We start from the raw sequence: 107,763 nt of genomic DNA on the forward strand, positions 1-107,763 counted from the left end.
GGCGAACGTGCCCTGTGCCCAGCCCAAGAGCGCCGACAGCATCTGGCCGGTCTGGTTACTGTCGTCATCGATCGCCTGCTTGCCGACGATGATCAGCCCGGGCTGCTCGGCGTCCGCAACGCCCTTGATGATCTTCGCCACAGCCAAGGGCTCGACCGCATCCTCGGTTTCCACCAGGATCGCCCGGTCCGCTCCCATGGCGAGCGCCGTCCGCAGCGTCTCTTCCGCCTTGGCCGGGCCGACCGAAACCACCACGACTTCCTCGGCCTTGCCGGCCTCCTTCAGCCGCAAGGCCTCTTCCACCGAAATCTCGTCGAACGGGTTCATCGACATCTTCACATTGGCAAGCTCGACACCAGACCCATCCGCCTTCACGCGGATCTTCACGTTGTAGTCGACGACACGCTTGACGGTGACCAGGATTTTCATGATGTCCTTCCTTACGAAACGTTTGCGAGAAAATGCGCTTTAACGCAGCGGCCTGATTGTCGGTTGGCGACATCGATACGCGTTTTTTCTCCAATTACAATCTCCGCCAATCGGCTCCCCAAAAGATTGCCACCGGAAAAATACTGACGTTTACGTGCGCGTCAACGAAATTTTGGTGCGGTTGTTATTTCGACAATTCGAGATCGAGCATCCATCCCCGGCCCATCCACTCAATGCCCTGTTTCGCCGATGAATTCCCTGATTGCTACGATTTCCACGGAGCGGCTCTACGACGGCCTGCCCCAGAGCGTCGGTTTGACCGGTGTTTCCGAGGCGGGATCGGCTGATGTCGCGACGGTCGCTTCGACATGGCGGACGGCCCGCGGCGTCACGATTGTCCGGTCGAATAGCGGAACGTCCCGGCGTCGCAAAATGACCACCAGGATCAACCCGGCGATGATGCCGCCGACATGAGCGCCCCAGGAAACATCGCCATCGGGATCGACGACCAGCATGAGGAATTGCTGGCCGAGCCACAGCGCCAGCGGAATGAAGGCTGGAAGCGGCAGCGGGATACGGAACATCACCAGCACCCAGACGCGAACCTTCGGATGCAGCAGGAAATAGGCGGCGACGACGCCGGAAATGGCACCGGACGCACCGATCAGCGGCGATTCCGAAGCGGTGTCGACCAGGCCGTGCGCAAAGGCGCCGGCGGCCGCGCACAGCAGGTAGAAGGCCAGGAAGCGAAAATGTCCCAGCGCGTCCTCGACATTGTCGCCGAACACCCAGAGAAAGATCATGTTGCCGAACAGGTGCCAGAAGTCGCCATGCAGGAAGGAATAGGTGATGTAGGTGGCTTCGTCGGGAACCAGCACGAGGTTCTGCGCCAGATGCGCATAGTCGAAGGCGATCGCCGGGATATAGCCCAGTCCCATCGTCGTCGCATTCGAAAACTCTTCCGGAACGAGCAGCGGCCCGGTCACCAGCCAGATCAGCGTGTTGAGGACGATCAGGCTGATCGTGACATATTGGACCTTGATATGCTTCAGGGAATTGGCGTCGTGCAGCGGTATGAACATGGGGTCCCCTGAAGGCTTGGCCGGCTGGAACCTTACCTGTTTTTTCCCGGAACCCAAAGCACATCCGACTTGCCCTTGTCGTTGGTCCAGCGGGCCGCGACGAACAGGAAATCGGAGAGCCGGTTGACATATTCGAGCGCCGGCTCGCTGATCGTTTCGCCTTCGGTGCGGGCAAGCTCCACCATGTGACGCTCGGCGCGCCGGACGATCGTGCGGGCGATGTGAAGGGCTGCCGCAGCACCACTGCCACCCGGCAGCACGAAGGAACGCAGGGGATCGAGGTCGGCATTCAGAAGGTCGATCTCCGCTTCCAGCCGCGCCACCTGCGCGGCGATGATCCGCAGCGGCTCATAGGGCAGAGTCTCGCCGGTATCGGGCGTGGAGAGATCGGCGCCAAGGTCGAACAGGTCGTTCTGGATCCGCATCAGCATGGCGTCGAGGGCGGGTATATCAGCCGTATGCTGGCGTGCCAGGCCGATAAAGGAATTGGCCTCGTCGATCGTGCCATAGGCCTCGACCCGCAGATCACTCTTCAGCCGTCGTGGGCCGCTCGCAAGGCCGGTCGTGCCGTCATCGCCGGTTCGCGTATAGATCTTGTTGAGCTTGACCATGGTCTTTAGCGCCCGCCGCCGGTGATCCACAGCGTCAGCATGATCAGCAGGACCGCGACCGCCTGCAGGAAGACGCGGGCCTGCATCAGCTTGTTCGAGGTGTTGCCATTGCCGCCCTTGGCCATGGTGATCAGACCGCGAATGAGGACGATGACGACGAGGCCCATGACGAGCAGGGTCAGGCCGGTGAGAAAACTTTGCATGCGAATATCCTTGCCTTCAGCTCAGCCGAGACGGCCGATGAAACGATAGAACAATGCGGCCGGGAGCAGCTTCTTCAAAAGCGCGCCCTGTTTGGCCGGTTGCGTCACGATGTAATGCGGCTTCGGCTTCTTCGCCGTCAAGGCGCGTTTCAGCACATGATAGACGGCGTCGGGCCCAAGCTTGCCGGCGGAGGGGCCGCTTTCCCCCCTCAGCCGCCGCATCTGCCGCTCATATTCGACCGCGTGAACCGAACCCTTGAGATCGATGAAACGTTCGATATTGACGATCGCATTGGCCATGAAACGTGATTGGATCGGCCCCGGTTCGATCAGGCTCACCTCGATGCCGCTGCCGGCCAGTTCCATCCGCATCGTCAGCGTCAAACCCTCCAGCGCGAATTTCGAGGCATTGTAGGCGCCCCGCCATCTGTACGGCACGATGCCGAGAATGGATGAACACTGGACGATCCGTCCGTACCCCTGCGCCCGCATCGCCGGAATGACCCGTCGCGTCAGGTCATGCCAGCCGATGACATTGGTTTCCAGTTGCAGCCGCAGCGCTTCCGTCGGTAGGTCCTCCACCGCGCCCGCCTGGCCATAGGCGCCGTTGTTGAACAGCGCATCCAGCCGGCCGCCGGTGCGGGCAAAAACCTGGTCGACCAAGGCTGAGATGGTCTCCGGCTTCGTATAGTCCATGATGAACGCCTCGATGCCGTCTTTTTCAAGGCTTTCGAGGTCCTGCGGCCGGCGCACGGTGGAAAACACCCGCCAGCCGTCCCTTTGCAGGGCGCGCGCGCACCAGGCGCCGATGCCCGACGAGCAGCCGGTGACGATTATCGATGGACGGTCGGTCATGATGGCTTTTCCTGTAGAAATCGCTGCCCGGTTTCCCATATTGATGAACGGGTTACAATCCGACTGACGTGAGCACTGCTTGGGAGAGAGAATGCCGGCCTTCATACGCATCGCCTGGAAGGTCGTCTTCGATGCCGTCTGGCATTTCAGTGAGGACGACGGCTGGGCGATGGCAAGCCATGTGGCGCTGTCCACGCTTCTGGCGATCTTTCCCTTCCTGATCTTCGGCACTGCGCTCGGCAGCTTTCTGGGTGCCGACCAGTTCGCGACCACGGCGGTGCATTTCATCTTCGACACCTGGCCGGAATCGATCGCCAAGCCGATTTCCGATGAGGTCGTCCAGGTTCTGACCATCCCGCGCGGAGGGCTGCTGACCATATCGGTGCTGGCGGCGGCGTATTTTGCCTCGAACGGGGTGGAGGCCCTGCGCATCTCGCTCAACCGCGCCTACCGGGTCGCCGAAAGCCGGCCCTGGTACAAGACGCGTGTCGCCAGCCTCGCCTTCGTGCTTGCCGGCGTGTTGGTGCTTGCCATCGTCAGCATCCTGCTCGTCGCGGTGCCGCTCGCCATTCGTTATGCCGGCACCTATCTGCCCTGGTTCAACAATCTCCTGACCGTGATCGACAGTTGGAGCCTTGCCGGGGTCTTCGTCATGTTGACCACCGGCCTGATCGTCAGTCATCTCTGGCTGCCGGATGGTCGTCGCAAGATTCTCGACGTGCTGCCCGGCATCATCCTGACGCTGATCGCCTGGTCGGTCGGCGCCTATGTCTTTGCCTCCTACCTTTCCACCTTCGCCAACTATGTCTCCACCTATGCCGGTCTCGCCTCGATCATGATCGCACTGGTCTTTCTCTATATCGTCGGAGTCATCTTCATCCTCGGTGCCGAGATCAATGCGGCAATCATGAAATACAAGGTCAAGCGCATGGTGATCCGCCATATCAGGGGGGTGAAGGAGGGGGAGGCAAAGCCTGCGGAGACGGCAGACGTACCACAAGTTCCGGAAGCGCCGGGCAAGAACGCCCTATAGGCCGATCATCGCGCGGATATCCGCGGGCGTCTTCCCCGCCTCGCGAAACGCGGCGATCCCGGTATCACGATTGCTTTTCGACAGCTTGCGCCCATCCTCACCGGGGATCAGGCGATGATGATGATAGAGCGGTTCCGGCAGGCCTAGCAGATGTTGCAGCAGCCGGTGAACCGATGTGGCGTGAAACAGGTCCTGCCCGCGCACGATATGGGTCACGGCTTGTTCCGCATCGTCCAGCGTCACCGCCAGATGATAGCTCGACGGCGCATCCGAGCGGGACAGGATGATGTCGCCCCAGCGGGCCGGGTCGGCGGTGATCATGCCTGTCTCCCCCTGCGGTCCTCCACCCATTTCCCGCCACGTCAGCGGCTCCATCACTTGCACAACGGCCTTGGCCATGTCGAGCCGCCAGGCATGCGGCTTGCCGCTGGCGAGCATCTGCTGCCGGCCCATCGGCAACAGGCTCCGCTCCTCGCCCGGATAGATCGGCGCGCCATCGGGATCGCGCGGCCAGGCCGCGCCCTCGGCTTCGAAAGCGGTGACGCGGGCTTTGATCTCTCCTCGCGTCAGGAACGAGGGATAGACGAGACCACGGTCGATCAGCGCGCCAAGCGCCTCACGATAGAGGTTAAAATGCTCCGATTGCCGCCGGACCGGACTTTCCCAGGTAAGCCCCAGCCAGCCCAGATCCTCGACAATGCCCGCCTCGTATTCCGGCGTGCAGCGGGTGATGTCGATATCCTCGATCCGCAGCAGGAAGCGCCCGTTTTCCTGCCGCGCCATATCGAAATTGAGGATAGCTGACAGCGCGTGACCGAGGTGTAACTGGCCGTTCGGGCTCGGTGCGAAACGGAAAACGGGTTGTTTTGGCAAGGCTTCATCCATACCTTGTTCTTGCCACGGAAACGCCTATCCGGCCATAGGTTTGCCGGACCATCCGCAGGCCAAAAGACAAGAGGCGCTGGAGGACAGGGACATGCGGATCATCCGCACCCATGAGGATATCACCGCCGGCCTGAGCGGGTTGGTGATGCTCGATGCGCGGCTGGAGCACGTCGTGTCGAAGGCAGGGCCGGTGCCGCTGCGCCGCACCGATCCCGGCTATCGCGGCATAGCCAATATCATCGTCTCGCAGATGGTGTCCAAGGCGAGTGCGGCCGCCATCTGGGCGCGCATGGAAGCATCTCTCGGCGATATCAACGCCGAGACCGTCCATGCCATGTCGGATGACGATTGCCGCCAGTTCGGCCTGTCGCGGGCCAAGGCCGATGCCTTGCGACGGGTGGCCGCCGCCGTCCTGTCGAGAGAGCTGGATCTGGAAGCGATCTGTTCCATCGAGGGTTCAGCCGCCATCCGCGAAATGACCGCGATCAAGGGTGTCGGCCGCTGGACGGCGGAGGTTTATCTGCTGTTCTGCGCCGGCCATCCGGATGTCTTCCCGGTCGGCGACGTGGCGCTGCAGAACGCCGTTGGCCATGCGCTGATGCTGGAGATGCGGCCGTCCGCCCGCGAACTCGATTCGCTGACGGAAATCTGGGCGCCCTGGCGCAGCGTCGCGGCCCGGCTCTTCTGGGCCTATTACGCCACCGAAATGCGCCGGGACGGCCTGCCGGTGACGCCTTAAGGTAAAAACCGAATCTTTTGTTTCCTTTTTCCTTTTGGCTTCACAATCCTGACGCAACGCGCCTAATATAGAAGGTGCAGGTGCCGAATCGAGCAGGAGTTTACTGGCTTGACGATTGCAGTCTCACCACATGGCCTTCCGGCGCTCGTGTTGAACGCCGATTACAGGCCGCTGAGTTATTATCCCTTGTCGCTCTGGTCTTGGCAGGACGCGATCAAGGCTGTTTTCCTCGACCGCGTGCATATCCTGGCCGAATACGATCACCAGGTTTCGTCCCCCAGCTTTTCCATGCGCCTGCCGAGTGTCGTCTGCCTGAAAAGCTACGTCCAGCCCTCGCGCCATCCGGCCTTCACCCGGTTCAACGTCTTCCTGCGTGACCGGTTCGAATGCCAGTATTGCGGCTCACCCGACGACCTGACCTTCGATCATGTGATCCCGCGCTGCTGCGGCGGCCAGACCACCTGGGAAAACGTCGTTGCCGCCTGCTCGCCCTGCAATCTGCGCAAGGGCGGCAAGCTGCCGCGCCAGGCCGGCATGTTCCCGCACCAGAAACCCTTCCACCCGACGGTGCAGGACCTCCACAACAACGGCCGCCTCTTCCCGCCCAACCATCTGCATGAAAGCTGGATGGACTATCTGTATTGGGATGTGGAACTGCAGCCTTAAGGGCGCGCGCTGTCTTGATGCGGTGTCATTGAGATACCGCATCTATGCGCGGGTCACGATTGGCCTGGCATTGTTGCGGGATCGCGGGCGCATGCCTTATGGCATGAACGATGATGCTGTCGTCGGTTGCTTCATAGAAGATCAGATACGGGTACGGCGCTGTCGTCAGCAGACGAATGGTCGAGTCTTCCGTGCGTTTCCCGACATAGGGCTGCTCCGGAAGCCGTTCGATCAACGTCTTGATACGCAATCGAACGCTGCGCGCTCCTTGCGGCGAGCGCGGATCAAGATAACCGGCAAGGTCCTTGAGGTCGGCGAGGGCTGGTTTCGTATAGCGAAGTTTCACAGGCCGTAGCTGGCCCAGACAGCACGAACTTCATCGTCTGTGGCAAAGTCGCCCCGTGCCGCCGCTGCCTTGGATTCCGCAATGGCGGCCCGCTCCTCGGCCGATAGGGACACCGGTTCCTCCTGCGCGTCAGCGAGGCGCAGAAGCATGCGCGCCAGTTCGTCCTGTTGATCGGACGGGAGGGTGCGAACACGTTCGACGGCTTGTTCCAGTAACTTGGTCATGCCGCCATCATGCACGGCATTTTCAAACAAAAAAAGGCGAAAACCGATCAACTGGTCGAGTTTTGTGCGGGAACCTTGTCCGGCAGGCAATGCCAATGGTCGACGCTGGGAATTGTCTTACCTCTTGCCCGCACCCCGCACGGCAATTCCCGCCAAAATCACGCTCGCAATCACATTCCACCCTGCGAAAGACAACCCGAGTACGCGTAGCGCCGCGTCCGTGCAGGAGGGGCCGTGCTTGCTGTCGAGATCGCCGAGCAGGTCGCCGACATTGGAGGACACGCCCTGCGCGGTGGTGGCGCACGTCGCCGGGCCTTCCCAGAAATGCCATTCGACGCCGGCATGATAGATGCCGATGCCGGCACCGACCAGCATCAGGATGGCGATGACGGCAAGCAGGAAGCGGGTGAGCCGCACCGGCAGTTTCACGACGGAACTGACGACGGCGAGGATGCCGATTGGGATGCCCCAGTAATAGGGCGTGCGCTGCATCAGGCAGAGCGCGCAGGGAATGTAGCCGCCGATATGTTCGAAGGCGAGCGCGCCGCCGACGGTTGCCGCCATGCCGATGGTCACCAGGATAGAGGGCAAGCGGCGGCGGTCGGAAATGGTCATGCTGTCGCTCAAAGCGGACTCCACAAGATGATCAGGCAAGGAAACGGTACGCTGCGAACATGGCGATCAGCAGGCCGGCGGCCGCGGCGGCCAGCAGGCCCAGCCGTTTCTCGATGAAATGACGGATTTCTTCGCCGTAGCGGCGCAGCAGCCAGGCGAGAAGGTAAAAGCGCGCGCCGCGCGCCAGGATCGCCGAGATGATGAACAGGCCGAGATTGATATTGGCGGCACCCGACAGGATGGTCACGACCTTGATCGGCGGCAGATGCGCCAGGCCCGATGTCACGAGCAGCAGCACCAATGTCTCATAACCCACCGAAGCCTTCATCGTCTCGAAGGCTTCGAGCTTGCCGTAGAAATGCAGGATCGGCTTGGCCAGTGCCTCGAAGGCATAATGGCCGATATACCAGCCGGCAATGCCGCCGAGCACGGAAGCGACTGTCGCCACGAAGGCATAGCGATAGGCCTTCTCCGGCCTTGCCAGCGCCATCGGCAGGTAGAGAACGTCGGCGGGAACCAGGAAGACGGAGCTTTCGACGAAGGCGATGATGGCCAGCCAGGCCTCGGCGGATTTCCGGGCGGCGAGCGACATTGTCCAGTCGTAAAGGCGTCGGAGCATGCGGTTGTTCCTGTTGAGGTCAATGCCTTTTAGCAGGAACGGCCAAGCTGTAAATGACCTGCTGCGGGCGCGAACCGCACAGTTTTGTGATTCTCCGCCGGTGATATTCAAAATCCCGGTTGACCGCCCCAAAACGCATCGTGTACACGCATTTCACTACCGCAAAGGTATCCGTGCCCCGTTGGCGGAATTGGTAGACGCGCCTGACTCAAAATCAGGTTCCGAGAGGAGTGCTGGTTCGATTCCGGCACGGGGCACCAACACCTAAAAATCCCGTTGTTTTTACTGTGTTTTTCTACTCGAAACGTCCAGACACCCGATATCGGGTCTACAAGCTGGACACATATGTTCACGTTTCCTCCTCTTCTTCTGGCTTCGTCATAAGGTTCATCGCGCTCTTTGCGAGGCGCCGTTGGCTTGCCGCCTTGGTATAGCGGGCAACTTCCTTCGACGTGGTATGCCCGGTCACAGACATAATCTGATGCTCGGATGCGCCGTGGTTGGCGAGCCGTGTTGCGGCCACTTTACGCAGGCCGTGGGCGCTGCAATGCGGTAGCCCGGCCTCGTTGCAGCGCCGGCGGAAATACGTGCCAAATCCGTTCGCCGTGAAGGGTTTGTTAAACTCGGTGATTAAGAAAGTCAGGTTTCCGCCCGGCGTCGCGTCAATGATCTTCTGCAGATCCGGATGGATCGGCAGCTCCAGCGTGATCGGCTTGCGCTTGCGGTTCTTCTGCTGGGTGAACTTGATCTGTCCGTTGCTGACATGCTGGCGGCCGAACAGAATGATGTCACTCCGCCGCTGACCAGTGTAAAGCATCAGCGCCATCGCCAACCGCGCCTTGGAGCCGATCGGGTGCCTTGCCTCGAACATCTCCAGCTCGGCCTCGGTCCAGGTGTGAAAACCGTCCGTCTTGCTGCGAAAATATCCGACATCACGCGCGGGATTCGTCAGCGCTAGTTCAACATCCTTTGCGGTCGCCCAGTTGAATACTGCGCGCATGGCCTTCACCCGGCCGTTACCGGCTTCGGGTAACCCGGCCTTCCGATCACGGAGAACTCTGACTGCCTTCGCGGTGAATGCCGAGATCGGCACGTCCTCGAAACGCTTGGGTGAGCCCGTCTTGATCGGCTCGGCCCAGATGTGTTCGATGATCTGTTTGCGCACCAGGCGCGTGCGCTGATCAAGCCCGATGTAGTCTGCCGACTGGAAATACTTCTCGCATAACCAGCGAAGGGTTCCTGTCGTCGAAAGCTTCGGGCCGATCCGGTCGGCGGTCAGCGTTCCGTCAAGGGCTGCATAATAGGCCTTGTTGAATTCATCGGTACCCGGAATGCCCGGCAGGCGGATCTTCTTCTGCCCGCGACGGCGGAAGTAGAAGCGCAGGACGCCGTCGGTCGTGTCCTCGACAATATATTTTTTGCTGAATTTTTTCGGCATCAGACTTCAAAATCCCATCCGTCTTCCTCCTCGCCGTCGCCACCTGGCAGACGGTCGAAGGCTCTGTCGAGCGCCCTGCGATCCCAGATCGTGCGGGCGTTTGCCTTTTTTGGCTGGGGCATTCTGCCATCGCGGATCATTTCGTCAAACAAGCTTGTCGAAACGCCGATGTAGGCCGCCGCTTGGACGCGATTAAGTCCACGGGCGGTCGGCATAGGGCACGCGGGGACTGCGCGATCTTGAGGTGTCATGGTCATGCATCGACCCCTTCACACCTCAACGCTGTCCGCTTGGCCTCCTCGCGCCGAAGCGCATTGCGCTTGCGCGTGACCATTTGCACATGCCGGTCATTATCGGGACGGACGCAACGGCGGTTGCGGCAGACATGATCAAGCTCTTTTTTTCCCGGGATGAAACCGTGCTCGTTCGTCCACATAGCCTTGTGGACGGCGACAGTCTGGCCATCCAGTGACATGCGCGGATAGTCTGCGCCTCGACCGTCGCTTCCAGAGGTCGGGCCGGTCCATAGCCAGCAGCCCGTGTCCGAATCGATTTCGACGCGGGCCATGATCTTAGCGCGGATACGATCGCGACGGCTGCTCATGGGGCTACACCGCCCTCGTTACAGGGGCTGGGTTTTCATGGTTGGTCATGCTGCCATCCTCGCGTGTTCGCGGATGGCAGCGGCCACCAGCTGGTTCATGTCAGGTTCAAGGGCGAAGAACGAAAGCGCGCCTCGGCAAGGGATCAGCGGAAGCGGGAAGGCATCGCGCAAAACGAAGCCGAATTTCCCGTAGAACCACTCGCTTTCCATCTCGCGAACGCAATCAACAATGCGGGCCATCCCGACGACGCCACCACGCGGCATCGCCATCTGCGCTTCATCGTCTTTTTCGATCTCGGATTTAGAGACACCGGCATGAACGATGAACCAGCCTCGACCCTTCGTCGGCCAGTCGCGGTTCTCGACATCTTTACCGTCATAGAAGATGTGGTGGGGATACGGCTGCTTGATGCTGAGGCACTTGATATCACCGGCCGCAACGCGATCAGCTAGGGCGAGAAGATCACTCATCGGTAGAGCCCTCAGACTTGAGGGCGCGCGTGATCCGGTTCCAGGCCATGGCCTCGAAGTCGATCTCGCTGTCGCTCGGTGTCTTCCCCGCTGCGATCGTCATCTCGTTGAGGTGATGCCAGCGGGCGAATTCCTTGATCGTCGCCAAGAGTTCGCCGCCCCGCACATGGTCCTGGGGTGGAGAACTTTTATCGTTCGGTATATCGGGATTGAACGTCGGCCCGCTGGCGAGAAAGATGCGGCGGTGGGCATCGACCAATGCCATCTCCTGCTCGGAAAACATCGGCTGGGAAACGTCGGCGCCAATCAGCGAATTGAGGCTGCACTGCAGTCCGTCGCAGAGCGACAGGATCAGCCAGAGGGTGGGGTTCTTCGACTGCCGCCTTTCCAGCGCCCACACGTGCGACTTCGACGAGCCGCAGCGTTCGGCCAACTGGTCGAGCGATAAACCGAGTTCGTGACGGCGCACCCGAATGTATGTCGCCATGTGTGCCGTAACAAATGGCAGACGGTCTTCACGCGAAACAATGCTCATGCCCTGCGCTCCTTAATTTCGTGAACCGCTGGGCCGATGATCTCGAATGTCGAGGTTGGACCGCCGGGGATATCGTCATCAAAGACGCCCACGACAAGGCGACCAGTGTACCAGGCGAACGTGTCGAAGTCGGATCGGCCTGGGTGCAGTACCGGGCCGTCATCGTATTGCTCGTGGCCGTGGACGACGTGCATCCCTCGGTACCCATGGGGATAAGACCGATCGTATCTGTGCCACTGAAGGATTTTCGCGGGGTGGTCTTCGAGGTCTAGAGTTTCGTCGACGCCCGCATGGACAAACACACGATGCTTGTCGTGGTGGTATAGAGGGAGGCTTTCCAGCCACTGAAGATGCGTCTTAGGAATGAGGCCGACAGCCTCACGAGCATTGCCTCCTGGCTGGCCGCCGTAGGAGATCAGTGTCTGGCCGCCGCCATTCGGAAGCCACCATTGCAACTCTCCACCACAGCCGGCGAGCATGATTTCTTCATGGTTTCCCTGAAGGCAAACCCATCTCCAGCCAGACAACTGTGGCCCCGCCATTAGGGTCTCAATTATTTGTCGTGACTCTGGACCGCGATCTACATAGTCTCCGGTAAACACGATAGTTCCGCCGCTGTGGCTGGACATTTCGATACGCTCGACGGCGGAAACCAGTAGATCATGCCTTCCGTGCAGATCTGCGATTGCATAGGTTTTTGCCATAGCTACACCTCCCTCGACGCGGGCGCGGGGGTAAGGTTTTTAGACATGCTGCACCTCATAGCGTCGCCGGCTGGCGTTGTAGATCGCGCCGGTAGGGTTGGTATCGAGCCACTTTCGAATGTCGAGACTGGCCTGCGGAACGGAAACCGAGAAGGCATCGCAGATGTCTGCCCGGTTGAAATAGCCGGTGGTGTCAAGGCAGTAGCGAATGAACCATTGCCGGCGCTCGGCATCCGGCATCTTCATCGCGGCCTTGAACTGGCCGATCTGTTCTTCGAGCTTCTCGATAACCTGACCGCGACGGTCCATCTCGGCGGCGACTTCATCATAAGAGGCGCGGCGGTTGACTGAGAGTACCGTCATGCTGCTTCTCCGACCTGCCGGACGGGCCGCGTGATAATCCCAAGGCCAGCGACAGAAGCTTGATCAAGAGACAGGACGCCGGCGGCACCAAGAGCCATCAGCACCGTGCCGGAACCAGGCTGTTCGCCAAGCGATCCGTCCGGCCGCTCGAACTTGATCTTGGGAGAGACAAAAAGCAGGGACGCCATCTGCGGCGCGGCCCACTGCCACCACGGCGCGCTGGTGCGATCGGGCAGGAGAGCGATGCCGTTGCCGTGCTCGATGAACTTGGTGAGCCAGGACTGCTTTGTGCTCTGGTGGCCGAATGGCGGGTTCATCCAGACGAAGCCGTACCAGTCTTGCTCAAGGCCGCGTTCCCAGAACCAGTGAGCGGCCGGCACGTAGCGCGGTCCCTCGATCGGCGCCGAAACATCGAGATCGAAGCTGCAGCCGAGTGCGTCGAACACGTAGCGCGGCGTATACCAGTCATCGCTTTTGTCGGTGATGTTGCCGTGCTCACCCATGGTCGGACTCCACCCTCGATTGGGGCGATGGGTTTTGCTTTTCGAGGTTCGAAATCACCGTTGCCGCCATTTCAGCCGTGTCCACGGACATGATGGAGTGATGCCAAAGGAGCATGTTTTCCCTACGTCCGACGACGATCACTGGGATCCCGCGCCCCATGGCGATACCGGCTTCCACAAATTTTCCGCCTGAGTATTTCTCAGCGCCAGCGACCAAAACGAGTACATCGCTGCGGCAAACGTCCTCAACGTCTTCGAAGGCGATCGACAGACGCTCTTCAACGGTGTGTGTGTCGGTCGGCAAGAACTCGTTTTTGATCCAGGTGCTCGTGCAATCATGGCCGGCCCGAGTAATGGCCCCGGCCACCAGTGAGGCGAGAAGCCTGTCATGTGCTGCGACATAGAACTTCATGCGGCGCACTCCTCGTTGTCGGCCGCACCGCAAGGGCTGCGTCGGCGGCGTGGTGTTTCGAACATGTCGGTTTGGCTGAAAGCGAATTCGCGGATTTCCGACCAGGGATGCTTCAGGAAAGTTCCAAAGCCGAGCGCTTCGATACGTTCGGGGAAATCATCTTCGGGGTCTTCCCGCATCTGGCGAGCGAGCTGGGCGAGGCCGAACTGAAAGCAGAGGAGGCAGTTGCTATCGACGCCTTCCGGCAAATCGAATGGCTGTGCCTTCCAGAAATCCAGAACCATAGGCCTTGTCACCCCGGCGGCAACAAGCGGCATCCAGATCTTTTCGCGGGGCTGGTCGGCCTGCTCGTGGCGGTGCGGCTCATCGGCGCGAATTCCGAGCGTCTTGGTCCACTGCGTCCAGCCGCAAGCCACCAGCATCCGCCGGGCGGCGCGGACTTTCAGTTGCTCAGTGCAGATGCGCTTTCCGCCGTTGGGCGTGAAACGCTTATGCTTGACCATGGCTTCGAACGGCTCGCCGTTGCGGGCCGCGCTGTTGTGGCTGACGATTTCGAACCATGGCGCGTCGGGCAGGTACTGCACCCATGTTATAGGCATGGACCATCGCTGAGCGATCTGCTGCACGAAATCGAGCGTCCGCGGATCTTCTCGGCCGGTGTTGGCGAACACGACCTTTACCCGTTCCGGCAGATCTCCATTCGCCTCAAGCAGCTCATGCAGAAGATATGCGGATGTGCGGCCGCCACTTAGAGTGACATGAATATTGCCTTCCGGTAGCGTGAAACGGGACGCCATCATTCGACAGAACCCTCCGAAAAGGTGTACTCGTCTGCAGTCTGTGCGATGTCGTGAGAAGCTCTATGCGAATATTCCTGATCCACGATATGCAGCGCGCGATCAGCGAGGACCTGTACAGCATGGTCACAGAGAGAGGCGCCGAAAATGGGGTCGCCATTGAGTGGCTGGGAGGCGGGAAACGGTTCCTCACGCTCAGCAGTGAAGACGGCCAAGCCATTTCTCGCGTCCAAGAGATCATCAAATTCTTGGCGTATCTCAGCTGCGAATCTCCCGGTGACGCCTAGGCGTTTACTCATCACATCTACTTCGGGCGGTGATTTCTGGTTGTCGGTCATCACCAAGTACCTCCCAACGGCTTTAAAAGGTCTTTTTCGAGCCATTCCAATAGCTCTTCATCGCTTGCATCGGCTGGTGGGCCATCGTGCAAGGTTGCGTCGACTGGCAAAAAAATCTCGTGACCATCGATCGCAACACGCTTCATCAGCGGGCCAGCTCTTTCTCTTAAATCAAGCATCGGTCGAGCCCTCCGACGCTGCGAGGACGGCTCGGCATGCGCGGATATCATCCGGCGTGATGCGGTAACGGCCGTCTGAAGCATCCGGGCCGTCTGGATAGGTGTCCTGCCAGATTGGCGTTGCTGCTATCTTCTCGATGAGGCCCCGCACAAGGTGTACAGGCGGGGGGGTAGCCTCAAAATTTTTTATGGCCGAATATATGTCCTCGATCACCGAGGCATCTTCGATCGCGCCGCCGAAGACGTCGTCGATAATCTTACCGAGCAACTCGCGGCTGATCGGATATGTCCTGGTCATGGCGACCGTGCCCTGGTGCTTGATCTCATCCATCACTGAAACCTCACGCCCGTCACCGGGAACGCGCGGCGCTGGCCGGCGGTGGCGATGACGAAGAATTCGGCGTCGTCGATGCGGTCGGCATGTTCGGGGCGCAGCCAGAACTGCGAGATGACGGCGCCGCCGGCCGCGTCTATGATTTCCTTGATGTCGTCGGCGAACTGCGGGGCGATGTCGCCGAAGGCCTTGACGATATAATCCTCAGCGTCGCCAGCCAGCGAGCACGGATTGAAGTGGCCGCGCACGAAGGCGGCGAACGGTTCGCCGTCCTCGGTGACCAGGGCCTGCCAGGTGAGCGATGGGGCTGGGTATTCGAGCACATTAGCGAGCATCGGACTTAACCTCCTTGAGGCGCTTGATCTTCTTGACAAAGCCGCCGGGTTTTTTTGCGCGGGCGTTCTTCTCTGCGACCAGCGAGTTGACGGTGAAATGGTCCTGCGTCGTCTCGTCATGGAAGTGGACGCGGAACCAGTGTTTCTCGGGCTCTGGCGCTGTCTCGGTCACGCGCGTTCCTCCAGGGCCGCGACATGCATCGAGATGCGCGGGAGCGAACATGGCACGAGCCGGTATGTGCCGAATTCTAGAAAGGTGCGCGGAATGACGATCTTGCGTTCGTCTGGCTTGATGCGGGCGAAGCGTTCCTCTTCGCGCCACTCTCGACCGAATGACCAGATCAGGTTGCGCACGGCATTGTAGGGAAGCTTGCGGCGGTCGGTGATGTCGCGGATGCTCAGGCCATGCAGAAAGTCGGCCTTGATCAGGTCTTCCTTCTCCGGTGGAACTGTAACGACTTTCGTAACGACGTGTTTCATCATGCCGCTCGGGCGGCGTACATAGTGCGGATTCATGATCACCTCGGATGTAACTGTTTTGGTGCGGGCGGCGGCTTCAAGGGAGCGGGCCGCCCGCGTTCATTTCAGCCGTCGCTTACAGCGACGCGCCGCCGGGCATTTCCGGGCTGCCTTCAAACTTCGGCAGGTCAGTCTTTTCCGCCGCCTCGTCCAGATCGGCGCGAACCTGTTCGGTGATGTAACGATCGGGACGGTACAGCTGGAAGGTCCATTTCAGGGCGCCATTAGCGAGGCGATAGCGCAGGCGCACCGGAATGCGCGTTGCCTCGCCCATGAAGAACGGCGCGATCTGCAGGATGAAAACGCCGGGAATCACCAGCGGCTCGCCGCCGGCGGTCTTGTGATCTTCCTCCAGCATGATCTGGGCTTCGCCGGTCTGCAGCTTGATTACCTGCTTGACGCGGGTTTCGGCGGTAATCTGCAGGCCGCGCGACAACATGACGATATCGTTGGGGAAGGCGACCGGTGCGCCGAACATGGACTCGAAATCCTTCGATTCGATAGCGCTCGGAGACGAGAGGTCGGCGATGTGGTCTTCGATGAATTCGGCAAACGCCACCTGTTCCATCTGCTTGCTGTCAACCGCCAGCCAGGCCTTCCATTCTTCCGACAGCGGGAACTGATAGTGAATGCGATGCGATCCGTTGTCAGGCTCGGTGGCCGAATGATAGTCGATGACAGCCGTCAGCGAGGGCTTGCGCCAGTCGGTCGTTGCGAAAATGACGCTGTTTTCCTGCTTGTGCCGGTCGACCAGCTCGATGAAGGACTCGAGCGTATCGACGCGTGCCGTGCCGACCTTGCGTTCCGGCTTGGTGCGCCATGGGGCCAGCTTGTCATGCAGGCTGGTGACGCCGCCAGTCTGCGGATTAAAGAGGACCGGGATGGACGACGGCAGACCGTTGATCTTCTCCGGCATCGTGACTGACAGAATTTGCGATCCGGCTTTCCGGGCGAGATCGGCGACGGCTTCGACGGCGCCTTTATCGAGAGTTTCCACGGGTTTTCCTTTCGTGGGTTAGCGTGCGCTTCTGCGCGGGTTCAGGATGCGGAAGCGGTCGGGCGGTCGCCCTCGGTCGACGAGACCGGGCGCGGGCCGAACATGTCGTGCTGGCGTGGATGTTCGGTCGACAGGGCACCGTCCTCGACGACCCAGAAGACGGAGTTCTTGCGCGGGCGCTTCGGCGTTTTTGATTCAAAGGCGGTGGCGATCGTCACCATGCCGTCCTTGACGGCGAAATCGAGCGTGAGCGTCGTCTTGCCCTTGTGGGTGGCTGCCGGGTTCTGGTCGGACAGGGCAGTAAGCTTTTCCAGCGTGTCGGCGACCTCGGCCGACAGGGCCGGATTGAGCTGTCCGTTTTCGAGCATGCCGATGATCTGGCTGAAATCGCGGATCTTCTTCATGGGGGTTCCTTTCAGGCGAGCCAGCGCACGACGAGTGTGGCGGTGGCAACGAGGGCAATGGCTGACACTGCGCCGCAGACATAGCCGCGCAGATAATCGGTAAGGCGTTCCGCCTTCGCCAGCTCGTGCAGGCGCAAGGCGTCGTGGCTGGCGGGGAGGATGAAATAGGGGCCGGATAGGACGGGCTTAGTCATCAAATAAGCCTCTCGATGACGCCGGCTAAAAGGCCAGCGGCGCAGACGAAGGCGATGGCAAGCAAGACCAGCAGGCCGTTTTCAACACGGCGGGTCAGCTGCTCATCCTCGGCGTCGATATCGGCCTGAACATCGGCCATGAACGGCGAGCGCTGCGCCCGTTCGTGGCGGGTGTTGGCAATGGTGTGAACGGGCGCGCGATTGGTCATGGCGATCAAGCCGCCATGCCGGCGGGGACGCTGACGCGCGGCTTGCCGTTTTGACGAGTAAAGGCCAAGGCGCGGGCGTCATCGGCGACGTTGTCGAGATCGGTCTGCTTGATGCCGGTGAGCGTCTTGATGTTTTCGGCGGTGGCATTGCCGCTGGCTTCCAGGCGGATCATCGCCTCGGCGACGGCTTCGACCTTCTGCTGGCGCGTGGCGTTGTCGAGATTGTTTTTGAGCATGTCCGTTTCTCCGTTGTTGGCGAATACGGGCATATATTGCCAAATAGGCAAATATCGTCAAGCGGAAATTTGCCTATTTGGCAAATATTGACAATTTCGGTGCGGCAATTTTTGCCAAAAGCTGGCGCTTGCCAACGGTTTCCGGCTCAGCAACTCTGAATTATCCAAGGGTTAAGGGAGGTGGTGATGCTAACAATTGTATTCGCAACGCTGCTTGCGTCGGCAGAGCCGTCAGCGACCTGCGTGGCGGCGGCGCATCGGATGACAGCGTTCCTGATCGAGGAGGCGAAGGGAACCCGACACGAGGCACAAATAAAGGCGGCTATAAAGAAGGCTGGCGGCCATGCACGGCGGGTTCGCGAGATTGCCGCCACAATGCCGGAAGATCGCTGTGCGATCTTGCTCGCTATGCCGGATAGTTCAGTCCGCGCACTGGCTATCGCGACATTGCCCGAGCAAAACGGAAAATAGGCAATCTATCACCGGTTCGCGGTCATTTTCTGCACCAGGCGCTGGCGAGCGGACGGGGCGAGCTTGCGCCATTGGCCGCTTCGGATCACTGACTGAACCGCTGCGATCCATACCAGTTTCACGCCACGAATGGGCGGGGCATTGTGGCTTTCGAGATCGTAGGTGCCTTTTACAGACCCTCGCAGTAGCCGCTTCAGGTAGCGGCGCCCTTCCGCTGTCTTAACGGCAGCTTCCCATCCGAGCATCTCTTCCGGATCGTTTCCCTGTTTCCAGCAAATGATGATGTCGCCGTCATCGTAGCGGGGCCACATCGATTCGCCTTTTACTTCGTAGGCCTCGGCGTCTTCCGGAAGGGGGAAAGGCGTTTCGATTTCATAGAGACCTTCCGGAGGGACCTGTTCGTCTTCTGGCAAGATTTCAGCTCCTGCTCCGATGCGACCCATGACGGCGACGACGTTGGATTTCCTTGCTGTTGTTTCGGCGAGGAGTTCCTGCGGTTCGGCTTGGAACGCATGCGCGAATAAATTGATGTTCTTGACAGAAAGATTCCGCTCGCCGCTCTCCAGGCGAGAGACATACGACGTCGACAGGCCGGTCTTTTCTGCCAGTTGCTCGATGGTCAGCTCGCGCTCTTCGCGCAATTCGCGAATTCTATTGGGGTAAACTTTGTCCATATGGCAAAAAACCTCGGATTGAGCTGCGGCGCCATGGCCAGATAGGCAAAAATTGCCTTGACTAAAGTTTGCCTATTTGGCAACTTTGCGCGCATGGACGCTTTAACAGACTACCTGAACGAAACTGGTGAACGCCTTTCAGTCTTTGCGGTACGCATTGGCCGGTCACCCAGCACGCTGTCTCGGGCCCTCACGGGCCAGCGCGATCCGAGTATTGATCTCGCGCGTGACGTAGAGCGTGGCAGTGCCGGCCGGGTGACGGCGATCCAATTTCTGGCAATTTGCCTGACGGCGCAGGCCACACCAGTTTCCGAGGCAGCCGAATGACGCGCCTCTTTTCCAATCCCTCCGCCTCCTCCTCCCAGCGGCGGGCCAGCCATGCCGGGGGTCTCCTCCTGCACGCCCCCGGCATGGCGTCTTTTCTTGTTCCCTGTGCATGCGGTCCCCCGTGATCTAACGGGCTGATCTTTCGCAACTTTCATTCATTCCCGCCACGGGAAAACCCGACCGGAATTCCCGGCGCGGGAATGTCTTTTTTTGTCCGGAGATTTTCGATGTCGGATGCATTCCTTTTTCGCGTCAAAGCGGCGCAACGCGACCTGATCGACCGTTGCGGCGGCATCGAGCGCGCCGTGCAGATCACCGGGTTTTCCAAGAGCCAGGTGGGGCGTTGGAACAATCCGAACGACCCCGACCTGATGCCTGTCGGCGCGATCCGCACGCTGGAGGGCGATTGCGGCAATGCGCTGGTGACCGCCGTGATGGCCGAGGCCAATGGCCGGCGGCTGACCGACCCGGAGGCCGAGCGCAAGGCGGATGTTTCGATCATGCTGGCCCATGCCGAGCTGATGCGGCAATCGGCGGAGCTTTCGCATTCGATGGCGCAGGCGATTGCCGATGGCCATGTCACGCCATCCGAGGCCGGGCAGGTCGATCGCGTCGCCTCGTTGATGGAAAAGGCGGCATCCGATCTGCGGGCGTCGCTTGCGGTGATCCGGGCGCGCGGCGGCGAACGGGCCGAACTGCGCATCGTCGGGGATGCGTGATGCGCCACGCGACCGAAATCATCCCCCTCAAGCCGAAGGAACGGCAGTTTCTCCGTCAGCTCAACGAGCGGGACGGCGAATACCTGATGGCGCGCGGGCTGGCTGAAAAGCTGGCCGGGGCGGCGCTGGTGCAGGCCGGCTACGCGAAGCGCCATCCGGTCCATTCCCACCATTTTTCGATCAATCCGGCCGGCGAATATTACCTCGGCCGCCTCACGAGGGCGCACTGATGGATATTACCAAGCTTTCCCCGGAACAGACGGCCATCGTCATGGCGACGATTACCGAGGGCGAATTTCGCGCCTCTTCCGTCAACGAGCGCAGCAAGATTTCCAAGCTGCACGGCTACGGGCTTGTTCGGCGCCACGAGACGGATCCGACGCTGTGTTTCGCGACCGATGCGGGGCGCCAAGCGGCGGCGGCGTTGGGGCTCTTCATCGATTCAGATTCGGTGATCAGCCCGACGGCTACGGCTATTCTGGAGCACGATGGCGCGCGCCCCGCTGATGCGCCGCGCGGCGGGGTGCCTGAGATCGTCACGATGATGCTGACGGCGCTCGCTCTTTTCGGCGAGGGCGATATTGCCCGCGCGCGGGTGATCGCTGATGGCGCTTATGATCTGAGCCAGGCCGAAGCGCGCTTTGCGGCGAAATATGCGGCGACCCGCGAGCTGGTCCCGAAGTTTCGGCAGCTGCAGGGCGATGCGCTGATGCTGGAAACCAAGTGCAAGATCATGCTGGCAAAGGCTTATGACGCGGCGCAAGCGGCAGGCGAGGCGGCGAAGAAAGGCCGCCCGAAAAATGTCGCGGCTGACGACATTTTCAAGCAAGCGGAGGCGGGCCTCACCCGACAGGAAATCCACGACGCCCGCAAGCTGGCGGCGGCGGAGGAAAAGACGCCGGGCATTGCCGAGCGCGCAATTGCAGCGCGCATCGCGCAGGGTCTTGCACCCACGCGTGCAAGCCTGAAACATGCGATCGGCACCAAGACCGCGACCAAGGAAGAGCGTGGCAACAATCTGTATGAAACTCCGCCCGAGGGAACATGGACGATCCTGTCGCTGGAGCAATTTGCCGACGTTGTCGAGGAGCCTTTTTGCGGGCGCGGCGCGATCGTGCGGGTTCTGGAGGCGGTCGGTTACGACGTGGTGATATCCGACCTCGTCGATTACGGGACCGTGACGAAGGACGGCGAGTGCCAGGGCGTGGCCGACTACATGACCACCGAGGGCCCATCGCACGACATCGTTTCCAATCCGCCCTATGGCGACGAGATGAACGCGGTGATCGCGCATGCGCTGCGCGTGCGCCGGCCGCGCAAGATGGCGCTGCTGCTGAACCTCAATGTGCTTTCCGGGTACGAGGATGCCGACCGCACCTTCTACATGGAAACCTGCCCGCCGGCGCGGATCTACGTCAACAAGCACCGGCTGCCGATGATGCACCGCGACGGCTGGGACGGCAACAAGGCGTCTTCCCAGATGAACACGATGTGGTGCGTCTGGGAAATGGACGAAGACGGCACCTATGGCAGCCAGACTGTGCTTTACCGCGTCGACTATGAGGCGGATGAGGTCGCCCGTTTCCGCGCCGCACATGAGGCGGAAAGCGAGGCGGCGTGACCGAGGCTTACGATCCGCAGAAAGACAGTTTCGAAAGCTACAATGCTGCAATCGCGGCCTTGCGCGCAAAACTCTTGCGTGAGCGCTGCCCGGCGGCAAAGCGCGTCGAGGTGATCGGAGGGTGTGAGCTTTACCTCGGCGACTGCATGGAGGTGATGCCTGCGTTGGGGAAGGTGGCAGCGGTTGTTACCGATCCGCCTTACGGCCTCGGAAAGCGTATGCAAGGCGGCACGTGGGGCGCCAAGGATGAAATGTCTGGGTTCCTTGAATGGGATTTAGAGGCAAATCAGGAGTGGATAGACGCGATTCTGCAACTGAACGTGCCCTCGATCATCTGGGGCGCAAATTACTTCAATGTACCTGCATCGCGGTGCTGGCTGCTCTGGAATAAGATCAATTCGGTCCCCACAATGGCTGATGCCGAATTGGCGTGGACGAACCTTGATCGACCGGCGAAGCGCTTCAACGCCCCAGTCGGGCGAGTCGAATTTGGTCATCCCACCACAAAACCACTCCCTTTGATTCAGTGGTGCATTTCGTTTTTGTCGTTAGCGGGGGGCGTCGTGCTCGACCCGTTTCTCGGAAGTGGAACGACGGCGGTTGCATGTGCAAAAGCCGGCCACCGTTGCGTCGGTATCGAGAAGAACGCCGAGTATTTCGAAATCGCCTGCGAACGCATTCGCAAGGCCTACGCCCAGCCCGACATGTTCGTTTCCGCGCCGCCGGCTCCCAAGGCCGAGCAGGCTGGTTTCGTGTTTGGGGAGGATAGCCCATGACGGCGATGCCTTCCGAACGCGAGCGCGAAAAGGCGCGGCTGGCGCGATTCCGCGATCTGTCCGCGCGGCTGACGGGCGATGCCTGGGGGCTGGAGGTGGATGGCGGCGTGACGCGCGTCATCTCGAAGCGATCGACCGGCGAGGCTGTGTGTCTTTGCACCATCCATGCCGATGCGCTGGCGCACGAATATGAACTGATCTGCTCGGCTGCCGATGCGGTGGCTTTCTTCCTCATCCTACAGGAAAGGGCGGCGGATGCCGTGCGGGCGCTGCGGGCGGACCTGCAGCGGCATGAAAAGAAAAATACGCCGGTTTCATCCCTTGCGGCGATGCACTGCCAGGATCGGCCTTTCCAGCGCTTTCTGGAGGAGAAGGGCGCGGGCGGGCCGGTGCGCGACAAACAGGCCGCCGACACGCGGCTGAAAAGCCTTTTGGCGATCTCGTCGAAAACCGAACTGAACGACAAAGGGCCGGCGCAGGAACGCTATTTCCGGCTGATGGCCGACTTTCGGGCATGGAAGGGCGAGAGATGAACCTCGGCCGGCTCTTCGACGAAGTTACCATTCCCTATGGCGACGGCAACCAGACGCAGGCGATGCAGATCGTGTGCGGCTGTGGCTGCGGCGTCAAGGCCTATTTCCCGCACATGACGGGCACGAACCGCAAGCCGCCGTCGATGGCGGCAAAGCATTTCCAGAACAAGGGCTGGCTCGTTGGCAGTGTCCCCAAAAAGGACTTGAGCCCGCAATGCAAGCGCAAACCCAAACGGAAGGATACGGCCATGGCAACGACGCAGCCTGCGGCGGAGGCTCCGCGCGAGATGTCGCGCGAGGACCGGCGCATCATCAACGACAAGCTCGACACGGTCTATTCGAAGGATTGCTACAAGGCGCCATGGACCGACGTGGCGGTCGCCAAGGATCTCGGCGTGCCGCGCGACTGGGTAGCGCAGGTGCGCGACCAGTTTTTCGGCCCGGCCGGCTCCAATCCGCTGTTCGACGATTACCTGACGCAGCGCGATCTGCTGAAACAGGAATTCGTTTCGATCAGCACCGAACAAAAGATGCTGGCCGACCGCTATGTCGCTTTCTGCAACAAGGTCGACGAACTTGACCGGATTGGCAAGCGGATCGAGCGGGAGATCACCCGATGAACGAACTGCGACCGGAAATTGCCCGCATCGCTTCGGCGGCGGATGACGCGGAACGGGCGCATGCGCTGCTGGAGTGTTCTCCGTCGATGCTGATGACCTGCGAGGGGACGATTCGCAACCGACTGATGCATGCCGGCTTCCGCGATGGGCTTATCTATCTCGACGTGGAACTGGCGTTCCTGCGCAGCGCCCGCCATGCGGATGAGCCGGGCCTGCAGAGCGTCGCTGTGGAGGCGGCGCGAGGGAGGATGCGGCGGATCATGCTGGGCTTGCCGGCGGACGGGCAGGTGGACGGATGAGCGCGGAACCGACCATTCGTCGCGGGGAGCGCAACGCGCGGTACGCGGCCATACCAAACCATGTCTTTGAGGACGTGCGCCTTTCAATGGAGGCGCGCTGGTTGCTGAGCTATCTGCTTTCCAAGCCGGACAATTGGACGGTCGTCGTCGGCGATATCGTCAAAAAGGGAAATTGCGGGCGCGACAAGGCCCGCAAAATGATCGCGGAACTGGTCGATCTCGGCTATGCAGAGCGTGAGCAGAGCCGGGCCGATGGCAAGTTCGGTGTATCAATTCTGGTGATCTATGATGAGCCGCGCGGCCTAACCGTAGAAAATAATTCCGGAATTTCGGGCGGTTCGGAGAGTGTTGCATTTCTACCGCAGACTGATTTGCCGTCGCCGGTAAAACCGTCGCCGGTTTCGCCGTCGCCGGTAAAATCGGCACATAGTAATAACTCAGATCTAGCAAATACTGATGATAGCAATTTGAGAGAGGGCGCGAGCGAGGGCGAGGAAGATCCGAAAAAGGTTGAGGCGGCATTCTGGCGGCTGGTGAAGGATTGGCCCGGTTTCGACGGCATGCCGAAAAAGCCTGCGATGGCGGCTTGGCTCAAGCTGACCGCTGAGGAGCGGACAGAGGCTTCTGACCGGTTCACGGGCTGGCTTGCGTTGCTCAAGGGTCAGAAAAAGGATCATGTGCCGGCGCCATCGACCTATTTTGGCGAGCGGCTGTGGCGGGACGTGCCAGCCATGCAGGAGGCAGCCAAGCCGAAGAACGCAATGGTGCCCGCTTTCGGCAAGCTGTGGGGTGCCTATCGCCTCGCTGAATTGTTGGCAGGCGTGACGGGCGCGATCAGCGGGCTGACGGCGACGGAAAAGACGATGGTCGATGCCGGCAAGTGGACGCTCGACCGTGTGCGTGCCGACAAGCGCCGCAATCACGGATATCCCAACGTCAACACGATGCATGAGCGTGCGCGCAACCGGCAGGGCTGGATTTGCCCCTTGGCGCTCGAAGGCGCGGCGCAAGGCTTTGCACAGGTGCGCCGCGACAGCGACCTTATGGTGGCCTGGATGCGGGAGCACGAGCGGCGCAATTGGCCATTCCTGGACGCGCGCAGCCTGCCGGAATGGGTCTATCTGCCCGCGATCGCCAGCGATGCCGATGGTCTCGATATTGCCGTGCGTGATGCGGTCGATGCGTTTGCAGAACAGATTTCGGATTATCTCAAGGAACGGAGCAAGGGCGATGACGATGCAGCGTAAGATCGAGGGTGTGAAGATCCCGTACCGTCCGATGACCGAGGCTGAACTGTCGCATGATGAGCGGCTTCGCGCCTATGGCGGCTCCCAGCGGCAATTCGAAAAGGGACGAATCACAACGCGGTTTCTGGGTGAGGCTTCGCGCGACAAGGTTGATTCCGCGCCGCTGAAGGCGAAATGGTTCTGCCTGCAGCTCGATCAGCGTCGGGAATTCACTGTGGAAAAGGCCTTGGCTGAAAAAAATATCGAGGCTTTCATGCCGCGTGAAACATGGGTTTCGGTGCGTCTGGGGCGCAAGATCGAGACGGTTATGCCGTATTTTCCCGGATACATGCTGGTTCGCATCGTGCCCAAACATGAGGCTTTTGCAGGGCTTCTGCGGGTGAAACATGTGCGCGACATTGTCGGCGGCGATACTGGATATCACGTCGTTCATGAAGGCGATGTGGAAATGTTTAAAAGGATTTGCGCAAAGATCGATGCGCCGCGTATCGCTACCGACAAGACGATCTGCGAGGGCAGCAAGGCCGATATCACGGATGGGCCGTTTGCAGGGTTCGGGTGCCTTGTGCTCTCGGTGACCTGGAGCCGGGAGGCGCGGGCAAGGGTGGCAATCGACGTGGCCGGCAAGGTCTTCGAGATCGGCAGCATGCCTGTTGCGTTTCTCAAGAAGCTGTGACACCAATTCGCCAACGGACAATCCGGATTTCGTAACCCTCCGATCGCCTGACATCTTGGTCAGGCCAGAGCAGGCGCCAGCCTCAGGGAACAACGCCCCGGACCCAGCCTTGAGAGCCTCGGATGAGAGGCATCGATTCAAGGCCACTGCGAAAGCTATGTTTTCATCAGAGTTCTTAAGCGGCTTTCGGGTCGCTTTTTGTTGTGATCGCACTGGAGCATGATCAGATGACACAGGTCATTTTCGACGCCTCGGAATTTGTCGATCTCAGCCGGGCAATCAAAAACTTGCCAGGCGCGATCAAGGCGAAGGCGATGGGCCGAGCGATGCGGCGCATGCGGGACATGGCGCGGACACGGGTCGTCAAGCGCAGTGCTGAGCGAACAGACCTGACACAGACGATGGTCAGGAAGCTCACCACGGCGCATTTCAACGCTGGCGGAAACACCGTCGACATCATCGAAAAGTCGGGTTGGATATCGCTCTACAAGCTTGGCGCTACCCAGACCAAGACTGGCGTGAGCGTAAGGGCAAGAGGTTCCTACCGTAGTGCTTTCATCGCTGGGATGGACAGCGGACATCGCGGGGTGATGAAGCGGGTGGGGAAAGAGCGTTTGCCGGTGCGCGAACTGTTCGGCCCGAACCCGGCGCACGACGTGACCAACAATCCGGATGTGTTCGTCAAGGTGTTGGCTGAGATCATCGAGGATCATCTCGCACCGCGCGTCCTTCACGAGATCGAGCGCCTTCTCCCCCGGTGATCGGGGGCAGGTGTACCCCCCCCTGGCTCTAGGGACCGTACAGGCCAAAACCCCGTCCACGGGCCGGGGCGACCCCGAAATCCTGTCAGTCTCAGGGGTCAAAATATTGGGTTGACGGGGTTGACGACGTTGACAACCGGGGTTGACGCCGGGTGACAAGTTGACGGAAAGGCGCTGGTGAACTGTGACAGACGAAAATCTGATCATGTGGTCCGTGGCGCAGATTGCCGAGCGCGACGGCGTCTCCAAGCAGGCGATCTCGAAGGCAGTTCAGAAGCTTTTGGCCGACAAGCCCGACACGCCAGTCGATCGCGACGGGCAGGGCCGGGTGGCAGCGATCTCGGTCGCTCATTACGACCATCATCGCCAGCGCCATGTGAACCCGGCCAAGGCGAAGGCCGAGATCCGGCAACCAGGTGCGCCGGCGGGCTTTGCGCCGGCACTTGATCCGAGCGACAGCTTCGACGAGGCGCGCCGCCAGTCGGAGTGGTTGAAGGTCGGGCGCGAGCGGATCCGGCATCAAGAAGCATGCGGCGAGCTGGTGCGACGTGACGGCATCGATAACGCTGTCCGCACCATCGGTTTCGAAATTCAGGCCGTCGTTAAGCGGCTGCAGAACCGGGCCGATGATGTTGCGCTGGCCGTTTCAAAGGAAGGCGTCCACGGCGTCCGGGTTCTTCTGCGCCAGATCGCCTTTGAACTCGGCAACGAAATCGCCGACAAGCTGGCCGCACTGGCTGAGACTGCGCCCGCAACCGATCAGCTGATCGAGGATGATATCTCGTGAACGCCCATCCCGGTGCGCTTCGTGTCGTGGCGCGAGGCTTGGAACTGGCAGTGCGGCCACAGCCGCCAGTTTCATTCGGTACGTGGCTGACCCAGAACATCATTCTGGTCGACGGCCCGAAAAAAGGGGAATTCTGGTCGCCGGCAGATGCGCCGTACCTGGTCGAGATTGCGGAGTGCCTTAGCCAGGAGCATTCCTGCAATCTGGTCACGGTCCGCAAGGCGCAGCAGACGGGTGTTTCGATCCTTGCCCTGGCATGGATGATCTACATCGCGGAGAACACACCGGATAACGCCCTCTACGGCGTCCCTGGTATCGACGCGCTGCAGGACATGAACAGCGGCAAGATGCAGCCGCTGATCGATGAGTGGCAGAAGCGTACCGACAAGCAGGTGATATACCCGACGACTAGCCGGTCTGGCGTGGGCTCGACGACGTACGAGAAGAAGTTTGCCGGCGGCGCGATCTATCTGGCCAATGCCAACACGGTCATGGACCTATCGGCAAAAACCTGCCGCTACGGTGTGAAGGACGAAGTGTCGAAGTGGCAGGAGTTGCCGAACGGCGCGGATCCGGAAACTCTGTTCTTCGGTCGCTTCACCGCATTCCGCCGGCAGAAAAGCTACAAGATCCTTGAGCTTTCAACGCCGGAGCTGGACAGCGGGGACGCGCTCGGCGAGGGGCCGGGTCATTGCCGCATCGATCGGTCGTTTCGGAAATCGGATCAGCGCTTCTGGCACGTGAACTGCCCGGAGTGCGGGTTCGAACAGGTTCAGCAGCAGGGCAATCTGATTATCGATCGTGGCCAGCCGCACAAGACAGTGATGCGGTGCATCGGTTGCCAGCATCATATTTCGGAGATGGAGCGGGTGCATGCGGTTCGCGCCGGTCGCTACATCCCCAGCTTCACAGGACCTGATCGTCATCCCGGCTTCCATGTCGACGCATTCATGTCGCTGATGATGTCTTACGAGGCGATCGCCGAAGACTTCATTGCCGACGAAGGCAAGGGTGAGGCGGGCGCGAAGGACTATCACAATCTGGTTCTGGCCCTGCCTTATGCAATGAAGGGCAATGCACCGGATCACCAGCGGCTGATGGAGCGTCGCGAAGTCTATCCGTCCCATTCGATCCCGGCTGGCGGTTTGCTGTTCGTCGCAGGGGCTGACGTCCAGAGTTACGGCATTTACTGCGAGGGTGTTGCCTTTGGAGAGGATCGGCAAAGCTGGAACGTCTTTGCCGAATTCTTCGAAGGTGCCACCGACAATCCTCAGCAGGGCGCCTGGCAATTGTTCGCCGAGTTTATCGGGCAGGAGTTCGCTGACAGCCACGGTGTTCTCCATCGCCTCGACGCGGTCGCGGTGGATTCCGGTTACCGGACCAACCAAGTGCTGGAATGGTGCCGGCGGCATCCAAACGCCTATGCCGTCAAGGGCCAGCCTGGTCGCGGCGTTCCGGCGATCAGCCTGCCGAACCGCAAGTCCGTGAGCAAGAAGGGCAAGCGCAAGAAATACGGCTCGGCGATGTCCTGGCCGGTCGGCACGTGGTCACTGAAAGCCGAGTTCTACGGCAATCTGCACAAGATCGGCTTGGCGGCCGGCGAGGCCACGGATCCTGCAGGGTACTGCCATTTCCATAAGGAACTGGGCGAGGAGTATTTCCAGCAGATCACCGGCGAGTATTTCGACCGCAAGCTGATCAAGGGAAAGCTTCATGAGGAATGGAAAAAGCGTCGAGAGCATAACCACTTTCTCGACTGCCGGATCTACGCCATGGCGATCGCCGAGCACCTCGGTCTTTCCCGCATGTCACCGGCCGAGTGGGCGGCGCTGCGGGCAACACGTGAGCCTGAGGCGTCAGCTGATCTCCTGTCACCGTCTTCTGTGCAGGTCATGGCGGTTAGCCCGCCGCCGAAACCCGCAGCGCCGCCGCCTAACCCGGCGCCGGCGGCAACCCCGAACAGGTGGATGAAACGGACATGATGAAGCCGAAAGTCAGAGTGCCAGCGGGTCGGGAGCTTACGGCTACCGCACCGCGCCTGGGTGCGGCAGACGCGCCTCGGCCGCACGCTGGCTATCTGCGCGACACGCGCTCGGGTGCGATCGCATCACGCCCGGCCGTGCTGCGCGAGCATCGTGACGACATCCGTCGTGCATGGGATCGCACGTCAGCGCTGGCGATGGATATGATCCAGAACAGCGGCCGGCTGAAGGGTGCCTGCGACCAGATCATCGCCGATACAGTCGGGTCTGAACTGGCGCTCAACCCACAGCCCGACTTGACCGGTCTTGGATATAGCGACACCGAGCGCGCTGAGCTGATCGCGTTGATCAAGCGCCGTTGGAAGTTTTACGCGTGGAACCCGGCCGAGTGCGATTTTCGTGGCAAACTGACGATCCCGCAGATGGCGGACATTGGGATCCGGTATTTCATCGCGTTCGGCGAAAGCACGGGCGTGCTGTCCTACATGAGCAGCGCGCAGCGCAGTCACTACGGTATCCAGTCCGGAACCAAGATGTTGATGGTACCGCCGCCGCGGCTGTCTCGCGAGACCCGCGAGTTTGAACGCCTATACCAGGGCGTTTTCCATGACGAGAACGGCCGGGCAACCCGCTACCGGTTCAAGAGCCGCGAAAGCGGGATCGAGACGACGACGGACTATGCCGCGCGCGACGCCGCTGGTCGCCAGACTGTCCTGCATGCATTCGACCCGATGGACGCCAGTGACGTGCGCGGTATTTCGCTTCTCGCGCCGACGTTCCGGAAGCATATCCAGCACGAGATGCTGGACGATGCGACGTTGCAGACCGCGATCCTGCAGACGATTTTCGCCATTACCCTGACAAGCGCTGCGCCGAGTTCGGATGCTTTCGAGGCGATGGAGGCATTGAAGGAAAGCGGCGCTGACAATGCGTCGGCGATTGCATCGGACTTCGCCAATTACTTCAAGGCGCAGCTCGACCTTGCTGCAGGTTCGAAGATCAGCGTCAGCGGCGATCCGACAGTCTCGCATCTGGCGCCGGGTGAGCAGCTTGGGTTTCAGACGGCGAAAATGCCGGGCGGCCAGTACCTGCCGTTTTCTGACAGCCTGTCGCGCGACATGGCCCGCGCCATGGGCATCACGTTCGGTGGCCTTACCATGAACTATTCGGATGCGACCTATTCGTCGGTGCGGATGGAAACGTCGTCGCTCTGGCCTGTCGTGTTGCGTCGGCGCGAGCGGATCGCTGCGCCGCACTACCAGATGCCATACGAAAGCTGGCTCGACGAAGAGATTGGCGAGGGGCGTATCCCGTTCAAGGGCGGATACGCGGCTTTCCTCGCCAACCGTGAGCGGGTGTCCTGGGCACTATGGCAAGGACCTGCAAAGCCGACTGCCGATGATGGCAAGGCGGCGAAAGCGTCATCTGAGCGGATTGCCAATGGGACAGCAACGCTGGCGCGGGAATGCGCTGATCTCGGCGAGGATCCGGACGAAGTTTTCCAGCAGCGCTTGCTGGAACACAACAGGTACATCGCTGCCGGCATGCCGTCGCCCTTCATGCGCAACATGCCGAGCGATCCTGCAGGGTCGGATGACGATGCATCCAAGAAGAAGGCTGCTGCCTGATGCCCCTGCTCGTGACACTCAATGGCGCCGTCGTCGACGCAGATGATCCCTGTGCGCTGTGGCAGGCGCTTTACGCGGTCAAGCTGAAGCGACTGGCTGGCGAAGCAATCGAGGAAACCGAAATCCGCTCGCCGGTGACGCAACGCCGGATCAAGGTCGCCTCGACCAACATGAAGGACCTCGATGCCGAACTTGAGCGCCTGGCGGTCGCATGCTCGGCCAAGGCCGGCGGCCGGCGCACTCGGTTCGCCAAGCAGTTCCGCTTTACCCCGTAAGGAAAAGTCATGTCGTTTGCCTATGGAAATGTCGCGCAGCGCCTGTTCGACACGCCGCTGATGTATGACGAACGCAAGGCTGAAACCTTTGTGCGCGCTCTCGGCTCGCGCATTACCGGATCGACGATCCTCGTTGCCAACGGTTCCGGCGGGATCGACCATACCGCGTTCGAGAATGGCCGGCCGTCCGCAGGCAAACTCGGTGACCGCCTCAACCGTGCCTATCAGCGTTCGGATCGGTTACCGTTCGATATCATCGACAACGTCGCCATTATCCCGATCGAAGGCACACTGATCCACAAGGGTGCGTTCATAGGGTCGGAGTCCGGCGAGACGTCCTACCAGGGACTGCAGACGCAGATCGCCACTGCGATCCGCAGCCCGGCTGTCAAAGGTGTTGTCTTCGAGGTCGATTCCTACGGTGGCGAGGTCAGCGGATCCTATGAGACCGCGACGTTGATGCAGGAGCTGTCGAAAGCCAAGCCGACGATCTCGATCCTGACCGACTTTGCCTATTCGTCTGGGTATCTGCTTGCCAGCCAGGCTCGCCAGATCGTCATTCCTGAATTTGGCGGCGCCGGATCCATCGGCGTCATCATCCTGCACGCGGACTATTCCGATGCCTTGGCGCAGGAGGGCGTCAAGGTGACGATTATCCGGTCTGGCAAGTTCAAGTTCGAGGGCAATTCACTGGAGCCTTTGCCGGAGCGCGTCATTGCCAAGTGGCAGGCGCAGACTGATGCAATCCGCGACAAGTTCGCGACCTTTGTCTCGAGGGGGCGCTCGGGCCGGATCACGAAAGCCAAGGCGCTGGCCACCGAAGCGGAATGCTTCGACGCCAACGAGGCGATCGGCCTCGGACTGGTCGATGTCGTCGGCGATCCCGTCCAGGCGTTCAACGCCTTCATCAAGGAAGTGAACAGGAGCTGACCATGCGTTCGAGCCTTTTGGCGGTGATGCAGGCTGCGATGCAGCCGCTGATGAGTGAAATTCCCCCTGAAGGGAAAGAGCCGGGCGCTGAAGCGTCCAGTACCGAAGCGCCTCAACAAGGGGCATCAATACAAGAGGTTGATATGCCTGACGATCAGACCAAACCCGGCGCTACGGTCACCGCCGCCGAACACACTGCCGCTGTGGCCAAGGCCACCAGCGACGGCCACGCCGACGGTTTCAAGGCCGCCAACGAGCGCATGACGAGCATCTTCTCGGCTGAAGCCATCAAGGGCGACGGCAAGCGCATGTCCGCCGCCTTCGACCTCGCCAATGGTTCGCCAGGCATGTCGGCCGATGCGGTCGTCGCATTCGTTTCGGCGAATGTTGAAGCCGGCAAGCCGGGTGCCACGGCTCCGGCGCAGACCTATGAGCAGCAGCGGCTTGCTGCGTCATCGTTGGCGACGCCGCCGGGCGCGGGCACCAACACCGAGAAACCGAAGGGCGGACTGTCCGCCGCCGTCTCCTCCCACATCGCAACCCTGAAGCGTCCGGCCTAAACGCCGCGCCCCAACCGAGGATACATCTATGACGATGACAGTTTTGAGGGGTGCGCGGCCCGATCAGGTTTCCGACCTGGTAAAGCGCGAAGATCCGGAAATGTCGCGCGAGCGGTTCACACTGCTCGCCGGCTCGGGCGGTGTGCGGACCGTTCTTCTCGGCACACCTTTGGGCAAGTTGCTGGCGGCTGGCGTGATCACGGCTGCGCAGGCTGCGGTTGGTGGCAACACCGGCAACGGCACACTGGCGCTCGCCAATCCGGCGTTTGCCGCCGGCGCCAAGATCGGCGTCTATACCGTCACATGCACCACCGGCGGCGCCGATGGCACCTCCAAGTTTCGTGTCGAGGATCCGGAAGGTGTCGCGATCGGTACGGCGACAGGTGGTTCTGCGTTCAGCAAGGCGGTGAAGTTCACCATCAGCGGTGGTGGCACCAACTTCGTCGAGGGTGACACCTTCAATGTCACGCTCAGCCAAGCGGTCGGGGTGAACGACGGCAAGGTGGCGATCTGGGACCCGACCGCGACGGACGGACGGCAGAAGCTCTGGGGATTTTCGCTTCGGACCGTCGCTGCCGCCGATGGTGTCGATAACGATACGGACGGCCTCGCCATCCGGCGCCTCGGTGTCCTGCGTCTCGGCGCGATCCTGTGGCCGGAAGGCACGACCGATGCCCAGAAGGCCGCTGCTATCCTCGATGCCGATGAGCGGCTGAAGCTCCTCATCCGCACCTGATTTTCTTCACCCTCGACCGGTTGCTGCGGCCCGCTGATGGCGGGTCGTTGAACCCTCATGGTCAATCCACCCCGAAAGGTAAGTCCTATGCCTGAACTTCTGCTCCCCTACACGGATGTGGAACTGACCGAAGAGGTCAACCGCATCCCCAACACATTCGGACTTTTGAATGCGCTCAACGTGGCCCCGTCCGAAGCCAAGTCGTCGAAGTATGTGCGTATCGAATATCGCGACGGCGAAATATACGTTCTCGCCGCAGAACCGCGCGGTGGGCCTGGTGACGTCGGCCCGAACGACAGCGAAAACTTTATCATTCTGGAAATCCCGCACTTTCCGCATATCGATTTCATCAGCCCCGATGACTTCGATGGCGTGATGGAAGTGGTGAACGGTCAGATCACCGCCGCGTCACTCGATCGCGAAATCGCGCGCAAGCTGGCGACGATCCGGCGCAAGCATTCGATCACCCGTGAATACATCCGCCTCGGTATGCTCAAGGGCCTGATCAAGGACGGTAAAGGCCGGACGCTCTACGACCTCTACGCGGCCTTTCAGATCACCAAGAAGACCGTCGATTTCTTGCTCGGAACTGCCGGCACGGACGTCATGGCGAAATGCGAGGAAGTCCTCGATCATATCCAGACCAACATCAAGGGTGAGACGGTTGGAGGCGTCGATTCTATCGTCAGTCCAACATTCTTCAACAAGCTTGTAACCCACGCCAAGGTCGAGAAGTTCTGGCTGCAGGCACAGAACTCGGCCCTTCATACAACGATCGAACGGCAATATCTCGGCGGTAACTGGGGTCGTGTGTTCGAGTTCGGCGGCATCAACTTCCGCGAATACAAGGGCAGCTTGCCGGTGAAGAATGCTGCCGGCGTGATCACCAGCGAGAAGAACGTCGCGGACGATATGGGCTACGCCTATCCGACCGGGACGCAGAACATGATGAAGACGTTCGAAGGCCCGGTCTATCACATCAACCGGCTCAACCAGCCGATTGAAAACACGGCTGAACCGGTCTTCATCACGACTGAAGAGCTGAAACATGGCGGCGGCGTGGAGTTCAAATCGCAGTCCAACGCTCTTGCGGTCTGCAAGCAGCCGGAGTGCCAGGTCGAGCTGACCACCTCGAACTGACGTCGTCAGTCTGAATGCCAATCAATGCCGCGGCTCTGTGTCGCGGCATTCTTCCAACGGGTGTAGTGATGGACTGGGACGCCGCCGAAGCTTTGACCGAGGCCGCCTGCGCTTCGATGTTCGACACTACCGACTGTGTCCTGCAGCCGCGTAAGACCGGCGCTTCGGTCAACCATGCGGAAATCGATGATCCGGATCGATTGCCTTTTGATTTCAAAGGCACGATCGAGCTGGAACCGCCGAGCGACAGGATCGCGCGGCATCAGCCGAGTGATCCGGCAATCCGAAACGGCACTGTGTCCTATGACGCGGTCCTGACGGCTTACACGGCTGCTTGGCCCTACAAGCCCGCGCGCGGCGATTATGTGACCGCAAAGCTTTTGACGTGGAAGATCGCCGCCAACGAGCCGGACGGTTCGGCCCGCGGGGTCTATTACCTGAACCGGGCAAAGGCTTGAACGATGCTTGCAGCTGAAGCCATGCGGCTTGCCGCGATAGAGATTGTTTTGCCGACAGCGGCGGTCATGTCGAAGTCGGGTTATCCGACGTTGGCCGAAGAGCTGGTTTATGACAGTCGCGCCGCGGCGATCGAGGATCTTGACCGCACCGCACCTTACACGCCGGTGCTTGCGTTCTATACCGTCGAGAGCGGCGTCTCGCTACGTGGCGAACATGCCGCCGCTGGCGATACTGTTGCGGACGCGGTGCTTGAAATCGTCGCCGAGCTGGCCGTTGTTGCGTCAGAGGGCGGGGAAGAGTTTTCCGACGCCCTGGCTGGCGATGATCCGGACGCCCGGCTTGTCCTGGCTGCACTTTGTGCGCAGGTGCGCCGGCTGCTTGAGCGCAGCCAGCAAGGCGGGCTGTGGCGGCGGATCGTCAAACGCATCATCAAGACCGAGATGCAAACCTTTGCCGCCCCGCAGATCGGCCTGCGCTGGCATCGCGTCACGATCCGCATGCATTGCGAGATTGCCGACGACGACTTCGACATGCCGGTCGGCGGTCTACCGCAACCGATTGCCTCGCTGTTCGATGTTCTGCCGGTGCAGTCCTACGCGAGGGCTAAGCTTTCGGCGCTTGCAGCCCATTTTGCCCCTGAAAATCTTCCGGACCTTGAACAGGTTCGCGTCTCCACCGGTCCGGTGACCACCGGCCTCTGACCCCGGAGCCCATCATGTCCGACCTTTACCGGCCCAAAAAGGGCCTGCACGTCCCCATGCCTCATGGTCAGCCCGATTGGCCCGACGAGGGACGTCGCGTCAATTTCGCCAATCCTTACGAGGCCCGCCTCGTACGCGACGGCGACATCGTCAGAATTGAAAACCCCGCTGAAGGCGGAAAACAGAGGAAAAACCCATGAACAATATTCCGGGCAACCTGACCGCCCCGCTGTTCGCCTTCGACGTCCAGTCCGGTGGCCAGTTCGAAAACGAAAACCGCCTGATCCTTCTGGGGCATGGTCTCGCGGCCGGCAGTCTCGCCGCCGGCGGCATTGCACTGTGCAACAATCGCAACGACGCCCGCCTGCTAGTCGGCGGCGGCTCGATGCTGGAAACAATGTTCATCGCGGCGCGCCGCAATGCGCCGGCGCAGGAAATCTGGATCGGCCGCGTTGCCGATAGCGGCACGGCCGAAATCCGGACCGTTACCATCGGCGCCGTCCCTGCGGCCGGCGGGCAGGGCATCCTCCTGATTGCCGGCGAGGTGATCTCGGTCGAGATCGCGGCCGGTGACAGTGCCAACACGGTCGCCGCTGCCATCGCAGCCGCGATCAACGGCTATTATAACCGCTTCACCGGCATGTCTTTGCCGTTCACGGCGACTGTCGCGACCAATGTCGTGACCATCACGGCCCGGCATAAGGGCACCTATGCGACCGGCATTGACGTCTCCATCCCCGTCCTTGATGTCGTCAACGCTTTTGCCGGAGTGCTGAGCTTCGCCACCACAACGGCCGGCGCCGGTACTCCCTCGCTCGCCAACATCATCGCCGCGATGACGGATGATCCGTTTGAAATGATCGTCAGCGCGTTCGGCGACAGCACCAATCTTGGCTTGCTCGACGACTTCCTTTCGGAGGTGTCAGGCCGCTGGTCCTATGCGCAGCAGCTCTACGGGCATGCCTTTTATCCGAAGACCGACACGTCCAGTAACCTGGTGACGGCGGCGCTTGATCGCGACACCTGGCACCTGACAATGATTCCGCGCTTTTCCGCTGGCGGCTTTGCCGAGCCGGATTATGTCTGGGTCGCCGCGATGGTGGCGCGCACGGCGCCCTGGCTCGGCAGTGGGACCAATGGAGATGTGTCGCGTAATCAGACCGGACTTGTCGTCGAAGGCCTGTCGGCGCCGCGCGACCGGACCTACTGGATGGATTATCCGACGCGTGACGCGCTCCTCAAAAACGGCGTGTCGACCTGGGCGATCAATCGCAACGGCGACGTGACGATCGACAAGATCGTGACGCACCAGCAGACCACGAACGGCGCGCCGGACACGACGTTTCGCGATATCCAGCGCATCTATCAGCTGACCTATGCGCTGAAAAACTTCCGCGCCCGGCTTGCCTATGAGCATGGAAACAAGGCGCTGGCGGACAGCAATCCGTCCAACCTTGACGCGATCTCGACGCCGCGCGACATCCTCGCGACGCTCTACCACACCTATCAGAGCATGCCGGGCGTGCTGGAAAACTCGGAAAGCGCGCTGCAGGCGATGGTCGTGACGCGCGACACCGACAATCCGAACCGGGTCAACGTCGTGTTGCCGCTCGATTTCGTCAACGCGCTCGACATCTTCGCCGGCCTTGCCCGCGTCTACAGCCAGTTTCGCTAACCGGTCGCGCTAAGCGCCATTTCAACAGGGGTAAACGACCATGGGTAACAAGGATTTTGGCGGCCGGATCACGATGCGGCTGTCGACGGGCGAAGCGATCTCATTGCGTGGCACGCTCAACATGCAGACTTCGGGGCTTTCGACGGAGGCTGTCACCAACCAGGATGGCAGTGTTGACCGTACCGCGACGGTGCAGCCGCGACGCTTCGAGATCGCTTTCGCGGATCGCGGCCTTGATCACGACGCGCTCATGAAGTCACCGCGTTTCAACGTCACGTTCGACGAGGAGTTCACCGGCGTCACGCATTACTTCACCGATGCATTTGTCACCGGTGATCCGCAGACCAACCGGATGACGGGCGAGGTCACCGGTCTTACCGGTGTCGCCGAGAAATACAGCCGGAGGGATGGCTGATCATGGCGCGTTTGATCATTCCGCTCGGCCAGACCTACACGGTGCATGACAAGGTTTTCAGCGAAGTCGTGTTGCGCGAGCCATCCTACAAGGAAATCTTCATGGACGGTCTTGGCCGGCCGCAGGACTGGCAACCCACGCCTGATGGCGCGGTCGTGGTCACTTATCCCTCAGTGGTCGATGCCTATCTGCAAAAGATTGTTGTCGAGCCCGGATATGAATGCCTTAGCGGGCTGGCTGCACTCGATGCCATCAAGCTGGAAAGAGCTGTGTGCGGTTTTTTTCGGGAGCCGATGGGCTCGGAGAAACAGCCGACTGGATGATCTTTCGTCTCGGGTTCCGGTCGGATGTGGTGGAGGCGATGACGCCTAGCCAGATCGCGTATTGGTCCAACCGTTTCGTCAAATTTGCGGAAGCCAATCGATGACCAGAGAAGTCGAAGCCAGAGTGAGGATTTCCGCCGTCGACAAGACGGGGCAGGTTTTCAAAGCCCTTGCCGGGAAGATGGACCAGGTGAACCGGCGCGCCGATGCGCTTAATCGGCGCCAGTCTTTTCTTGCCCGCAACAGCGCGGCGATGTTCACCTCGATGTTGCGCTATGCGGCGCCAGCTGCTGCGGCCTATGCCGCCAAGGCGGCACTCGTCGATTTCGCTGCTGTCGAGCGGCAGATGACGCGGATTGGGATCACGGCCGACGCCAGCGCCGACGACATCAAGGCGGCGTTCGAAGGTGTGCAGCAGATCGCCAAGGACCTATCCTTCGGCGATTTCCAGCCGGCGATTTCCGCGCTCGACACGCTGGTTTCGTCCGGTCTGTCACTGAAAGAGGCGATGGCTTTCCTGCCCTCGATCCTTGCGACGACACAGGCGACGGGCGCGCAGGCGGAAGATATAGCCAATACTGCAATCAAGGCGTCCAGCGCACTGAAACTTGAAGCGAAGGAAATGCAGCGGGCCTTCGACGAGATGGTTGCTGGCGGCAAGGCGGGTCAATTTGAAATGAAGGATATGGCTTCCTTTATTCCAGAGCTTGCTAATTCATTCGCCTCACTTGGATATTCTGGACACGATGGCCTTAAAGAATTGATCGCGATCTTGCAGACGTTGCGCGAGGATACAGGATCGGCAGAGGCCGCAGCGACGCAAGCGCAGAATATCTTCGGCAAAATGTTTTCAGGCGATACCGCAGCGAAATTCAAAAAATTCGGGATCGATCTGCGCAAGGAAATGACGGCGGCAAAGGCCGCCGGCGAAGATGCCGTCTCAGCGTTTGTTCGATTGTCGCAAGAGGCGATCAAAGGTGATCTCACAAAGCTTCCGCTTTTGTTTACCGACCAGGAGTTCCGGCTCGGCATGCAGTCGTTGATGACCAGCGGCGACAGCTACAGGAAATTTATCGAAGCAGTTAATTCGACAAAGGTCGATGGCACTGTGCTTCGCGATGTTGGAACAGTTTTGACCGACACGCAGGCGAGTATCGACCGGATGTCAGCCAGCTGGGAAAAGCTGAAAACCAGCTTCGGGGGTGCCATTGCCAAGCCGGCCGGTTCGGCCATGGACGGGATGTCTAAGGATCTCGACCGCGGCTCGGCAATTCGTAATTCCCTTGAAAAAAAGGGGATGGGTTACTGGGCACGCGAATGGTGGATGGCAAAGAATATGCCGCTCGGCGCCTATTCGAAGAGCGAGGAGGCGGACCGGCTTGCAGCCGAGGGCGGTTACAAGGATCCGGAGTGGCGAAAGAAGCATTTTCAAGGGCCGATGCCTGGCAAAGTTCCTGAATTTCCCGGCCGTAAATTACAGGGCATACCGAGCGCGAGGCCGGGCCAAAGCGCAGCACGGCGCCAATCCGTGTTTCCGGGGAAGGATGCGGACGACGTCGCACAAACGCCGCGCAAGAGCCCTGATCAGTGGCTTGGCAGCATCATGCCCTCACTCAAGATACCGAGCGCGCAGGAATGGAAGGACGCCCTTAAAATGGACGCAGGGATTTCCGGGCTGAAGCGCAGCGGCGAGGACGCGGGCCAAAGCGTCGCCAACGGTGGACGGCAGGCCAAGGAATCAATCAAGGAATCGGCAGCGTTCTTCGAGGTGGCGGGCGTCAATGTCGGCGCCTCGATCATGTCTGCTGCGGAAAAATTGAGCGCGGCGGCGCGCACGCTCAATTCGTCGATCGCCGCCAGCGTAACGGGTGGCAAGAAAGCCAATGCTGACACAGGCCGATCCATGCCGGACAGTGCCGGAAAGCCGGCGACGGGTGGCGGTGGCGGATACTAAGGGGCGATCATGCGCGATTGGACAAAGACACTGTTGCCGGCGTCGTTCCGCGGTGTGCCGTTTTATGTCGAGGTTGACGATCGCGCCGGCGGGCGCCGCCTGGCGGTGCATGAATATGCCGGTGGTGAGATCAGCCTGATCGAAGATATGGGGCGCGCCACCGAGAGCGTCGATGTTACGGCCTATGTTCTCGGCGACGTCGCGGACTTCCAGAGCCACGCATTGTTTGCTGTCTGTGGATTGCCTGGACCTGGCTTTTTGATGTTGCCGATCGATGGTGGCCGGATGATGCACTGTCAGGAATTCAGCCGGTCGCGGTTTCGCGACCGTGCCGGTTACATCGCGGTCGACCTGCATTTCGTCCCGGCCGGGATCGGCGCCGGGTCGTTTCTTTCCATCGGGGATGTCGCGGCGTCGTTCTCGAATGACATTGTCGATGCCGCGCTCGGCTTTGCGGGGATGTTCTGATGGCGGCCAATCGTACGACCGTTCTTGAATGGCTGTCTGACCGGGGCAGCGAGATCATCACCGACGCCGAAGACCTGGCCGATCTTGCTGTGCGGATCGAAGCGGCGGGTACGTTCGATGCGACCGCATTTGCTCTCGAAATGCTGCAGCTGACGCGGATGATCGGCGAAAGCGCCTCGACCGTGCTGCACTTTGAGCGGCTGCGTGTTCCCGCGGCTGTCGGCGCCGGCGATACGCAGGATGCCCTGACCGTGCTGGTGACGGTTGCGCAGGCGATCGCGGCGGGCCGCGTCGGCTGGCCGTCGCGCCCGGCGGCACGGCAAGCCAGAACCATACTGGCGACAAGTCTCGATGATGCGTTGGCGATCCTGTCGCCATTGAGCGCGACCACGTTCATCTGGCTTTCGGCACTGGCACAGATCGCCCTGCGGCTGCTTTCGGAGATTGCGGCCAACAGCGCACCGATCATCATCGTGCAGACCGGCGTCTCCCTACCGTCGACGGCCCTTGCCTATCATCTCTATGGCGACGCCAACCGTGCCGGAAGCCTGGTCGATATCGCCAGATCCGCGACGCCGATGATCATGCCGGCCCAATTCGAGGCGATATCGTCATGATGCTGGAAACAGTTTTGGCAAGCGGTTTGCCGCCGCATGAATCGATCAGCATTTCCGTCTCGGCGGAAGAGGCTGTGCGCACGGCGTCGATGGTCGTCGCCTATGTCGGTCCCGGCCTGCCGGCGATACCGGGCCAGCCGGTGAGTATAACGGCCAGCGGTACGCTGATCCTTACCGGCTACGTCCGGGATGTGAACCCGAGCCATGACGCGGAAACGCGGTCATGTTCGCTGACGATCGTGTCCCGCACCGTGGATGCGACGGAATGTTCGGTGCTGCATTCGACTGGGGAGGTCCTGGATAAGGACCTTGCTGCGATCGCACGTGAATTCGACGGTCTGGGTATCGGTGTCGAGGACGACGGTGGTCTACCGAAGGAAGTGCGTCACAAGCTCAATCCGGGGGAAAGCCTGTTTCATACCATCGAGCGACGCGCGCGGGGCCGGGGCATCCTGATCCACGACACACCGGAAGGAAAGCTGAAGTTGGCGACAAAGCCGGCCGGTACGCACAGCGGCAGCATTGTTCGCGGGCGTGGCATCATCACCGCATCATCGACCCTGACGGAAAAAGGGCGGCATTCGGCCGTGCATGTTCGGGGGCAGATGACCGAAGGCACAGCGGCGCAACAGCTGCGCGGGCAGGCGACGGCGAAGGATGCCGGGGTTTCGCGCGAGCGGCCGCTCGTCATACGCCATGAGGGCGAGGCGCTGACGGACCGGATGAAGACGCGGGCGGAATGGCAAGTCAAGCGTGGGGCGGGGTCAGCGTCAACGGCGGAAATCACCGTCTCAGGCTGGCGCGACGACGGCGGCAAGATCTGGACGGAAAACTACCTGGTGCATGTCGACGACGACTGGATCGGGGTCAACGGCATGATGATCATCAAGTCGGTGACCCTCGACCAGTCCGACGGCGGCACCACCGCCACGCTGTCGCTTGCCGATCCGCGTGCCCTTGGCGGCGAGAACCCGCGCGGGAAGACGGAAAAGGCTTACGGCGCACCGGGCGCAATCGAGGCGGAGTTCGAAGAACAATGAGCGGGACGCGGTTCGAATTTGACGGCAAAGTCACCCACAAAGCCGGACAGCAATTTGTCAACGGACGGGGACTGTTCAGTGACGGTTTCACAAGGGTTCATCGTCTTGAGCCGCACGGCTTCGCCTCCGTCCCGGTCAAGGGCGCCACCGGTTTTCTGGTGACGCCGAACGGAAATGCCGATGAAGCCTATGTCATCGGCGGCGAGAAAGCATCATTGCGGCCCGGCGATCTGCCGGCCGGGGCGTCGGCGCTGTATGACCACAATGGAAATATCATCAAGCTGATCGGCGACGGTGTGGTTATGGATTTCCAATCGCACACGGTGACGATGACTGCCGGGACATGGACCGTGACCGGCGATTTCATGATCACCGGGAACGTGTCGATCGTCGGAAATCTCGCCGTCGATGGCAATATCACCGCGACGGGCAGCAATCCCAATCATCACAGTCACTGATCCGGAGCATCGCCGTGCTGAAAATCATTCCGGTTGATGATGCCGAGGAGCCCTATCGCGCGCCCGACCTGATCTTCGACGGCATCGCCGGGGATATCACCGTCAATGCAATTGCGCACAGATCGGCGCCCGGCGACCTCAAGGCGGAACAGGGCCTGGCAACACAGGTCCTGATCTGCCTGATGACCGATCGCCGGGTCGAGGCGAGCGAGTTGCGCGACGGCGATACCAATCGCGGCTGGGTCGGGGATAGCTTCGATCTTGAAAATGGCGAGACGGATCTTGGCTCGCGGCTGTGGCTCTTGCGGCGGGGCAGGCTCTTCGAGGGCATCGAGACGGTTGCCGAAAGTTATGCCCGCGAGGCGTTGCAGCCTTTGCTTCGACAGGGCGCCGTGGTGCGGGTCGATGCGACCGCGACGGCCGATCGCAGCCAAAACCGGCTTGACCTTGCCGTCGCGCTCTACGGGCGCGAGGGCGCGCAAGTCTACAACGACACATTCGCAATTTTATGGAGGCAGATCGATGGCGTGGAACGTCCGCTCGCTGGCTGAAACATCGCAGCGCGCCCGCGGTGCGTTTCGCCAATACATGCCGGGAACCGATTCCGCGCTGAAAAACAATTTTGTTACGGTAACCGGCAAGGTGCTGGCGGCCCTGTCGCATGAATTCGAATTGCGCATGGCCTATCTGGCGCAGCAGCTCTTCCTGCAGACGGCGAGCGGCCAGTTTCTGGTGATGCATTGTGCCGATGTGGGCATCTACCGGAAGGCCGCATCTGCCGCGACCGGCAAGATCAGCGGGACGGGGGCGGCGTCGACCACCTATCCGATCGGGGTCCGGTTCATTTCCGGAAATACGATTTATCGCTCTACGGCATCTGCCAAAAGCGGCGTCGGCGGTGCGGTGACCTTCACGGTGCGATCCGATGCCAAGGGTTCGGCGGTCAACCGCGACGCCGGCGGCATCTTGGCGGTGGCTGATCCAGTGCTGTTTCCGACGCTCGATGACGAATTTACGGTTGGCGATGACGGTTTGGGCGGCGGTGCGGATATCGAGACCGATGACAGCCTGCGCATGCGCGGCCTGCAGCGCAAGCAAAACCCGCCGGGCGGCGGAACGTTGACGGATTATGAGCGCATTGCCCGCAGTGTGCCTGGCGTCATCAAGGCCTGGGCGTTTCGCGATCCGCTGGCGCCGGGATTTCTTGTTGTTTTCTTCCTGTTTACCGGTCGGGAAAATTCCATTCCGGAGGCATCGGATGTCACGGCGGTGCAGGCGGCTATCGACGCCAAGCGGTTGATCCGGGTCGACGACAGCGTTGCCCGGGCGCCAGTCGCTCGCCCGGTCAATGTGACAATCAACGGGCTGTCGTCAGACACGTCGGACACGCGGGCCGCAATCGCGGCGGGCATCCGGGCGATGTTCCTGGCGCGATGCCGGCCCGGGATACCGGGGGATACATTCAATTTGTCGAAGTCGTGGATCGCGGAAGCGGTTTCGCAGGCGGCCGGTGAAAGCCGGCACGTGCTGGTCGCCCCATCGGCGGATATCGAACTGACGGACGGGGAATTTCCCGTTCTCGGGACGGTGACTTATGGCGCGTGATCCGGCATTGCACACGGTCACGTCGATCGCATCGGCCGGGCCGCAGTCGGTCGCGATCGCGCTGCCCTATGACGGGCTGTCGGCGCCTGAAAACGATGACCTGATCACGGCCGGGCTGTCGCTATGGCCTCAGGGTCCAGCATGGGGTTCGCCGGACGGACAGGCGATCGACCTGTCCTCCAACCTGGCGCGGTTTACACGCGTCCTCTTGTCGCCGTTCGAGTGGCTTTACAGCCGTGCCTATCGCCTGGCGCTGGAGTCATCGGTCAAGGGCGTATCGGAACTGCTGCCGGAATGGGAGGCTGATTACGGCTTGCCCGACAATTGCGTGACCGATGCCACCACGGTCGCGGAGCGGATCCGCGCCCTGGAAGCCAAGGTCAATTCGCAGGCCGTGATCCATCCTTCGGATTTCATCCGGGTTGCGGCGGCTTACGGCTTCACGATCGAGATCGAGGAAGGCGCCATCTTCGAGTGTGGCTTTTCCGAAATTGGCGGTGAGCACGAGACTGGCGCCGCGTCCGAGGAAACCTACTGGGCCGTGCGGGTCGACGATCTGTCGATCGACTATTTCCGCGCCGGGCTGGGCGAATGCGGTTTCGACGAACTGTTCAATTTCGGTGAGGCGGAGCGGCTGCTCTGCATCCTGCGCCGACTGGCGCCGGCGTGGACGCTTCCCGTCCTGTGGCCGCCCCGGCCTCAGATATTCATCACCACCGAGGATGGCGACTTCCTTGGTGACCAGGACCTGACCCCGCTCACCGTTTATTGAGGACGCAACCATGCGCTATCAACCACCGTTCGGATCAACCAATCCGAACGCCCATTATGTCGACCGCAACACGGCAGGCGCCACCAGCGGCTCACGCGTGCCGGCGGCGGCTATCGAGGATCCGCAGCGCGAAATTCTCTATGTCATCACACAGGCTGGTCTGACGCCGATCGATGACGACCTGACGCAGCTCCATGAAGCCATCATGCTTTTGACCAACGTTCCGTTCGCGTCGAACTCGGAATCGATTGACGACGAGGTTGATGACAAGGCGATTTCCCCGGCACGATTGATCTATGCGCTTGGCCAACTCCGCGACTGGGCCAACAGCGCAGAGGGTCTCAACCCCGGCGTTGAAAACAAAATCATCGATCCCAGGCGACTTTGGGAAGCTCTTTCGGAAAACTTTGCCACCGACGCGGAATCGATCAACGCTGCTATCGAGGGGAAGTCTATCGATCCGTCGACTTTGGCTTATGCGCTCGGCGTCCTGCGCGACTGGGCCAATAGTGCGGAGACGGCCGATCCGGATCAGGAACACAAGGTTATCGATCCCAAGCGGCTTTGGGAGGTGCTCGGCAAGATTAAGGCGCTGGTTGCGCCGACGCCGACGGGATCGACGGAAGAGATCGATCTCGACGCGACCTATGGCCTGTTCGAAATTATCGTCGGCCAGATGTACGACACGTCGACCGGAACGCGTTGTGGCATCGACTTCTCGATCGATAACGGCAGCAGCTGGATCGAAATCTACGACGACACGTCCGGCAGTCCAGGCCAGACCGCCCAACTGCTGCTGAGCGTGCGTTACGGCAACTACAGTTGTGTCTACTTGCAGTCCGGCTCGACCGATGTTGGGGCTCAATATGGATCGACCGGCACAGTCACCAATCTCAAGGCGCGGGCGCGGTGCGGATCCGGCGGCACTCTGCGCTATTCCGAACTCCGCATCAGGAAGGCTTAGACGATGACTAGAATTGTCGAATTTCATACGCCGAAGCCGACCATCGTCCGGATCGAGGATGACGGGATCGATCTTGTGGCTTACGCCGCCGAACGGTTTCCGGGCCTGGCCTACAGCTTGCAGACGGATGAGGGTCTAGCCCAGGCGGCGCGGCTGCGCTCTGCAAAAGCCGCCTGTGGCACGCGCATCTACCGCGTCGCATCGGCGGAATGCCAAATGAACATGGCCGCCGCCGCCGCCATCATCGCGGCGACGCCGGAGGGGTCGCGCACGTCAGACGATACCGCGATGCTGACGGCCTATCGCCTGTTTCGTGGGTGGGTCGATGCTATGCGGGCGACGGTCGATCCGCTTGCAAGCGGGACCGGCTCGATCGCCGACGATAGTGCATGGCCGGTCTGCCCGGCCGAAGCGATCAATCTCACCGTCGCCTACTGATTTCCTCGCGCGCCGCGCATTTCCGGAAACGATCCATGACAGACACTGTAAAAACCAACAGCCTGGCGCTGAGCCAGCTGCTCGATTCCTTTGTCGCCAATCGCGGCGGCAATGCCGTGCGTGTGGAAAAGGACCCTCTGGCCGCGCAGCTGATCGGCTCGGGGCCGCTGGCGGTGGCGCTTTCCGCGCTGATCGCGGCGACGGGGGCGATCGTCGCCAAGGAAACGCGTGCTCAATTGTTCGCCGTCGCCGACGATTTCGACCTGGGTGATGTCGGCATGGTCCTCCTCGACGACAACGAGGATTATCGTGGGGTCTACCGTTTGCTGGGCGGCACGTGGAATAAAAAGGCCGACCTGCCGGCCGATGCCGCCAAGGCCTATGCCAGTGCAGCGGCTGATGCGGCCGCAGCTGCGGTCGAGGCGGCTGAAATCGCCGAAGATGCCAGGACCTCATCATCGGCGTCGGCGACGGCCGCCGCGAAATCCGCCGTCTCGGCGCAGGCGTCATCGACCTCTGCGGCGAAATCGTCGAAGCAGGCGCGTGCTGCGGCTGAAGCGTCGGGCGACGTGCGGTTTTTCGACAGCTATGCGCTTGCCGCTGCATCGGTCGGGTCGCTGCCTGCCAACCAGGTTGTCGAGGTCATTGTCGACGAAACGCTGGGCGGGGCGCGCGTCCGCTACCGCAAGGAAGCCGGCGTGCTCGTCTATAAATATGTCGTCCAGGGCGAAGGCGCGACCGTGCCGATATCCTATTTCGGCACGGTCGATTTCTCGGAAGGGGTCGATGCCCTCCTCGTCTCAGACCGGCGGCAGATGTCCGTGCCGGCCGGGACGGTCGAGGCCTATGCCAAGGAGCTTGACGACGGCGATCATCTTGTCATCGATCTCAATGTCTACTCCCGGCTTTTGCTGGCGGGTGCAGCGCCGGTGCTGAATTTCTATTCGCAGCCGAAATGGGTTTCTGACGTGACGTCCATCACGCGGTCCAACGCCGTCAATCTGGCGGAGACCGGGAATACCGCGAACAATAACAGCACCGATGTCCTGGCGATCGGCACGCCGCAGACCGTCAAGCGTGGCGATCTCGTCAAGATCGTCAGCGACGACGATATCGACGGCGGCAAGCACAACTCCGGCAGCCTGCGCGTGCGCAAGGGCGAGATCGCCGTCGTCGGGCTGGATAGCTCGGGATCGTCGATCTCGCTAACAGCCAAGCTCAAGGATACCTACACGACCAATGTGCGGGTCTTTGCGCTCAAGGATGCCCGCGTCGATATCATCAATGGCCGCGGCGATTTTGACGACGCTCTCACCCAGCTCAACGCTGCGCCGATTATCAAGCTGGAGGGCCTGACGCACTGCCACCTGTCCGGACTGACCACGCCGCGTTCGCTGGCGGTCGGTGTGCAACTGGTCGGATGTTATGGCGCGCGCATCAGCGGTCTTGAAGGCGCCAACCATCACAACGATCCGGGCAACAATAATTTTGGCTACGGCGTCGATATCGTCGGCTGCGAACAGACGCTCGTCAGCAACATCTCGGGCAGTAACCTGCGCCACCTTGTGACGACGGACAGCTACGTCATCGCGGCCAACCAGACGGGACGCAATCTGCACCGCTACGGCAAGACGCGCGGGCTTGCCGTCAATGGTTTTGCGATCATCGGCGGGTCGAATGCTGGCGTTGACACCCACGACGAGGCGGATGGTGTGGTCTTCTCGGGCGGCACGGTCAGCAATGGCTATGCGGGTGCCAATTCCGGCGGTGCAGGCGTCCAGTTGCGCGGCCGCAATGTCCGCGCCGAGGGCGTGATCATCGACGGCTGCCAGACGGGTGTTGCCTTGCGCACGATCGAGGGTGGGTTTTTCCAAGGCGTTGTCAGGGGCGCACGCAAATATCCGCTTTCTTTTGGTCCCGGCGACAGCTCGACAGCGCAGAACTGCGAGGCGGTCGTCTCCAATAGTTTGCTGGAGGTCGTCGATTGCCTGACGCCCAATGTGATCAGTATCTCGTGCGCAAGCGGCAAGACCGCAAAGCTGACGATCGATAATACGATTATCAAGATTTCCGGCGACGGCTCGCAGATCGGTCAAATCTTCGAGATTTCCGATGCCGGCGTGGAGCTTACCTTAATCGATGTGACGCTCGATCTGACAGGCGCGACAGGGCTCAACACGATCTATCCCTTCGGCATCGCGAACGACGCGATCAAGATCAGGGGCAATATCAAAATCCTGGGCGGAGCGGCCGTGCTGGCCAACCTGCTCAAGGTTATCGGCGCGTCGGTGCGCACCTCTGATATCGAGCTTGATGTCACGGTCATCGGCACCAACAGCTTTAACCAAGGCTCGTCTGCCTTTCCGTTCGGCGCTTTGCCGACAGTCTTTACCAACACCAAGATCAAGGGTGAAATCCGCTACGGAAGCTCCGTCCGTCGATCGCGGTACACGACCCAATCGCCTGCCGCCGGCGGCGCGATCGTCATCGGCGGCCACCTCGACGATAACCTGATCATTGCGCTCACTCCTACAGGGGATTGCATCGGCTTTAGTGGTGGCCTGACAATTGACAAGACCAATGTGCGGCCGGGGCAACGGATCACGCTGTTTAATAGTACGGATTTCGTCGTGCAGGTCACCGGTCATGCTTACATGACCCTGGGTCCGCGCGCGTCCGTGACCTACCTCGTGACCGATGCGGCCACACCGCTGCTCTTTTTGGTATCCAAGAGCGGGCAGCAGGGCGTCATCACTCAGGTTGCAAACTACATCTGCGGCTCCCGCGACAACGGCGCCCAGATGGCGCTCATCAGTGCTGCCAACACAGAGACGGTCACGCTGCCGGCCGGCACCACTGTCGATATCGAGATCGACTTTTATCAGGCGGGGACGGGGTATTTTACCTTCGCGCCCGCCAGTGGCGCCACGATCCGCTCGGATGGCGGCAAGCTGAAGACCGGCGGCCAGTACACGCGCTGCCGGGCGAAATGCATTGGCAATGTCGGTGGATCAGCGGCCGAATGGCTGCTCACCGGGTCCTTGGCGGTCTAGCCGCCAAGGCATCGTTCAACTCAATAAAGGATATTACAGTGTTTAATCGTGCTGCATTCTATGCCGCGCTGCGCGGCGGCGTGCTTTTCCCCAACGGCTTCACGCAAGGCCAGGTCGATGGCTTTGAAAGGCTGTTGAATGTCTGGGAGCAATTTTACTCCGCCGATCCGCTCGGTGACCTTGCCTATGATCTGGCGACGTCGTTTCACGAGACGGCGGCAACCATGCACCCGATCATCGAGCGCGGCGGACGTTCGTATTTCAAAAAGTATGAACCCGGCACCAAGCTGGGAAAGATCCTCGGCAATACGGTCAAGGGTGATGGTTACCGGTTCCGCGGCGAAGGCGACGTCCAGAACACGGGCCGGCGAAACGCCAAATTTGCGTCCGACCGTCTCAACGAAACGTTTGGTCTCGGTATCGACCTCGTGGCCAATCCCGCACTGCGCGGCGATCCGATCATCTCGGCCCATTCGCTGTTTCTCGGTAACCGCGAGGGCTGGTGGACCGGCAAGGATCTTCGCGACTTCATTGACGACATTGATGAAAGCGATGCCGAAGACCTGCGCGAATTCATCGCCGCGCGCCGTGTCGTCAACGGTACGGACAAAGCCGAAAAGATCGGCCGCTACGCGCTGCTGTTCGAGAAGGCTCTGCGCGGCGCTGTCGAGCCGCGCCCGCTACCCATCGATCTCCCGACCACCGTCTGCAAATCCTGAAAGGAAAACGAAATGAACAGCAACGCTGTGCATAACATCCTCAACGTCATCATCGCTCTTCTGGCGTTGGCAACTGCGATCCTGCTTGCGACGGGCTGCACCACGCTCGCCGGGGGCGATCTGGAGTGCTCGGGATCGTTTATCGACCCGACCTACACGACGACGGTCATCGCTGCCCTGGGCGTATTCAAGACAGTGATTAACATCGCACGCGACGGACTGTCGGGTCTTGTCAAAAAACAGCCTCCCGTCCAGTGACGGCTACGATGCACATGCCTTGTGCAGCTCCGGACAACCGGAGCGGCCGCCGTCGATCTCGCATCTGAAAGCAAGCCATGACCCTCGATCGACTTTCTCTCGTTGAAAAAGATTCCCAGTCTCACGCCAGGACGCTCACTGCCCTCACCGAACGGATGGCGGAGTACGAAAAGGATGCGGCAGTGAAAGAGGTCAAAGATGAATATCTTCAAGAGCGACTTACACGCATCGAGAAAATCGGAATGTGGATCCTCACCACATTCGGAGCTACCTTCATCGCAGTCCTTGCGAACTTTGTTTTCAAGGGAGGGTTTTTCATTGCGAAGTGAGATCCTCGAGCTGGCGCTACTGCTGTTCAAAATCGTGTGCAGCGTCATCATTTTCTTTGCGCTCGCCTTTACGCTGTTCGCGGTCGGGCCGGTACTTGAGACCCGCTATTGGCCAGTCGTGTCAAAGCTCCAAATTCTGTCGATCGACGCGACCGCCGATGGGCAGACCAGGATTGATGCTGCGTTTCGCAAGCTTCGCGACTGCGAATATCTTGGCCTTTCGTGGTTCGTCGGCGACAGGCCCAACGAATTCGAGCGTGTCGCGGTGCAGCTGATGCGACAGGCCGGCGATACGTCGAGCCCGGATCGACCGGTTGGATACCAGCGCGCCGGACCATGGATCGTCGGTCTTTCGCCGGACGATCTGAAAGGGCGCAGTTTCGCGAGGTTGACGCACCGCTGCCACCCGTTCTGGCCAACGACGACCGAATTTTTTCCATAATTCGTTGGCGCAGGGGATTCTAGCGCAGCGTTTAAATTTAGCACTCTTGCACAACTCTCGATCTATGTCATATTCCGCGTGAGGGAGGATACCGATGACCAAGGAAGAAGACCAATATTCTCACTTTTCCGAGGACCACAAGCGGTTCGGCGCGGAGCGCGAATATTCGCCGTCGCTCCGGCTCAAGGCATTAATCTTCGCGATCGCGATATGCTTGGCGTTCTGGTCATTCGTGGCCGGGTTGATCTGGGGTTGACCTCGCGCCTCAACCGCCTACCTGATCCCAAGCAGTGTCGATCCGGATTGCGCTGGTGTAACGTCTAGCGATGACAACGATTCGACATCAATTCCCCGGCGCTGAGATCGTGCTTGCCCGAGTAAAAACCGAGATGCGTCGCGGGACGGAGCCCAGGGACGCGCTCGACGTGATCCGGAAGATGATCAAGAACCAGATGCTTGTTGATACCCCGCTCGCGCCAGTTCACGTTCCTCCTGTGCCAATATCTTCCCGAGATCGGACGCTTCTCGCTCCACCATCGAAACTAGATATGTAAGTACGGCATATCGCTCTTCAGCCGGCAGAGACTGCTTGAGTGCCATAATAAGCATTTTTACTTCTTTGAGCTTAAGCATTTTTGGTTCCCCCCCTAAAATACAAGGGGATCAACATGCATCTTAATCTTCGTTAAAAACATCATAAATTTTTAGGGGTTTTCAACTCAAGCGGGCCATGCAACGCTTGTGCAACGCCAGCACTCACTACCAAGTCACGCTTCGCCGCAACCTTCTGGTCGCGGCGTTTTTTTTATTGCTTTCTGATCGTCGGGGCTACTTGGCAGCGTTCCTTTCTGCCTTCAGCCGAAGCTGGCGAAGCGCTTCAGTTTTTCGTTTCTGCGCCGCCATTCTTTCGGTTTCGGCGTCAGTACTTGCTGATTTCGATTGTTCAAAGTTTCCACGCGGAGACGCACCGCGCGGACGCCGAGAAGATTTCTCGGTCATGTTGCGATCCTTCTTTCGTATTTAGATTTACGGCTATGCGGTCATGCGGCCCGATGAGCTGGATCCGGAGCGCTGCCAAGCAGGGGCAACAGCCTCAACAGGCAAACCAGCCTCCAGGCACGCGGCCACGAAAGCCTCACGTGCGATCGCAACGGGCGTTCGCCTCGCAAGGGCGGCACGGCATTTCTCGCAAGCACGCCGATAGCGCTCACCATGTCGGAGCGGCCATTCGTTCTCGAGAAAATCGAGGGTGTCGTTCAAGCTCTCGAACGTGCGCGTGAGGCCATTCGGGAACGCCACTTTAAGCGGCACGGAAAAATACAGGTCGGCAATCATTGCATTCCTCCTTTTCACGATTTTGGGATGTTTCTGATATCGGTGCGGCTCGACCGGTTTCAAGGTGGATTGGCGAAAATTCACCCGGAAATTTTGCAGGCGGCGTAACCCCGCTCCCAACCACCGAAAATGCCCCGGTCTGTCGGTCAGCAGCAGACCGGGGCAAACGTCAAAAAATATCGTCTTAAAAGCAGTGGCCTTGAATATGCGATACCGTTGAACAACCCAGCTTTATCACGCTTACGCTGGCGCTCCTAATGCTGCCGCCAACCCACCACCCCATAATCGTTTGGAGTCGACAAATCTTTGGGCCAAACGGTTACGTTTTTTTTGGAGTTGATGCGTACGGTCGATGGGTTGCTAAGCCTCCAATCAACGTGCGATCGGACATTTCTGTGAAGCTGGGTTCCTGCAAAATTCTGTCAGAACTGCGCCGCTTCATAGGTTCTACCTCGGGGCACTTTGCCTTGATTACCGCTCTCCTGTTTCCGGCAATCCTCGGTCTCTCTGGAGGCATTATCGATCTCCTTATATACCAGATTCATCGTACTGATCTGCAACAAGCTGCCGACACAGCGGCACTGGCTGCGACAAAAGAAGCGAGTTTGAAAGGGTGGAACTCAGAAAACGCAAAGGGGGTGGCTTTAGAATATATTGCCGCTAACGCATCCAGCCAGTTCGCCTCGTCGGTACTGACCCCGACCGTCGAGGTGAGCGAAGTTGATAGGATAGTTGATGTGGCAATTGCACAAGATCACTATTCATATTTCGTGCTTGGCTACTTCAAGCACAGCCCGCAAATTCTCGTTCGAGCAAGGGCGAAGGCCAGCGGCGAGGGCATCATCTGTCTGATTGTTACCGCACCTACAGGAAATGGTACGTTTAACCTGAAGGGATCTGGCCGTGTGAATGCGACCGAGTGTTCAGCATATTCGAACTCCGTCGATCCGAAGGCTATCGTTGCGAGCAACACCGCGTTGTTGAAGTCAAAGCTGACCTGCACTGCGGGAGGGTATGCTGGCAAGCTCAATAATTTTGCACCGATCCCGCTTACGGACTGCCCGACTATCAGCGATCCCCTCGTGGGTCGCGCGCAACTAATCGATAATTTGATTGAGCCGTCGGTCTGCAATTTCCGGGGCGTGAAGATTTCCGGCGAAAAGAAGACGATCACGCCGGGAACTTACTGTAAGGGTCTGAAAATCACAAAGAATTCGGATGTGACCATGGCACCTGGAATCTATGTATTTAAGGATGGCAAGGTTCGCCTTGACAGTGGTTCAAAACTTACGGGCGCGGGAGCGGGGTTAGTTTTCGTCGGGGATAAGTCAATTATCGAGTTGAAAAACGATTCGATAATCTCTCTCACCGCTCCGACGTCAGGTCCAATGGCCGGCGTGCTTTTTTACGGCCAACCTTCCTCAGCTTCTCGCGAATTCAAGTTTGAAAGCGAGAACGCCCAGAAGCTTGTCGGAACAGTCTATCTGCCCAACGATAAGCTGACCATTGGCGGCGATAAGGACGGAGATGGTACGTGCGACCCTGATTTGGAAGATCCTACTCCTTTAACGACCGACTGTAACGCAAACGTCGGCGCGGCGTCTGCCTGGACAGCCATCGTCGCAGATCAGGTAGAAGTGACCGCCGGTGCAAACTTGGTCCTTAACACCGGCTATGCGGGGTCTCCCGTACCAGTGCCGCTTGGGATCGGTCCCAGCGCCGGGACGATAGCGCTTGTCAAGTAGGGAGGCCTAGTGCACTCCCACCTCGGCCGTACCGAAGCCTTGCCGTGAGCCGCTACTCGTCCGCTAGATTATCTAACAGTCGCCGCCCTCAGATCTTCTGTGGGCCGTTTATTCGACCGACTGATCCCAACCCATTGGGCGCAGAAGGGTGCTAAATTGGAGATTGCGCTCACGCCATGCATGCCTCAGCCGAGCAGCGACTTCTTGAATCGTCCATTCAGGAAACTCTGCCTGCAGTGCGATGGCGAGCTCTTGCGGAATCATGGCGTACAAGCGTCCTGCGGCTGCTCGATCAGCATGGTACGCTATTGCCTGTGATAGCTCGTCAGTCATTTCATCTGCGTCCTTCTGTCTCCGGCTGTAGAGCTTCCCAAGGATCTCGGTGACGACTACGCTCGTTGCCTGATCGGGCAGCGGCCGGTGACCTAAGAGCGTGTGCAGGAAGTCTATTCCCAAAGCGCTCGGTTATCTTCTGTGGGGCTCAAACAAAAGGCGGCGGCACACTTACCGTACTAGCCAAGCTTCGTATCCCAATTTAGTCAAAGAACACACCACCAAGACCGTGCTGATGCCGGCTGGGAGATAACAAGAAGCCCACATCCGTTCCCAGGTGAACGAGTTTCTCGCCAGCAAAAAGTTGCGGCGAATTGTATTCAGCACGTGAACATCCATTTTCAGCTGCTTGTTTGCGTTTTGGACAGCCTGCGCAGCGCCTGTGTGCATTACCTCGGTCATTTCTTTGAGGTGGATCCGGAGCGCGCGCAAATGTTCCTCCGCGGCTCTATCTTCGCGGCTCCGAGCAGAAGCGAGTTTGCCTTCGGTTTGGAGGACATCAATGGTCAGTTCTTCAATGTTTTCCCTCCGTTTCCCGCTCTCGTCCATCCCCGTGGTGTTGGCTTCGTCGGGGGCGGCTCGTGCCCCTTCCAGCCGGTCGTAAAGGCGCTTGTACTTCGACATCGCGGCGGATTCTGCGGCAAAACTCTCGGATAGGGTGGAAATTTTCCCGTCGAGTATTTGAAGGAAATCAAGCACTGAAGCAGGATCCAGCGGGCCTAGGCTGGTATCGAAATTCTGCTTTGCCGAGATGATGTTTTGCAAGGCGCCGTTTATCTCTGCGGTCTCTTGCGAGATGCCGAGCCGCTCGGTTTCCGTCCGAATCCAGAAATGGATCAAAGTGTAAATGAAAAAAGCATAAAGTACGGCTAGCACTATGTTCTGCGGGATATGGCTTAGATCGATTGGCAGTAGTGCGGAAGGCTTCAGTTCAGTGTGATAGAATACAAAAGTTGAGATTAGGAGCGACGTGATGAATAGCTCAAACCTCAGACGCACATGGCGACCGGACCAATCCTTTTCGTTTTTCTCCAAGCGAGCCTCCCAAACCCTAAATTAGGGGGTATTGCCGTCACCAGAACTTTTTAACAGCCTCGACAACCTCTTCCTTACTTAGGTAGATGTAGTGAGAATGGCCGTCTGCGCCTACAACAGCATATTTTAAGGCGGGGCTTCCCCATATCTCTGCGAGAGCCTTTCTTGCGGCTTCCGCCTCGTCGACGGCCGTGACAAAGGTTTCCGTGGTCACTGTGAACTTCTGCATATCTACTCCATCTCCGGCACCGGGCCGCTCTGAAACAGGATTTCCGACGGTCCATACTCCCGGCCAACGGGTCGGCGTCTCGGCTCCATGCAACCACAGCCGTATGCTGGTCGGCAAGAGCTTTCGCCTCCCGCACGGCTCGACACCCGCCCCAAGATCGTAGGCGGTAGCGCTCACGGCGTTTCGCCGGATGCTGTCTCTGGATCTGTGGCAACGCTTTTCTGGCGTCTCTCTTGGAACAAAGCAATTTGCTCCGATAAAACCTCCACGGTCTTTCCTTCTCTGGTGGCGTAGAATGGTCCTGTGGCAGGAATCATTAGCTCGGGGGCACCCCTCTTATAGTGCTGATATTGAGATCCCGATTTCCTCTTCGTGCGAGTAAAAAATTCTCGATATCGTCGAGGCGTGATTCCAAAAAATGGGGTGAAGTCGACTGAAGGGAAGCGGGTGTAGCTGCCCCTTGACGTGCCTTCGATTTTTACAGAATCTGAATGAAGGTCGGATGTTAAGCTTTTGGGATATGGCTCCAGAAACACAACTTTCGACAACCCGCTTGCTACGATGTGTTTCGAGCACATGTGGCATGGGAATGTTGTACAGTAAATTGTGCCATCTTGAACACTAATCCCTAATCTAGCCGCGTCGCTTAACGCTGACATCTCGGCATGAACGATGCGGCCATATTCGAGCGCATCCATAAATTGAGATTTTTCAAGTAGTTTCTCTTGCTCTGTCGATAATGACTTTGCATCGGGCAGCAAAATTCCCACTACCTCATCCAGCAGTTCCTTTTTCCGCACATCGTTGCTGTCGAAGTTGAGAGTGTATTCCCTGGCATCGAAATGATCGTCAGCCCAGTAAGTGCCGCCGCCCGCTTTCGGAACCTCATTTGAGCCGAGGGCAGCAATCTCGCCGGTCTTTCGAAAGATTGCAGCCCCGACCTGTCTCGACAAGTCAAGGCTCCGCAGCGCGGCAGAATGCGCAAGAAACATTCCATACTCCAAGTGATTTGGTGAGTAGCCATTGTTCCCGAACAGTAGCTCAACAAATCTGCAAACTTGGTTCGACACCTTGGCGCCGTCGTCAGACCTGTCGTCATTGATTACGACGTCGGCGAACTGAAAAATCTTTCCGACTTTTTGTCCATTTGGCTCTCCCAATTCATCCTCATCTCGAACCACGAGTGCTTCAGCTTGGTCGCGAAAACGGTTCCCGTCGCGCTTGTTGTTGTCGTGAGCAATCGTCTTCGCCAAGTTGTCGACGCGAACGTCACGAGCTGAGTAAACGGAAATTTGAAGGAAGCGAACGCCGTAAATTTCGTTAAGGAGATCCAGCTCGTGTTCGGTTTTCAGCTGGTCAACAACATATACGATTCCTTTGGCATTCTTGTCGGCCGCTTTTCGGGACGTGGCGATTTCAGAGACCGCGAATACTGCTAAACTTTTCGGACCGATGTTATCTCGAATGAAATTTCCGAATTTGATGTATGTGTCAACTCGGTGGTATTTTGTGGTGACATCGAGCCCATCATAACTGATGTCGTTCGCGATCGAAGGGAAAAGGGCGGAAAGTTTTATATGATGAAACTCAAATCCTTTGTTTTCGAATTCAATTTTCAGCGCCTCGATGGTCGGCACCAAGTTGGTTCCCACAGGCGAAACCAGACCGATAATTATTTCAGGTAGCGATTTCTCAGGATATTGGAACGTTTCTGTGGTCATTGCGTTCTGCTTTTGTTAAAGTTGTTAGGTGAGAATAGACTCATATTACCATCTAAAGTTGGGGATAAAAATGCAACCCACCATCGAGAAGAAAACGGATTCACAAGTTCCTCGCAAGAGCGAAGTCCTGAGCCGTCTCGAGACGGTAGCAAAAGAAAGCCGTGGCGTTTACGACGGCGCAATTGCGGATTTCCGCAACTCTTTCACGCTCGGACCAACCAAATTCGATTGTGAAGAATCGGATCGATAGAAACATCGATCTTCGGAGGAATTAAAAAAGGCCCGAAATCTCGGGCCTTTTTTAATTCCTTCGGTTACTCAAACGACCTTCACCCACGCCACCGACCAGTCGAACCCATCCTCAACATCAACATGCCGAAACTTGCCGGTGTCCGGCACGATGCCATCGGCGTCGGCCGTGATGTCAGCAGGGTTCCGCAGGCCGGGCAGATCCAGGACGCGCATGACGCCGTGTAGTTCCTCGATGTCAGTCACACGCTCGATCGGCACGCGGCTTGGCACTCGGATCGTCCAAGCATAGAGCGCCATGGTCAGCGCACCAGCTTGGCGGCGGCGATGCGATCCTCGGTCTCGTGATTGGCGAGGCAGCCAAGCATCCGGTTGTCGGCGACCTCGGCCAATGCAGCGATCGCCTCTTGCTCTGTCCAGCCTGCACGCACGGCCGCCGCGATCATGTCGCAGGCCGCCGCGTCAATGGCCTCCTGACAGGATAGGAACCGGTCGGCATGATCAAACGTGATGCGCGGGGCTGTAATTCGGGTCATGCTAATAAGCTAGGGCGGCCTTCGATTTCCGCCACAACCTCAGCAATCTAGATTTGTTCCGGCAAGTGTGGTTCAAAGTCCGCGTGAATGCGGCGCGACCTGAGCCGCCCCGTTGACCAGTTCGGCGGGGCGGATCGTTGGAGACCAGTAGTCATCCGGCAGGTGTTCTTTGCACCAGTAGTTCGACCCGGACCGGCCGCGATCGAGCCCGACCATTCCCCACTTTCCGCAGCCAGGATGGACGCACGTCCGGTCGTAGACCAGTTGGTCATCCGTGCGTGCGGCCCTGAGTTCGTCGCTCATCGTATCTCCTTCCATACCAATCATTGTGAACGGCGCTCATGTGCCCGCGACCGTCGCAGGCGTTGACCTCGACGTCGAAGCTCTCACCGGCGCGCTGTCGCATTAGCTCGAGCAACCACCGCGCCCGGCCGACGCCCTGCACGGGCAGCGGTTCCGACGGCATAGCGCTAACGCGCCACCTGGTGGCGGCCGCCGTAGGGTTTCCGTAATCGGTTGCCTGCGACTGCCGACGCCATCGGCGGATAATCAAACCCATTGATCCTGTTTTCTCGGCTGCCAGCTGGAAGCGGCGGGACATGTCCATCGGTAGGCGCACCAGCTCGGCGACGGCTGCGCCAGTCCCTCCGAAGCGCAGCACCTCCTCGAACGATTCCGCAATCGCTGTTTCGTCTTTGCACTCGACGAAGATTACACGGCCGGGTTTGAGCCCGACTTGCGCCAGGCCGGGCATGAACAGGTCAGTTCTGGTCAGGCACCACAAGATCGGTCCTTGTGTCCTGGCCGCTATGCCAGCGGTGAAGAGAGCGGAGATGGCACCATGCACGACATCCTCGCCGCCGCCGGCGATTTCATGGATGGCGCTGTAGGCCAGCCCGCCATTGGGCAATCGGTTGTCAATCTCAGGGACGCCAAACGCCAAAGCTTTGCGCGATCGCCGGGATGAGCCGTCGATCTTCTCGATGGCCTCCCGAAGCTCGGCAATAATCTGTGCGTTCGCGCGAATGGGCACGTTGCGTATCCTGATGCATGGTGGTGACGTGCCGCTGTTTTAAGCGGCGATGTCAGCGATTTCGCCGAACTGAATGAGAATGCGGGGCGACGTCATGTCCCCGCTTTCAGTGTCAACCTGGACCGAATAGGCCGCAACGCCCGAATGGCGGGGCGCCATGGCTGTTGCGATCTTCTCCGCGCTGGCGGCGCTCGATGCCTGGCGCATCTCGCCTGGCGCGATCCCACCCCGGACTTTTTTGAACGGCAGGACAATGAATTTTTCAGCGATAGCCATGATGGCCTCCTATTTCTGTTCTTAATATGTTCTCATTCTGGAGGGAGTCAATGGGTGTCGCTAAAGGTCGGCGTCATACTGGTAGGCGTTGAACCTGTCAGCGACGATCCGGCCTGAATTCTGCTTCGGCGTGACATAGGTGCCGAGGAAGATTTCGACGCTGCGCCACCCGCCAGCCTGCATGGCGGTCTTTACGTCGATCCCGTTTTCGCTCGAGTTGGTGGCGAATGAATGCCGGCCGCATGCATGGCTTGATTTATAGCTGATGCCGGCGCGCTTGCAGACATCGCGGATCCTCTCATTCACCGAATGCCGGCATCGGTAGCGAAAGACACGCGGGCTCCAATGATTTTCGGCCCGCAGTTCGTGGAGACGTAACACCAGTTCGTCGGTTAATGACCGCGACGAGTTGGTGCTCGTTTTTGTCTTGAGCAGCAAAGCTGTCCTGTTTGCCAGATCCACCTGCGGCCATTCCAGCGCCACAGCCTCGCTCACCCTGGCGCCGGTGTGTGCCATGAACAACACGATCGCCGCGACGTGCATCAGTCCGTCTTTCTCAGCTTGGCGAGCAAAGGCATGCAGCCAGACCGGCGCGGCCGGGATCTTCCGTTTCTTCGGTTCTTCCTTGAAGCGCCGCAATAGGATTCGATTGCACCAGCCTCGTTCGTAGCCGTGGATAAGAACGGATCGTGCTGGCGTCAGTGCCTGGCGGTTGCGCGTCGCGTTCGAGACGGTCGGGTAAAGCTTCTCTGCCATTTGATAGATATCGAAAGGAAAGATCGTCGCCAGCGCGCGGCCTTGGAAATATTCGACGATGCGGGGCAGATATCGATTATCTCCGCCGTGTTCGACGTAGCTGGCGGCAGCTTGGTCAAATGTGATGGCAGGAGGGAGTTGGAAAACGTTTTCCAGCATTGGGGCAAGCGGAGGCGATACGAACTGGTTCATAAAAAACTCTCCAAGATAAAGCTAACATATTCTCGGAAAGCCGCGAAAAGCGGCTGGACACATTGACGGAAAACTTAATGATTTCTAGGGTCGGTCAATCGTCCAGAATTTTCATAACCATATGAAATTAATCATTTTCTGCAGCCCGGCACGGGGCACCAACTTACTTTCTCATCGGCCGCCTCACTCCGTCGGTTGCTCCTCCCTTTTCCTGCCGATCGACTTCACCTTTTCCCGCAGCCACTGGAAGTTCACGTAGAGCATCGGGATCAGGAAGATGCCGACCAGCGCCGAACCGAGCATGCCGCCGAAGACGGCGGTGCCGACGCCGCGGCGGCTGAGCATGCCGGCACCTTCGGCGATCACCAGCGGTATGAGGCCGGCGATGAAGGCGAAGCTGGTCATCATGACGGCGCGAAAGCGCTCGCGTGCGCCTTCCACCGCCGCTTCCGAGATGCTCAGCCCCTGCTTGCGGCGCTCCATCGCGAATTCGACGATCAGAATACCGTTCTTCGCCGCGAGCGCGATCAGCACGACAAGGCCGACCTGTGCATAGATATTGTTGTCGAGCCCCGCGAGCTTCAGCGCCAATATCGAGCCGGTAATCGCGGCGGTGACCGAGAGCAGGACAGCAACCGGGATAGTCCAGCTTTCATAGAGACCGACCAGGAAGAGATAGGCGAACAGGACGGCAAGTCCCAGGATCATCGTGGTCTTGCCGCTCGCCTCGATTTCCTGTAGCGCGGTCCCCGTCCATTCATAGCTGTAGCCGGCCGGGAGGGTTTTGGTGGAGACGCCTTCCATTGCCGCGATGGCCTCGCCGGAACTGCGGCCCGGCGCGGGGCCGCCGTTGATCGTGGCGCTGGCATAGTTGTTGTAGCGCACGATCATCTGGGGCCCGAGGATCAGACGCGCCTGGGCAAAGGCCCGGATCGGCACCATCTGTCCCTTGTTGTTGCGGACATTGATCCGGTAGATATCCTCGATCTTCGAGCGCTCGGAGGCCTCGCCCTGCACGGTCACCTGCCAGGTGCGGCCAAACAGGTTGAAATCGTTGGCATAGGCGCTGCCGAGAACCGATTGCAGCACGTTGAACACATCGGAAACCTCGATGCCGAGCGTCTGTACCTTCTCGCGGTCGATATCGAGATAGAGCTGCGGCGTGTTGGCGGCGTAGGTGGTAAAGACACGGGCAAGCGCCGGGTCCTGGTTGGCCGCGAAGACAAGACCGCGGGCCGCCTGGGCAATGTCGGCCGCGCCGCCGCCGGTCAGGCTCAGAAGCTGGTATTCGAAGCCGCTGCCGGTGCCGAGCCCGATGATCGGCGGCAGGTTGTAGACGATGACATTGGCATCGCGAACCTGCGCCTGCAGTTCGGCGGTAAGCTTGGCGATCAGGCTGTTGACCGACAGTTCAACCGTCGGGCGGTCGGCAAACGGTTTCAAGGTGATGACCAGGAGGCCCGAATTCGATTTCACCTGGCCGTCGAGCAGGCTGTAACCGACGACCGACATGACGCCGTCGACGCCTTCCGTCTTGCGAACCATGTCCTCGACCCGCTTGGCGACGTCATTCGTTCGGTTCACCGAGGCGCCGTCCGGCAGCACGATCTCGCCGAAGATGGCGCCCTGGTCCTCCGACGGCAGGAAGCCGGTCGGTGTCACCTTCATCAGCCAGCCGGTGGCGGCTCCAAGCCCGACCAGGAGGACGAGTCCGAGAAATGCGAAGCGCACGAAGCGCCTGACCAGCGACGCATAACCATCGCGGGCATAGTCGATCCCCTGCAGGACATAGCGGATGGGGCCGCGCCTCGGGCCATGGTGTGCTTTCAGGAGCACCGAGCAGAGCGCGGGCGAGAGCGACAGGGCGTTGATGGCGGAAATCACCATGGAAACGGAAACGGCCACCGCGAACTGCCGGAAGAGCTCGCCGGAAATGCCGGGAATGAAGGCGACCGGAATGAACACGGAGAGAAGCACCAGCGTGATCGCGATGATCGGCGCGGTGATCTCGCCCATGGCCCGCCGCGCGGCCTCGGCCGGCGACATGCTCGGGTCCTTTTCCAACTGTGCCTCGACCGCCTCGACGACGACGATGGCATCGTCGACGACGATGCCGATCGCCAGCACGAGTGCGAGCAGCGACACGGTGTTGGCCGAAAAACCGAGCGCCATCATCACCGCGAAGGTGCCGATCAGCGAGACCGGCACGGCGATCAGCGGAATGAGCGTGGCGCGCACACTGCCGAGGAAGAGATAGACGACGATGACGACGAGGATGAAGGCTTCGATCAGCGTCTTGATGACTTCGTGGATGCTCTCGTTGACGAACTCGGTGGTGTCGTATGTCACCTTGTATTCGACCCCATCGGGGAAGGACGGCTTGAGCTTTTCGAGGAGTGCGTCGATCGCCTCGGCGGTGGCGATCGCATTGCCGCCGGGCGACTGGTAGATGCCGATGACGGCGGCCGGCGTGCCGTCCTGCCGGCCGATCTGTTCGGCCGATTTGGAGGTCAGCTCGACACGCGCCACATCGCGGATCCGCACGAAAGAGCCATCCGGCTGCGCTCGCAGCACGATGCTTCCGAATTCCTCGACACTCGTCAGGCGGCCTTTCGTCTGAATGGTCAGCTGGAATTGCTGGTCCGGCAAAGCCGGCTGGGCGCCGATGCGGCCGATCGCGGCCTGGACGTTCTGCTTCTGCAGTGCGCTAACGATATCGCTCGGCGTCATGCCGAAACTGGTCAGCTTTTCCGGTGTCACCCAGATGCGCATGCTGTAGTCGGAGGGCGTCAGCAGCGTGACGTCGCCGACGCCGGTGATGCGCTTCAGGCCATCAAGGACGTTGATCGTCGCATAGTTCGACAGGAAGAGCTGGTCCTGCTTTCCGTCCTTCGAGGTCAGCGCAATGATCTGCATCAGCGCCGAGGATTTCTTCTTGACGCTGATTCCCTGCGCCCGCGCTTCCTGCGGCAGCTGCGCCTCGGCCAGATTGACGCGGTTTTGGACGTTGACGGCGTTGATGTCGGGATCCGTGCCGACGGCGAAGCTGACGGTCAACGTATAGCTGCCGTCATTGCCGCTGGTCGATTTCATGTAGATCATGTTGTCGACGCCGACGACGCGGGATTCGATCGGTTGCGCCACTGATTGCTGGACGGTTTCGGCGCTGGCGCCGGGATAGCTGACCGTTACCGAGACCTGTGGCGGCACGATGTCGGGAAACTGGGCGATCGGAATGACGCTCAGCGCGACAAAGCCGGCAATGCTGATGACGAGCGAGATGACGACCGCGAGCCGCGGCCGATCGATGAAGATACCGGACAGCATGGCTCAGGACCCCGACTTGGCTTCGACGGGATCGACGACCTGCCCGGGCCGAACCCGCTGGATGCCTTCGGTCACGATCCTGTCGCCGGCGGAAAGCCCCTTGGTCACCGAAAGGTCGCTGCCCTGGACCTGTCCCGGCTGGATCCGCCGAACCTCGATCTTGTTGTCGCTGGTGACGACGAGCGCGAACGGCCCGGACTGGTCGATCTGGATTGCCGCCTGCGGCACGACCAGGGATTTTTCAGCCGTGCCGCCTTCCACGATGACGTTGACGAGCTGGCCATCGATCAGCAGCCGGTGCGGATTGGGAAAGCTGGCGCGGACCGGCACGGTGTCGGTACCCTGATCGACGGTCACGTCGACGAAGTTGACCTTGCCGGTCTCGGCATAGCGCGTGCCGTCGGCAAGCTCGACATGCACAAGTGCGGCGTTGACATTGTCGCCCATCGAACCCTTGCTGCCGAGCTTCTCGCGGATCGCCAGGATTTCACGTTGCGACACCGAGAAGGTCGCATAGATCGGATCCTGGCTGACGATGGTTGCAAGCACGTTGCTTGAAGGGCCGATGAAATTACCGACTGAATAGGCAGAGCGGCCGATGCGGCCGGCGATCGGCGCGTGAATTTCGGTATAGCTGAGATCGAGCTTGGCCTTGTCGAGCGTCGCGTTCAGCTGCGCCAAGCTGCCTTTCGCCTCGCTCTGCTTTGCGGTGGCAAGATCCAGCTGGTTCTGCGGTGAAGCGTTCTTCGCGACCAGCGCCGTCTGCCGCTCGACTTCGATATTGGCCAGCGCCAGCCCGGCCTCAGCCGACTGGATCGCTCCCTCGGCCTGAACGACGGCCGCTTCGTACTGCCCCTTTTCCATGACGAAGAGCAGGTCACCCGCCTTCACATCCTGGCCCTCGGTAAACAGCCGCTTTTCCAGGAAGCCATCGACGCGGGCACGCAGTTCGACTTTGTCCACGGCCTCGATGCGGCCGGTGAAGGAAATCGTCGGCCTTATGTCCTTTTCGATGACGGTGGTGACGGTGACGGAGGGAGCTGCTGCCGGCTTTTCGCCACTCTGGGCGGCTGCGGTGCGGGGCAATGCAATGGCTGAAACGATCAAGATGGTTTTGAAAAATGCGTAACCTGACATCGATCTCTCCCTCAACCGTTCGGCACGACCAGCTTTACCTTCGTCCGGCGAACGGCAGGTGTCAATCTGCGGGAGTGCTCAAATTTTTATCACCCGCTTTATTTGCAAGAACAGGCAATTCGCGCCAATTCTTGTGTGCGCAGCAGATATTATCCGGCACGGGGCCATTCACCCCCAATTTGGACAAAGCAATTTTCAAACATTTGCGAATATGGTGAGCAAATCCTTGCGCGCTCGCGGAGTTCTCCGATGCTAAAGCTTGTTCTGTCCGCACTGCTCCTCCTCGCAACGCATGGCGATGCATGCGCCTGGGGGCGGGAAGGGCACAAGGTGGTGGCGGTGATCGCGCAGGCACATCTGACGCCGGAAGCAAAAGCCGCCGTCATGTCCATCCTTGCAGCCGAGGGCAAGACATCGATGGCATCGGTGGCGCTTTGGGCGGATGACGTCCGCAAGCTGCCGATCCCGCGCCAGCCGTCCCATGAGGTCAAACTGCCATTGAACCATGATGGCTATGATCCCGCTGTCAGTTGCAAGGGAAACCGTTGCGTGCTTGCCGCCATCGATGCGGATATCGCGGTGCTGCGCGCGCGGGACCTGCCGCCGGCGGCACAGGTGGCGGCGCTGAAATATCTCATCCATTTCATCGGAGACCTGCACCAGCCGCTGCACGCCAGCGCCGACAACGGCCAGGAAATGATGGAGATCGGCGGCAAGGTGCAGAAGCTGCACAGGGTTTGGGATACCGAGATTATTCAGGCACAGAACCTGCGCACCGCATCGTTGGCGCAAGAAGTGGAGGCCTCACCCTTTCCTGTCGATCTGTCCGGCTCACCGACCGACTGGGCACTGGAGGGGCGCGATATCGCCCGCGATGTGATCTTTCCGACCCTTGCCGGGTATGAGAGGGATAGCGCCGACGGCAGGATCATCTTGCCGGAAAGCTATAACAAGAAAAACTGGCCCATCGTCGAACGCCGGTTAAAGCAGGCCGGCTACCGCCTTGCCTCCCTGCTCAACGGCATTTTCTCGAAAAGCCCGCGCGGCTTCTAATCGAGGCGAAGGGCGGGTGGAGCCTGATCGGTGTACGAGACTGAACCGCCGCCGGCTCATTCTTGAGCCGCACAAGCGGCGACTTACGCGGCCCGTTCGCTCCGCCGGTTTGCAAGCTGGCGTTCATGCTCGATCTTGTCGAAATTCTCCAATACGTCACGGGCTTCGGTAAGGAACCGGTCAACCGGAGATTCATTCTCGCCAACACCGAGAGCGTATTGGCGCGATTGCAACCGCGTCTCGTAGAGGCTGTCCACCGTGGCGACGTCGGTCAGCACGGCATCCAGCGTCGTGAGTTCGCGATCGATGTAGTAGGCGCCGCCAGCGAGAGGATTGTTCTTGTCGAACTCCTCCTTGTCGGAATGCGGGTCGATAACAGCGAACGGTTTCTTGGAATAAAGCCAGTCGCCGATGATGCTGGTGACGTCGGCAATCATGAAGTCGGCGGCATTGATGCAGTCGTTCGCCGAAGGATACTGCATGTCGAAGCGGCGATCATTGGAGATGCAGTGTCCGGCCTGCGAGGCTTCGTTGGCGGCGGTCAGCATGTCGGCAACCCGCGCGATAATCGTCTTGTGGGCCGCATGTTCGTAGCTCAAAGGATGCGGCCGCATGATGACACGATAGTTTCTGTCGATAAGAGCCTGGACCACGGCTTCCGCATTTTCGATCGAGGACAGATCCTGGTTTGCATAAAGGCCGCCCCAGGTGAGTGCATAGAAAACGGTCTTGATTTCGTTTCCGCGCTGGAAATCCGCGTCGATCTCGAAAACCTGTGGCCGGCTGACGATCCGGAATTTTTGGTGATCGATGAAGACATCGTTGCGCTGGTAGCGGTCAATCGCGAGTTGTCCCGAAACGAACAGGAAGTCGTACATCTTGCTGACGGGATTGTAGCTCGACGGCTTGTCGCTCTCACCATGCAGAAGCTGAATATGCACGAAATTGTTGTAGCGCACGACATGCATGTTGCGCATGGCGTTGTTGACATAGAACACGGCTTTCACCGGCGCGGAGCCGATGACGGCATCCAGCTCAGTGATCGATTTGAGATAGAAAACGGGAACACCGGCCGCCCGCAATTCAGCAGCCGTCCCCGGCTGGCGGCACAGGATTTGAAACGGTCGATTGAGCATTCTCAGGAAAGGCAACCACATCAACACCTGATAGGCGGTGCCCTTTGGAGAATCGAAATAAAGGACGAATTCGCAATGGCTCATCATGTGCGACAGGAGCTCGCCTTCGCTTGGCCATGACGAAAGGCCAGTGCTGCCCGCGCCACTGCGCTTGCGTGATTTGCCACTGGCTCCGCCAACAAGGCGCAGGGCGACCTTATTCACGAATTTTCTGACATATTTGACTATGATGAAGCCGACGAGATCGAGCACAAAAATATAGAAAAGAAGCGAAATGACGAGAATTGTAGGGGTGTTCACATAGGGGATGAACATCATCACCAGCATCAATGGCACTAAAACGGCGATGCGAAGGGCTACGTCGAAAATCTTTGCGCGGAAGGCGGAACTGATCATATAGCGAATACCTGAAATACGGACTGATGCCGATTGTTGTTTGTCACAGTTCAGTTCGTCTTGACTATACAGAAATTCAGCGAAATTCCCTGATTGTCACAATTATCGTATATTGACCCAAGAAAAGTATGGGTTCTCGCTCACAACCCTGTTCGCTGATCGAACTCACAGGAGAAAAGCTATATGGCCTTCGCCCCCCTCAAAGCGCTGACCAGCTATGCGGATGCCGAATGCTCCGTCCAGTTTTGGGTCGCAGATAGCCCGGCGGTCGTCCTGCGCTCGCTGAAGGCTGCCGTGATCCACGCAAGGGAAAACGGCGCCGGATGGAAAGATGTCGAGATCACCGTGCATATGCGGCGTGAAGACGTTGTCTATGCAACTGGAAAAGTCCGCTCGCTGATCGAGGCTTTGCGGCAGGAATCCGATCGTTGAGTCGCAGCCACAATCGCCAGGCAGTTAAGGTCGAGAAACTGCGCGGAATATTTTTCAAGGGATCGCCCTATTCAGGAAATTCCGTGTGTGACGAAAACCAAATTGCATCAATTCAGGACAGCGCCGGCGGGATATTAACCGCCAATCCGCATCGCGATTGCAAATCATCGCCGCAGTGATCAGTCTGGAACAAATTCATCCCCAAACGGCACACAAGGAGCTTGAGCATGTCCCAGTCTGCTACGTCCTGCACTGCATTCGATGATGTCGAAGCCCTGTCGGGCGCCTTGTTTTCCTGGTGTGCAGAAAGAAGCATCCGGCTGCGCAGCCAGGAAGGCGTCAGCGCCGCAGGTGCCGTGATCGATCTCTTTTTTGCAGGCTACAAGACACAGGATGAACTTCTTGGCGCGCTCAATGACCGCAATTGCCGCGAAATGGCTTTTGCCTCGTAACTGCAGATTCCCTGATGGACGGCAGGCCCCCAACACAGTGTTGAAGTTTCCATGGCGGAAGTGTTATTGCGTTGCAGCGTAATTTTTGCGAGCGGCGATGCTTCCGATCAGCGATACCTATGAACACCTCCGCCGCGATTTTCGCTGGGTCGTGCCGGAAAAATTTAACATCGGGGTCGCCATCAGCGATGCATGGGCGCGCCGCGATCCGGATAGGGTCTGCCTGCAGCATTTCAACCCGGCGGGCCAACATCAGTCGCTGACCTATGGCGCCTTTGCCGCGCGTTCCTCCTCCTTGGCGCAGGGGCTGCTGGATCAGGGTGTGGCTTCCGGAGACCGGGTGGCGATCCTGCTGCCGCAAAGTTTCGAGACGGCGACCGCCCATGCCGCGATCTACAAGCTCGGCGGCATCGCCCTGCCGCTGGCGCTGCTGTTCGGGGTCGAGGCGCTGGAATATCGGCTGCGGGACGCTGGTGCCGCCGCCATCGTCACCAATCGCTACGGTTACGAGAAGATCGCGGAGATCCGCGATCGTCTGCCGGAACTGGAATGCGTCGTGCTGACCGATGCCGAAGCGCCCGATACCGTCTCCTTCGACAGGCTCGCAGGGACGCCGGCGGACACATTCGTCGCGGCCGACACCACGCCGGACGATCCGGCCATGATGATCTATACATCCGGTACAACGGGTCCCCCGAAAGGCGCGCTGCACGGTCACCGAGTATTGCTCGGCCATATCCCCGGTTTCCAGTTTCATCATGCCTTCCTGCCGCAGCCGGGCGACCGGATGTGGACGCCGGCCGACTGGGCTTGGGCGGGCGGACTTCTCAATGCGCTCTTGCCGTCGCTGCTGCTCGGCGTTCCCGTCGTCTCGTCGCCGGGGCAGAAGTTCGATCCGCATATGGCGTTCCGTATCCTGGCAGAGATGGATGTGCGCAACGCCTTCATCCCGCCAACGGCGCTGCGGCTGATGAAATCGGTCGAAAATCCGCGTTCCCAGTATCGGCTCAATCTCAGGACCATTGGATCGGCCGGTGAAGCGCTGGGCCGGGAGACCTGGGAACAGGCGAGCGAAGCCTTCGGCATTCCGGTCAACGAATTCTATGGCCAGACGGAGTGTAATATCGTCCTGTCGTCCGCCGCCAATCTCGGCGTGCTGAAGCCGGGTTCGATGGGCAAGCCGGCGCCGGGCCATGAGGTCGCGATTATCGATGGCGAGGGGAGGGTGCTTCCCGCCGGCACCGTGGGCCAGGTGGCGGTGCGTCGGCCCGACCCGGTGATGTTCCTCGGATACTGGAAGAACGAGGCGGCGACAGCGGCAAAGTTCATCGGCGACTGGATGACGACCGGCGATCAGGGCGTTCAGGATGAAGAGGGCTACGTCACCTTCTTCGGGCGTGATGACGATGTCATCACGTCGTCGGGCTATCGCATTGGCCCCGACGAGATCGAGGACTGTCTGTCGGGCCATCCGGCGGTGCAATTGGCGGCAGCGATCGGCAAGCCCGATCCGGTGCGCACCGAGATCGTCAAGGCCTATGTCGTTCTGAAGCCCGGCCATGAAGGCGGTCCGACGCTCGAGGCCGATATCCGCAACTGGGTGAAGACCCGCCTGTCGATGCACGAATATCCGCGCGAGATCGAATTCCTCGACAGCCTGCCGTTGACGACCTCGGGCAAGGTTATCCGCCGCATCCTGCGCGACAGGGCGACGGCCGAGACCGATGCTATCGCGCGAGGCGAGGCGCCAGCGACCTGATCTTTTCGCGCAACAGCCGCGCCATGTTGCGGGTGTTGCGATAGAGATGCAACTGGGCCGCCACCTGGCGAACGTCGCGGTCACGGTTCTGGTGCAGGCCGATGACCAGCGTGCCCATCTCCTCGCGTTGCTCCCAGAAGCGGCTCATGATCGGATGATCGGGCACGGCGCAACTGTCGGAGCGGACGATATTGGCGTCGTCGAGATGCCACTCGGTCAATTCCGCCAGCAGCAGCTTGCCTGGAGAATACTTGGCATAATCCTCGTTATAGGCGGTCTTCCAAGTATAGGCTTCGCCGGCCATCATGAAGACGATCATCGAGGCGATCGCCTTGCCGTCGAGGTCGAGCGTGTGGATGCGGACGCTATCGGCTTCAGCGAGATTGGTGATCGCCTCTCGCGCGAAGGCGGCGCGGTAGCGGTCGAGCACCATCGCGGTGCGCTGGCGCCCTTTCCAGCCGCTGGCCTCCAGCGCCAGGAACTCTTCCATGCGGGTGCGGATGTCAACCGGCTGGCGGGCGACGTTGTAAGACAGGGAGCCCTGCGTCCCCAGCAGGTTCCATTGACGGCGCAGTTCGCGGAAATGTGCCGGGCTAATGGCATGGCGCAGGTAGGTCTGCCCATCCTGCAGGCTTTCCAGCATCGGCCGGGTAAAGGTGTCGGTCACGGTCAGCGGCAGGTTGCGGCCGATCGCGACGGCGCGGGCGAGTTGGGCGAACTTGCCCTTCAGCCGGATATCGGGGAGGACCAGAACGCTGGGCAGGCCGACCGAGGGATTGGTGAGCGCTTCGTAGAAATTGTCGATGGTTTGTGCCGCATCCTCTGCATCCAGCAGGGGCACACCCAGTGGTCCGAACGGATTGGACCAGGCGCGCATGATCGGCGCGCCGATCGAGAAACCGGGCTTTTCGATCGAGAACGGCATCAGGAACCGAATGCGGCTGCGTCGCTCGTCATTGTCGCGGATCAGGGCGAGCCGGATGATGCGGTCTTCAAGGCGCGGCATGGCCGGTGCCAGGAAGCGGCCGGTGAAGAAGACGTTCGGCTCCATCGCCCGGTTCGACAGGAAGTCTAGTTCGGACTGCAGTTCATAGCCCTGGCGCGCCGGATAGAGGCAAAGCTGGCGGCCGGGACGACCGATGGCGACCGTATTGTCAGCGACAGGGCGTTCCGGCACCGGCGGAGCCAGACCGCCGAGGATGCGGGCCGACCGGCTGTTGGCGTCGTCGGGAAAATGCGGGTTGCCGGTCATGAGTGGGTAGCCTCTGCTTTGATGGTTCTGGCATGCGGATCGGCGAAGGCGAAGAGCGTGATGCCGAAGGTGCGGCGGACCGCGACATGAAGGAGAATGGCCTCGACGACCATGGCGCCTGCCGTGGCGAAGGCCGCTCCCGTCAGCCCGAACATCGGGATCAGCGTGGCATTCAGCACCAGGTTGACGACGAGCGCGGTGGCATAGAGCGCGACGCAGAGCTTCTGCTGGCCGGCCATGGTCAAGAAAGCTTCCGCCGGCCCGACCAGTGCCTTGGCCATGATGCCTGCAAACAGGATCGCCATCAGCGGATAGCCGGATGTAAAAGCCGGACCGAACAGCGACAGGAGAAAATTGCCGCAGGCAAGCACCATCGCGCCGACCACCAGCGAAGGCCAGAACGACCATTTGGCGCTTTCGACCGCGATGACGGCCAGTTGCTGGCGATCGGGATCCGCCATGGCTGCGGAAAAGCGGGGAGCGGCGGCGGCCTTGACCGAGAACATCACGAAATGCACGAGTGCCATGGTCTTGGCGGCGGCGAAATAGATCGCCACGCTTTGCGGATCGAGATAGAGGCCGACGATCACGACGTCGGAATTCGTCAGCATGAAACCGAAGCCCTCGATCAGGAAGATCGGCAGCGCGACGCGGATCCAGGTGCCGAATTCGATGCGGCTTGGACCTTTGATGTAACGCCGGCGCAGGCGCCAGGTCAGGATGAAGAACTGGGTGACACTGGTGAGATATGTCGCAGCCATCGCCGCGATCATCGCGGTGCGGGCCGTATGCGGCTCGCCGATCGCTACCGCCAGCATCATGAACCCGAGGATCAGGACGGGCCGGATGATATAGGTCGGGCTCAGCGCCGAAACCGCCCAGCTATGGGCGCGCGAGGTGCCATCCATGACGTCGCCGAGCGCAATCATCGGCAGTGCGAATATGCCCAGATAAAGCGGGACGAGGTAATAGCTGTCGATCAAGTCGCCGAACAGCCACAGGCCGCCAATGCCCGTCAGCGCCAGCCCGGTCGCCGAGACGAGGGCGAAGATGCGAACCGTCGTTGTCAGCCCCCGGATTTCCGGCACTGCGTCGCGGGCATGATATTGCGGCAGGAAGCGGATGATGGCGGTGTGGAAGCCGAGGCAGGAAAGGTTGCCGAACAGCACCACCAGCACCCAGACGAAAACGTAGATGCCATATTCGAACTCGCCCATGACGCGGGCGAGTATGATCTGGGACACGAAGGCGATGGCGGCGCTGACGACACGGATGGCGAAGGCGACCAGCGCCATGCGTTGCGCCAGATGTTTCGGATCGTTGCTGGTGAGGATCGGTCCGAGCTTTTCAAGCAGCGGCGACAGCCGATCCCTCAATGCGGGCGGCAAGATGCGTCCAGCCGTGTGACACGCTGCCATGAACAATGGAATACCCGAAGCTACGCAAAACAGAATGCAACTCTTGCCAGAACAGCGTTAACAAAGGGTGCAGGATGCGAAATCATCCGACTTTTGCGGTATTCCTACAGCAATAAATTCACGTTCCCAGGCTGCTGACAACGGTTATCGATCTGCTATTGTCGGTTGCATTCGATGGCAGAAGCAGCGTGCGTGGAACCAGCCCGCGCAACCGGGAAGACGGGCTCCCCGGCCGAGGCAACGGCCTTGCTGTCGAATCTGGAGGTGTTCTATGTGGCAAAAGCCATTTAGCATCACGCTTATGATGCGGAAAACCCGGACGGGCTGGTCAATAGCCGTCCGGATCAATTTCGCTAAATAAGTTCAAGGCAGGCGGGACGGCAATCCCGTCTGCCACTTCAGAAATAAACGATACCGCTTATAAAATCAAGTTCCGTCAGCCTTACGCCTCGAAGGCGCCGTGGCAATGCTTGTACTTCTTGCCCGAGCCGCAGGGGCAGGCTTCGTTGCGGGAGACCTTGCCCCAGCTCGACGGATCCTGCGGATTGCGGTTCTCCGGCTCGACGAAGTTGAGATTGACGCTGTCCGCAAAGTCGTCCTCGCCGGTGTCCGGATCGATGTGATGCCCGACCATCTGCGGCGGTGCGGGCTGCGGTGCTTCGGCCGCTTCGCGCACGAGTTCGACGCGCATCAGTTGCGCCGTCACGGCTTGGCGCAGGTTTGCCAGCAGCGCCTGGAACAGCTCGAAGGCTTCCGACTTGTACTCCTGCAGCGGGTCGCGCTGGGCATAGCCGCGGAAGCCGATGACGGAGCGCAGATGGTCGAGATTGACGATATGCTCGCGCCAGAGATGATCGAGCGTCTGCAGGACGACGGAGCGCTCGACATAGAGCATGATCTCCGGGCCGAAGCGCTCGGCGCGGTCGGCCGCCGCCTTGTCGGCCTCGGCGGTGATGCGTTCGCGGATGTCGTTTTCGTCGATGCCCTCTTCGGCCGCCCATTCGACGATCGGCAGATCGAGGTTGAGCGAGTTCAGCGAGTCGGCCTTGAGGCCCGCCGCATCCCACTGTTCCGCATAGGCCTTTTCGGGAATGCGCTTGGCAACGATGTCCTCGATGACCTCGTGGCGCATGTCGGCAACCGTTTCGGAAATATCGGTCGCATCCATCATCTCGATGCGCTGCTCGAAGATCACCTTGCGCTGGTCGTTGAGAACGTCGTCGTATTTCAGAAGGTTCTTGCGCGTGTCGAAGTTACGGGCTTCGACCTTCTTCTGTGCGCGTTCCAGCGCCTTGTTGATCCAGGGATGGACGATCGCTTCGCCTTCCTTGAGGCCGAGCTTCTGCAGCATCGAATCCATCCGGTCGGAGCCGAAGATGCGCATCAGGTCGTCCTGCAGCGACAGGAAGAATTTCGAGCGGCCCGGGTCACCCTGACGGCCGGAACGGCCGCGCAACTGGTTGTCGATGCGGCGGCTTTCGTGACGTTCGGTGGCGAGAACATAGAGGCCGCCGGCACCCAGCGCGATGTCCTTCAAGCGCTGCACCTCGGCCTTGATCGCGGCTTCCTTTTCGTCGCGTTCAGAGCCGTGTTCCATCTCGCCGAGTTCGCGCTCGATGCGCATTTCAAGGTTGCCGCCAAGCTGGATGTCGGTACCGCGACCGGCCATGTTGGTGGCGATGGTCACCGCACCGGGTACGCCGGCCTGGGAGACGATATAGGCTTCCTGCTCGTGGTAGCGGGCGTTCAGGACCTGGAAGTTCTGGAAACCGGCGTCTGCGAGCATCTTTGCCAGAAGTTCGGACTTTTCGATCGAGGTTGTACCGACGAGCACCGGCTGCTGGCGCTGCTGCGAATCCTTGATTTCGGCGATGATCGCCTTGTATTTCTCTTCCGCCGTTCGATAGACCTCGTCGTCCTCGTCGATACGCTTGATCGGCAGATTTGTCGGGACTTCGACGACTTCGAGGCCATAGATGTTTCCGAACTCCTCGGCTTCCGTCGAGGCCGTGCCGGTCATGCCGCCGAGCTTGGAATACATGCGGAAATAGTTCTGGAAGGTGACCGAAGCCAGTGTCTGGTTTTCCGGCTGGATGGTGACCTTTTCCTTGGCTTCCAGTGCCTGGTGCTGGCCTTCCGAGTAGCGGCGGCCCGGCATCATGCGGCCGGTGAATTCGTCGATGATGACGATTTCGTCGTTGCGGACAATGTAGTCCTTGTCCTTCTGGAAAAGCTTGTGGGCCTTCAGGGCGTTGTTGACGTGGTGGACGATCGCGACGTTCTCGACGTCATAGAGCGTTTCGCCCTTCAGGAGGTTCGCTTCGCGCAGCAGGTTTTCGAGCTTCTCGGTGCCATCTTCGGAGAAGTTGGCCGAGCGCTGTTTCTCGTCGATTTCATAGTCTTCGGCTGACAGCAGTGGAATGAACCGGTCGATCGTGTTGTAGAGTTCGGAGCGGTCGTCGAGCGGGCCGGAAATGATCAATGGCGTGCGTGCTTCATCGACCAGGATCGAGTCGACTTCGTCGACGATCGCGAAGAAGTGGCCGCGCTGAACCATCTGGTTGCGCTCGTACTTCATGTTGTCGCGCAGGTAATCGAAGCCGAGTTCGTTGTTGGTCGCGTAGGTGACATCGCAGGCATAGGCAGCACGGCGCTGGTCGTCGGTGAGGCCGTGGACGATGACGCCCGTGGTCATGCCAAGGAACGAATAAATCCGGTTCATCGTCGCCGAGTCGCGCGTGGCGAGATAGTCGTTGACGGTCACGACATGCACGCCCTTGCCGGCGAGCGCATTAAGGTAGACCGGCAGCGTCGCCACCAGGGTCTTGCCTTCACCGGTCTTCATTTCCGCAATCGACTTCTCATGCAGGATCATGCCGCCGATCAGCTGAACGTCGAAGGGGCGCAGGCCAAGGGTGCGGCGCGCGGCTTCACGGACAACGGCAAAGGCCGGAACCAGAAGGTCGTCGAGAGTCTTGCCATCGGCCAGTTGCCTGCGGAATTCGACGGTCTTGGCTGCCAGCGCTTCATCGGAAAGTGCCTTCGTTTCTGCCTCAAGCGCATTGATGGCATCGACCTTGGCCTTGTAGCCCTTCACGCGGCGATCATTCGAGGAGCCAAAGATTTTGCGGGCGAGGCCGCCGAGACTGACCATAAGAATGGTCCTTTCTTCTATGTCGCCAATGCGGATGATTCTCCGCGAAATACTATGAAACGCCCTGAACTGTTCTGGACGCGAGGGTGCGTGACAGATAAGAGGGGGGTCGAATTATGTCAACGGGAGTTGAGGCGGGCAAAGGCTACAGAACGGCCACAATCTGATGATTGGGAACGTTTCAGGCCGGCCGTGACCACGGTTCCGGATATCCAGCGTGGAAGGTACGAGGATGTTGAAATACAAAATGCTGGCGGCTGTTGCCGTGATCGCCGTCATGGCTGCTCAGGGTCCGGCGCTCGCGCAGGATGCTGCCGATCCGGTCATCGCCAAGGTCGGCGGCGCGGAAATCCACCAGTCGGAACTCGATTTCGCCCTGACCGGCCTCGATCCGCAGCTCGCCCAGCTTCCCGACGAGCAGAAGCGCGCCGCTGCCCTTTCCGGCCTGATCGACGTCAAGCTGCTCGCCGCCGACGCCGGCAAGGAAGGCCTGCAGAACGATGAAGACTTCAAGAAGCGCCTCGCCTATCTGACCGATCGCGAATTGCACAATGCCTACTTCAAGAAGCACGTTGTCGACGGCGTGACGGCCGACGAGGTCAAGGCCCGTTACGACGCTGAAATCGCCAAGATCCCGGCGCAGGAAGAGGTCAAGGCCCGCCATATCCTCGTCAAGACCGAGGACGAAGCCAAGGCGATCATCAAGGATCTCGATGACGGCAAGGATTTCGCCGAACTGGCCAAGGAAAAGTCCACCGACCCGAACAAGAGCGAAGGCGGAGACCTTGGCTACTTCACCAAGGATCGCATGGTTCCGGAATTCTCCGAAGCCGCCTTCAAGCTGGAGAAGGGCAAGTACACGACCGCTCCAGTGAAGACCCAGTTCGGCTTCCATGTCATTCTGCTCGAAGACAAGCGCCAGCAGCCCGCACCGCCGCTCGACCAGGTCGAGCAGCAGGTCAAGCAGCTCGTCATGCGCGACAAGTATATCGCGCTTCTGACCAAGGCGAAGACGGAAGCCGGCGTCGATATCACCGACCCGGCGCTGAAGAAGGCCTATGATGAAGCCAACAAGGCGGAAGCTGCTACCGCCAACTAGCGGCGTGCGTTCGGCCCCTCATCCGGCCTGTTGGCCACCTTCTCCCCGCAGGCGGGGAGAAGGGCTAGGGTGAGGGGTTCTTGATACCCAAAACCCCGTCATTCCTGTGCTCGCCACAGGAATCCAGCCGCCCAAGTCCTTGGGCGAAGAGTCTTTTGACCCGACAGACGTCGGGTCGCTGGATCCCCGCCACAAGGGCGGGATGACGGAGGATGGGACCCCCTGTTTTATCCAAATCAGTTCCAGGTGGTTTTTCTTATCTGAGGTTTGATCATGTCCGGTCCCGTTTCTCCGCTTGCCCCGAAATCCTTTGCCGACATGCCCGAGGTGCGCGGCGTGCGCATGGCGACCGCCGCCGCCGGCATCAAGTACAAGAACCGCACGGACGTGCTGCTGATGGTGTTCGATGAGCCGGCCGCTGTCGCCGGCGTCTTCACCCGCTCGCGCTGCCCCTCCGCGCCGGTCGATTTCTGCCGTCAGAACCTTTCGGGTGGCATTGCGCGCGCTGTCGTCGTCAATTCCGGCAATGCCAACGCCTTCACCGGCAAGAAGGGCAAGGCGGCGACCGAGCTGACGGCGCAATCCGCGTCCGAAGCCGTCGGCTGCTCGACGGGCGAAGTCTTTCTCGCCTCGACCGGCGTGATCGGCGAGCCGCTGGACGCGACGAAATTTGCCGGCGTTCTCAAGGATATGACCACGGATGCGAAAGGTGATTTCTGGTTCGAGGCCGCAAAGGCGATCATGACCACCGACACCTATCCGAAGGTATCGACCCGAACCGCCGAGATCGGCGGCGTTCCCGTCGTTATCAACGGTATCGCCAAGGGCGCCGGCATGATCGCGCCCGACATGGCGACGATGCTGTCCTTCGTCGTGACCGATGCCGATGTCGCGCCGGAGGCTCTGCAGGTTCTGCTGTCGGAAGGCACTGGCCCGACTTTCAATTCCGTCACCGTCGATAGCGATACCTCGACCTCCGACACGCTAATGCTGTTTGCCACCGGGGCTGCTCGTGCCGATGGTCAGGCCAAGGTCACCGATGCGGCCGATTCCACGCTGTCCGGTTTCCGGGCAGCCCTGAATGATCTCCTGCTCGATCTCGCCTTGCAGGTCGTGCGGGACGGCGAAGGTGCGCGCAAGATGGTGGCCGTGACGGTCGAAGGCGCGGAAAGCGACGCTGCCGCCAAGCGCATCGGTCTGTCGATCGCCAATTCCCCGCTGGTCAAGACCGCGGTTGCCGGCGAGGACGCCAATTGGGGCCGTGTCGTCATGGCCGTCGGCAAGTCCGGCGAAATGGCCGACCGCGATCGGTTGGCGATCTGGTTCGGCGATGTGCGCGTCGCCGTCGAAGGTGAACGCGACCCGACCTATTCGGAAGCGGCGGCGACAGCGGTAATGAAGGAAGAGGACATCGCCATCCGTGTCGAGATCGGGCTCGGCTTAGGCAAGGCGACGGTTTATACCTGCGACCTGACCAAGGAATATGTCGAGATCAACGGTGACTATCGGAGCTGATACGCGTGCAGGATACGATTTTGAAGGCTGATCTGCCGAATGTCCGGCGTCTCGAAGCTGTCGGTTTCCGCGCTTGGCCGGCGGCATCGGTGCAGTACGATGGCAGCTGGCTGGTCCGACTGACGGCGGGGCACGATTCCAAGCGGCTCAACTCCGTCAATCCACTCGACCCCTCCGACAGCCGCGATATCGCGATCCGGTTGGAAAAGGCGGCCAAGCGCTTTTCCGACTATGGCCGTCCGCTCACGGTACGCCAGACGCCACTGACGCCGCCGGAACTGATCGCTTACATGAATGAGCGGCATTGGCCGGTGTTTTCCGAAACGATCGTCATGATGGCCGATATTCCGCCGAACGACACGACGGAAGCGATCGAGCACCTGCCGCTGCGCGATGTCGGCCGCTTCGTCGATGCCCGGCTGCAGATTTGCGGCGAGAGCGCCCATGAGAAGGCGGGCCTCAGTGAGATCATCAACGCGATCAAGCCGGAATGCGGACTGTTCCTGTTCGAGTCTCCGGAAGAAGGGCCGATTGCCGTATCGCTGGCCGTGCATGACAATGATCTGGCTGGTATCCTGCAGGTCGCCGTGGCCGACAACGTCCGCCGCCAAGGCGTTGGTTCGTCGATCGTCAACGCCTCGCTGCGCTGGGCCCGTCTTCGCGGCGCCCGCACCGCATGGCTGGCGGTCGAGGCCGACAATGGGCCGGCGGTCCAGCTTTACCGCAAGTTCGGCTTCAAGGATGTCTACCGCTACTGCTATCGGCGGGCGGAGGCGTGACGATGGACGGCAAGGGCCGGAGAATCCTGCTTGTCGCCGCCTGCGCGCTGATCGACAGCGATGGCCGCATCCTGTTGGCGCAGCGTCCCGAGGGCAAGTCGCTGGCCGGCCTCTGGGAGTTTCCCGGCGGCAAGGTGGAGCCTGGCGAAACGCCGGAAGAGACGCTGATCCGCGAACTCGACGAGGAACTGGGCATCCGGACCAAGGTCGCTTGCCTTGCGCCTCTGACCTTCGCCAGCCACACCTATGACGATTTTCATCTGCTGATGCCGCTCTATGTCTGCCGGCGTTATGAAGGCACTGCCCATGGGCGGGAGGGGCAGGCGATCAAATGGGTTCGGCCCAAAGCCTTGCGCGATTATCCCATGCCACCAGCGGACGAGCCGCTTATCCCCTATTTGATGGATCTGCTCTGACCAAACGGTCGGAAATTTCGATTTTATTAATCAAACATTTATCACCCTCGCTCAAGATCAGCCTCAGTTCAGTGTCGGCGTCTATGTGTTTCGGGATGTTTCCCGTAGCGGGCGCCGATCGTGTATCGGCGCGACATGGTTTGAGGCGGTGGGAGTGAACCGCCATCAAGGAAGCGCCTGCATTTTTAAGAGGCATGTGATGGTCGACGACGATTTTTGGAGAACGGTACAGGACAAGGATCTGGTGACGAGCCAGAGCCGCCGCACCGGTGCGCTCAATCTGTCGCTGTTGTTCGGTACCGCCGTCATCGCGCTGACATTGATCCTGACGCCGATGCTCACCTCCAAGAGCGAGAACAAGGTTCTGGCCGACGCGCCGATCGACTACGACAATATCTCGACGGGATCGATCCCGAGCAGCACGACGACCAAGCGCTATACGGTGCGCCGTAGCGTGCTGCAGGAAATGCCCGGTGCCGTCTGCATCATCGACGGAAATGGAAGCAAGAGCGGCTGCTGATCCCTCGGCTGGGCGGGGCGCCCTCGACGCGGCCCGCGCATCGACTTCTCGGCCCGAACAACTTTATGCGCGAGCCGAAGCGGCCTGCGCCGGACAGGCTGGGAGCACATGAAGACATTCGTCCGTTTTCTCAACGTCAAATCAGGCGCCACGGCCGTCGAATACGGCCTTTTGGCCAGCCTTATATCCGTGGGGATGATCGTCGGGCTTGGCGGGTTCTCGGATTCGCTCCTGGGGGTACTCGACAAGATCACCACGGCGATCACCACCGCGCCGAACTGATCTTTAGCTAATCCTTGTCCTTCAGCGGCAGTTCCCGTGTGCTGAGCGCATCGGACAGGCGCTGTTTCGCCGATCCCGGTTTCAATGGTTTCTGCTGGCTTTCGTGCGGTGCCCAGCCGGAAATATAGATGATCGAGAAGGTCGCGCGGATCCGGCCATCGGGATCGCCGAAGCGCTCTGCGTAGAGTTCAGCCGCCCTCAGGAAGAATTTCCTAGTCAACGGCTTGCGGCTTCGGGCCGCGAGCGGATTGGTCATGCCCATCGACCGCAGGTCTTTCAGGAGCGAGAACAGCGAGGCGTAGCGTACCGTATAGGTTTCGGTGTCGGCGACCGGCAGGGTGAAGCCCGCGCGCTGTAGAAGGGCGCCGATATCGCGGACATCGGCGAAGGGAATGACGCGTGGACTTGCGCCGCCGGTCATCTCGCTCTCGGCGGCCAGCAGAACCTCGCGCAATTCCTGCAACGTGCCGCTACCAGGGATCGCGGCCAGGAAGAGGCCGTCCGGCTTCAATGCCCGGCGCACCTGGATGAACACGCCGGGCGTATCGTTGGTCAGGTGCAGCGACAGCGGCGAGACGATCAGGTTTACCGATTCCGGCGCCAGCGGCACGGTTTCGAGCGGGGACGCGGAAATATTCTCGTTGCCAGAGGCGAAAGCCTCGTCCGTCTCGACGCGGCGGATTTCGCCGGTCTTGCCAGTCTCGGCCATGAAGCGCGCGGCAACACCGGTATATCCATGCAGTTCGACGGCGGTGTCGAAATGGCGCTCGACGACATCAAGCCGCTCGGCCAGTTCCCGGGCGGCGATTTCGAGCAGGAAGTCGGCCTTGGGGTCACCGTTGCGCAGTGCCCGCTTGCGGCGGGTTTCGATGAGCGTCTGGTCGAAAACGATATCCACGGCAGTGCTTCCAAAATTCTGATCGCTTAAAAATCTGATCGCAATGAAACCCGGCTGGCCGTAAAGTCAACCTCATGAGCGTGGAGGGGACGGAAAATCCGGTGCGGCGGCTGGTGGATGGCCTGACCGGAAGCCTGCGCGGCCTGATGGCTGTGGCGGTCGATGCGGTCTATCCGCCGGTCTGCAGCGGCTGTGGCCGCATGGTCGGCCAGCATCGCGGTGTCTGCCCTTCCTGCTGGGCGACACTCCGGCTCATCGAGCGTCCCTATTGCGAGGTCTTGGGCGTCCCCTTTTCCCACGATCTCGGCACCGGCATCCTCTCGGCCGACGCCATCGCCAATCCGCCGGCATTCGAACGACTGCGATCCGTTGCCATCCATGACGGCATTGCCCGTTCGCTTGTCCATGGCTTGAAATACCGGGACCGCACCGATCTGGCGGTGATGATGGCCGATTGGATGATCCGCGCCAGCGATGGGAATGTGGACACCTGCGATGCCATCCTGCCGGTTCCACTGCATGCCTTCCGGCTTTGGGGGCGCAGGTTCAACCAGTCCGCAGAACTCGCCCGTGCCATCGCCCGGCATGCGGGCAAGCCCTATCTCGCAACAGCCCTGATCCGTACCAAGCGCACCGTCCAGCAGGTTGGGCTCGGGGCGGCGCAGCGCCAGGACAATGTGCGCGGCGCCTTCACCGTCACCGAGGCCGGCAAGGCGGCCGTGTTCGGCAAGCGCATCGTGCTGGTCGACGACGTCTATACGACGGGAGCCACGGTTTCGGCCGCGACGCGAGCGCTGAAGAAGGCCGGTGCCGCGGATGTGACGGTTTTAACCTTTGCAAGAGCCATGTCCGGTCTTATATGACTTTCAACAGGCTGGCACAGGGCCGGCTAGAGAATAGGTCAGGACTATGGCTTCGGTCGTTATTTATACCCGTCAGTTCTGTGGATATTGCTCCGCGGCAAAGAAACTTCTGGAAACCAAGGGCGTGGCCTTCGAGGAGCATGACGCGACCTATGCGCCGGAGGTTCGCCAGAAGATGATCGAGCGGTCGAATGGTGGCACCACCTTCCCGCAGATTTTCATCAACAATATCCACGTCGGTGGCTGCGACGACCTGCATGCGCTGGATCGTGCCGGCAAGCTGGACGACATGCTCGCCGCATAAGGAGACGCCCATGACGTTCAAGGCCGCCGCGATCCAGATGTGCTCGGGCGTCGATGTCGCCCGCAACGCCGATGCCATGACCCGGCTGGTGCGGGAAGCTGCGGCACAGGGCGCCACCTATGTGCAGACGCCGGAAATGACCGGTGCGCTGCAACGTGACCGCGCCGCCATGCGGGCAGCCTTGCGGGACGAGAGCACGGACCTGATCGTCGCCACCGCTTCCTCGCTTGCGGCGGAACTCGGCATCCACCTGCATGTCGGCTCCACCGCAATCGGCCTTGCCGACGGCAAGATCGCCAATCGTGGTTTCCTGTTCGGCCCCGATGGCCGCAAGATTGCCCATTACGACAAGATCCACATGTTCGACGTCGATCTCGACAATGGCGAGAGCTGGCGGGAGAGCGCGGCCTACACGCCGGGCGGCACCGCGAGGCTCGTCAACCTGCCGTTCGCCAAGCTCGGCTGCGCCATCTGCTATGACGTCCGTTTCCCGGAACTCTTCCGCGCCCAGGCCGTGGCCGGTGCGCAGGTCATGTCGATTCCCGCTGCCTTTACCCGCCAGACCGGCGAGGCGCATTGGGAAATCCTCTTGAGAGCCCGCGCCATCGAGAACGGCATGTTCGTCATCGCGGCAGCGCAGGCCGGCCTGCATGAGGACGGACGCGAGACCTTCGGCCATTCGATGATCGTCGATCCCTGGGGCGTCGTACTGGCTTGCGCCGGCGGCACCGGCGAAGGCGTGGTGCTGGCCGATATCGACGTTGCCGCCGTTGCTGCGGCGCGGGCAAAGATTCCGAACCTGAAGAACGGCCGGCCCTTTTCGTTGGAGGAGGTGTCGTCGGATACCTCCGGGGACGTGGCCGCTTGATCAAATACACGCTGGCCTGTGACAACGGCCATTCCTTCGAAGGATGGTTTTCCTCGAGTGCCGATTTCGATCGGCAGGCGGACCTCGGGCTTGTCTCCTGTCCGGCCTGCGGGTCCGTCTCCATCGGCAAGGAACTGATGGCGCCCTCGGTCTCGACCGCCCGCAAGAAGGACGAGGCCAAGGTGCTGATGATGGACCAGGCCCGCAAGGAGGCGGTTTCCAAGATCCGCGAACTGGTGACGTCGATCCGAGAGAATGCCGAGGATGTCGGCACCAAATTTCCCGAGGAAGCGCGCAAGATTCACTATGGTGAGGCCGAGCAGCGCGGGCTGATCGGCCAGGCGACGGTCGAGGAGGCGCGTGAACTGCTGGACGAGGGCATCGAGATCGCGCCGCTGCCGGTCCTGCCCGACGACGTGAACTGAGATGGCGGCCGCCGAACCGCGTCCCACAGGTGCGCGTCTGGCCATGTATAATTTCGGCCTGCATGTCGGCCCCGAGGGTGATCCCCGTGTCGAGGGCTTCGTTTCCCGAGAGCCAGCCAATTTCGAAGCGGCCAGCCGTGCCGCCGGCTTTATCGGACGGTCGGGCTATCGCGGCGTTCCGGGACCGCGCAGTTGGGGCCGGCAGGTATTTCCGCGCTTCATCGAAGGCAGCGGCTTCGACAGCGGACCGTCGTCACTCTCGCTCTGGGCCGATATCGAATCGCTGATGGCCTTCGCCTATAGCGGCGTCCATGCCGATGCGCTCAAGCACGCCCGCAACTGGAACATCAAGGCGAACTGGCCGCCACTCGTTCTCTGGTGGGTGGACGAGCGTCGTTTGCCCGACTGGTCCGATGGCGTCGAACGGCTGGAATATCTCCACGATCACGGGCCATCGCCAAAAGCCTTCACTTTCAAGGACCCCTTCGCCGCCAATGGCGAAGCCTATGTCATCGACCGGAACAAGGTCCGGCAACTGGCGGAAAGCAACCGGGAAGGACAGCAGGAACTGCTGGCGCATGTGCTTTCGTTGAAAGTCTAGAGCATCGTTCCCTTAATACGGCCCATTCTGCTGGAAGGAATTTTGGCCAGAACCAAGGCGGCTGGCGAAAAGCGCAGCAGAAGCTGCGGTTGAGACGGCCACCGCCGGTAGTGGCCAAAATTCATCCAGCCCTTCGGGTTGGCTGAAAACGGCCGCCCACTGCGGCGGATGGCTGGACCGATGGATGTCGCATCGCTCTGCGCCATCCTTCTTGTGGATCGGACGTTTTGAGCCAACAGAATGGGTCGTATTAAGGGAACGATGCTCTAGCATGCGGGTGAGGGACGGGGATGTTTTTCCAGGCTCGGCGCAAATGTGCTCGCTGATCATGGGCTGCGCCATGCGGTAAGGCCGCATTCAAGCGGAAATGCCACCGATTAAAGACCCGGCGGGAATATTCCATTCGCGGCTCAGCTTCCGGATCTGATCGAGGTTCATTTCCCTCTTGCCATTCAGGAGGTCGGCCGCTCGGGCTTTGGATCCAATGACCGCCACCAGATCCGCCCGGCTGTAATTGTTTGCTTCCATGACCGACTTGACGACTTCGATCGGGCTTGCGGCCGGAATCACATAGTGCTTCGCTTCATACTGCTCGATCAGCATGACCAGCGCGTCAAAATGAGCGGCATCGTCTGAGCCCTCTTCAGGTTCGTTCTCGAAATAAGGGCGGACCTCCTTCAATGCCGCATTGTATTCGTCATCATTCCGCAGCGTTCGGAAAGCCTTCAAATTCAACATGCCGATTCCTTCCGATCAGAGGCTCTTCACATCGATGGCGTCGTACTGGGCATGCGTGCCGACAAACAGAACGAAAATCCGTTTCGATCGGAACGCGACCAGACCAACGATCCGGTATTTGTTGCCGCCCACATCAAAGATAACCTTGTTGCCTGCGACCATATCAGCCGAATTGAAGGTCTTTTTCAAATCGCCAAAACTGCTCCAGTTTGCCTTGGACGCCGTGGCGTACCATTGTATCAGCGCGGCTTCCGCAGTCTCCCTGGGCAGACCTTTTGGCAAGCCGTTCCAAAATTTGATCAGGGCGGATTTGGCGATGACGTTCACGGTCCCTCAATCTAGTGCGTTCCCAATCTGGAAACAAGCTGAAAGATTCCCAATCTGGAAATTCTTGCTTCGGCTGGTTACTGCGACTCTCCCCAGATGAAAAGATGCGCCATGTCAAAGAACAAGGCCACGAACACATCCGATCGACCAATGTAGCACAGCGGCGAGAGGCGGGGATCAGGGGAGCGTCCGGTAGCTCATCTCCATGCTCCGGAAGCGGCGTTTCTTCTTCCTGATATGAAGGATGGGGGTGTCATCGGCATTCTCCCGTTGTTGCGGGCTAGGCCGGTCGTCTGGCGACGATCATGTAGTTGACGTCCATGTCCTTCGACAGGTTCCACTGGTTGGCGAGCGGATTGAAGAAGACGCCGGTGCGGTCGGTCACCGTCATACCGCTGGCGACGATCGGCTTTTCAAGTTCTTCCGGCCGTACCAGCTTTTCATACTGGTGGGTGCCGCGCGGCAGCCAGCGCAGGACGTTTTCGGCGGCGAAGATCGCAAGGGCGGCGGCTTTCATCGTGCGGTTGATGGTGGCGACGAACATCAAACCGCCGGGGCGCACCATCGAGGCGCAGGTCGACATGAAGAACTCGACATCGGCGACATGCTCGACGACTTCCATGTTGAGCACGACATCGAAAGTCTCGCCGGCCTCTGCCAGCGATTCCGCCGTGACGGCGCGGTAATCGACCGGGACGCCGCTGCCGCTGGCATGGGTCCTGGCGATCATGATATTTTTTTCCGAGGCATCAGCACCGACGACATCGGCGCCCATGCGGGCCATCGGCTCGGACAGGAGCCCGCCGCCGCAGCCGATATCGAGGAAACGCAGGCCCTTCAGCGGTTGCGGTGCCTTTGCGTCGCGGCTGAAATTATCGGAAACCCGATCGCGGATATAGGTGAGCCGAACCGGGTTGAACTTGTGCAACGGCCGGAACTTGCCCTTCGGATCCCACCATTCGGCCGCCATCGCGGAAAAGCGATCAACCTCGGCCTGATCGATGGTGCTGCGGGCTTGTTCGCTCATGGCGGAAACTCCTCGGGACTGTCGCTTTTGAAGTCGGACGATCGGGCGCGAAAGTCAAGGGTCGGCGGTGTCGCGGCGCAGTTGGCGCCCTTTCAGATAGCGGTCGAAGGACGGCAAGATGACGGTCGGGTTGGCGACCAGGTATTTCTGGAGGGTGTCGAGGCGGTCCGTGAATGCCGCAAAGAACGATGCGTCGATGGTTGCGATGCAACGGGGCAATTTTGAGCAGGCCTTGCCGGAGAGGCCGAGTTCCCGCTGGACCCGGACCTTGCGGTCCTGATGGGCGGAGACGAGCATCTCGCCGGTGCAGGCCCTATCGCGGCGGCATTTGCGGAGAGGGCACTCCTGCCAGACTTCGCATGTGGTCAGGACGGTGCGGCACTGGCGTTCATGATCAATGGCGATGCGCTTTTCATAATCAGTGAAATCCTGTTTCGGCATGGTCTGATCCTTTTGCTGGTGGGGATACAGGGCAGCCGTGCGCCTTCACGCGGCGCGAGCGTCCGTGGTTTGGATAATCAACTCGGCCGGGACACATCGTGTGCCTGATGAGTTAGTAAGTAATGACACGCGATGTGTCCCGTCTCGGTGGTTTTTACCTGCAACTCCGGTTTCTCTGCCAGACGGAAAACCCTTACGGGTTTGGAGGCATTTGCGCCCCAGCCGTCTGTTGTGTGCCTCACAGACACGCCCCGATCCTGTTTCAAACGGGAGGGAAACCACTTTCTGCAGGCCCTCCGGATCGTGCCTGCGTTTCAAACACAGACCAGGAGCACCGGCCCCACCTCGCCGGCAACGCTTTCCGGTGTATCCGATCGTGGGACGAAGGGAAGTATGGCACGGGTTGATGGGGGCGGGGATTTTGGCTCTGAGGGAAAGATCCCCTCACCAACAAAATCTAACACTTAGCCTTTGGCTAAGCTGTTGATTTTGTGTCCTCTCCCACTGGGAGAGAGGAAAGGATGCCGGACCTGCCGCGTCAAATCTCATCCCCGCTTGAGGGGATTTTCTGAGCTTTTCAGGTGCGGTTGATCGAGACGCCGCCATCGACGAGCATGGAGGTGCCGGTGGTGAAGCTCGATGCGTCCGAGGCCAGGTAAAGCACGGAGCGAGCGATTTCCTCGGGTTTGGCCATGCGTTTCAGGGCGTGCAGGCCTTCAACGAAGGCTAGGATCTCCGGCCCGGCACCGGGCGCGTTGGTGAAGCTCATCGGCGTATCGGTGCCGCCCGGCAGGATGGCATTGACGCGGATGCCCTTGGTTCCTAGTTCCGCCGCCAGGCTTTGCGTCAGGCCGATCAGCCCCGCCTTGGCGGCGGCATAGGCTGATGTATTCGGCATGCCGGCGGTATGGCCGACGAAGCTGGAGGTGAAGATCAGCGAACCGCCGCCGCGCTTCGCCATGGCCGGGACCTGATACTTGGCGCCGAAATAGGCGCTGGTCAGGTTGGTCTCGATCGTTTCCTGCCAGCCGGCGGTCGAGAGATCGGCGATCGGCGCCATTTCCCCGGTCGTGCCGGCATTGTTGAAGGCGATGTCGAGGCCGCCGAAATTTTCCACGGCCGTATCGACCAGCGCGCGGGCGTGGCCCTCGTCGCGGACGTCGCCATCGACGGCGAGCGCCTGGCCGCCTTCAGCTTCGATTTCGGCGACGAGGTCGTCGAGGGCCGGGCGGCGGCGACCGGACAGGACGAGACGGGCGCCTTCGCGGGCAAACAGTTTCGCCGTCGCCCGGCCGATGCCGGAACTGGCACCGGTGATGATGGCGACCTTCATGGACAATGTGGTCATGACTGAAACTCCTCTTGGATTATGCGAGCGCTTCAATCGCAGCAAGGAGAAGGAGCCGCCACCCGATTCCTGCGCAGGCAGGCCGTGGTGGCGAGGGATAGGTAAGTAGATGCTTACTCTATTTCAGAGTTTGAGATTATCGAGACGCAGGGTCATTGCCGAGGATTGCCGGTGCGTCAGCGTCGAGGCCTGAGAGCCGGCAAGGCGGCATAGCGGGATCAGGATGATCACCACGACGAGGGCGGCTACATACAATAGGCCAAGGGGAACGCGGCGCGCTTTCAAGCAAGAATCTCCAGTGTCGAATCTACCCTGCCTGCCGAAACTGACAGCAGGCTGAACGCGCGCAAGTCGAACGATAATCGTTTTCCTTGTGTATTCCTATCTCCTCACACGCCAGGTTATTGCGTATGGAAAAGACCCCTCCCCAACCCCTCCCCACAAGGGGGAGGGACTTAACCCGCCGCCTCGTCCGAGGCTGAAAACAGGGCGTTCGGTCGGGTCTCCCCCCCCCTTGTGGGGGAGATGGCCGACAGGCCAGAGGGGGTCTTTACTCCATATGCGATAGCCCTCCCCACAAAGGGGAGGGACTTAACCTGTCGCCTGGACCTTCATCTAAAAGGGGGGCCTGTGGCTGGGTCTCTCTTCCCTTTGTGAGACGATGGCAGACAGGCCAGAGGGGTCTTCCCCTATGCAACAGTCCTCACTCACACCGTTCAGGTTCCTGTCAGAAAACAATTCCAGATGTCAGGGGTGGAGACGGGGTGCCCGCGCCTGATGGTGCGGCGCCTTTTGAGCCTGCTCCATCCGTCCGATGTATCGCAGGAGCAGACTGGTGACTTTTGTAACCCTATCAAACGCCTCGCCGCGCCTGGTGCGCCCTCAGATCGGCAGTGTCACGTTGAGCCTGATCGTGGCGGCTTATCTCGTTTTCCTGACGAACCGGACCTTCTGGGCGAAGGCTATCGACTATCTCGGCCTTCCGAGCTTCGCGGTGGTGTTGATGGGGATTGGCCTTCTGGCGCTGTTTTCGGCCGTCTGCATCGCGGTGTCGGTGAAATATCTGACGAAGCCGCTGTTCATCCTTTTGGTCATGGCCGCAGCCGTGTCCTCCCGCTTCATGGATCACTTCGGCACGATCATCGATCTCGACATGATCCGCAACGCCGCCGAGACGACGGGATCGGAGGCCGGCCACCTGCTGACGGCGGGTTTCGTGACACATGTGGCGATCTTCGGCATCGTGCCCTCTCTCATGATCACGGCGATACGCATCCGACATCGGCCGTTTCCGCAGAAATTCATGTGGAATACCGCGTTCGTCCTGTCGTGCCTTGCGGTGTTCATCGCGGTGGGTCTCGCCAATGTCCGCACGCTGGCAGCGACGACACGCGAGCATCGCGATCTGATGGCGACGCTCAACCCGGTTGCGCCGATCGTCAGTGTCATTCGCTATGTCAGGGCGAGCGGGGCGGAGAAAAATCTCATTGTCCAGCCGCTCGGCACCGACGCGCATGTGATCGCGCCTGTCGCCTCGGGCAAGCCGCGCGTGACCATCATCGTCGCAGGTGAAACCGCGCGGGCCGAGAATTTCTCGCTCGGCGGCTACGGCCGCATGACCAATCCGAAGCTTGCCGCGCGCGGCGTGCGCTATTTCTCCGATACGTCGAGCTGCGGCACGGCGACGGCGGTCTCGCTGCCCTGCATGTTCTCGATCTACACCCGTGCCAGCTACACGCACGAGAAGGGGCTTGAAACCGAGAATCTGCTTGATGTCCTCACGCACGCCGGCGTCAAGGCGGAGTGGTGGGACAACAATACCGGCAGCAAGGGACTTGCCAGCCGGATCCCCTATACCTCGTTCTCGGACATCAACGACCCGCGCTTCTGCATCGATCACGAATGCATCGATGCCGTGCATCTGGACCGGCTCGGTTCCTGGCTGGACAATGTCAAGGGCGACAGCGTGCTGGTGGTTCACCAGATCGGCAGCCATGGGCCGGGCTATTACCAGCGCTACCCGGATACCTTCCGCCGTTTCACCCCGGATTGCCGGACGCCGGAGCTTGGCAACTGTTCACATGACGAGATCGTCAACGCCTATGACAACACGATCCTCTACACCGACCATGTCCTGTCCGAGATCATCGACATGCTGAAGCTACGACAGGGCAAGATGGCCGGTCAGATGATCTACATGTCCGACCATGGCGAATCGCTGGGCGAGCATGGGCTCTACCTGCACGGCGCGCCCTATTTCATCGCGCCTTCACAGCAGACGCATGTTCCTTTCGTGCTGTGGCAAAGCCCGGAAGCCAGGACCGGGATCGATGCCGCTTGCCTGGACACCAAGACGGGCGAGCCGCAGTCGCATGACAACCTGTTCCACACCGTGCTCGGCATGATGAACATTGCTACCAGGGTCTACGATCCGGCGCTGGATGTGATCGCGTCATGCAGGGTGAATGCTGCTTCGTAGTGTTTGACGGCGCGGGCCAAAGAGGAAATAGAATGCCGGAAATGCTGGCCGGTAGAGGGATCGTCGATTGCGCGTTCTGCTTGTCGAGGACAACGAAATTCTGGGGGAGGCGGTTCGCGACCATGTCGCGGCAGCCGGGCATGCCGTCGACTGGATGCTCACGCTTGAGGATGCCCGCGCATCGCTGCGGACCGTCAGCTACGGTCTCGTCCTGCTCGACCTGCGCCTGCCGGACGGCAGCGGTATCGCGCTCTTGAAGGAGATGCGGGCTTCCGATAACGCGACGCCGGTCATCATCCTGACCGCACACGACCAGATTTCCGACCGGATCGAGGGCCTGAACAGCGGTGCCGACGACTATCTCGTCAAGCCCTTCGATCTCGGAGAGCTTTCCGCACGGATGCTGGCGGTGATCCGGCGATATGGCGGCAATGTTTCGCCTCTGATCCGCTTCGGCGAGCTGAAGATCAGCCAGGCCGACCGACGGGTGTTTTCGGGCGACGAGGAGGTCAGCCTTTCCGGCCGCGAATGGGCGGTGCTCGATACGCTGCTGGCCCGTCCCGGCGCGATCATTTCCAAAGCCCAGATCGAGGAGGCGCTCTATGCGTTCGGATCCGAGATCGAGAGCAATACGGTGGAAGTCTATGTCAGCCGGCTGCGCAAGAAGCTCGGGCGCGACCATGTCGCGACCGTCCGCGGTGTCGGCTACAAGATCGGAGCGCCGGCGTGAACGAGAACAAGCCCGGCGGGCAGAGCATGACACGGCGTCTGATCCTGTGGTTGACGGGGGCTGCGACCGCTTTCTGGCTGATCGCCGCCGGCCTTGGCGTCTCCGTCATGCACGACGAATTCGGCGAGATTTTCGACGGCTCGCTGCAGGAAACGGCCGAGCGGCTGGTGCCGCTGATCGTCGACGAAATGGACCGGCGCCAGGGAAACGCCTCGTCGCGGCACGATGAAACCGACGACGCCGGCGAGGAATATCTCGTCTATCAGGTGCGCAATGCCGCCGGAGAGCTGCTGTTCCGCTCGCATGACGCGCCGGCCGAGCCGTTCGACGTGCCGCTGAAGCGCGGCTTCTTCACCGGCGATACCTACCGGTTCTTCACCGCGTCCTCGCCGGGCGACACAATCTTCGTGCAGGTGGCTGACGCATTGGCAAACCGGTCGGAGGCGTTGAACGAGGGCAGCCTTGCGCTGTTCCTGCCGGTGCTGGTGCTCATTCCGGTCAGTGTGTTGCTGATCCGGCAGATCGTGCGCCGGACGCTGGCGCCGGTCGACGATTTGCGCACGGCGATCGAGGAGAAGGATGGCGGCAACATGGCGCCGGTGCCCTCCGACATGCTGCCGCGCGAACTGCGTCCGATCGCCCGCTCGGTCAACCACTTGCTGACCCGGCTGCAATCGGCCTTTGATGCCGAGCGGGAATTCACCGCCAACAGCGCGCATGAACTGCGTACGCCGATCGCCGGAGCCTTGGCGCAGACCCAGATGCTGATCGCCGAGCTCGATGGCCCCGGCAAACGGCGGGCGCAGCAGATCGAGGTCTCGCTGATCAACCTGCGTCACACGGCGGAAAAGCTGCTCCAACTGGCCCGCGCCGAAGCCGGTATCGGCGGTGACACGGAGAGCGTCGATCTCGCGCGGGTGCTGGAGCTGGTTGTCACCGATTTCAAGCGCGGCGCGCCGGAGCCGGAGCGCCTGCGGCTTCATCGCGAGGCCGGGGCATCGCTCAAGGGCAACTACAGCGAGGATGCCTTTGCCATCGTGCTGCGCAACCTGATCGAGAATGCCTTGCTGCACGGCCGCCGCGAGGAGCCGGTGGATATCTATCTTGAGACGGAAAGCGTGGTGCGCATCGTCAATGGCGCAGCGCTGCTATCAAGGGATGAGATGGCGACAATCCGCCAGCGTTTCGGCCGTGGCAGCACAGTCGCGGTCGGCTCCGGTCTCGGTCTGTCGATCGCCGAGCGGCTATTGCAGCAGATGAATATCGGCTTCGAGGTTCTGTCTCCAGCAACAGGCCGGGCGGATGGATTTGAAGTGGTGCTGCGTTTTAAAGGCGCGGCAGCCTGATCAAGCGGCTGAGGACCACCATCCTCTCCGCCATTCCCGTGCTGGTCACGGGAACCAGTCAGCCAAGTCCTTGGGTTTAAAGAGTCTTTTGACCCGCCGGACGTCGGGTCGCTGGATTCCCGCCACAAGGGCGAGAACGACGGAGGGTGGGCTTGCCACGTCCTCAAACAATCGGCCTGGGAGTTTGTCAGCAGTCTGACGGAGTGCCCGTTCGGCCACTCCGTCTCTCAGATATCTTGCCGGAAGCCTATCGTAGGGCGATTTCCGAACCCACGAACATCTGCCGGTCGGCATCCTTGCGGGCGAGGTCTGCGCACCGGTTGCGTTCCGCAAGGATGGCGCGGGCGATGATGATCGCCGAATGATCTTCGAAATATTCTTCCGAAACGCTTGTCCGTGCCTTTACGGCGGCGTTCCAGATATCATCAGGGAAGACGTTCTTGATGGCCATGATACTCTCCACCGTTCAAATTCACCGGGCAATTCTATGGGCGAAGCGGGCTGCGGTGTCCTTGTTTCCGATCGAGCAGATTGCAAATACCGGCACGCTTTCCACGACGAAAGCTCCACCAAATTCAAGGCCAGAGATAGTTGGACCTAGGGCCAATACAGGCTGCTGGCGAATCGGAAACGGGTGACGCAGCGGGTTTGCAGTCAGCCCCGGCCGTCGATGGACGACAGACGATTACCAATCTTTTTCAGAATGTTAGTAATTTTTCTGGCGGCTGGCAGGGTTGTTTTCAACCCGTACTCCACCCCGCCGCGATGGACGGGGTGGCTCAGGTCTCGCCGCATTCACGCGGCGACACTAGCGTGATTCGCAGGCGCTGGATTCACCCGTTTGGGGTATGTTTTTCAACGAAGACAGAAAGTCGAAGGACCTGGCAACCGGGGATTTCATCAGTCCCGATCCGGCGCGCCGAGCGGGAAGAAGTCGCGGTAGGGGCGGGCCTCGTCGACGGCGCGGGCAAAGGACGGCCGGGCGAGCAGGCGGGCACGATAGGCGCTGATATGGACGAGCGTTTCGGGGATCGGATGCACCCAGTCGGCATAGAAGAGCGACGGCGCGGCGGCGCAGTCGGCAAGGCCGAACGTATCGCCGGCCGCCCATTCGGAGCCGGCCATCACGCCATCGAGCCAGCCATAGGCATCATCGAGCATGGCCTTGGCTTCGTTGACACCGTAGGCATCGCGATCCGCTTCGGGGCGGATGTGGTTGAACACGAATTTCTGCATCGGGGTCATGATGTAATTGTCGAAGAAGCGGTCCATCATCCGCGCCTTGAGCGCCGCCGTGGGATCGGACGGCAGGAAGCGGGTCGGACCGGGATGGGCGAGCCCGAGATGTTCGATGATCACCGTCGCCTCCATCACGGTTTCGTCGCCATCCTTTAAGAGCGGCATGCGCTTCATCGGCCAGAGCGCGCACCATTCGGCGGCGACATCGGGCGTGTCCGGTCCGAGCACGCGCATTTCGAACGGCGTGTCGTTTTCATAAAGCGCGGTCAGCACCTTCTGGCAGTAGGACGAGAAGGGGTGGGCGAAGAGCTGCAACGTCATTGTATCCTCCCAAACTGATTTCAATATGAAACTGGTTGTTTTGTAGGGTAACCGCTCTTATATTGCAAGCAGTTTGGCGAAAGGCTGAAAATGGACGTTGCACACCGGTCGGGCTGCCCGATCAATCTCACCCTCGAAATGCTCGGCGACCGCTGGAGCCTGATCGTCATCCGCGACCTGATGTTCGGCAATCGCCGGCATTTTCGCGAGCTTCTCACGCAATCGGAAGAAGGCATAGCCTCGAACGTGCTGGCCGACCGGCTGAAGCGGCTGCGCGAAAGCGGCATGCTCTCGCGCACGGAGGACCCGAGCCACAAGCAGAAGGGCATCTACAGCCTGACGGAACCGGCGATCCAGCTCGTGCCGCTCATCGCCCAGATGGGCGCCTGGGGACGGCGACATACGCCGGCATCCGAGGAACTCTCGATCCGCGCGGAACTCCTGGAGAATGGCGGGCCGCAGATGTGGGCTGCGTTCATGGAGGAATTGCGGGCCTTGCATCTCGGCGCGCCGATGCCGGAACGTTCGGTGTTTGCGGAACTGCAGGCGGCGTATCTGGCGGTGGTGGCGGGGAATAGGGTAGGGGAGTGAGGGATGGAGATTACCTTGCCGCTGAAGGCAAGATGGTCATTCAGCAGGCAACGATCCCAATGTAGCCGGTTTCAGCTATCTGGGCCATTGTCGCGTCGCGGCTGACGATCGGCACCTTCTTGTATCTGGCGGTTGCCATGATGTAGCAATCTCCCGGATCCTTGTGATTGGTTGCCGCGATCATATGCGCAGCTTCGAGAGCGATCGCAGGCCCTATGGGCACGACCTTGCAGGAAGTGACGGATATAGCCGCCTTGAACCAGTCCTTGACCGTGACGTCGCCAATATCGGGAGCATTCGTCCTCTTGTTCGCGGCGATCGCCAATTCCCACGCCGTGATCGGTGAAACAAAAAGCTTCCCGGCCTCCTGAGCGGCAGCGATCGCGATCAAAGCTTCATTGAGAAGGGTTTCCGGTCGCGTCACCAGCCACAGGAGAGCGTGTGTATCGAGGACGACTCCAGCCAATTACTTGGCTTTCGGTTTGCGAGCGCCTCTCAGTGCCTGTTCCGCGATTGGCTTGGTGAGGTCGAGCCCGCGTTTCATGGAAAGCTCGCTGTCCTTGAGGGCGCCGGCGCCCTTGATCGTGACGAGCTGCCCAGTCCGCGAATTGCGAACGGTAACGATTGACGGGGATGTCTTGACCTGTGCCATGACGGTAACATGAACTTAAATGATAAGCAGTTCAAGTCAGGGTGGTGCGCTGTTCATGCGCTGAACGGGACGATTCCCGGGAGCCTTGGAATGGTTCCGATGGCATCAGGCTGCCACCTCCGGTCACACGTCACTGCCGTGCAAGACCGCCCCTCATCCGCCCTGTCGGGCACCTTCTCCCCGTTTTGACGGGGAGAAGGACAAACGGCAACTGCACCGCAAGGGAAACCAGACGGCGTTTCCGGAAATCAATACACGTCCGGCACGTACATGTCCGGCGGGACCGGGTGGCGGGTGTAGTCGTCGTGGCGGATGCGGTCGGGCAGGACGAGTTCCGGCTTGGGCACATCCTCGTAGGGGATCTGGGCGAGCAGGTGGGCGATGCAGTTGAGGCGCGCCTTCTTCTTGTCGACGGCCTGGACGATCCACCAGGGGGCTTCCTCGATATGGGTGCGGGCCAGCATCTCTTCCTTGGCTTTGGTGTAGTTTTCCCAGTGGATGCGGCTTTCCAGGTCCATCGGCGAAAGCTTCCACTGTTTCAGCGGATCGTGGATACGCATCTGGAAGCGGAATTCCTGTTCGTCGTCGGTGATCGAGAACCAGTATTTAATGAGAATGATGCCGGAGCGGACCAGCATGCGCTCGAATTCCGGCACGTCGCGGAAGAATTCCTCGACCTGCTCGGGCGTGCAGAAGCCCATGACGCGCTCGACGCCGGCGCGGTTGTACCACGAGCGATCGAACAGCACCATTTCGCCTGATGACGGCAGGTGCGGCACATAACGCTGGAAATACCACTGATTGCGTTCGCGCTCAGTGGGTGCAGGCAGGGCGACGACGCGGCAGACGCGCGGGTTGAGGCGCTGGGTGACACGCTTGATGGCGCCGCCCTTGCCGGCGGAATCGCGGCCTTCGAACAGGACGACGACCTTGAGCTTCTTGTGCTGGACCCAATCCTGCAGGCGCACCAGTTCATGCTGGAGGCGGAACAGTTCACGGAAATAAGTCTTGCGCTCCAGCGTCGGCTCGGCCGGGCCGGACATGCCCTCGGCGACCATTTCGTCAAGACGGTCCTCTTCCATCTGCATTTCCAGCTCTTCATCGAAGCTGTCGGCAATTTCCGCCTTGATGCGGTCGAGGTGGTCGATCATCGGGTCGCGTTCCTGTTGGTCGGAGGGACAGGAGCAGGGTTTGATGACAGGGGTGTGACAGGCATGAACATTTGCGAACTGCGTTAAAGTCAGGCAGCAATTCAAGCTGCGCCTTGATGCAACGGTTCGAAAAATGCTGATCGTTTTCAGCAAGCTTAAAGGCCACAGCGATACTAAACGGCGAACGGTCGCCTGTATCGCTACAGGCGCGTGCGGCAAGACGAACGGTGCGTGTTCCGCCATTGCACCCCGCTTTCAATTTCGCTAAGAGACCGCCAACTTCTTTCACTGGCGCGAACCCCTTGGCGCAGCAGGCAATACCGGTAGAGGCATATGGCACGCATCGTGATGAAATTCGGCGGCACGTCCGTCGCGGATATGGATCGCATCAGGAATGTGGCCCGCCATGTGAAACGTGAAGTCGATGCCGGCCATGAGGTCGCGGTCGTCGTTTCCGCCATGTCCGGCAAGACCAACGAACTGGTCGCCTGGACGCGTGACGCTTCGCCGATGCATGACGCGCGCGAATATGATGCCGTGGTCGCCTCCGGCGAGCAGGTGACGTCCGGTCTGCTGGCCATCGCGCTGCAGAATATCGGCATCAATGCCCGCTCCTGGCAGGGCTGGCAGATCCCGATCAAAACCGACAACGCCCATGGCGCGGCGCGCATTCTCGATATCGATGGCACGGAACTGGTCCGCCGCTTCGGCGAGGGGCAGGTGGCCGTCATCGCCGGCTTCCAGGGGCTTGGCCCGGACAATCGGATCGCGACGCTCGGTCGCGGCGGTTCCGATACGTCGGCTGTGGCGATTGCAGCCGCGGTGAAGGCCGATCGTTGCGACATCTATACCGACGTCGACGGCGTCTACACGACCGATCCGCGCATCGAGCCGAAGGCCAAGCGCCTGAAGAAGATCGCGTTCGAGGAAATGCTGGAAATGGCCTCGCTCGGGGCCAAGGTCTTGCAGGTTCGCTCGGTCGAGCTTGCCATGGTATTCAAGGTCCGCACCTTCGTGCGCTCCAGTTTCGAAGACCCCGATGCACCGGGCATGGGCGATTTCTTGAATCCCCCCGGTACGCTGATTTGTGATGAGGAAGAGATCGTGGAACAGGAAGTCGTCACCGGCATCGCCTATGCCAAGGATGAAGCACAGATTTCGCTCCGGCGCCTGGCCGATCGGCCCGGCGTTTCGGCCGCGATCTTCGGGCCGCTCGCCGAAAGCCACATCAATGTCGACATGATCGTCCAGAACATTTCGGAAGACGGCTCGAAGACCGACATGACCTTCACGGTGCCCTCCAGCGATGTCGACAAGGCCCTGAAGGTTCTGAACGAATCCAAGGAAAAGATCGGCTTCGACGTCATCCAGAACGAATCGGGCCTGGTGAAGGTCTCGGTCATCGGCATCGGTATGCGCAGCCATGCCGGCGTGGCCGCGTCCGCTTTCCGCGCACTTGCTGAAAAAGGCATCAACATCAAGGCGATCACCACCTCGGAAATCAAGATTTCCATCCTGATCGACGGTGCTTACGCCGAATTGGCGGTTCGTACTTTGCATTCCGTCTACGGTCTGGATAAGAGTTAAGCGACGCAGTTACGGTCGCTTCCGGCGCTTGATAATGCCGGGGCGATTGCTATCTGCCCTTGATGATTTCAGATACGGAGACGTTGCGCGATGAGAGACCTTTCCGCGGGTCCACGCGTCCTTCTCAAGCGGTTGCGCGAACTGATGGCGGAACCGCTCGAGCCGCAGGAGCGACTTGACCAGATTGTCCGCCAGATCGCTCAGAACATGGTCGCGGAAGTGTGTTCGGTCTACGTGCTGCGCTCCGACGGCGTGCTCGAACTCTATGCCACCGAAGGCCTGAACAAGGACGCCGTCCATCTCGCGCAACTGCAGATGGGGCAGGGGCTCGTCGGCACGATCGCCGCTTCCGCCCGGCCGCTCAATCTCTCCGACGCCCAGGCGCATCCGGCCTTTACCTACCTGCCGGAGACCGGCGAGGAGGTCTACCATTCCTTCCTCGGCGTGCCGATCCTGCGCACCGGCCGCTCGCTCGGCGTTCTCGTCGTGCAGAACAAGGCAAGCCGCACCTATCGTGACGACGAGGTCGAGGCGATGGAGACGACGGCGATGGTGCTCGCCGAGATGGTGGCGACCGGGGAACTGAAGAAGCTCACCCGTCCGGGACTGGAACTCGACCTGTCGCGCCCGGTGACGATCGAGGGCAACAGTTTCGGAGAAGGCATCGGCCTCGGCTACGTCGTGCTGCACGAACCGCGCATCGTCGTCACCAATCTGTTGAACGACGATACCGACCACGAGCTTGGCCGGCTGGCCGAGGCGCTGGGATCCTTGCGCATTTCCATCGACGACATGCTGTCGCGCCGCGACGTGTCGATGGAAGGCGAGCACCGCGCCGTGCTGGAAGCCTACCGGATGTTTGCCCATGACCGGGGCTGGGTGCGCAAGCTCGAAGAGGCTATCCGCAACGGCCTCACCGCCGAAGCCGCCGTCGAGCGGGTGCAGAGCGAGACCAAGGCGCGGATGATCCGGCTGACGGATCCTTACCTGCGCGAGCGCATGCACGATTTCGACGACCTCGCCAACCGGCTGCTGCGCCAGCTGACCGGCTATGGCGCGCGGCTGTCGGCCAGCGATTTCCCGCCCGATGCCATCGTCGTCGCCCGCGCCATGGGGGCGGCCGAACTGCTGGATTATCCGCGCGAGAACGTGCGCGGCCTGGTGCTGGAAGACGGCGCCGTGACAAGCCATGTGGTGATCGTCGCCCGGGCCATGGGCATTTCCGTGGTGGGGCAGGCGGCGGGTGTCGTGGCGTTGGCCGAAAACGGCGATGCTGTTATCGTCGATGGCGACGGCGCCCAGGTGCATCTGCGGCCAATGGCGGACCTGCAGCGGGCATACGAGGAAAAGGTGAGGCTGCGCGCCCGTCGGCAGGCACAGTTCCGGGCGCTGCGTGGCATCGAGCCGGTGACCAAGGACGGCAAGCGGATCAAGCTGCAGATGAATGCCGGCCTGCTGGTCGATCTGCCGCAACTGGCCGAATCCGGCGCGGAGGGCATCGGCCTGTTCCGCACCGAGTTGCAGTTCATGATCGCCTCGACCATGCCGAAGATGGAGGAGCAGGAAGCCTTCTATCGCAACGTCATCAAGCAGGCGGCCGGCAAGCCGGTGACCTTCCGCACGCTCGATATCGGCGGCGACAAGGTCGTGCCCTATTTCCGCGCGGCGGAAGAGGAAAACCCGGCGCTCGGCTGGCGGGCGATCCGCCTGTCGCTGGACCGTCCCGGCCTGTTGCGCACGCAGTTACGCGCCATGCTTCGGGCCTCCGCCAGCCAGGAACTGCGCATCATGCTGCCGATGGTGACGGAAGTTGCCGAGTTGCGTACCGTGCGAGAACTCCTTCAGAAGGAAATCCAGCGCCAGTCCAAGGTCGGCGAGCAATTGCCGCGCAAGTTGCAGTTCGGCGCCATGCTGGAAGTGCCGGCCCTGCTCTGGCAGCTCGACGAACTGATGCAGGAAGTCGATTTCGTCTCGGTCGGCTCCAACGACCTGTTCCAGTTCTCGATGGCGGTCGACCGCGGCAATGCGCGGGTGGCGGATCGTTTCGACGTGCTCGGTCGGCCGTTCCTGCGCATCCTGCGCGACATCATCCGCGCCGGTGACCGCAACGAAACGTCGGTCACGCTCTGCGGCGAAATGGCGAGCAAGCCGCTGTCCGCCATGGCGTTGCTCGGCCTCGGCTACCGCTCCGTCTCGATGTCGCCGACGGCCGTCGGCCCGGTCAAGGCCATGCTGCTCGCCGTCGATCTCGACAAGCTCTCGGCCATGCTGCACGCGGCACTGGACGACCACAAGGACCTGACGCCATTGCGGGAGAAGCTTTTGGCATTTGCGGCGGAGCATGGGGTGCCGGTTTAGGGATTGGCATTGGAGTCCGCTGTGGGCTCACCCCCCTCTGTCGGCTACGCCGACATCTCCCCCTCAAGGGGGGAGATTGACCGCAACGATTGTGCGTCCCTGACTATGGTGTAGATAGGGAAAAGAATGATCTCCCCCCTTTGAGGGGGAGATGTCACGTGAGTGACAGAGGGGGGTAAGCCTCCGCAAGCTCGGACAGAATGAAGGACGGACGCGCGAAGCGGCACGCCCCACGGAGACTACATTGGCCACACTTCCTGTTGAAAAAATGCGCGAGCTGGAGCGGCGCTTCGGCGAGATCGAGGCGCGGATGTCGGAGGGGCCGGCGGCGGATGTTTATGTGAAGCTGGCGTCGGAATATTCCGAGTTGCAGCCGGTGGTGACGAAGATCCGGCTGTATGAGAAGGCGCTGGCCGAGCTTGCCGATGTCAACACGCTGATGAACGATCGCACCACCGATCGCGAGATGCGCGACCTCGCCGAGATGGAAAAGCCGGAGATCGAGGAACGCATCGAGGCGCTGGAAAAGGACATGCAGATCCTGCTCCTGCCGAAGGACGCCGCCGACGAAAAGAGCGCGATCCTGGAAATCCGCGCCGGTACGGGCGGGTCGGAGGCGGCGCTGTTTGCCGGCGACCTTTTTCGCATGTACGAGCGTTATGCATCCGACAAGGGGTGGAAGGTCGAGGTGCTGTCGGCGAGCGAAGGCGATGCCGGCGGTTACAAGGAAATCATCGCCACCGTGACCGGGCGCGGCGTGTTCTCCAAGCTGAAATTCGAATCCGGCGTTCACCGGGTGCAGCGCGTGCCGGACACGGAAACGCAGGGCCGCATCCATACATCGGCGGCGACTGTCGCGGTTTTGCCGGAAGCGGAAGATATCGATATCGAGATCCGCAACGAGGATATCCGCATCGATACGATGCGCTCCTCCGGCGCCGGCGGCCAGCACGTCAACACGACGGACTCGGCCGTGCGCATCACCCATCTGCCGACCGGCATCGTCGTCACCTCTTCTGAAAAATCGCAACACCAGAACCGCGCCAAGGCGATGCAGGTTTTGCGGTCGCGGCTCTACGACATGGAGCGGCAGAAGGCGGACAATGAGCGCTCCGCCTCGCGCAAGAGCCAGGTCGGTTCCGGCGACCGGTCCGAGCGCATCCGCACCTATAACTTTCCGCAGGGTCGCGTCACCGATCACCGCATCAACCTGACGCTTTACAAGATCGACCGGATGATGATGGGCGAAATCGACGAGGTGGTGGACGCACTGCTTGCCGATTACCAGGCGGACCAGCTGGCACAGCTCGGCGAGATCCAGGGATGACCGATACGCTCGACAGCCTGTTTGCCGAGGCGAAGGCCCGATTCCTGCAGGCGCATATCGGCGAGGCGGCGCTGGATGCGCGCGTGCTGATCGGCGGATTGCTTGACCTCCCCACATTGGCGTTCGTGACGCGCGGCAGCGAATCGGTGTCGGTTGAAGATGCGCAGCGCATACGCGACGCCATTGCCCGCCGCGCGGCGCATGAGCCGGTCTATCGCATTCTCGGGTGGCGCGAATTCTACGGGCTGACGCTTGGCATGTCGAAGGACACGCTGGAGCCACGGCCGGATTCGGAAATGATCGTCGAGGGGCTGATCCCGGTCGCCCGGAAGATCGTCGCGGAAAACGGTTCCTGCCGGATCATCGATCTCGGCACGGGCACGGGGGCCATCTGCCTGGCGCTGCTCAGCGCGGTGCCGGAAGCGACCGGGGTGGGCTCGGATCTTGCCGCGGGTGCGGTGGAGATGGCGCGGGCGAACGCGGCGCGCAATGGTCTCGACGGGCGGTTCACGGGGATCGAAAGCGACTGGTTCGAACAAATTAACGGCACGTTTGACATCATTGTGTCGAATCCACCCTATATAAGGACCGATGTCGTTGCGTCCCTGGCGCCTGAAGTGAAGGACCATGATCCGGCTTTGGCGCTGGACGGTGGCGCCGATGGGCTGGATGCCTATCGCACGCTTGCTGCCGGTGCGGCCGCGCATCTGGCACCCGGCGGGGTCGTCGGGGTCGAGATCGGCTACGACCAGATGCAGGTCGTCGGCCAGCTTTTTGCCGATAATGGTTTCCGGGCGATCGACCGCGTGCGCGATCTCGGCGGAAATGACAGGGCGATCCTGTTCGAACTGTTGCCGTAACCCCGCAAAACCAGCGGAAAATGGCGGGTTCTTTTTAGAGACCATGAAGAAAAGGCTTGGAATCAAAGAGGAAGCGGGCTAGGTTCACCCTCACGCACTGGGTAGAAGGTCTAAGATCTGAGATTCGTTCCGGTCAGACCTAGCCGCAGGGATTGCTCTCACAAAAGAGTTGCTAAGGTTCGACAGTGCCTGGTGCGGGTACCTGTTAATTTGACTTTAACCAGCGACGGTACCGTCATGAGACGGTTGGGTCGCGGCGCGTGTCTGCCTGACCCGGAATTCTCTTGAAGAATTTCTGGCGGGCCACGAAGCCACAAGATCATCAATATCAAGAGAATCCAGGTGAGTGAACGATGAGGCCAGGACAGCAGAACAAGCGCGGCCGTGGGCGTAATAACAATACCAACACCAGCAACAACAATGGCGGTGGCAATAACAACAATCATAACCGGAAGGGCTCGAACCCGCTGACCCGGACCTATGATAGTTCCGGTCCGGACGTGAAGATTCGTGGTACCGCGCAGCACATCGCCGAAAAATATGCGACGCTTGCCCGTGACGCTCAAAGTTCCGGTGACCGGGTCGTGGCGGAGAACTATCTCCAGCACGCCGAGCATTACAACCGCATCATTGCCAGCGCCCAGGCGCAGATGCAGGAACGCTTCCAGCGCGACGACCGCACTGATTACAACGATCGCAACGACTATCAGGACCGCGACGGCAACGAGCGCGACGACGATATGGATCAGGGCGATACCGAGGACAATTCGGGCGGCCAGGACCAGCAGGTCGAGCAGCAGCAGCGGCACCATCAGCAGGCAGAGCGCCAGCAGCGGCAGCACCGCCAGCCGGAGGGTGAACGCCAGCAGGACCCAGAGCGTCAGGCCCAGCCCGATCAAGAACGCCAGCCGCGCCAGGAACGCCAGCGCCAGCAGGACCGTCCGCGCCAGCCGCGCGCCGAGCAGGCCCAGCCGCGTCCCGATCTGGCGCCGCAGCCCGTCATCGACGGTTCCGGCCCACAGCCGGTGATCGAAGGCACGCCCGCCGAGGTTTCGCTGGAAGAGGAAGCACCGACCGGCCGCGCCCCGACGCGCCGCCGTACCGCACCGCGCCCCCGCCGCCAGCCACGCCGTGGCGAAGCCGGTGGTGACGAAGCTGCTGCTTCGGGTGAAGAGGGTGGCGATCAGGGCGGCGACAAGCCGGCTCTGGCCGAGGCCGCCGGCGAATAAGCCGGACGAGATGCCGGAAACGGCGGCCGATATTCATGTGAGGTAAAACCCGGTGGGCTCTTGAGCTGCCGGGTTTTGCTTTTTCAGGATTCCTTCAGCGACAGGGGATTGTCGAGGCTGCCGATCAGGGTCGAGCTTGCCGCGTTGAGGCCGGCGACATCGACGGTGATGCCGTTGGCCTTGAAGCGGTGGACGACCTTTTCCAGCGCCGCGACCGCGGTGATATCCCAGAAATGGGCTCGCGAGACATCAATGAGAACATGCATGCCTTCGGCTTCGTCGAGGGTGAAGGATTCGATGAAGGCATCGGCGGACGCGAAGAAGATCTGGCCGGTGACGCGGTAGGTCACCATTGCAGCCGCCGCATCCGGCAGGGTCTCCACGCGCATCAGTCGGGCGACCTTGAAGGCGAAGAACACGCCGCTGAGGAGGACGCCGACGGCGACGCCGAGCGCGAGGTTGGCGCTGAACACGGTGACGACGACTGTCACCAGCATGACGGCGCTCGACATCCGGGGGTGAACCACGAGCGTGCGCAGCGACGACCAGTCGAACGTGTCGATCGAAACCATGACCATGATGGCGACGAGGGCCGCCACCGGCACCTGTGACACCCATGGCTTGAGCAGGACCATCAGGATCAGCAGCAGGGCGCCGGCGAACAGGGTCGAGAGCCGGCCGCGCCCGCCATATTTCACGTTGCTGACCGTCTGGCCGATCATGCCGCAGCCGGCAATGCCGCCGAACAGGCTAGCGGCGGTGTTGGCGATGCCGAGGCCCGTGCATTCCCGGTTCTTCGAGCTTGGCGTATCCGTCAAGTCATCGACGACGCTGGCGGTCATCATCGATTCGAGCAGGCCGACCATGGCGATGGCAAGCGCCGGGGCCGCGATGATCTTCAGGGTCTCAAGCGTCATGGGAACGGTCGGCCAGGCGAAGATCGGCAGCGAATCCGGCAGCTTTCCGAGATCCGCGACGGTCAGGACCGGAAGATCCAGTGCCACGGCGGCGATGGTGAGAAGGAGGATGCAGATCAGCGGCGAGGGGACGGCGGTCGTGATCCGGGGCGCGAGATAGATCACCGCGAGGCCGGCAGCCAGCATGGCATAGGACGTCCAGTCACCGCCGATGATGTGCGGCAGCTGCGCCGCGAAGATCAGGATCGCCAGCGCGTTGACGAAGCCGGTGCGCACGGATTTGGACACAAACCGCATGAGCACGCCGAGCCGCAGCAGGCCGAAGACGATCTGGATCAGGCCGGCCAGCAAACCGGCGGCAAGAAGATATTGCAGGCCGTGGGCATGGACGAGCGGGGCGGCGACCAGCGCGACGGAGCCAGCGGCGGCGGAGATCATCGCGGGGCGTCCGCCGGTAAAGGCGATGACGATGCCGATGATGAAGGAGGCGAATAGGCCGACTTCCGGATCGACGCCGGCGACGAAGGAGAAAGCAACGACTTCCGGGATCAACGCGAAGGTCGCGACGGCGCCGGCGAGCATTTCGCGGATGGGATTGGCGGACCAATCCCGACGGATGGATGACAAAGACATGAAGTGAGATCTCGCAACGCATGGCAAGCGCGCGGTGGCGCGATTTTATCGGGACATGCAGGTGTGCGTTGTCTGGCGGATCGGCGGCCAGAAGAGCCACCCGGAATTGCACCGGGTCCGTGGTGAGTGTGTCGCTTATAAACCGGGTTTTCGCGGCGATGCAACACGGGATTTTTCAAGGGTCGGGTCGGAGGAATTCTATTTCGCGGCGACGATAAAATGCCTCTTTAATTTGCAAAAAATTGCACCCATATTCCTCTCAAGTTGTCGTGGCTGTCTTTTGGCAGCGGAACGACGAGACACGGGCTTGCCTTTTCAGGGGGCCTCAATCCAACCGTCGGCAGTGCCATCAACGGGCTGACCGATTTCCGGAGGTAGACTGATGAATATTGAAAAATACTCCGAGCGCGTGCGCGGTTTCCTGCAATCCGCCCAGACCTATGCGCTGGCCCAGGGGCATCCGCAATTCGTTCCCGAACATCTGCTGAAAGTCCTGCTCGATGACGACCAGGGCATGGCAGCCTCGCTGATCGATCGCGCTGGCGGCAGCGCCAAGGATGCCAAGCTCGCCAATGACGGTGCGCTGGCCAAGCTTCCGAAAGTATCCGGCGGCAACGGCTCGATCTCGCTGTCGCAGCCGCTGGCCAAGGTGTTCACCACGGCTGAAGAAGCTGCCAAGAAGGCGGGCGACAGTTTCGTCACCGTCGAGCGGCTGCTGCAGGCGCTGATCATCGAAACGTCGGCTGCGACCTCGGGCATCCTGTCGAAGGCTGGCGTGACGGCGGCCAAGCTCAACCAGGTGATCAACGACATCCGCAAGGGACGCACCGCCGACGGGGCGAACGCCGAAGCCGGGTTTGACGCGCTGAAAAAATATGCCCGCGACCTGACGGCGGATGCCCGCGACGGCAAGCTCGACCCGGTGATCGGTCGCGACGATGAAATCCGCCGTACGATCCAGGTCCTGTCGCGCCGCACCAAGAACAACCCGGTCCTGATTGGTGAACCCGGCGTCGGCAAGACGGCAATCGCGGAAGGCCTGGCCTTGCGCATCATCAACGGTGACGTGCCCGAAAGCCTCAAGGACAAGAAGCTGATGGCGCTCGACATGGGCGCGCTCATCGCCGGTGCAAAATTCCGCGGCGAATTCGAAGAACGGCTGAAGGCCATTCTCTCCGAAGTCCAGGCGGAAGCCGGCGAGATCGTCCTGTTCATCGACGAAATGCACACGCTGGTCGGTGCCGGCAAGGCGGATGGCGCGATGGATGCGTCCAACCTCCTGAAGCCCGCGCTTGCACGCGGCGAACTGCACTGCGTCGGCGCGACCACGCTCGACGAGTATCGCAAGCACGTGGAAAAAGACGCGGCCCTTGCCCGCCGGTTCCAGCCGGTCATGGTCAACGAGCCGAATGTCGAGGACACGATCTCGATCCTGCGGGGCCTCAAGGAAAAGTACGAACAGCACCACAAGGTGCGGATCTCCGATTCCGCGTTGGTGGCGGCCGCGACCCTGTCGAACCGCTACATTACCGACCGGTTCCTGCCGGACAAGGCGATCGACCTGATGGACGAGGCCGCATCCCGGCTGCGCATGCAGGTGGATTC

The 107,763-nt window shown here is 60.5% G+C and carries 134 protein-coding genes, 1 tRNA gene and 1 other annotated feature (2 of these 136 only partly in view); of the genes, 71 read left to right on the forward strand and 64 right to left on the reverse strand.

From position 1 onward, the window contains the following. The 5 genes from ACST81_RS06450 to ACST81_RS06470 form a co-directional block, all read right to left on the reverse strand. Positions 1-429 carry the 5' portion of an electron transfer flavoprotein subunit beta/FixA family protein gene (locus ACST81_RS06450; RefSeq protein WP_438752008.1) on the reverse strand. It extends 321 nt beyond the left edge of the window, so only the first 429 of its 750 coding nucleotides appear in the window; it begins with the start codon at positions 427-429; its stop codon lies off the left edge, out of view. Positions 430-716: 287 nt separating this feature from the next. Continuing rightward, the gene (locus tag ACST81_RS06455) at positions 717-1,511 is read right to left on the reverse strand and encodes a rhomboid family intramembrane serine protease (RefSeq protein WP_438752009.1); all 795 of its coding nucleotides are present in this window, start codon (positions 1,509-1,511) and stop codon (positions 717-719) included. A gap of 32 nt (positions 1,512-1,543) precedes the next feature. Next, positions 1,544-2,122, reverse strand: coding sequence for a cob(I)yrinic acid a,c-diamide adenosyltransferase (locus ACST81_RS06460; RefSeq protein ID WP_438752010.1), 579 nt, complete (start codon positions 2,120-2,122; stop codon positions 1,544-1,546). A gap of 5 nt (positions 2,123-2,127) precedes the next feature. Then, positions 2,128-2,325 carry a twin transmembrane helix small protein gene (locus ACST81_RS06465; RefSeq protein WP_438752011.1) on the reverse strand — a complete coding sequence of 66 codons (198 nt, stop codon included), beginning with the start codon at positions 2,323-2,325 and terminating at the stop codon, positions 2,128-2,130. 21 nt (positions 2,326-2,346) lie between these two features. Beyond that, entirely contained in the window at positions 2,347-3,180 is an 834-nt protein-coding gene (locus tag ACST81_RS06470) for an SDR family oxidoreductase (RefSeq protein ID WP_438752012.1), read from the reverse strand. A gap of 91 nt (positions 3,181-3,271) precedes the next feature. Here ACST81_RS06470 and ACST81_RS06475 point away from each other — a divergent pair, with 91 nt between their 5' ends. Continuing rightward, positions 3,272-4,213: a YihY/virulence factor BrkB family protein gene (locus ACST81_RS06475; RefSeq protein ID WP_438752013.1), complete on the forward strand. Its 942-nt coding sequence runs from the start codon at positions 3,272-3,274 to the stop codon at positions 4,211-4,213. Here ACST81_RS06475 and gluQRS read toward each other — a convergent pair. After that, positions 4,208-5,098 (reverse strand): tRNA glutamyl-Q(34) synthetase GluQRS, encoded by an 891-nt coding sequence (gene gluQRS / locus ACST81_RS06480; RefSeq protein WP_438752014.1) that lies wholly within the window; start codon positions 5,096-5,098, stop codon positions 4,208-4,210. The genes ACST81_RS06475 and gluQRS overlap by 6 nt on opposite strands. Before the next feature lie 91 nt (positions 5,099-5,189). Between gluQRS and ACST81_RS06485 the strand changes: the two genes are divergently transcribed. Further along, positions 5,190-5,837 (forward strand): DNA-3-methyladenine glycosylase family protein, encoded by a 648-nt coding sequence (locus ACST81_RS06485; protein ID WP_438752015.1) that lies wholly within the window; start codon positions 5,190-5,192, stop codon positions 5,835-5,837. A 108-nt stretch (positions 5,838-5,945) separates the two neighbouring features. Continuing rightward, on the forward strand, positions 5,946-6,503 hold the full coding sequence (locus tag ACST81_RS06490; protein WP_062581620.1) for an HNH endonuclease: 558 nt from the start codon (positions 5,946-5,948) through the stop codon (positions 6,501-6,503). 25 nt (positions 6,504-6,528) lie between these two features. On the opposite strand, the gene ACST81_RS06495 is transcribed toward ACST81_RS06490, so the two are convergent. The 4 genes from ACST81_RS06495 to ACST81_RS06510 are packed head-to-tail and all read right to left on the reverse strand — an operon-like array spanning position 6,529 to position 8,307. Next, entirely contained in the window at positions 6,529-6,849 is a 321-nt protein-coding gene (locus tag ACST81_RS06495) for a type II toxin-antitoxin system RelE/ParE family toxin (RefSeq protein ID WP_438752016.1), read from the reverse strand. After that, positions 6,846-7,169 (reverse strand): hypothetical protein, encoded by a 324-nt coding sequence (locus ACST81_RS06500; RefSeq protein WP_438752017.1) that lies wholly within the window; start codon positions 7,167-7,169, stop codon positions 6,846-6,848. Before ACST81_RS06500 ends, ACST81_RS06495 begins: the two co-directional genes overlap by 4 nt. A gap of 21 nt (positions 7,170-7,190) precedes the next feature. Next, a complete protein-coding gene (locus ACST81_RS06505) occupies positions 7,191-7,688 on the reverse strand; it encodes a disulfide bond formation protein B (protein ID WP_438753414.1) in 498 nt (165 codons plus the stop codon). 31 nt (positions 7,689-7,719) lie between these two features. Next, on the reverse strand, positions 7,720-8,307 hold the full coding sequence (locus tag ACST81_RS06510) for a YqaA family protein (protein WP_438752018.1): 588 nt from the start codon (positions 8,305-8,307) through the stop codon (positions 7,720-7,722). Positions 8,308-8,482: 175 nt separating this feature from the next. On the opposite strand from ACST81_RS06510, the gene ACST81_RS06515 reads away from it, so the two are divergent. Beyond that, a tRNA-Leu gene (locus ACST81_RS06515) sits at positions 8,483-8,567 on the forward strand. A gap of 89 nt (positions 8,568-8,656) precedes the next feature. Here the strand turns inward: ACST81_RS06515 and ACST81_RS06520 are convergent. From ACST81_RS06520 to ACST81_RS06625, 22 genes are all read right to left on the reverse strand, one after another. Then, a complete protein-coding gene (locus tag ACST81_RS06520; protein WP_438752019.1) occupies positions 8,657-9,745 on the reverse strand; it encodes a tyrosine-type recombinase/integrase in 1,089 nt (362 codons plus the stop codon). Beyond that, complete coding sequence (locus tag ACST81_RS06525; RefSeq protein WP_438753416.1) at positions 9,745-9,996, reverse strand: helix-turn-helix transcriptional regulator; 252 nt, start codon at positions 9,994-9,996, stop codon at positions 9,745-9,747. Before ACST81_RS06525 ends, ACST81_RS06520 begins: the two co-directional genes overlap by 1 nt. 2 nt (positions 9,997-9,998) lie before the next feature. Beyond that, positions 9,999-10,349 carry an HNH endonuclease signature motif containing protein gene (locus ACST81_RS06530; protein ID WP_438752020.1) on the reverse strand — a complete coding sequence of 117 codons (351 nt, stop codon included), beginning with the start codon at positions 10,347-10,349 and terminating at the stop codon, positions 9,999-10,001. A 45-nt stretch (positions 10,350-10,394) separates the two neighbouring features. Continuing rightward, positions 10,395-10,820 carry a hypothetical protein gene (locus ACST81_RS06535; protein WP_438752021.1) on the reverse strand — a complete coding sequence of 142 codons (426 nt, stop codon included), beginning with the start codon at positions 10,818-10,820 and terminating at the stop codon, positions 10,395-10,397. Further along, positions 10,813-11,355 carry a helix-turn-helix domain-containing protein gene (locus ACST81_RS06540; protein ID WP_438752022.1) on the reverse strand — a complete coding sequence of 181 codons (543 nt, stop codon included), beginning with the start codon at positions 11,353-11,355 and terminating at the stop codon, positions 10,813-10,815. Before ACST81_RS06540 ends, ACST81_RS06535 begins: the two co-directional genes overlap by 8 nt. Then, on the reverse strand, positions 11,352-12,059 hold the full coding sequence (locus ACST81_RS06545; protein WP_438752023.1) for a metallophosphoesterase: 708 nt from the start codon (positions 12,057-12,059) through the stop codon (positions 11,352-11,354). The genes ACST81_RS06540 and ACST81_RS06545 overlap by 4 nt, the downstream gene beginning before the upstream one ends. A gap of 39 nt (positions 12,060-12,098) precedes the next feature. Further along, positions 12,099-12,422, reverse strand: a complete 324-nt coding sequence (locus ACST81_RS06550; RefSeq protein WP_438752024.1) for a hypothetical protein — start codon at positions 12,420-12,422, stop codon at positions 12,099-12,101. Beyond that, positions 12,419-12,925, reverse strand: coding sequence for a DNA N-6-adenine-methyltransferase (locus tag ACST81_RS06555; RefSeq protein WP_438752025.1), 507 nt, complete (start codon positions 12,923-12,925; stop codon positions 12,419-12,421). Before ACST81_RS06555 ends, ACST81_RS06550 begins: the two co-directional genes overlap by 4 nt. Continuing rightward, positions 12,918-13,337: a hypothetical protein gene (locus tag ACST81_RS06560; protein WP_438752026.1), complete on the reverse strand. Its 420-nt coding sequence runs from the start codon at positions 13,335-13,337 to the stop codon at positions 12,918-12,920. Before ACST81_RS06560 ends, ACST81_RS06555 begins: the two co-directional genes overlap by 8 nt. Next, positions 13,334-14,137, reverse strand: a complete 804-nt coding sequence (locus ACST81_RS06565; protein ID WP_438752027.1) for a phosphoadenosine phosphosulfate reductase domain-containing protein — start codon at positions 14,135-14,137, stop codon at positions 13,334-13,336. Before ACST81_RS06565 ends, ACST81_RS06560 begins: the two co-directional genes overlap by 4 nt. Beyond that, a complete protein-coding gene (locus tag ACST81_RS06570) occupies positions 14,134-14,472 on the reverse strand; it encodes a hypothetical protein (protein WP_438752028.1) in 339 nt (112 codons plus the stop codon). The genes ACST81_RS06565 and ACST81_RS06570 overlap by 4 nt, the downstream gene beginning before the upstream one ends. Next, the gene (locus tag ACST81_RS06575; protein WP_438752029.1) at positions 14,472-14,651 is read right to left on the reverse strand and encodes a hypothetical protein; all 180 of its coding nucleotides are present in this window, start codon (positions 14,649-14,651) and stop codon (positions 14,472-14,474) included. Before ACST81_RS06575 ends, ACST81_RS06570 begins: the two co-directional genes overlap by 1 nt. Further along, entirely contained in the window at positions 14,644-14,982 is a 339-nt protein-coding gene (locus ACST81_RS06580; protein WP_438752030.1) for a hypothetical protein, read from the reverse strand. The genes ACST81_RS06575 and ACST81_RS06580 overlap by 8 nt, the downstream gene beginning before the upstream one ends. After that, positions 14,982-15,320, reverse strand: a complete 339-nt coding sequence (locus tag ACST81_RS06585) for a hypothetical protein (protein WP_438752031.1) — start codon at positions 15,318-15,320, stop codon at positions 14,982-14,984. The genes ACST81_RS06580 and ACST81_RS06585 overlap by 1 nt, the downstream gene beginning before the upstream one ends. Then, on the reverse strand, positions 15,310-15,492 hold the full coding sequence (locus ACST81_RS06590; RefSeq protein ID WP_438752032.1) for a hypothetical protein: 183 nt from the start codon (positions 15,490-15,492) through the stop codon (positions 15,310-15,312). The genes ACST81_RS06585 and ACST81_RS06590 overlap by 11 nt, the downstream gene beginning before the upstream one ends. After that, positions 15,489-15,836, reverse strand: a complete 348-nt coding sequence (locus ACST81_RS06595) for a hypothetical protein (RefSeq protein WP_438752033.1) — start codon at positions 15,834-15,836, stop codon at positions 15,489-15,491. The genes ACST81_RS06590 and ACST81_RS06595 overlap by 4 nt, the downstream gene beginning before the upstream one ends. Before the next feature lie 79 nt (positions 15,837-15,915). Beyond that, entirely contained in the window at positions 15,916-16,836 is a 921-nt protein-coding gene (locus tag ACST81_RS06600) for a DUF2303 family protein (protein ID WP_438752034.1), read from the reverse strand. A 41-nt stretch (positions 16,837-16,877) separates the two neighbouring features. Continuing rightward, positions 16,878-17,240, reverse strand: coding sequence for a hypothetical protein (locus ACST81_RS06605; protein WP_438752035.1), 363 nt, complete (start codon positions 17,238-17,240; stop codon positions 16,878-16,880). An 11-nt stretch (positions 17,241-17,251) separates the two neighbouring features. Then, positions 17,252-17,434 (reverse strand): hypothetical protein, encoded by a 183-nt coding sequence (locus ACST81_RS06610; protein ID WP_438752036.1) that lies wholly within the window; start codon positions 17,432-17,434, stop codon positions 17,252-17,254. Beyond that, positions 17,434-17,652, reverse strand: coding sequence for a hypothetical protein (locus ACST81_RS06615; RefSeq protein WP_438752037.1), 219 nt, complete (start codon positions 17,650-17,652; stop codon positions 17,434-17,436). Before ACST81_RS06615 ends, ACST81_RS06610 begins: the two co-directional genes overlap by 1 nt. Beyond that, positions 17,649-17,879, reverse strand: coding sequence for a hypothetical protein (locus ACST81_RS06620; protein ID WP_438752038.1), 231 nt, complete (start codon positions 17,877-17,879; stop codon positions 17,649-17,651). Before ACST81_RS06620 ends, ACST81_RS06615 begins: the two co-directional genes overlap by 4 nt. A gap of 479 nt (positions 17,880-18,358) precedes the next feature. Continuing rightward, the gene (locus ACST81_RS06625; protein WP_438752039.1) at positions 18,359-19,024 is read right to left on the reverse strand and encodes an XRE family transcriptional regulator; all 666 of its coding nucleotides are present in this window, start codon (positions 19,022-19,024) and stop codon (positions 18,359-18,361) included. A 554-nt stretch (positions 19,025-19,578) separates the two neighbouring features. Between ACST81_RS06625 and ACST81_RS06630 the strand changes: the two genes are divergently transcribed. The 40 genes from ACST81_RS06630 (at position 19,579) to ACST81_RS06825 (ending at position 51,587) form a co-directional block, all read left to right on the forward strand. Continuing rightward, positions 19,579-20,070, forward strand: coding sequence for a hypothetical protein (locus ACST81_RS06630; RefSeq protein ID WP_438752040.1), 492 nt, complete (start codon positions 19,579-19,581; stop codon positions 20,068-20,070). Continuing rightward, positions 20,070-20,300 (forward strand): hypothetical protein, encoded by a 231-nt coding sequence (locus ACST81_RS06635; protein ID WP_438752041.1) that lies wholly within the window; start codon positions 20,070-20,072, stop codon positions 20,298-20,300. Before ACST81_RS06630 ends, ACST81_RS06635 begins: the two co-directional genes overlap by 1 nt. Further along, entirely contained in the window at positions 20,300-21,691 is a 1,392-nt protein-coding gene (locus tag ACST81_RS06640; RefSeq protein ID WP_438752042.1) for an SAM-dependent methyltransferase, read from the forward strand. Before ACST81_RS06635 ends, ACST81_RS06640 begins: the two co-directional genes overlap by 1 nt. Further along, complete coding sequence (locus ACST81_RS06645; protein WP_438752043.1) at positions 21,688-22,467, forward strand: DNA-methyltransferase; 780 nt, start codon at positions 21,688-21,690, stop codon at positions 22,465-22,467. The genes ACST81_RS06640 and ACST81_RS06645 overlap by 4 nt, the downstream gene beginning before the upstream one ends. Continuing rightward, positions 22,464-23,000, forward strand: a complete 537-nt coding sequence (locus tag ACST81_RS06650) for a hypothetical protein (RefSeq protein WP_438752044.1) — start codon at positions 22,464-22,466, stop codon at positions 22,998-23,000. The genes ACST81_RS06645 and ACST81_RS06650 overlap by 4 nt, the downstream gene beginning before the upstream one ends. Next, positions 22,997-23,620, forward strand: a complete 624-nt coding sequence (locus ACST81_RS06655; protein WP_438752045.1) for a hypothetical protein — start codon at positions 22,997-22,999, stop codon at positions 23,618-23,620. The genes ACST81_RS06650 and ACST81_RS06655 overlap by 4 nt, the downstream gene beginning before the upstream one ends. Continuing rightward, the gene (locus ACST81_RS06660) at positions 23,617-23,919 is read left to right on the forward strand and encodes a hypothetical protein (RefSeq protein WP_438752046.1); all 303 of its coding nucleotides are present in this window, start codon (positions 23,617-23,619) and stop codon (positions 23,917-23,919) included. The genes ACST81_RS06655 and ACST81_RS06660 overlap by 4 nt, the downstream gene beginning before the upstream one ends. Further along, positions 23,916-25,166, forward strand: a complete 1,251-nt coding sequence (locus ACST81_RS06665) for a helix-turn-helix domain-containing protein (RefSeq protein WP_438752047.1) — start codon at positions 23,916-23,918, stop codon at positions 25,164-25,166. The genes ACST81_RS06660 and ACST81_RS06665 overlap by 4 nt, the downstream gene beginning before the upstream one ends. After that, positions 25,150-25,842 (forward strand): transcription termination/antitermination protein NusG, encoded by a 693-nt coding sequence (gene nusG / locus ACST81_RS06670; protein WP_438752048.1) that lies wholly within the window; start codon positions 25,150-25,152, stop codon positions 25,840-25,842. Before ACST81_RS06665 ends, nusG begins: the two co-directional genes overlap by 17 nt. Positions 25,843-26,045: 203 nt before the next feature. Then, a complete protein-coding gene (locus tag ACST81_RS06675) occupies positions 26,046-26,603 on the forward strand; it encodes a hypothetical protein (protein WP_438752049.1) in 558 nt (185 codons plus the stop codon). A gap of 184 nt (positions 26,604-26,787) precedes the next feature. Next, the gene (locus tag ACST81_RS06680; protein ID WP_438752050.1) at positions 26,788-27,390 is read left to right on the forward strand and encodes a hypothetical protein; all 603 of its coding nucleotides are present in this window, start codon (positions 26,788-26,790) and stop codon (positions 27,388-27,390) included. Then, positions 27,387-29,372, forward strand: a complete 1,986-nt coding sequence (locus tag ACST81_RS06685) for a terminase gpA endonuclease subunit (protein WP_438752051.1) — start codon at positions 27,387-27,389, stop codon at positions 29,370-29,372. The genes ACST81_RS06680 and ACST81_RS06685 overlap by 4 nt, the downstream gene beginning before the upstream one ends. Continuing rightward, complete coding sequence (locus tag ACST81_RS06690; protein WP_438752052.1) at positions 29,369-31,000, forward strand: phage portal protein; 1,632 nt, start codon at positions 29,369-29,371, stop codon at positions 30,998-31,000. Before ACST81_RS06685 ends, ACST81_RS06690 begins: the two co-directional genes overlap by 4 nt. Beyond that, positions 31,000-31,275 carry a hypothetical protein gene (locus tag ACST81_RS06695; protein WP_438752053.1) on the forward strand — a complete coding sequence of 92 codons (276 nt, stop codon included), beginning with the start codon at positions 31,000-31,002 and terminating at the stop codon, positions 31,273-31,275. Before ACST81_RS06690 ends, ACST81_RS06695 begins: the two co-directional genes overlap by 1 nt. A 9-nt stretch (positions 31,276-31,284) precedes the next feature. After that, complete coding sequence (locus ACST81_RS06700) at positions 31,285-32,205, forward strand: S49 family peptidase (protein WP_438752054.1); 921 nt, start codon at positions 31,285-31,287, stop codon at positions 32,203-32,205. Positions 32,206-32,348: 143 nt separating this feature from the next. Next, positions 32,349-32,765: a hypothetical protein gene (locus ACST81_RS06705; protein WP_438752055.1), complete on the forward strand. Its 417-nt coding sequence runs from the start codon at positions 32,349-32,351 to the stop codon at positions 32,763-32,765. A gap of 28 nt (positions 32,766-32,793) precedes the next feature. Beyond that, positions 32,794-33,501 carry a head decoration protein gene (locus tag ACST81_RS06710; protein ID WP_438752056.1) on the forward strand — a complete coding sequence of 236 codons (708 nt, stop codon included), beginning with the start codon at positions 32,794-32,796 and terminating at the stop codon, positions 33,499-33,501. A gap of 87 nt (positions 33,502-33,588) precedes the next feature. Next, positions 33,589-34,641, forward strand: a complete 1,053-nt coding sequence (locus ACST81_RS06715) for a major capsid protein (RefSeq protein ID WP_438752057.1) — start codon at positions 33,589-33,591, stop codon at positions 34,639-34,641. Between the two features lie 68 nt (positions 34,642-34,709). After that, entirely contained in the window at positions 34,710-35,099 is a 390-nt protein-coding gene (locus ACST81_RS06720) for a hypothetical protein (protein WP_438752058.1), read from the forward strand. A gap of 3 nt (positions 35,100-35,102) precedes the next feature. Continuing rightward, on the forward strand, positions 35,103-35,801 hold the full coding sequence (locus tag ACST81_RS06725; protein WP_438752059.1) for a hypothetical protein: 699 nt from the start codon (positions 35,103-35,105) through the stop codon (positions 35,799-35,801). A 14-nt stretch (positions 35,802-35,815) separates the two neighbouring features. Beyond that, positions 35,816-36,001: a hypothetical protein gene (locus ACST81_RS06730; protein ID WP_438752060.1), complete on the forward strand. Its 186-nt coding sequence runs from the start codon at positions 35,816-35,818 to the stop codon at positions 35,999-36,001. Further along, on the forward strand, positions 35,998-37,476 hold the full coding sequence (locus tag ACST81_RS06735) for a hypothetical protein (RefSeq protein WP_438752061.1): 1,479 nt from the start codon (positions 35,998-36,000) through the stop codon (positions 37,474-37,476). The genes ACST81_RS06730 and ACST81_RS06735 overlap by 4 nt, the downstream gene beginning before the upstream one ends. 40 nt (positions 37,477-37,516) lie before the next feature. Next, positions 37,517-37,891, forward strand: a complete 375-nt coding sequence (locus ACST81_RS06740) for a phage tail tube protein (RefSeq protein WP_438752062.1) — start codon at positions 37,517-37,519, stop codon at positions 37,889-37,891. Between the two features lie 2 nt (positions 37,892-37,893). Continuing rightward, positions 37,894-38,214, forward strand: coding sequence for a hypothetical protein (locus ACST81_RS06745; protein WP_438752063.1), 321 nt, complete (start codon positions 37,894-37,896; stop codon positions 38,212-38,214). A gap of 181 nt (positions 38,215-38,395) precedes the next feature. Further along, complete coding sequence (locus ACST81_RS06750) at positions 38,396-40,168, forward strand: phage tail tape measure protein (protein ID WP_438752064.1); 1,773 nt, start codon at positions 38,396-38,398, stop codon at positions 40,166-40,168. 33 nt (positions 40,169-40,201) lie between these two features. Further along, positions 40,202-40,636, forward strand: a complete 435-nt coding sequence (locus ACST81_RS06755; protein ID WP_438752065.1) for a DNA circularization N-terminal domain-containing protein — start codon at positions 40,202-40,204, stop codon at positions 40,634-40,636. After that, positions 40,636-41,253 (forward strand): hypothetical protein, encoded by a 618-nt coding sequence (locus tag ACST81_RS06760; RefSeq protein ID WP_438752066.1) that lies wholly within the window; start codon positions 40,636-40,638, stop codon positions 41,251-41,253. The genes ACST81_RS06755 and ACST81_RS06760 overlap by 1 nt, the downstream gene beginning before the upstream one ends. Further along, positions 41,250-42,293 carry a phage baseplate assembly protein gene (locus tag ACST81_RS06765; RefSeq protein ID WP_438752067.1) on the forward strand — a complete coding sequence of 348 codons (1,044 nt, stop codon included), beginning with the start codon at positions 41,250-41,252 and terminating at the stop codon, positions 42,291-42,293. The genes ACST81_RS06760 and ACST81_RS06765 overlap by 4 nt, the downstream gene beginning before the upstream one ends. Then, a complete protein-coding gene (locus ACST81_RS06770) occupies positions 42,290-42,751 on the forward strand; it encodes a phage baseplate assembly protein domain-containing protein (protein ID WP_438752068.1) in 462 nt (153 codons plus the stop codon). The genes ACST81_RS06765 and ACST81_RS06770 overlap by 4 nt, the downstream gene beginning before the upstream one ends. A 14-nt stretch (positions 42,752-42,765) precedes the next feature. After that, positions 42,766-43,302: a phage GP46 family protein gene (locus ACST81_RS06775; RefSeq protein WP_438752069.1), complete on the forward strand. Its 537-nt coding sequence runs from the start codon at positions 42,766-42,768 to the stop codon at positions 43,300-43,302. Continuing rightward, the gene (locus ACST81_RS06780) at positions 43,274-44,356 is read left to right on the forward strand and encodes a baseplate J/gp47 family protein (protein ID WP_438752070.1); all 1,083 of its coding nucleotides are present in this window, start codon (positions 43,274-43,276) and stop codon (positions 44,354-44,356) included. Before ACST81_RS06775 ends, ACST81_RS06780 begins: the two co-directional genes overlap by 29 nt. After that, on the forward strand, positions 44,346-45,128 hold the full coding sequence (locus ACST81_RS06785; RefSeq protein ID WP_438752071.1) for a putative phage tail protein: 783 nt from the start codon (positions 44,346-44,348) through the stop codon (positions 45,126-45,128). Before ACST81_RS06780 ends, ACST81_RS06785 begins: the two co-directional genes overlap by 11 nt. Before the next feature lie 10 nt (positions 45,129-45,138). After that, entirely contained in the window at positions 45,139-46,092 is a 954-nt protein-coding gene (locus tag ACST81_RS06790) for a hypothetical protein (RefSeq protein WP_438752072.1), read from the forward strand. A gap of 3 nt (positions 46,093-46,095) precedes the next feature. Continuing rightward, the gene (locus tag ACST81_RS06795) at positions 46,096-46,530 is read left to right on the forward strand and encodes a hypothetical protein (protein ID WP_438752073.1); all 435 of its coding nucleotides are present in this window, start codon (positions 46,096-46,098) and stop codon (positions 46,528-46,530) included. A 35-nt stretch (positions 46,531-46,565) separates the two neighbouring features. Continuing rightward, positions 46,566-49,583, forward strand: a complete 3,018-nt coding sequence (locus ACST81_RS06800) for a hypothetical protein (RefSeq protein WP_438752074.1) — start codon at positions 46,566-46,568, stop codon at positions 49,581-49,583. Between the two features lie 38 nt (positions 49,584-49,621). Continuing rightward, positions 49,622-50,302: a hypothetical protein gene (locus tag ACST81_RS06805; RefSeq protein WP_438752075.1), complete on the forward strand. Its 681-nt coding sequence runs from the start codon at positions 49,622-49,624 to the stop codon at positions 50,300-50,302. Between the two features lie 12 nt (positions 50,303-50,314). Further along, positions 50,315-50,560: a hypothetical protein gene (locus ACST81_RS06810; RefSeq protein WP_438752076.1), complete on the forward strand. Its 246-nt coding sequence runs from the start codon at positions 50,315-50,317 to the stop codon at positions 50,558-50,560. 77 nt (positions 50,561-50,637) lie between these two features. Next, on the forward strand, positions 50,638-50,889 hold the full coding sequence (locus ACST81_RS06815) for a hypothetical protein (protein ID WP_438752077.1): 252 nt from the start codon (positions 50,638-50,640) through the stop codon (positions 50,887-50,889). Next, on the forward strand, positions 50,879-51,331 hold the full coding sequence (locus tag ACST81_RS06820) for a hypothetical protein (protein ID WP_438752078.1): 453 nt from the start codon (positions 50,879-50,881) through the stop codon (positions 51,329-51,331). Before ACST81_RS06815 ends, ACST81_RS06820 begins: the two co-directional genes overlap by 11 nt. 94 nt (positions 51,332-51,425) lie before the next feature. Next, positions 51,426-51,587 carry a hypothetical protein gene (locus ACST81_RS06825; protein WP_438752079.1) on the forward strand — a complete coding sequence of 54 codons (162 nt, stop codon included), beginning with the start codon at positions 51,426-51,428 and terminating at the stop codon, positions 51,585-51,587. A gap of 185 nt (positions 51,588-51,772) precedes the next feature. Here ACST81_RS06825 and ACST81_RS06830 read toward each other — a convergent pair whose 3' ends face one another. The 3 genes from ACST81_RS06830 to ACST81_RS06840 form a co-directional block, all read right to left on the reverse strand. Further along, a complete protein-coding gene (locus ACST81_RS06830; protein ID WP_438748431.1) occupies positions 51,773-51,964 on the reverse strand; it encodes a hypothetical protein in 192 nt (63 codons plus the stop codon). 195 nt (positions 51,965-52,159) lie between these two features. After that, the gene (locus ACST81_RS06835; RefSeq protein WP_438748434.1) at positions 52,160-52,330 is read right to left on the reverse strand and encodes a hypothetical protein; all 171 of its coding nucleotides are present in this window, start codon (positions 52,328-52,330) and stop codon (positions 52,160-52,162) included. Between the two features lie 33 nt (positions 52,331-52,363). After that, positions 52,364-52,666 carry a DUF982 domain-containing protein gene (locus ACST81_RS06840; RefSeq protein WP_438748436.1) on the reverse strand — a complete coding sequence of 101 codons (303 nt, stop codon included), beginning with the start codon at positions 52,664-52,666 and terminating at the stop codon, positions 52,364-52,366. 395 nt (positions 52,667-53,061) lie between these two features. Here ACST81_RS06840 and ACST81_RS06845 point away from each other — a divergent pair, with 395 nt between their 5' ends. Beyond that, on the forward strand, positions 53,062-54,411 hold the full coding sequence (locus ACST81_RS06845) for a TadE/TadG family type IV pilus assembly protein (RefSeq protein ID WP_438752080.1): 1,350 nt from the start codon (positions 53,062-53,064) through the stop codon (positions 54,409-54,411). A gap of 504 nt (positions 54,412-54,915) precedes the next feature. Here the strand turns inward: ACST81_RS06845 and ACST81_RS06850 are convergent. From ACST81_RS06850 to ACST81_RS06860, 3 genes are all read right to left on the reverse strand, one after another. Continuing rightward, entirely contained in the window at positions 54,916-55,779 is an 864-nt protein-coding gene (locus ACST81_RS06850; RefSeq protein WP_438752081.1) for a hypothetical protein, read from the reverse strand. Positions 55,780-55,816: 37 nt separating this feature from the next. Next, a complete protein-coding gene (locus ACST81_RS06855; RefSeq protein ID WP_438752082.1) occupies positions 55,817-56,008 on the reverse strand; it encodes a hypothetical protein in 192 nt (63 codons plus the stop codon). A 173-nt stretch (positions 56,009-56,181) separates the two neighbouring features. After that, positions 56,182-57,729, reverse strand: coding sequence for an anti-phage dCTP deaminase (locus ACST81_RS06860; protein WP_438752083.1), 1,548 nt, complete (start codon positions 57,727-57,729; stop codon positions 56,182-56,184). A 70-nt stretch (positions 57,730-57,799) separates the two neighbouring features. Between ACST81_RS06860 and ACST81_RS06865 the strand changes: the two genes are divergently transcribed. Further along, positions 57,800-57,979 carry a hypothetical protein gene (locus tag ACST81_RS06865; protein WP_438752084.1) on the forward strand — a complete coding sequence of 60 codons (180 nt, stop codon included), beginning with the start codon at positions 57,800-57,802 and terminating at the stop codon, positions 57,977-57,979. A gap of 68 nt (positions 57,980-58,047) precedes the next feature. On the opposite strand, the gene ACST81_RS06870 is transcribed toward ACST81_RS06865, so the two are convergent. The 8 genes from ACST81_RS06870 to ACST81_RS06905 form a co-directional block, all read right to left on the reverse strand. Further along, positions 58,048-58,278: a hypothetical protein gene (locus tag ACST81_RS06870; RefSeq protein ID WP_438752085.1), complete on the reverse strand. Its 231-nt coding sequence runs from the start codon at positions 58,276-58,278 to the stop codon at positions 58,048-58,050. 2 nt (positions 58,279-58,280) lie between these two features. Continuing rightward, positions 58,281-58,514: a hypothetical protein gene (locus tag ACST81_RS06875; RefSeq protein ID WP_438752086.1), complete on the reverse strand. Its 234-nt coding sequence runs from the start codon at positions 58,512-58,514 to the stop codon at positions 58,281-58,283. 72 nt (positions 58,515-58,586) lie between these two features. After that, positions 58,587-58,817 (reverse strand): hypothetical protein, encoded by a 231-nt coding sequence (locus ACST81_RS06880; RefSeq protein ID WP_438752087.1) that lies wholly within the window; start codon positions 58,815-58,817, stop codon positions 58,587-58,589. Further along, positions 58,783-59,547 carry an ImuA family protein gene (locus tag ACST81_RS06885; RefSeq protein WP_438752088.1) on the reverse strand — a complete coding sequence of 255 codons (765 nt, stop codon included), beginning with the start codon at positions 59,545-59,547 and terminating at the stop codon, positions 58,783-58,785. The genes ACST81_RS06880 and ACST81_RS06885 overlap by 35 nt, the downstream gene beginning before the upstream one ends. Before the next feature lie 39 nt (positions 59,548-59,586). After that, positions 59,587-59,823, reverse strand: a complete 237-nt coding sequence (locus tag ACST81_RS06890; protein WP_438752089.1) for a hypothetical protein — start codon at positions 59,821-59,823, stop codon at positions 59,587-59,589. 60 nt (positions 59,824-59,883) lie between these two features. Continuing rightward, positions 59,884-60,771: a tyrosine-type recombinase/integrase gene (locus tag ACST81_RS06895; protein ID WP_438752090.1), complete on the reverse strand. Its 888-nt coding sequence runs from the start codon at positions 60,769-60,771 to the stop codon at positions 59,884-59,886. A gap of 183 nt (positions 60,772-60,954) precedes the next feature. Then, positions 60,955-64,098, reverse strand: a complete 3,144-nt coding sequence (locus ACST81_RS06900) for an efflux RND transporter permease subunit (protein WP_438752091.1) — start codon at positions 64,096-64,098, stop codon at positions 60,955-60,957. 3 nt (positions 64,099-64,101) lie between these two features. Next, complete coding sequence (locus ACST81_RS06905; protein ID WP_438752092.1) at positions 64,102-65,235, reverse strand: efflux RND transporter periplasmic adaptor subunit; 1,134 nt, start codon at positions 65,233-65,235, stop codon at positions 64,102-64,104. Positions 65,236-65,484: 249 nt separating this feature from the next. Between ACST81_RS06905 and ACST81_RS06910 the strand changes: the two genes are divergently transcribed. Further along, entirely contained in the window at positions 65,485-66,288 is an 804-nt protein-coding gene (locus ACST81_RS06910; protein ID WP_438752093.1) for a S1/P1 nuclease, read from the forward strand. 83 nt (positions 66,289-66,371) lie between these two features. On the opposite strand, the gene ACST81_RS06915 is transcribed toward ACST81_RS06910, so the two are convergent. After that, positions 66,372-67,820: a CDP-glycerol glycerophosphotransferase family protein gene (locus tag ACST81_RS06915; RefSeq protein WP_438752094.1), complete on the reverse strand. Its 1,449-nt coding sequence runs from the start codon at positions 67,818-67,820 to the stop codon at positions 66,372-66,374. A gap of 183 nt (positions 67,821-68,003) precedes the next feature. Here ACST81_RS06915 and ACST81_RS06920 point away from each other — a divergent pair, with 183 nt between their 5' ends. The 3 genes from ACST81_RS06920 (at position 68,004) to ACST81_RS06930 (ending at position 70,463) form a co-directional block, all read left to right on the forward strand. Then, positions 68,004-68,252, forward strand: coding sequence for a hypothetical protein (locus ACST81_RS06920; protein WP_438752095.1), 249 nt, complete (start codon positions 68,004-68,006; stop codon positions 68,250-68,252). Between the two features lie 227 nt (positions 68,253-68,479). Next, positions 68,480-68,704, forward strand: a complete 225-nt coding sequence (locus tag ACST81_RS06925) for a hypothetical protein (protein WP_438752096.1) — start codon at positions 68,480-68,482, stop codon at positions 68,702-68,704. Positions 68,705-68,801: 97 nt separating this feature from the next. Next, the gene (locus ACST81_RS06930; protein ID WP_438752097.1) at positions 68,802-70,463 is read left to right on the forward strand and encodes an AMP-binding protein; all 1,662 of its coding nucleotides are present in this window, start codon (positions 68,802-68,804) and stop codon (positions 70,461-70,463) included. Here the strand turns inward: ACST81_RS06930 and ACST81_RS06935 are convergent. The 3 genes from ACST81_RS06935 to secA all read right to left on the reverse strand — a co-directional run bounded on the left by ACST81_RS06935 (position 70,432) and on the right by secA (position 76,287). Next, complete coding sequence (locus ACST81_RS06935; RefSeq protein WP_438752098.1) at positions 70,432-71,715, reverse strand: GNAT family N-acetyltransferase; 1,284 nt, start codon at positions 71,713-71,715, stop codon at positions 70,432-70,434. The two genes, ACST81_RS06930 and ACST81_RS06935, sit on opposite strands and share 32 nt — an antisense overlap. Further along, on the reverse strand, positions 71,712-73,133 hold the full coding sequence (locus tag ACST81_RS06940) for a lipopolysaccharide biosynthesis protein (RefSeq protein ID WP_438752099.1): 1,422 nt from the start codon (positions 73,131-73,133) through the stop codon (positions 71,712-71,714). The genes ACST81_RS06935 and ACST81_RS06940 overlap by 4 nt, the downstream gene beginning before the upstream one ends. Positions 73,134-73,575: 442 nt before the next feature. After that, positions 73,576-76,287, reverse strand: a complete 2,712-nt coding sequence (secA, locus tag ACST81_RS06945; RefSeq protein WP_438752100.1) for a preprotein translocase subunit SecA — start codon at positions 76,285-76,287, stop codon at positions 73,576-73,578. 232 nt (positions 76,288-76,519) lie between these two features. On the opposite strand from secA, the gene ACST81_RS06950 reads away from it, so the two are divergent. The 6 genes from ACST81_RS06950 (at position 76,520) to ACST81_RS06975 (ending at position 80,898) form a co-directional block, all read left to right on the forward strand. Further along, entirely contained in the window at positions 76,520-77,386 is an 867-nt protein-coding gene (locus ACST81_RS06950) for a peptidylprolyl isomerase (RefSeq protein ID WP_438752101.1), read from the forward strand. 273 nt (positions 77,387-77,659) lie between these two features. Beyond that, the gene (gene argJ / locus ACST81_RS06955; RefSeq protein WP_438752102.1) at positions 77,660-78,901 is read left to right on the forward strand and encodes a bifunctional glutamate N-acetyltransferase/amino-acid acetyltransferase ArgJ; all 1,242 of its coding nucleotides are present in this window, start codon (positions 77,660-77,662) and stop codon (positions 78,899-78,901) included. 5 nt (positions 78,902-78,906) lie between these two features. Then, positions 78,907-79,680: a GNAT family N-acetyltransferase gene (locus ACST81_RS06960; RefSeq protein WP_438752103.1), complete on the forward strand. Its 774-nt coding sequence runs from the start codon at positions 78,907-78,909 to the stop codon at positions 79,678-79,680. Between the two features lie 2 nt (positions 79,681-79,682). Continuing rightward, a complete protein-coding gene (gene mutT / locus ACST81_RS06965) occupies positions 79,683-80,096 on the forward strand; it encodes an 8-oxo-dGTP diphosphatase MutT (protein ID WP_438752104.1) in 414 nt (137 codons plus the stop codon). A gap of 199 nt (positions 80,097-80,295) precedes the next feature. Then, complete coding sequence (locus ACST81_RS06970; protein WP_438752105.1) at positions 80,296-80,616, forward strand: hypothetical protein; 321 nt, start codon at positions 80,296-80,298, stop codon at positions 80,614-80,616. A gap of 108 nt (positions 80,617-80,724) precedes the next feature. Then, on the forward strand, positions 80,725-80,898 hold the full coding sequence (locus ACST81_RS06975) for a Flp family type IVb pilin (RefSeq protein ID WP_438752106.1): 174 nt from the start codon (positions 80,725-80,727) through the stop codon (positions 80,896-80,898). 7 nt (positions 80,899-80,905) lie between these two features. Here the strand turns inward: ACST81_RS06975 and ACST81_RS06980 are convergent, their stop codons facing one another. Further along, positions 80,906-81,796 (reverse strand): methyltransferase domain-containing protein, encoded by an 891-nt coding sequence (locus ACST81_RS06980; protein WP_438752107.1) that lies wholly within the window; start codon positions 81,794-81,796, stop codon positions 80,906-80,908. Between the two features lie 74 nt (positions 81,797-81,870). On the opposite strand from ACST81_RS06980, the gene ACST81_RS06985 reads away from it, so the two are divergent. The 5 genes from ACST81_RS06985 to ACST81_RS07005 are packed head-to-tail and all read left to right on the forward strand — an operon-like array spanning position 81,871 to position 84,857. Next, positions 81,871-82,659 (forward strand): ComF family protein, encoded by a 789-nt coding sequence (locus ACST81_RS06985; protein ID WP_438752109.1) that lies wholly within the window; start codon positions 81,871-81,873, stop codon positions 82,657-82,659. Positions 82,660-82,705: 46 nt separating this feature from the next. Beyond that, positions 82,706-82,963: a glutaredoxin 3 gene (gene grxC, locus ACST81_RS06990; RefSeq protein WP_438752111.1), complete on the forward strand. Its 258-nt coding sequence runs from the start codon at positions 82,706-82,708 to the stop codon at positions 82,961-82,963. A gap of 10 nt (positions 82,964-82,973) precedes the next feature. Further along, entirely contained in the window at positions 82,974-83,831 is an 858-nt protein-coding gene (locus ACST81_RS06995; RefSeq protein WP_438752112.1) for a carbon-nitrogen hydrolase family protein, read from the forward strand. After that, positions 83,828-84,256 (forward strand): DUF1178 family protein, encoded by a 429-nt coding sequence (locus ACST81_RS07000; protein WP_438752114.1) that lies wholly within the window; start codon positions 83,828-83,830, stop codon positions 84,254-84,256. Before ACST81_RS06995 ends, ACST81_RS07000 begins: the two co-directional genes overlap by 4 nt. A gap of 1 nt (position 84,257) precedes the next feature. Then, on the forward strand, positions 84,258-84,857 hold the full coding sequence (locus tag ACST81_RS07005; protein ID WP_438752116.1) for a DUF3291 domain-containing protein: 600 nt from the start codon (positions 84,258-84,260) through the stop codon (positions 84,855-84,857). 12 nt (positions 84,858-84,869) lie between these two features. Here ACST81_RS07005 and ACST81_RS07010 read toward each other — a convergent pair whose 3' ends face one another. The 7 genes from ACST81_RS07010 to ACST81_RS07040 all read right to left on the reverse strand — a co-directional run bounded on the left by ACST81_RS07010 (position 84,870) and on the right by ACST81_RS07040 (position 89,023). Further along, positions 84,870-85,187, reverse strand: coding sequence for a hypothetical protein (locus tag ACST81_RS07010; RefSeq protein WP_438752118.1), 318 nt, complete (start codon positions 85,185-85,187; stop codon positions 84,870-84,872). Positions 85,188-85,214: 27 nt separating this feature from the next. Further along, on the reverse strand, positions 85,215-85,595 hold the full coding sequence (locus ACST81_RS07015; RefSeq protein WP_438752119.1) for a helix-turn-helix domain-containing protein: 381 nt from the start codon (positions 85,593-85,595) through the stop codon (positions 85,215-85,217). Between the two features lie 15 nt (positions 85,596-85,610). Further along, the gene (locus ACST81_RS07020) at positions 85,611-85,922 is read right to left on the reverse strand and encodes a type II toxin-antitoxin system HigB family toxin (RefSeq protein ID WP_438752121.1); all 312 of its coding nucleotides are present in this window, start codon (positions 85,920-85,922) and stop codon (positions 85,611-85,613) included. Between the two features lie 280 nt (positions 85,923-86,202). Further along, entirely contained in the window at positions 86,203-86,949 is a 747-nt protein-coding gene (gene ubiG, locus ACST81_RS07025; protein WP_438752123.1) for a bifunctional 2-polyprenyl-6-hydroxyphenol methylase/3-demethylubiquinol 3-O-methyltransferase UbiG, read from the reverse strand. Positions 86,950-87,003: 54 nt separating this feature from the next. Beyond that, positions 87,004-87,390, reverse strand: a complete 387-nt coding sequence (locus ACST81_RS07030; RefSeq protein WP_438752125.1) for a hypothetical protein — start codon at positions 87,388-87,390, stop codon at positions 87,004-87,006. Positions 87,391-87,967: 577 nt separating this feature from the next. Next, positions 87,968-88,738 (reverse strand): SDR family oxidoreductase, encoded by a 771-nt coding sequence (locus ACST81_RS07035; protein ID WP_438752126.1) that lies wholly within the window; start codon positions 88,736-88,738, stop codon positions 87,968-87,970. A gap of 123 nt (positions 88,739-88,861) precedes the next feature. Next, entirely contained in the window at positions 88,862-89,023 is a 162-nt protein-coding gene (locus ACST81_RS07040) for a hypothetical protein (protein ID WP_438752127.1), read from the reverse strand. A 550-nt stretch (positions 89,024-89,573) separates the two neighbouring features. On the opposite strand from ACST81_RS07040, the gene ACST81_RS07045 reads away from it, so the two are divergent. The 3 genes from ACST81_RS07045 to ACST81_RS07055 all read left to right on the forward strand — a co-directional run bounded on the left by ACST81_RS07045 (position 89,574) and on the right by ACST81_RS07055 (position 93,293). Beyond that, on the forward strand, positions 89,574-91,217 hold the full coding sequence (locus ACST81_RS07045) for a phosphoethanolamine transferase (protein WP_438752129.1): 1,644 nt from the start codon (positions 89,574-89,576) through the stop codon (positions 91,215-91,217). 67 nt (positions 91,218-91,284) lie between these two features. Further along, positions 91,285-91,947 (forward strand): response regulator transcription factor, encoded by a 663-nt coding sequence (locus ACST81_RS07050; RefSeq protein ID WP_438752131.1) that lies wholly within the window; start codon positions 91,285-91,287, stop codon positions 91,945-91,947. 26 nt (positions 91,948-91,973) lie between these two features. Beyond that, complete coding sequence (locus ACST81_RS07055; RefSeq protein ID WP_438753418.1) at positions 91,974-93,293, forward strand: sensor histidine kinase; 1,320 nt, start codon at positions 91,974-91,976, stop codon at positions 93,291-93,293. Between the two features lie 247 nt (positions 93,294-93,540). On the opposite strand, the gene ACST81_RS07060 is transcribed toward ACST81_RS07055, so the two are convergent. Both ACST81_RS07060 and ACST81_RS07065 read right to left on the reverse strand, forming a co-directional pair. Beyond that, positions 93,541-93,744: a hypothetical protein gene (locus tag ACST81_RS07060; protein WP_438752132.1), complete on the reverse strand. Its 204-nt coding sequence runs from the start codon at positions 93,742-93,744 to the stop codon at positions 93,541-93,543. 449 nt (positions 93,745-94,193) lie between these two features. Then, the gene (locus ACST81_RS07065) at positions 94,194-94,853 is read right to left on the reverse strand and encodes a glutathione S-transferase family protein (protein ID WP_438752134.1); all 660 of its coding nucleotides are present in this window, start codon (positions 94,851-94,853) and stop codon (positions 94,194-94,196) included. 90 nt (positions 94,854-94,943) lie between these two features. On the opposite strand from ACST81_RS07065, the gene ACST81_RS07070 reads away from it, so the two are divergent. Continuing rightward, positions 94,944-95,444: a winged helix-turn-helix transcriptional regulator gene (locus ACST81_RS07070; RefSeq protein ID WP_438752136.1), complete on the forward strand. Its 501-nt coding sequence runs from the start codon at positions 94,944-94,946 to the stop codon at positions 95,442-95,444. A gap of 40 nt (positions 95,445-95,484) precedes the next feature. Here ACST81_RS07070 and ACST81_RS07075 read toward each other — a convergent pair whose 3' ends face one another. The 3 genes from ACST81_RS07075 to ppk2 form a co-directional block, all read right to left on the reverse strand. After that, a complete protein-coding gene (locus ACST81_RS07075) occupies positions 95,485-95,910 on the reverse strand; it encodes a type II toxin-antitoxin system VapC family toxin (protein ID WP_438752138.1) in 426 nt (141 codons plus the stop codon). Continuing rightward, positions 95,911-96,096, reverse strand: a complete 186-nt coding sequence (locus ACST81_RS07080) for a hypothetical protein (protein WP_438752140.1) — start codon at positions 96,094-96,096, stop codon at positions 95,911-95,913. Between the two features lie 248 nt (positions 96,097-96,344). Beyond that, entirely contained in the window at positions 96,345-97,247 is a 903-nt protein-coding gene (ppk2, locus tag ACST81_RS07085) for a polyphosphate kinase 2 (protein ID WP_438752141.1), read from the reverse strand. A gap of 333 nt (positions 97,248-97,580) precedes the next feature. Between ppk2 and ACST81_RS07090 the strand changes: the two genes are divergently transcribed. From ACST81_RS07090 to ACST81_RS07110, 5 genes are all read left to right on the forward strand, one after another. Then, positions 97,581-98,834 carry an aspartate kinase gene (locus ACST81_RS07090; RefSeq protein WP_438752142.1) on the forward strand — a complete coding sequence of 418 codons (1,254 nt, stop codon included), beginning with the start codon at positions 97,581-97,583 and terminating at the stop codon, positions 98,832-98,834. A 90-nt stretch (positions 98,835-98,924) separates the two neighbouring features. Beyond that, entirely contained in the window at positions 98,925-101,192 is a 2,268-nt protein-coding gene (ptsP, locus tag ACST81_RS07095; RefSeq protein WP_438752144.1) for a phosphoenolpyruvate--protein phosphotransferase, read from the forward strand. A 244-nt stretch (positions 101,193-101,436) separates the two neighbouring features. Further along, positions 101,437-102,519 carry a peptide chain release factor 1 gene (gene prfA, locus ACST81_RS07100; protein WP_438752146.1) on the forward strand — a complete coding sequence of 361 codons (1,083 nt, stop codon included), beginning with the start codon at positions 101,437-101,439 and terminating at the stop codon, positions 102,517-102,519. Then, positions 102,516-103,379, forward strand: coding sequence for a peptide chain release factor N(5)-glutamine methyltransferase (gene prmC / locus ACST81_RS07105; RefSeq protein ID WP_438752148.1), 864 nt, complete (start codon positions 102,516-102,518; stop codon positions 103,377-103,379). Before prfA ends, prmC begins: the two co-directional genes overlap by 4 nt. Before the next feature lie 353 nt (positions 103,380-103,732). Then, positions 103,733-104,608, forward strand: a complete 876-nt coding sequence (locus ACST81_RS07110; RefSeq protein ID WP_438752150.1) for a DUF4167 domain-containing protein — start codon at positions 103,733-103,735, stop codon at positions 104,606-104,608. Between the two features lie 83 nt (positions 104,609-104,691). On the opposite strand, the gene ACST81_RS07115 is transcribed toward ACST81_RS07110, so the two are convergent. Further along, positions 104,692-106,158, reverse strand: a complete 1,467-nt coding sequence (locus tag ACST81_RS07115; protein WP_438752151.1) for a SulP family inorganic anion transporter — start codon at positions 106,156-106,158, stop codon at positions 104,692-104,694. A 66-nt stretch (positions 106,159-106,224) separates the two neighbouring features. Then, positions 106,225-106,280, reverse strand: a sequence feature (sul1 is cis-regulatory element that is thought to sense ions involved in sulfur or methionine metabolism; They are found in Alphaproteobacteria). A 260-nt stretch (positions 106,281-106,540) separates the two neighbouring features. On the opposite strand from ACST81_RS07115, the gene clpB reads away from it, so the two are divergent. Next, positions 106,541-107,763: the start of an ATP-dependent chaperone ClpB gene (gene clpB, locus ACST81_RS07120; protein ID WP_438752153.1), read on the forward strand. The gene runs 1,381 nt beyond the window's last position; 1,223 of the gene's 2,604 nt are visible here — the first part of the coding sequence; its start codon is at positions 106,541-106,543; its stop codon lies beyond the right edge, outside the window.

The sequence above is a fragment of the Pararhizobium sp. O133 genome (assembly GCF_051669845.1).
GTDB lineage: Bacteria > Pseudomonadota > Alphaproteobacteria > Rhizobiales > Rhizobiaceae > Pararhizobium.

Excerpts from the sequence above, each read along its gene's own strand:
- ACST81_RS06455 (WP_438752009.1), bottom strand. The coding sequence starts at position 1,511 with ATGTTCATACCGCTGCACGACGCCAATTCCCTGAAGCATATCAAGGTC.
- ACST81_RS06460 (WP_438752010.1), bottom strand. The coding sequence starts at position 2,122 with ATGGTCAAGCTCAACAAGATCTATACGCGAACCGGCGATGACGGCACG.
- ACST81_RS06465 (WP_438752011.1), bottom strand. The coding sequence starts at position 2,325 with ATGCAAAGTTTTCTCACCGGCCTGACCCTGCTCGTCATGGGCCTCGTC.
- ACST81_RS06470 (WP_438752012.1), bottom strand. The coding sequence starts at position 3,180 with ATGACCGACCGTCCATCGATAATCGTCACCGGCTGCTCGTCGGGCATC.
- ACST81_RS06475 (WP_438752013.1), top strand. The coding sequence starts at position 3,272 with ATGCCGGCCTTCATACGCATCGCCTGGAAGGTCGTCTTCGATGCCGTC.
- gluQRS (WP_438752014.1), bottom strand. The coding sequence starts at position 5,098 with ATGGATGAAGCCTTGCCAAAACAACCCGTTTTCCGTTTCGCACCGAGC.
- ACST81_RS06485 (WP_438752015.1), top strand. The coding sequence starts at position 5,190 with ATGCGGATCATCCGCACCCATGAGGATATCACCGCCGGCCTGAGCGGG.
- ACST81_RS06505 (WP_438753414.1), bottom strand. The coding sequence starts at position 7,688 with ATGACCATTTCCGACCGCCGCCGCTTGCCCTCTATCCTGGTGACCATC.
- ACST81_RS06510 (WP_438752018.1), bottom strand. The coding sequence starts at position 8,307 with ATGCTCCGACGCCTTTACGACTGGACAATGTCGCTCGCCGCCCGGAAA.
- ACST81_RS06520 (WP_438752019.1), bottom strand. The coding sequence starts at position 9,745 with ATGCCGAAAAAATTCAGCAAAAAATATATTGTCGAGGACACGACCGAC.
- ACST81_RS06525 (WP_438753416.1), bottom strand. The coding sequence starts at position 9,996 with ATGACACCTCAAGATCGCGCAGTCCCCGCGTGCCCTATGCCGACCGCC.
- ACST81_RS06530 (WP_438752020.1), bottom strand. The coding sequence starts at position 10,349 with ATGAGCAGCCGTCGCGATCGTATCCGCGCTAAGATCATGGCCCGCGTC.
- ACST81_RS06535 (WP_438752021.1), bottom strand. The coding sequence starts at position 10,820 with ATGAGTGATCTTCTCGCCCTAGCTGATCGCGTTGCGGCCGGTGATATC.
- ACST81_RS06540 (WP_438752022.1), bottom strand. The coding sequence starts at position 11,355 with ATGAGCATTGTTTCGCGTGAAGACCGTCTGCCATTTGTTACGGCACAC.
- ACST81_RS06545 (WP_438752023.1), bottom strand. The coding sequence starts at position 12,059 with ATGGCAAAAACCTATGCAATCGCAGATCTGCACGGAAGGCATGATCTA.
- ACST81_RS06550 (WP_438752024.1), bottom strand. The coding sequence starts at position 12,422 with ATGACGGTACTCTCAGTCAACCGCCGCGCCTCTTATGATGAAGTCGCC.
- ACST81_RS06555 (WP_438752025.1), bottom strand. The coding sequence starts at position 12,925 with ATGGGTGAGCACGGCAACATCACCGACAAAAGCGATGACTGGTATACG.
- ACST81_RS06560 (WP_438752026.1), bottom strand. The coding sequence starts at position 13,337 with ATGAAGTTCTATGTCGCAGCACATGACAGGCTTCTCGCCTCACTGGTG.
- ACST81_RS06565 (WP_438752027.1), bottom strand. The coding sequence starts at position 14,137 with ATGATGGCGTCCCGTTTCACGCTACCGGAAGGCAATATTCATGTCACT.
- ACST81_RS06570 (WP_438752028.1), bottom strand. The coding sequence starts at position 14,472 with ATGACCGACAACCAGAAATCACCGCCCGAAGTAGATGTGATGAGTAAA.
- ACST81_RS06575 (WP_438752029.1), bottom strand. The coding sequence starts at position 14,651 with ATGCTTGATTTAAGAGAAAGAGCTGGCCCGCTGATGAAGCGTGTTGCG.
- ACST81_RS06580 (WP_438752030.1), bottom strand. The coding sequence starts at position 14,982 with ATGGATGAGATCAAGCACCAGGGCACGGTCGCCATGACCAGGACATAT.
- ACST81_RS06585 (WP_438752031.1), bottom strand. The coding sequence starts at position 15,320 with ATGCTCGCTAATGTGCTCGAATACCCAGCCCCATCGCTCACCTGGCAG.
- ACST81_RS06595 (WP_438752033.1), bottom strand. The coding sequence starts at position 15,836 with ATGAATCCGCACTATGTACGCCGCCCGAGCGGCATGATGAAACACGTC.
- ACST81_RS06605 (WP_438752035.1), bottom strand. The coding sequence starts at position 17,240 with ATGAAGAAGATCCGCGATTTCAGCCAGATCATCGGCATGCTCGAAAAC.
- ACST81_RS06610 (WP_438752036.1), bottom strand. The coding sequence starts at position 17,434 with ATGACTAAGCCCGTCCTATCCGGCCCCTATTTCATCCTCCCCGCCAGC.
- ACST81_RS06620 (WP_438752038.1), bottom strand. The coding sequence starts at position 17,879 with ATGCTCAAAAACAATCTCGACAACGCCACGCGCCAGCAGAAGGTCGAA.
- ACST81_RS06625 (WP_438752039.1), bottom strand. The coding sequence starts at position 19,024 with ATGGACAAAGTTTACCCCAATAGAATTCGCGAATTGCGCGAAGAGCGC.
- ACST81_RS06630 (WP_438752040.1), top strand. The coding sequence starts at position 19,579 with ATGTCGGATGCATTCCTTTTTCGCGTCAAAGCGGCGCAACGCGACCTG.
- ACST81_RS06635 (WP_438752041.1), top strand. The coding sequence starts at position 20,070 with ATGCGCCACGCGACCGAAATCATCCCCCTCAAGCCGAAGGAACGGCAG.
- ACST81_RS06640 (WP_438752042.1), top strand. The coding sequence starts at position 20,300 with ATGGATATTACCAAGCTTTCCCCGGAACAGACGGCCATCGTCATGGCG.
- ACST81_RS06650 (WP_438752044.1), top strand. The coding sequence starts at position 22,464 with ATGACGGCGATGCCTTCCGAACGCGAGCGCGAAAAGGCGCGGCTGGCG.
- ACST81_RS06655 (WP_438752045.1), top strand. The coding sequence starts at position 22,997 with ATGAACCTCGGCCGGCTCTTCGACGAAGTTACCATTCCCTATGGCGAC.
- ACST81_RS06660 (WP_438752046.1), top strand. The coding sequence starts at position 23,617 with ATGAACGAACTGCGACCGGAAATTGCCCGCATCGCTTCGGCGGCGGAT.
- ACST81_RS06665 (WP_438752047.1), top strand. The coding sequence starts at position 23,916 with ATGAGCGCGGAACCGACCATTCGTCGCGGGGAGCGCAACGCGCGGTAC.
- nusG (WP_438752048.1), top strand. The coding sequence starts at position 25,150 with ATGACGATGCAGCGTAAGATCGAGGGTGTGAAGATCCCGTACCGTCCG.
- ACST81_RS06690 (WP_438752052.1), top strand. The coding sequence starts at position 29,369 with ATGATGAAGCCGAAAGTCAGAGTGCCAGCGGGTCGGGAGCTTACGGCT.
- ACST81_RS06695 (WP_438752053.1), top strand. The coding sequence starts at position 31,000 with ATGCCCCTGCTCGTGACACTCAATGGCGCCGTCGTCGACGCAGATGAT.
- ACST81_RS06700 (WP_438752054.1), top strand. The coding sequence starts at position 31,285 with ATGTCGTTTGCCTATGGAAATGTCGCGCAGCGCCTGTTCGACACGCCG.
- ACST81_RS06705 (WP_438752055.1), top strand. The coding sequence starts at position 32,349 with ATGCCTGACGATCAGACCAAACCCGGCGCTACGGTCACCGCCGCCGAA.
- ACST81_RS06710 (WP_438752056.1), top strand. The coding sequence starts at position 32,794 with ATGACGATGACAGTTTTGAGGGGTGCGCGGCCCGATCAGGTTTCCGAC.
- ACST81_RS06715 (WP_438752057.1), top strand. The coding sequence starts at position 33,589 with ATGCCTGAACTTCTGCTCCCCTACACGGATGTGGAACTGACCGAAGAG.
- ACST81_RS06720 (WP_438752058.1), top strand. The coding sequence starts at position 34,710 with ATGGACTGGGACGCCGCCGAAGCTTTGACCGAGGCCGCCTGCGCTTCG.
- ACST81_RS06725 (WP_438752059.1), top strand. The coding sequence starts at position 35,103 with ATGCTTGCAGCTGAAGCCATGCGGCTTGCCGCGATAGAGATTGTTTTG.
- ACST81_RS06730 (WP_438752060.1), top strand. The coding sequence starts at position 35,816 with ATGTCCGACCTTTACCGGCCCAAAAAGGGCCTGCACGTCCCCATGCCT.
- ACST81_RS06735 (WP_438752061.1), top strand. The coding sequence starts at position 35,998 with ATGAACAATATTCCGGGCAACCTGACCGCCCCGCTGTTCGCCTTCGAC.
- ACST81_RS06740 (WP_438752062.1), top strand. The coding sequence starts at position 37,517 with ATGGGTAACAAGGATTTTGGCGGCCGGATCACGATGCGGCTGTCGACG.
- ACST81_RS06745 (WP_438752063.1), top strand. The coding sequence starts at position 37,894 with ATGGCGCGTTTGATCATTCCGCTCGGCCAGACCTACACGGTGCATGAC.
- ACST81_RS06750 (WP_438752064.1), top strand. The coding sequence starts at position 38,396 with ATGGACCAGGTGAACCGGCGCGCCGATGCGCTTAATCGGCGCCAGTCT.
- ACST81_RS06760 (WP_438752066.1), top strand. The coding sequence starts at position 40,636 with ATGGCGGCCAATCGTACGACCGTTCTTGAATGGCTGTCTGACCGGGGC.
- ACST81_RS06765 (WP_438752067.1), top strand. The coding sequence starts at position 41,250 with ATGATGCTGGAAACAGTTTTGGCAAGCGGTTTGCCGCCGCATGAATCG.
- ACST81_RS06770 (WP_438752068.1), top strand. The coding sequence starts at position 42,290 with ATGAGCGGGACGCGGTTCGAATTTGACGGCAAAGTCACCCACAAAGCC.
- ACST81_RS06780 (WP_438752070.1), top strand. The coding sequence starts at position 43,274 with ATGGCGTGGAACGTCCGCTCGCTGGCTGAAACATCGCAGCGCGCCCGC.
- ACST81_RS06785 (WP_438752071.1), top strand. The coding sequence starts at position 44,346 with ATGGCGCGTGATCCGGCATTGCACACGGTCACGTCGATCGCATCGGCC.
- ACST81_RS06790 (WP_438752072.1), top strand. The coding sequence starts at position 45,139 with ATGCGCTATCAACCACCGTTCGGATCAACCAATCCGAACGCCCATTAT.
- ACST81_RS06795 (WP_438752073.1), top strand. The coding sequence starts at position 46,096 with ATGACTAGAATTGTCGAATTTCATACGCCGAAGCCGACCATCGTCCGG.
- ACST81_RS06800 (WP_438752074.1), top strand. The coding sequence starts at position 46,566 with ATGACAGACACTGTAAAAACCAACAGCCTGGCGCTGAGCCAGCTGCTC.
- ACST81_RS06810 (WP_438752076.1), top strand. The coding sequence starts at position 50,315 with ATGAACAGCAACGCTGTGCATAACATCCTCAACGTCATCATCGCTCTT.
- ACST81_RS06815 (WP_438752077.1), top strand. The coding sequence starts at position 50,638 with ATGACCCTCGATCGACTTTCTCTCGTTGAAAAAGATTCCCAGTCTCAC.
- ACST81_RS06825 (WP_438752079.1), top strand. The coding sequence starts at position 51,426 with ATGACCAAGGAAGAAGACCAATATTCTCACTTTTCCGAGGACCACAAG.
- ACST81_RS06830 (WP_438748431.1), bottom strand. The coding sequence starts at position 51,964 with ATGCTTAAGCTCAAAGAAGTAAAAATGCTTATTATGGCACTCAAGCAG.
- ACST81_RS06835 (WP_438748434.1), bottom strand. The coding sequence starts at position 52,330 with ATGACCGAGAAATCTTCTCGGCGTCCGCGCGGTGCGTCTCCGCGTGGA.
- ACST81_RS06840 (WP_438748436.1), bottom strand. The coding sequence starts at position 52,666 with ATGATTGCCGACCTGTATTTTTCCGTGCCGCTTAAAGTGGCGTTCCCG.
- ACST81_RS06855 (WP_438752082.1), bottom strand. The coding sequence starts at position 56,008 with ATGCAGAAGTTCACAGTGACCACGGAAACCTTTGTCACGGCCGTCGAC.
- ACST81_RS06860 (WP_438752083.1), bottom strand. The coding sequence starts at position 57,729 with ATGACCACAGAAACGTTCCAATATCCTGAGAAATCGCTACCTGAAATA.
- ACST81_RS06865 (WP_438752084.1), top strand. The coding sequence starts at position 57,800 with ATGCAACCCACCATCGAGAAGAAAACGGATTCACAAGTTCCTCGCAAG.
- ACST81_RS06870 (WP_438752085.1), bottom strand. The coding sequence starts at position 58,278 with ATGGCGCTCTATGCTTGGACGATCCGAGTGCCAAGCCGCGTGCCGATC.
- ACST81_RS06875 (WP_438752086.1), bottom strand. The coding sequence starts at position 58,514 with ATGACCCGAATTACAGCCCCGCGCATCACGTTTGATCATGCCGACCGG.
- ACST81_RS06880 (WP_438752087.1), bottom strand. The coding sequence starts at position 58,817 with ATGAGCGACGAACTCAGGGCCGCACGCACGGATGACCAACTGGTCTAC.
- ACST81_RS06890 (WP_438752089.1), bottom strand. The coding sequence starts at position 59,823 with ATGGCTATCGCTGAAAAATTCATTGTCCTGCCGTTCAAAAAAGTCCGG.
- ACST81_RS06895 (WP_438752090.1), bottom strand. The coding sequence starts at position 60,771 with ATGAACCAGTTCGTATCGCCTCCGCTTGCCCCAATGCTGGAAAACGTT.
- ACST81_RS06900 (WP_438752091.1), bottom strand. The coding sequence starts at position 64,098 with ATGCTGTCCGGTATCTTCATCGATCGGCCGCGGCTCGCGGTCGTCATC.
- ACST81_RS06905 (WP_438752092.1), bottom strand. The coding sequence starts at position 65,235 with ATGTCAGGTTACGCATTTTTCAAAACCATCTTGATCGTTTCAGCCATT.
- ACST81_RS06910 (WP_438752093.1), top strand. The coding sequence starts at position 65,485 with ATGCTAAAGCTTGTTCTGTCCGCACTGCTCCTCCTCGCAACGCATGGC.
- ACST81_RS06915 (WP_438752094.1), bottom strand. The coding sequence starts at position 67,820 with ATGATCAGTTCCGCCTTCCGCGCAAAGATTTTCGACGTAGCCCTTCGC.
- ACST81_RS06920 (WP_438752095.1), top strand. The coding sequence starts at position 68,004 with ATGGCCTTCGCCCCCCTCAAAGCGCTGACCAGCTATGCGGATGCCGAA.
- ACST81_RS06925 (WP_438752096.1), top strand. The coding sequence starts at position 68,480 with ATGTCCCAGTCTGCTACGTCCTGCACTGCATTCGATGATGTCGAAGCC.
- ACST81_RS06930 (WP_438752097.1), top strand. The coding sequence starts at position 68,802 with ATGCTTCCGATCAGCGATACCTATGAACACCTCCGCCGCGATTTTCGC.
- ACST81_RS06935 (WP_438752098.1), bottom strand. The coding sequence starts at position 71,715 with ATGACCGGCAACCCGCATTTTCCCGACGACGCCAACAGCCGGTCGGCC.
- ACST81_RS06940 (WP_438752099.1), bottom strand. The coding sequence starts at position 73,133 with ATGGCAGCGTGTCACACGGCTGGACGCATCTTGCCGCCCGCATTGAGG.
- secA (WP_438752100.1), bottom strand. The coding sequence starts at position 76,287 with ATGGTCAGTCTCGGCGGCCTCGCCCGCAAAATCTTTGGCTCCTCGAAT.
- ACST81_RS06950 (WP_438752101.1), top strand. The coding sequence starts at position 76,520 with ATGTTGAAATACAAAATGCTGGCGGCTGTTGCCGTGATCGCCGTCATG.
- argJ (WP_438752102.1), top strand. The coding sequence starts at position 77,660 with ATGTCCGGTCCCGTTTCTCCGCTTGCCCCGAAATCCTTTGCCGACATG.
- mutT (WP_438752104.1), top strand. The coding sequence starts at position 79,683 with ATGGACGGCAAGGGCCGGAGAATCCTGCTTGTCGCCGCCTGCGCGCTG.
- ACST81_RS06970 (WP_438752105.1), top strand. The coding sequence starts at position 80,296 with ATGGTCGACGACGATTTTTGGAGAACGGTACAGGACAAGGATCTGGTG.
- ACST81_RS06975 (WP_438752106.1), top strand. The coding sequence starts at position 80,725 with ATGAAGACATTCGTCCGTTTTCTCAACGTCAAATCAGGCGCCACGGCC.
- ACST81_RS06985 (WP_438752109.1), top strand. The coding sequence starts at position 81,871 with ATGAGCGTGGAGGGGACGGAAAATCCGGTGCGGCGGCTGGTGGATGGC.
- grxC (WP_438752111.1), top strand. The coding sequence starts at position 82,706 with ATGGCTTCGGTCGTTATTTATACCCGTCAGTTCTGTGGATATTGCTCC.
- ACST81_RS06995 (WP_438752112.1), top strand. The coding sequence starts at position 82,974 with ATGACGTTCAAGGCCGCCGCGATCCAGATGTGCTCGGGCGTCGATGTC.
- ACST81_RS07005 (WP_438752116.1), top strand. The coding sequence starts at position 84,258 with ATGGCGGCCGCCGAACCGCGTCCCACAGGTGCGCGTCTGGCCATGTAT.
- ACST81_RS07010 (WP_438752118.1), bottom strand. The coding sequence starts at position 85,187 with ATGATCAGCGAGCACATTTGCGCCGAGCCTGGAAAAACATCCCCGTCC.
- ACST81_RS07015 (WP_438752119.1), bottom strand. The coding sequence starts at position 85,595 with ATGTTGAATTTGAAGGCTTTCCGAACGCTGCGGAATGATGACGAATAC.
- ubiG (WP_438752123.1), bottom strand. The coding sequence starts at position 86,949 with ATGAGCGAACAAGCCCGCAGCACCATCGATCAGGCCGAGGTTGATCGC.
- ACST81_RS07030 (WP_438752125.1), bottom strand. The coding sequence starts at position 87,390 with ATGCCGAAACAGGATTTCACTGATTATGAAAAGCGCATCGCCATTGAT.
- ACST81_RS07035 (WP_438752126.1), bottom strand. The coding sequence starts at position 88,738 with ATGACCACATTGTCCATGAAGGTCGCCATCATCACCGGTGCCAGTTCC.
- ACST81_RS07055 (WP_438753418.1), top strand. The coding sequence starts at position 91,974 with ATGACACGGCGTCTGATCCTGTGGTTGACGGGGGCTGCGACCGCTTTC.
- ACST81_RS07060 (WP_438752132.1), bottom strand. The coding sequence starts at position 93,744 with ATGGCCATCAAGAACGTCTTCCCTGATGATATCTGGAACGCCGCCGTA.
- ACST81_RS07065 (WP_438752134.1), bottom strand. The coding sequence starts at position 94,853 with ATGACGTTGCAGCTCTTCGCCCACCCCTTCTCGTCCTACTGCCAGAAG.
- ACST81_RS07070 (WP_438752136.1), top strand. The coding sequence starts at position 94,944 with ATGGACGTTGCACACCGGTCGGGCTGCCCGATCAATCTCACCCTCGAA.
- ACST81_RS07080 (WP_438752140.1), bottom strand. The coding sequence starts at position 96,096 with ATGGCACAGGTCAAGACATCCCCGTCAATCGTTACCGTTCGCAATTCG.
- ppk2 (WP_438752141.1), bottom strand. The coding sequence starts at position 97,247 with ATGATCGACCACCTCGACCGCATCAAGGCGGAAATTGCCGACAGCTTC.
- ACST81_RS07090 (WP_438752142.1), top strand. The coding sequence starts at position 97,581 with ATGGCACGCATCGTGATGAAATTCGGCGGCACGTCCGTCGCGGATATG.
- ptsP (WP_438752144.1), top strand. The coding sequence starts at position 98,925 with ATGAGAGACCTTTCCGCGGGTCCACGCGTCCTTCTCAAGCGGTTGCGC.
- prmC (WP_438752148.1), top strand. The coding sequence starts at position 102,516 with ATGACCGATACGCTCGACAGCCTGTTTGCCGAGGCGAAGGCCCGATTC.
- ACST81_RS07110 (WP_438752150.1), top strand. The coding sequence starts at position 103,733 with ATGAGGCCAGGACAGCAGAACAAGCGCGGCCGTGGGCGTAATAACAAT.
- ACST81_RS07115 (WP_438752151.1), bottom strand. The coding sequence starts at position 106,158 with ATGTCTTTGTCATCCATCCGTCGGGATTGGTCCGCCAATCCCATCCGC.